The sequence below is a fragment of the Pseudomonas sp. JS425 genome (assembly GCF_018223845.1).
GTDB lineage: Bacteria > Pseudomonadota > Gammaproteobacteria > Pseudomonadales > Pseudomonadaceae > Aquipseudomonas > Aquipseudomonas asiatica.
On sequence record NZ_CP073661.1, the window covers coordinates 458,274 to 573,616 of the forward strand.

General features: G+C 61.1%; 96 protein-coding genes and 1 tRNA gene (1 of these 97 only partly in view). 43 read left to right on the plus strand and 54 right to left on the minus strand.

What is annotated here, in order from left to right:
- Positions 1-183: 183 nt before the first annotated feature.
- The gene (locus KDB76_RS02010) at positions 184-1,137 is read left to right on the plus strand and encodes an IS110 family transposase (protein WP_013970314.1); all 954 of its coding nucleotides are present in this window, start codon (positions 184-186) and stop codon (positions 1,135-1,137) included.
- A gap of 92 nt (positions 1,138-1,229) precedes the next feature.
- On the opposite strand, the gene KDB76_RS02015 is transcribed toward KDB76_RS02010, so the two are convergent.
- The 4 genes from KDB76_RS02015 to KDB76_RS02030 form a co-directional block, all read right to left on the minus strand.
- Positions 1,230-2,186, minus strand: a complete 957-nt coding sequence (locus KDB76_RS02015; protein WP_038408568.1) for a FecR family protein — start codon at positions 2,184-2,186, stop codon at positions 1,230-1,232.
- Entirely contained in the window at positions 2,183-2,701 is a 519-nt protein-coding gene (locus KDB76_RS02020; protein WP_024086129.1) for an RNA polymerase sigma factor, read from the minus strand. Before KDB76_RS02020 ends, KDB76_RS02015 begins: the two co-directional genes overlap by 4 nt.
- A 243-nt stretch (positions 2,702-2,944) precedes the next feature.
- A complete protein-coding gene (locus KDB76_RS02025; RefSeq protein ID WP_038408570.1) occupies positions 2,945-3,655 on the minus strand; it encodes a 3'-5' exonuclease in 711 nt (236 codons plus the stop codon).
- Positions 3,652-5,589 (minus strand): DUF294 nucleotidyltransferase-like domain-containing protein, encoded by a 1,938-nt coding sequence (locus tag KDB76_RS02030; protein WP_024086130.1) that lies wholly within the window; start codon positions 5,587-5,589, stop codon positions 3,652-3,654. Before KDB76_RS02030 ends, KDB76_RS02025 begins: the two co-directional genes overlap by 4 nt.
- A gap of 116 nt (positions 5,590-5,705) precedes the next feature.
- On the opposite strand from KDB76_RS02030, the gene KDB76_RS02035 reads away from it, so the two are divergent.
- Positions 5,706-6,245 (plus strand): response regulator, encoded by a 540-nt coding sequence (locus tag KDB76_RS02035; RefSeq protein WP_031324351.1) that lies wholly within the window; start codon positions 5,706-5,708, stop codon positions 6,243-6,245.
- A gap of 139 nt (positions 6,246-6,384) precedes the next feature.
- On the opposite strand, the gene KDB76_RS02040 is transcribed toward KDB76_RS02035, so the two are convergent.
- A complete protein-coding gene (locus KDB76_RS02040) occupies positions 6,385-8,562 on the minus strand; it encodes a malate synthase G (protein ID WP_023660891.1) in 2,178 nt (725 codons plus the stop codon).
- A gap of 451 nt (positions 8,563-9,013) precedes the next feature.
- On the opposite strand from KDB76_RS02040, the gene KDB76_RS02045 reads away from it, so the two are divergent.
- Positions 9,014-9,532, plus strand: coding sequence for an ACT domain-containing protein (locus KDB76_RS02045; protein WP_013970551.1), 519 nt, complete (start codon positions 9,014-9,016; stop codon positions 9,530-9,532).
- Between the two features lie 332 nt (positions 9,533-9,864).
- On the opposite strand, the gene rarD is transcribed toward KDB76_RS02045, so the two are convergent.
- The 4 genes from rarD to KDB76_RS02065 form a co-directional block, all read right to left on the minus strand.
- Positions 9,865-10,752 carry an EamA family transporter RarD gene (gene rarD, locus KDB76_RS02050; RefSeq protein WP_013970552.1) on the minus strand — a complete coding sequence of 296 codons (888 nt, stop codon included), beginning with the start codon at positions 10,750-10,752 and terminating at the stop codon, positions 9,865-9,867.
- A gap of 64 nt (positions 10,753-10,816) precedes the next feature.
- Complete coding sequence (locus tag KDB76_RS02055) at positions 10,817-11,791, minus strand: serine/threonine protein kinase (RefSeq protein ID WP_013970553.1); 975 nt, start codon at positions 11,789-11,791, stop codon at positions 10,817-10,819.
- A gap of 162 nt (positions 11,792-11,953) precedes the next feature.
- Positions 11,954-12,718, minus strand: coding sequence for a TOBE domain-containing protein (locus KDB76_RS02060; protein WP_024086132.1), 765 nt, complete (start codon positions 12,716-12,718; stop codon positions 11,954-11,956).
- A 157-nt stretch (positions 12,719-12,875) separates the two neighbouring features.
- On the minus strand, positions 12,876-13,607 hold the full coding sequence (locus tag KDB76_RS02065; RefSeq protein ID WP_024086133.1) for a ComF family protein: 732 nt from the start codon (positions 13,605-13,607) through the stop codon (positions 12,876-12,878).
- A gap of 89 nt (positions 13,608-13,696) precedes the next feature.
- Here KDB76_RS02065 and bioB point away from each other — a divergent pair, with 89 nt between their 5' ends.
- The 9 genes from bioB to KDB76_RS02110 all read left to right on the plus strand — a co-directional run bounded on the left by bioB (position 13,697) and on the right by KDB76_RS02110 (position 24,260).
- Positions 13,697-14,755 carry a biotin synthase BioB gene (gene bioB, locus KDB76_RS02070; RefSeq protein ID WP_013970556.1) on the plus strand — a complete coding sequence of 353 codons (1,059 nt, stop codon included), beginning with the start codon at positions 13,697-13,699 and terminating at the stop codon, positions 14,753-14,755.
- Between the two features lies 1 nt (position 14,756).
- Positions 14,757-15,929, plus strand: coding sequence for an 8-amino-7-oxononanoate synthase (gene bioF / locus KDB76_RS02075; protein WP_024086134.1), 1,173 nt, complete (start codon positions 14,757-14,759; stop codon positions 15,927-15,929).
- Positions 15,922-16,653 carry an alpha/beta fold hydrolase gene (locus KDB76_RS02080; protein WP_024086135.1) on the plus strand — a complete coding sequence of 244 codons (732 nt, stop codon included), beginning with the start codon at positions 15,922-15,924 and terminating at the stop codon, positions 16,651-16,653. Before bioF ends, KDB76_RS02080 begins: the two co-directional genes overlap by 8 nt.
- Positions 16,646-17,464: a malonyl-ACP O-methyltransferase BioC gene (gene bioC / locus KDB76_RS02085; protein WP_024086136.1), complete on the plus strand. Its 819-nt coding sequence runs from the start codon at positions 16,646-16,648 to the stop codon at positions 17,462-17,464. Before KDB76_RS02080 ends, bioC begins: the two co-directional genes overlap by 8 nt.
- Before the next feature lie 10 nt (positions 17,465-17,474).
- On the plus strand, positions 17,475-18,155 hold the full coding sequence (bioD, locus tag KDB76_RS02090; protein WP_024086137.1) for a dethiobiotin synthase: 681 nt from the start codon (positions 17,475-17,477) through the stop codon (positions 18,153-18,155).
- Between the two features lie 230 nt (positions 18,156-18,385).
- Positions 18,386-18,682 (plus strand): hypothetical protein, encoded by a 297-nt coding sequence (locus KDB76_RS02095; protein ID WP_024086138.1) that lies wholly within the window; start codon positions 18,386-18,388, stop codon positions 18,680-18,682.
- A 290-nt stretch (positions 18,683-18,972) separates the two neighbouring features.
- The gene (locus KDB76_RS02100) at positions 18,973-20,778 is read left to right on the plus strand and encodes a phenylacyl-CoA dehydrogenase (RefSeq protein WP_013970562.1); all 1,806 of its coding nucleotides are present in this window, start codon (positions 18,973-18,975) and stop codon (positions 20,776-20,778) included.
- Positions 20,779-21,074: 296 nt separating this feature from the next.
- Positions 21,075-22,358 carry a GGDEF domain-containing protein gene (locus tag KDB76_RS02105; RefSeq protein ID WP_013970563.1) on the plus strand — a complete coding sequence of 428 codons (1,284 nt, stop codon included), beginning with the start codon at positions 21,075-21,077 and terminating at the stop codon, positions 22,356-22,358.
- A gap of 123 nt (positions 22,359-22,481) precedes the next feature.
- Positions 22,482-24,260 carry an acyl-CoA dehydrogenase C-terminal domain-containing protein gene (locus tag KDB76_RS02110; RefSeq protein WP_038408574.1) on the plus strand — a complete coding sequence of 593 codons (1,779 nt, stop codon included), beginning with the start codon at positions 22,482-22,484 and terminating at the stop codon, positions 24,258-24,260.
- 252 nt (positions 24,261-24,512) lie between these two features.
- Here KDB76_RS02110 and KDB76_RS02115 read toward each other — a convergent pair whose 3' ends face one another.
- Positions 24,513-25,436, minus strand: a complete 924-nt coding sequence (locus KDB76_RS02115) for a LysR family transcriptional regulator (RefSeq protein WP_004375209.1) — start codon at positions 25,434-25,436, stop codon at positions 24,513-24,515.
- A 208-nt stretch (positions 25,437-25,644) separates the two neighbouring features.
- On the opposite strand from KDB76_RS02115, the gene KDB76_RS02120 reads away from it, so the two are divergent.
- Positions 25,645-26,925 (plus strand): aminotransferase class III-fold pyridoxal phosphate-dependent enzyme, encoded by a 1,281-nt coding sequence (locus tag KDB76_RS02120; protein ID WP_024086139.1) that lies wholly within the window; start codon positions 25,645-25,647, stop codon positions 26,923-26,925.
- Positions 26,926-27,078: 153 nt separating this feature from the next.
- Positions 27,079-27,237 carry a YqaE/Pmp3 family membrane protein gene (locus KDB76_RS02125; protein WP_009681539.1) on the plus strand — a complete coding sequence of 53 codons (159 nt, stop codon included), beginning with the start codon at positions 27,079-27,081 and terminating at the stop codon, positions 27,235-27,237.
- 134 nt (positions 27,238-27,371) lie between these two features.
- On the opposite strand, the gene KDB76_RS02130 is transcribed toward KDB76_RS02125, so the two are convergent.
- From KDB76_RS02130 to KDB76_RS02170, 9 genes are all read right to left on the minus strand, one after another.
- Entirely contained in the window at positions 27,372-29,195 is a 1,824-nt protein-coding gene (locus KDB76_RS02130; RefSeq protein ID WP_038408575.1) for a S9 family peptidase, read from the minus strand.
- Positions 29,161-30,321: a pyrroloquinoline quinone biosynthesis protein PqqE gene (pqqE, locus tag KDB76_RS02135; RefSeq protein ID WP_024086141.1), complete on the minus strand. Its 1,161-nt coding sequence runs from the start codon at positions 30,319-30,321 to the stop codon at positions 29,161-29,163. Before pqqE ends, KDB76_RS02130 begins: the two co-directional genes overlap by 35 nt.
- Complete coding sequence (pqqD, locus tag KDB76_RS02140) at positions 30,293-30,568, minus strand: pyrroloquinoline quinone biosynthesis peptide chaperone PqqD (RefSeq protein ID WP_004375207.1); 276 nt, start codon at positions 30,566-30,568, stop codon at positions 30,293-30,295. Before pqqD ends, pqqE begins: the two co-directional genes overlap by 29 nt.
- A complete protein-coding gene (gene pqqC / locus KDB76_RS02145) occupies positions 30,565-31,320 on the minus strand; it encodes a pyrroloquinoline-quinone synthase PqqC (RefSeq protein WP_024086142.1) in 756 nt (251 codons plus the stop codon). The genes pqqD and pqqC overlap by 4 nt, the downstream gene beginning before the upstream one ends.
- Positions 31,321-31,473: 153 nt before the next feature.
- Positions 31,474-32,385: a pyrroloquinoline quinone biosynthesis protein PqqB gene (pqqB, locus tag KDB76_RS02150; protein WP_024086143.1), complete on the minus strand. Its 912-nt coding sequence runs from the start codon at positions 32,383-32,385 to the stop codon at positions 31,474-31,476.
- 78 nt (positions 32,386-32,463) lie between these two features.
- Positions 32,464-32,535, minus strand: a complete 72-nt coding sequence (gene pqqA / locus KDB76_RS02155; protein WP_003243383.1) for a pyrroloquinoline quinone precursor peptide PqqA — start codon at positions 32,533-32,535, stop codon at positions 32,464-32,466.
- A gap of 158 nt (positions 32,536-32,693) precedes the next feature.
- Positions 32,694-34,994, minus strand: coding sequence for a pyrroloquinoline quinone biosynthesis protein PqqF (gene pqqF, locus KDB76_RS02160; protein WP_038408577.1), 2,301 nt, complete (start codon positions 34,992-34,994; stop codon positions 32,694-32,696).
- Between the two features lie 157 nt (positions 34,995-35,151).
- Positions 35,152-35,946: a carbon-nitrogen hydrolase family protein gene (locus KDB76_RS02165; protein WP_024086145.1), complete on the minus strand. Its 795-nt coding sequence runs from the start codon at positions 35,944-35,946 to the stop codon at positions 35,152-35,154.
- Positions 35,947-35,960: 14 nt separating this feature from the next.
- On the minus strand, positions 35,961-37,643 hold the full coding sequence (locus KDB76_RS02170) for an NAD(P)/FAD-dependent oxidoreductase (protein ID WP_013970572.1): 1,683 nt from the start codon (positions 37,641-37,643) through the stop codon (positions 35,961-35,963).
- Between the two features lie 611 nt (positions 37,644-38,254).
- On the opposite strand from KDB76_RS02170, the gene KDB76_RS02175 reads away from it, so the two are divergent.
- On the plus strand, positions 38,255-38,545 hold the full coding sequence (locus KDB76_RS02175; RefSeq protein ID WP_024086146.1) for a hypothetical protein: 291 nt from the start codon (positions 38,255-38,257) through the stop codon (positions 38,543-38,545).
- Positions 38,546-38,558: 13 nt separating this feature from the next.
- Here the strand turns inward: KDB76_RS02175 and KDB76_RS02180 are convergent, their stop codons facing one another.
- The gene (locus KDB76_RS02180; RefSeq protein ID WP_015268712.1) at positions 38,559-39,020 is read right to left on the minus strand and encodes an Lrp/AsnC family transcriptional regulator; all 462 of its coding nucleotides are present in this window, start codon (positions 39,018-39,020) and stop codon (positions 38,559-38,561) included.
- 423 nt (positions 39,021-39,443) lie between these two features.
- Here KDB76_RS02180 and nicB point away from each other — a divergent pair, with 423 nt between their 5' ends.
- A complete protein-coding gene (gene nicB / locus KDB76_RS02185) occupies positions 39,444-40,382 on the plus strand; it encodes a 6-hydroxy-3-succinoylpyridine 3-monooxygenase (protein ID WP_004375200.1) in 939 nt (312 codons plus the stop codon).
- Positions 40,383-40,453: 71 nt separating this feature from the next.
- Here nicB and KDB76_RS02190 read toward each other — a convergent pair.
- The 5 genes from KDB76_RS02190 to rpsU form a co-directional block, all read right to left on the minus strand.
- A tRNA-Ile gene (locus KDB76_RS02190) sits at positions 40,454-40,530 on the minus strand.
- 16 nt (positions 40,531-40,546) lie between these two features.
- Positions 40,547-44,290 (minus strand): bifunctional diguanylate cyclase/phosphodiesterase, encoded by a 3,744-nt coding sequence (locus tag KDB76_RS02195; RefSeq protein WP_013970577.1) that lies wholly within the window; start codon positions 44,288-44,290, stop codon positions 40,547-40,549.
- Between the two features lie 212 nt (positions 44,291-44,502).
- On the minus strand, positions 44,503-46,353 hold the full coding sequence (gene rpoD, locus KDB76_RS02200; RefSeq protein ID WP_013970578.1) for an RNA polymerase sigma factor RpoD: 1,851 nt from the start codon (positions 46,351-46,353) through the stop codon (positions 44,503-44,505).
- Positions 46,354-46,420: 67 nt separating this feature from the next.
- Positions 46,421-48,403, minus strand: a complete 1,983-nt coding sequence (gene dnaG, locus KDB76_RS02205) for a DNA primase (protein WP_013970579.1) — start codon at positions 48,401-48,403, stop codon at positions 46,421-46,423.
- A 303-nt stretch (positions 48,404-48,706) separates the two neighbouring features.
- The gene (gene rpsU, locus KDB76_RS02210) at positions 48,707-48,922 is read right to left on the minus strand and encodes a 30S ribosomal protein S21 (RefSeq protein ID WP_003255575.1); all 216 of its coding nucleotides are present in this window, start codon (positions 48,920-48,922) and stop codon (positions 48,707-48,709) included.
- 203 nt (positions 48,923-49,125) lie between these two features.
- On the opposite strand from rpsU, the gene tsaD reads away from it, so the two are divergent.
- Positions 49,126-50,151 carry a tRNA (adenosine(37)-N6)-threonylcarbamoyltransferase complex transferase subunit TsaD gene (tsaD, locus tag KDB76_RS02215; protein ID WP_023661234.1) on the plus strand — a complete coding sequence of 342 codons (1,026 nt, stop codon included), beginning with the start codon at positions 49,126-49,128 and terminating at the stop codon, positions 50,149-50,151.
- Between the two features lie 3 nt (positions 50,152-50,154).
- Here tsaD and plsY read toward each other — a convergent pair whose 3' ends face one another.
- Positions 50,155-50,724, minus strand: coding sequence for a glycerol-3-phosphate 1-O-acyltransferase PlsY (gene plsY, locus KDB76_RS02220; RefSeq protein WP_013970581.1), 570 nt, complete (start codon positions 50,722-50,724; stop codon positions 50,155-50,157).
- A 74-nt stretch (positions 50,725-50,798) separates the two neighbouring features.
- Here plsY and folB point away from each other — a divergent pair, with 74 nt between their 5' ends.
- Positions 50,799-51,155 (plus strand): dihydroneopterin aldolase, encoded by a 357-nt coding sequence (gene folB, locus KDB76_RS02225; RefSeq protein WP_004375185.1) that lies wholly within the window; start codon positions 50,799-50,801, stop codon positions 51,153-51,155.
- Positions 51,146-51,655, plus strand: a complete 510-nt coding sequence (gene folK, locus KDB76_RS02230; protein ID WP_013970583.1) for a 2-amino-4-hydroxy-6-hydroxymethyldihydropteridine diphosphokinase — start codon at positions 51,146-51,148, stop codon at positions 51,653-51,655. Before folB ends, folK begins: the two co-directional genes overlap by 10 nt.
- Before the next feature lie 206 nt (positions 51,656-51,861).
- Here folK and KDB76_RS02235 read toward each other — a convergent pair whose 3' ends face one another.
- The 11 genes from KDB76_RS02235 to KDB76_RS02285 form a co-directional block, all read right to left on the minus strand.
- Positions 51,862-52,968 (minus strand): multifunctional CCA addition/repair protein, encoded by a 1,107-nt coding sequence (locus KDB76_RS02235; RefSeq protein ID WP_038408580.1) that lies wholly within the window; start codon positions 52,966-52,968, stop codon positions 51,862-51,864.
- A gap of 55 nt (positions 52,969-53,023) precedes the next feature.
- Entirely contained in the window at positions 53,024-54,592 is a 1,569-nt protein-coding gene (locus KDB76_RS02240; RefSeq protein ID WP_024086159.1) for a SpoVR family protein, read from the minus strand.
- Entirely contained in the window at positions 54,589-55,860 is a 1,272-nt protein-coding gene (locus KDB76_RS02245) for a YeaH/YhbH family protein (RefSeq protein ID WP_013970586.1), read from the minus strand. The genes KDB76_RS02240 and KDB76_RS02245 overlap by 4 nt, the downstream gene beginning before the upstream one ends.
- A 130-nt stretch (positions 55,861-55,990) precedes the next feature.
- Positions 55,991-57,913: a PrkA family serine protein kinase gene (locus KDB76_RS02250; RefSeq protein WP_023661236.1), complete on the minus strand. Its 1,923-nt coding sequence runs from the start codon at positions 57,911-57,913 to the stop codon at positions 55,991-55,993.
- Positions 57,914-58,196: 283 nt separating this feature from the next.
- Positions 58,197-58,526, minus strand: a complete 330-nt coding sequence (gene glpE, locus KDB76_RS02255) for a thiosulfate sulfurtransferase GlpE (protein WP_013970588.1) — start codon at positions 58,524-58,526, stop codon at positions 58,197-58,199.
- Between the two features lie 14 nt (positions 58,527-58,540).
- The gene (locus KDB76_RS02260) at positions 58,541-59,407 is read right to left on the minus strand and encodes a symmetrical bis(5'-nucleosyl)-tetraphosphatase (protein WP_013970589.1); all 867 of its coding nucleotides are present in this window, start codon (positions 59,405-59,407) and stop codon (positions 58,541-58,543) included.
- Entirely contained in the window at positions 59,407-59,787 is a 381-nt protein-coding gene (gene apaG / locus KDB76_RS02265; RefSeq protein ID WP_013970590.1) for a Co2+/Mg2+ efflux protein ApaG, read from the minus strand. Before apaG ends, KDB76_RS02260 begins: the two co-directional genes overlap by 1 nt.
- Positions 59,788-59,992: 205 nt before the next feature.
- Positions 59,993-60,793, minus strand: coding sequence for a 16S rRNA (adenine(1518)-N(6)/adenine(1519)-N(6))-dimethyltransferase RsmA (rsmA, locus tag KDB76_RS02270; RefSeq protein WP_013970591.1), 801 nt, complete (start codon positions 60,791-60,793; stop codon positions 59,993-59,995).
- Positions 60,790-61,779 (minus strand): 4-hydroxythreonine-4-phosphate dehydrogenase PdxA, encoded by a 990-nt coding sequence (pdxA, locus tag KDB76_RS02275; protein WP_038408583.1) that lies wholly within the window; start codon positions 61,777-61,779, stop codon positions 60,790-60,792. The genes rsmA and pdxA overlap by 4 nt, the downstream gene beginning before the upstream one ends.
- On the minus strand, positions 61,776-63,095 hold the full coding sequence (locus tag KDB76_RS02280) for a peptidylprolyl isomerase (RefSeq protein WP_013970593.1): 1,320 nt from the start codon (positions 63,093-63,095) through the stop codon (positions 61,776-61,778). Before KDB76_RS02280 ends, pdxA begins: the two co-directional genes overlap by 4 nt.
- Entirely contained in the window at positions 63,076-65,883 is a 2,808-nt protein-coding gene (locus KDB76_RS02285; protein WP_038408585.1) for an LPS-assembly protein LptD, read from the minus strand. Before KDB76_RS02285 ends, KDB76_RS02280 begins: the two co-directional genes overlap by 20 nt.
- Positions 65,884-66,013: 130 nt before the next feature.
- Here KDB76_RS02285 and KDB76_RS02290 point away from each other — a divergent pair, with 130 nt between their 5' ends.
- From KDB76_RS02290 to KDB76_RS02300, 3 genes are read left to right on the plus strand one after another with little or no spacing between them, the layout of a single operon-like run.
- Positions 66,014-67,033 carry a phosphotransferase gene (locus KDB76_RS02290; protein ID WP_024086164.1) on the plus strand — a complete coding sequence of 340 codons (1,020 nt, stop codon included), beginning with the start codon at positions 66,014-66,016 and terminating at the stop codon, positions 67,031-67,033.
- Positions 67,030-67,701, plus strand: coding sequence for an N-acetylmuramate alpha-1-phosphate uridylyltransferase MurU (gene murU / locus KDB76_RS02295; protein WP_024086165.1), 672 nt, complete (start codon positions 67,030-67,032; stop codon positions 67,699-67,701). Before KDB76_RS02290 ends, murU begins: the two co-directional genes overlap by 4 nt.
- A gap of 1 nt (position 67,702) precedes the next feature.
- A complete protein-coding gene (locus KDB76_RS02300) occupies positions 67,703-68,470 on the plus strand; it encodes a TerB family tellurite resistance protein (RefSeq protein ID WP_038408587.1) in 768 nt (255 codons plus the stop codon).
- 139 nt (positions 68,471-68,609) lie between these two features.
- Here the strand turns inward: KDB76_RS02300 and KDB76_RS02305 are convergent, their stop codons facing one another.
- On the minus strand, positions 68,610-69,608 hold the full coding sequence (locus KDB76_RS02305) for an alpha/beta hydrolase family protein (RefSeq protein ID WP_031325444.1): 999 nt from the start codon (positions 69,606-69,608) through the stop codon (positions 68,610-68,612).
- A 94-nt stretch (positions 69,609-69,702) separates the two neighbouring features.
- Between KDB76_RS02305 and KDB76_RS02310 the strand changes: the two genes are divergently transcribed.
- The 9 genes from KDB76_RS02310 (at position 69,703) to trpE (ending at position 80,705) form a co-directional block, all read left to right on the plus strand.
- Positions 69,703-72,090 (plus strand): sensor histidine kinase, encoded by a 2,388-nt coding sequence (locus KDB76_RS02310; RefSeq protein WP_038408590.1) that lies wholly within the window; start codon positions 69,703-69,705, stop codon positions 72,088-72,090.
- Positions 72,091-72,097: 7 nt separating this feature from the next.
- On the plus strand, positions 72,098-72,730 hold the full coding sequence (locus tag KDB76_RS02315; RefSeq protein WP_169774891.1) for a response regulator transcription factor: 633 nt from the start codon (positions 72,098-72,100) through the stop codon (positions 72,728-72,730).
- A gap of 296 nt (positions 72,731-73,026) precedes the next feature.
- Positions 73,027-74,151: an ABC transporter ATP-binding protein gene (locus KDB76_RS02320; protein WP_012270208.1), complete on the plus strand. Its 1,125-nt coding sequence runs from the start codon at positions 73,027-73,029 to the stop codon at positions 74,149-74,151.
- 40 nt (positions 74,152-74,191) lie between these two features.
- Positions 74,192-75,226 carry an ABC transporter substrate-binding protein gene (locus KDB76_RS02325; protein ID WP_023662375.1) on the plus strand — a complete coding sequence of 345 codons (1,035 nt, stop codon included), beginning with the start codon at positions 74,192-74,194 and terminating at the stop codon, positions 75,224-75,226.
- A gap of 157 nt (positions 75,227-75,383) precedes the next feature.
- Positions 75,384-76,631 (plus strand): ABC transporter permease, encoded by a 1,248-nt coding sequence (locus KDB76_RS02330; RefSeq protein ID WP_013970602.1) that lies wholly within the window; start codon positions 75,384-75,386, stop codon positions 76,629-76,631.
- An 11-nt stretch (positions 76,632-76,642) separates the two neighbouring features.
- Complete coding sequence (locus KDB76_RS02335; protein WP_013970603.1) at positions 76,643-77,470, plus strand: ABC transporter permease; 828 nt, start codon at positions 76,643-76,645, stop codon at positions 77,468-77,470.
- Positions 77,471-77,664: 194 nt separating this feature from the next.
- Positions 77,665-78,339 carry a ribulose-phosphate 3-epimerase gene (rpe, locus tag KDB76_RS02340; RefSeq protein WP_038408593.1) on the plus strand — a complete coding sequence of 225 codons (675 nt, stop codon included), beginning with the start codon at positions 77,665-77,667 and terminating at the stop codon, positions 78,337-78,339.
- On the plus strand, positions 78,336-79,154 hold the full coding sequence (locus KDB76_RS02345) for a phosphoglycolate phosphatase (RefSeq protein WP_013970605.1): 819 nt from the start codon (positions 78,336-78,338) through the stop codon (positions 79,152-79,154). The genes rpe and KDB76_RS02345 overlap by 4 nt, the downstream gene beginning before the upstream one ends.
- A 69-nt stretch (positions 79,155-79,223) precedes the next feature.
- Positions 79,224-80,705 carry an anthranilate synthase component I gene (trpE, locus tag KDB76_RS02350; RefSeq protein WP_013970606.1) on the plus strand — a complete coding sequence of 494 codons (1,482 nt, stop codon included), beginning with the start codon at positions 79,224-79,226 and terminating at the stop codon, positions 80,703-80,705.
- Positions 80,706-80,830: 125 nt separating this feature from the next.
- Here trpE and estP read toward each other — a convergent pair whose 3' ends face one another.
- The gene (gene estP, locus KDB76_RS02355; protein ID WP_013970607.1) at positions 80,831-82,711 is read right to left on the minus strand and encodes an esterase EstP; all 1,881 of its coding nucleotides are present in this window, start codon (positions 82,709-82,711) and stop codon (positions 80,831-80,833) included.
- Positions 82,712-83,257: 546 nt separating this feature from the next.
- Here estP and KDB76_RS02360 point away from each other — a divergent pair.
- The gene (locus tag KDB76_RS02360; protein ID WP_122048475.1) at positions 83,258-84,454 is read left to right on the plus strand and encodes an integrase arm-type DNA-binding domain-containing protein; all 1,197 of its coding nucleotides are present in this window, start codon (positions 83,258-83,260) and stop codon (positions 84,452-84,454) included.
- Between the two features lie 154 nt (positions 84,455-84,608).
- On the opposite strand, the gene KDB76_RS02365 is transcribed toward KDB76_RS02360, so the two are convergent.
- Positions 84,609-85,313, minus strand: coding sequence for a hypothetical protein (locus KDB76_RS02365; protein ID WP_228031004.1), 705 nt, complete (start codon positions 85,311-85,313; stop codon positions 84,609-84,611).
- A gap of 647 nt (positions 85,314-85,960) precedes the next feature.
- On the opposite strand from KDB76_RS02365, the gene KDB76_RS02370 reads away from it, so the two are divergent.
- The 3 genes from KDB76_RS02370 (at position 85,961) to KDB76_RS02380 (ending at position 89,408) form a co-directional block, all read left to right on the plus strand.
- Positions 85,961-86,143 carry an AlpA family transcriptional regulator gene (locus KDB76_RS02370; RefSeq protein ID WP_152934744.1) on the plus strand — a complete coding sequence of 61 codons (183 nt, stop codon included), beginning with the start codon at positions 85,961-85,963 and terminating at the stop codon, positions 86,141-86,143.
- Between the two features lie 477 nt (positions 86,144-86,620).
- Positions 86,621-87,289 carry an inovirus Gp2 family protein gene (locus KDB76_RS02375; protein ID WP_212632214.1) on the plus strand — a complete coding sequence of 223 codons (669 nt, stop codon included), beginning with the start codon at positions 86,621-86,623 and terminating at the stop codon, positions 87,287-87,289.
- A 394-nt stretch (positions 87,290-87,683) separates the two neighbouring features.
- Entirely contained in the window at positions 87,684-89,408 is a 1,725-nt protein-coding gene (locus KDB76_RS02380; RefSeq protein WP_212632215.1) for a DUF262 domain-containing protein, read from the plus strand.
- Between the two features lie 126 nt (positions 89,409-89,534).
- Here the strand turns inward: KDB76_RS02380 and KDB76_RS30130 are convergent, their stop codons facing one another.
- From KDB76_RS30130 to KDB76_RS02420, 9 genes are all read right to left on the minus strand, one after another.
- Positions 89,535-89,696, minus strand: coding sequence for an IS66 family transposase (locus KDB76_RS30130; protein WP_015271900.1), 162 nt, complete (start codon positions 89,694-89,696; stop codon positions 89,535-89,537).
- 269 nt (positions 89,697-89,965) lie between these two features.
- Positions 89,966-91,270: an IS1380-like element ISPa33 family transposase gene (locus KDB76_RS02390; protein ID WP_038409882.1), complete on the minus strand. Its 1,305-nt coding sequence runs from the start codon at positions 91,268-91,270 to the stop codon at positions 89,966-89,968.
- 156 nt (positions 91,271-91,426) lie between these two features.
- Positions 91,427-91,702 (minus strand): YkgJ family cysteine cluster protein, encoded by a 276-nt coding sequence (locus tag KDB76_RS30135; RefSeq protein ID WP_015271899.1) that lies wholly within the window; start codon positions 91,700-91,702, stop codon positions 91,427-91,429.
- An 83-nt stretch (positions 91,703-91,785) separates the two neighbouring features.
- Positions 91,786-92,814: a hypothetical protein gene (locus tag KDB76_RS02395; protein ID WP_212632216.1), complete on the minus strand. Its 1,029-nt coding sequence runs from the start codon at positions 92,812-92,814 to the stop codon at positions 91,786-91,788.
- Between the two features lie 10 nt (positions 92,815-92,824).
- Positions 92,825-93,457: a hypothetical protein gene (locus KDB76_RS02400; protein WP_212632217.1), complete on the minus strand. Its 633-nt coding sequence runs from the start codon at positions 93,455-93,457 to the stop codon at positions 92,825-92,827.
- Positions 93,458-93,506: 49 nt separating this feature from the next.
- A complete protein-coding gene (locus KDB76_RS02405; protein WP_212632218.1) occupies positions 93,507-95,072 on the minus strand; it encodes a hypothetical protein in 1,566 nt (521 codons plus the stop codon).
- The gene (locus KDB76_RS02410) at positions 95,069-96,139 is read right to left on the minus strand and encodes a WYL domain-containing protein (protein ID WP_212632219.1); all 1,071 of its coding nucleotides are present in this window, start codon (positions 96,137-96,139) and stop codon (positions 95,069-95,071) included. The genes KDB76_RS02405 and KDB76_RS02410 overlap by 4 nt, the downstream gene beginning before the upstream one ends.
- Positions 96,140-96,260: 121 nt before the next feature.
- Complete coding sequence (locus tag KDB76_RS02415) at positions 96,261-96,404, minus strand: hypothetical protein (RefSeq protein ID WP_158242105.1); 144 nt, start codon at positions 96,402-96,404, stop codon at positions 96,261-96,263.
- 263 nt (positions 96,405-96,667) lie between these two features.
- Positions 96,668-97,543, minus strand: a complete 876-nt coding sequence (locus tag KDB76_RS02420) for a WYL domain-containing protein (protein ID WP_015271893.1) — start codon at positions 97,541-97,543, stop codon at positions 96,668-96,670.
- A 118-nt stretch (positions 97,544-97,661) separates the two neighbouring features.
- Between KDB76_RS02420 and KDB76_RS29630 the strand changes: the two genes are divergently transcribed.
- Positions 97,662-97,919 carry a hypothetical protein gene (locus KDB76_RS29630; protein ID WP_249206213.1) on the plus strand — a complete coding sequence of 86 codons (258 nt, stop codon included), beginning with the start codon at positions 97,662-97,664 and terminating at the stop codon, positions 97,917-97,919.
- Positions 97,920-98,040: 121 nt separating this feature from the next.
- Positions 98,041-98,700 (plus strand): SNF2-related protein, encoded by a 660-nt coding sequence (locus KDB76_RS02425; protein WP_249206214.1) that lies wholly within the window; start codon positions 98,041-98,043, stop codon positions 98,698-98,700.
- Between the two features lie 66 nt (positions 98,701-98,766).
- Here the strand turns inward: KDB76_RS02425 and istB are convergent, their stop codons facing one another.
- The gene (istB, locus tag KDB76_RS02435) at positions 98,767-99,522 is read right to left on the minus strand and encodes an IS21-like element helper ATPase IstB (RefSeq protein WP_038408850.1); all 756 of its coding nucleotides are present in this window, start codon (positions 99,520-99,522) and stop codon (positions 98,767-98,769) included.
- 17 nt (positions 99,523-99,539) lie between these two features.
- On the minus strand, positions 99,540-101,054 hold the full coding sequence (gene istA / locus KDB76_RS02440) for an IS21 family transposase (RefSeq protein ID WP_038408847.1): 1,515 nt from the start codon (positions 101,052-101,054) through the stop codon (positions 99,540-99,542).
- 127 nt (positions 101,055-101,181) lie between these two features.
- On the opposite strand from istA, the gene KDB76_RS02445 reads away from it, so the two are divergent.
- Genes KDB76_RS02445 through KDB76_RS02465 form a run of 5 tightly spaced genes read left to right on the plus strand, consistent with a single transcriptional unit; the run spans position 101,182 to position 112,040 of the window.
- Positions 101,182-104,178: a helicase-related protein gene (locus tag KDB76_RS02445; RefSeq protein WP_249206215.1), complete on the plus strand. Its 2,997-nt coding sequence runs from the start codon at positions 101,182-101,184 to the stop codon at positions 104,176-104,178.
- The gene (locus KDB76_RS02450) at positions 104,175-105,605 is read left to right on the plus strand and encodes an AAA family ATPase (protein ID WP_061303568.1); all 1,431 of its coding nucleotides are present in this window, start codon (positions 104,175-104,177) and stop codon (positions 105,603-105,605) included. Before KDB76_RS02445 ends, KDB76_RS02450 begins: the two co-directional genes overlap by 4 nt.
- A gap of 3 nt (positions 105,606-105,608) precedes the next feature.
- Positions 105,609-106,250: a retron Ec78 anti-phage system effector HNH endonuclease PtuB gene (gene ptuB / locus KDB76_RS02455; RefSeq protein WP_061303570.1), complete on the plus strand. Its 642-nt coding sequence runs from the start codon at positions 105,609-105,611 to the stop codon at positions 106,248-106,250.
- 12 nt (positions 106,251-106,262) lie between these two features.
- Positions 106,263-109,160, plus strand: coding sequence for a DUF1156 domain-containing protein (locus KDB76_RS02460; protein ID WP_212632220.1), 2,898 nt, complete (start codon positions 106,263-106,265; stop codon positions 109,158-109,160).
- A 48-nt stretch (positions 109,161-109,208) separates the two neighbouring features.
- Complete coding sequence (locus KDB76_RS02465) at positions 109,209-112,040, plus strand: DUF499 domain-containing protein (protein ID WP_151883645.1); 2,832 nt, start codon at positions 109,209-109,211, stop codon at positions 112,038-112,040.
- 37 nt (positions 112,041-112,077) lie between these two features.
- Here KDB76_RS02465 and KDB76_RS02470 read toward each other — a convergent pair whose 3' ends face one another.
- Positions 112,078-112,380: a hypothetical protein gene (locus tag KDB76_RS02470; protein WP_212632221.1), complete on the minus strand. Its 303-nt coding sequence runs from the start codon at positions 112,378-112,380 to the stop codon at positions 112,078-112,080.
- Positions 112,381-112,616: 236 nt separating this feature from the next.
- Here KDB76_RS02470 and KDB76_RS02475 point away from each other — a divergent pair, with 236 nt between their 5' ends.
- The gene (locus tag KDB76_RS02475; protein ID WP_249206216.1) at positions 112,617-114,239 is read left to right on the plus strand and encodes a hypothetical protein; all 1,623 of its coding nucleotides are present in this window, start codon (positions 112,617-112,619) and stop codon (positions 114,237-114,239) included.
- Positions 114,240-114,352: 113 nt separating this feature from the next.
- Here KDB76_RS02475 and radC read toward each other — a convergent pair whose 3' ends face one another.
- Complete coding sequence (gene radC / locus KDB76_RS02480; RefSeq protein WP_212632222.1) at positions 114,353-114,850, minus strand: DNA repair protein RadC; 498 nt, start codon at positions 114,848-114,850, stop codon at positions 114,353-114,355.
- A gap of 48 nt (positions 114,851-114,898) precedes the next feature.
- On the minus strand, positions 114,899-115,343 hold the 3' portion of the coding sequence (locus KDB76_RS02485) for a hydrolase or metal-binding protein (RefSeq protein WP_212632223.1). It continues 470 nt past the right edge of the window; 445 of the gene's 915 nt are visible here — the last part of the coding sequence; its start codon lies off the right edge, out of view; it ends in the stop codon at positions 114,899-114,901.

The window sequence follows — 115,343 nt, forward strand, 5'->3', positions numbered from 1 at the left end:
GTGGTGGGACTAAATGCCCGATTCTGACTGTTCACAGCAGTACAGACCGTGGGAGACATCGCCCCACCCCTTCCACCAAAGCGCCGATAAAGAATGCATCGTTTGCAAGCGACGATAGAAACAAGCCAGCGCCTCTTGGTGAAACCCCTTCAAGCCGAAAAACCATAACGTGAGGAGCGGCCCATGGCAATGCAGGTAGGTAAGTTGATCGTGGGTGCGGATGTCGCGAAAGCTGAGCTGGTTATCCACCACGATGATCGCGACGAGATCATCAGGCTCAAAAACTCCAAACTCGAGATCAGAAGGTGGCTCAAGCAACAACCCCTCAACACCGCTATCGCTGTTGAGGCGACCAACGTCTATCACTTGGACCTGGTTGAATTGGCCCACAGCCTAGGCTTCGAGGTCTATGTCATCGATGGTTTTCAATTGAGCAACTACCGGAAGAGTGTTGGGGGACGGGTTAAAACCGACCCCTCCGATGCTCGGTTGCTGTCCCGTTTTTTAAAAAATGAAGGCGAGGACCTTCGCCCTTGGAGCCCGCCTCCCGCTGTCTACGGCAAGCTTCAGAGCCTCTTGCGACGCAGAGCCGCCTTGGTGACTGCTCGTACTGCAATGACTCAGAGCTGGGCTAACGAAAGCCTTTTGAAAGCCGCCTTCGAAACTTTTGTGAAGTCGATAGATCGGCTGGATCAGTTGATTCAAAAGAAGATTAAAGAAGTACTGCGAGACGCTGGGCTGCAGGAACAAGTCGCTCGCTGCCAGGCAGTAGAGGGCATTGGTTTTCTCACCGCCGCAGCATTGGTGATGGCTTTTACAAGGGGCGAGTTCAAAAGCAGTGACTCGTACATTGCATTCCTAGGAATGGATTTACGAGTCAGTGATTCCGGACAGAAGAATGGGCGACGTCGCCTCACCAAGCGAGGTTGTTCAGAAATTCGTCGCTTATTGCACAACGCTGCGATGGCGGCCAGCAGATCGGCAGCCTGGAAAGGGCTTTACGAACAGCATCGGAGCAGTGGTAAAGCAACAACCCAAGCGTTGGTAATCCTGGCAAGAAAGCTCGCGCGGGTGGCATTCGCCCTGATGAAAAATCAGGACGAATACGTCACTAAAGGCGCGAAACTGGCTTGCTGAAAACCATAGAATCTCCCACAGGGATCGCGGGGGCTTTGAGGCTGGTGCAACCCTGTGGGAGCGGGTTTACCCGCGAAGAGGCCGGTGCAGGTTTATTTGGGAACGACGGTCACCCACCACGGCGTATGCCGCTCGACCTTCACTGGCAGTGCCGGCACCAGCGACGACAGTGCCAGGTCGGTATCGGTCAGCGGGAAGCTGCCGGTCACCCGCAGATCGGCGACCTGGTCGTCTACCCCGAGGTAACCGCTGCGGTACTGGCCAAGCGTGGCCAGCAGGTCAGCCAGGCGCACGTTGTCCACCACTAGCATGCCGCGGGTCCAGGCGTCGGCACCGGCTGGCACCGTGCCGATCCGGCCAAGGCCGTTGGCGTTCATCAGAACCTGCTGGCCTTCGCGCAGCACCTGTTCGTCGCCGCTGTTCAGCGGCATGGCAGCGACCGAGGCTTGCAGTACTTCCAGGCGCGTGCCGTCGTCCTCGCGGCGCACCAGGAAGCGTGTGCCCAACGGGCGCAGGCGGCCATCGTCGGTGCGCACCAGCAGCGGGCGCCGGTCCTGATGGCCGGTTTCGACCGAAATCTCGCCTTGGTGCAGCACAATCACCCGTTGCTTGCCGGTGTAGTCGATATCCACGGCCGTGTGGCTGTTCAGGCTCAACAAGGTGCCGTCTTCCAGGCGCAGGGTACGCAGTTCGCCGGTGGCGGTACGCTGATCGGCCAGCCAGTAGCTCGGTGCCAGCGATGGTGCGCCGACCCAGGCCAGCAGCGAGCCCAGCAGAAACATGCCGGCCAGCCCGCCGCCGACCTTGCCGATACGTCGGCGCAGCCCGGCGCGCGATTGCAGCAGGGCCTGGCGTGCCGGGCCGGCAGCGGCGCTCACGCGCTGGTCCATGGCACCGAGTTGGCGCCAGGCGCGGGCATGCTCCTCGCTGGCGGCATGCCAGCGCATGAATTCGCTGCGCTCGTCAGGTGTGCCGCTGCCGTTGTCGAGGCTGAGCTTCCAGGCAATGGCGGCTTCCAGCACCCGGGACGAAACCGGTGAACTGCTCACGTCGGCTCCCCGTACAGGGCCACGTAGCACTGGCGCATGCCCTGGGCGATGTACTGGCGCACCCGCGAAACCGAAACCCCCATGTGCTCGGCGATTTCGGCATGGCTCATACCTTCCAGGCGATTGTGCAGGAATGCTGCGCGGGCCTTGCTCGAGAGCTTGCCGAGCAGGCGGTCGATGGCCTTGAGGTCCTCAAGGATCAGGTGTTGCACTTCCGGGGAAGGTTGTTCGACTTCCGGCATCAGGGCCAGTTCGGCCAGGTAGGCCTGTTCCAGCGCGGCGCGGCGGAAGTGGTCGAACATCAGGCCCTTGGCCACGGCGGCCAGGAACGCGCGGGGTTCGCGGGGCGTATCCAGTTGCGCACGGCCGAGCAGGCGCACGAAGGTGTCCTGGCTCAGGTCTTCGGCACGTTGGCGGCAGGCCATGCTGCGTTGCAGCCAGGCGAGCAGCCAGCCGCGATGGTCGCGGTACAGCGCACCGACCAGATCGGCGTGTGGGCTCTGTGCAGAAGACAAGCAGCGTCCCCCCGGAACGAATGCATTAACTAACGATAATTATTCGCGATTGTTGCAGAGGGGAGGGGGTGGGTGCAATGGACGCTTATCGGATGGCCATCATCCAAGTCGTGCAGATGTTATGCCTGTGCTGGCCTCTTCGCGGGTAAACCCGCTCCCACAGGATCTCCAGGGCATCAAAGGCAGTACAGTCCCTGTGGGAGCGGGTTTACCCGCGAAGAGGCCAGCAAGGGCGGTGAAAAGCTACAGGCCGTGGTTGTGCACCTTGCGCCTGCGCCACCCGCGCAAGCGCTGCTCCAGCTGCAGCGGGCTGTCCAGCTGCTGGCGCCGGGCCTGGCTGAACAGGATCAGCGCCAGTTCGGCGGTAACCAGGGCATCGGCGCTGGCATGATGGCGCTCCTCGACTTGCAGGCCAAACCGCGCGACCCAGTCATCCAGCCCGGCCTCGCGCAGCACTGTGTCGGGGTTGAGCATCGGTGCCAGTTCGGCAACATCCAGGAAGGGCGAGTGCAAGCGATAGCCCAGGCTTTCCTTCAGCGCACGGGCCAGCATGCGCTGGTCGAACGGCGCGTGGAATGCCAGCACCGGGCTGTTGCCAATGAAGTCGAGCAGGTCGAGCAAGGCCTCGGCCGGGTCGCAACCGGCAGCCAGGGCACTCGGGCCCAGGCCATGGATCAGCACGCTGGCGTTGGTCTTCTGCAAAGGCCGGTGCAAGGTGCGTTCGAACTGCTGGGCAAAGTCGATGGCGCCGTCTTCGATGGCGACGGCACCAACCGATAGCACCTGGTCACGGTTGGTGTTCAGGCCGCTGGTCTCCAGGTCCAGCACCACCCAGCGTTGCTCGCGCAGGGTACACACCCCCAATGACGCTGGCTTGGGCAGCCGGGCCAGGCGCTGGCGCGTGGCGTGGTCCAGTTCCGGCGCACTGGGGCGCAGCCAGGCGAACAGGCTCATAGCTGGTACCGCAAGGCCAGGCTGCTTTGCAGGCGCTGGGCCTGGCGCAGGGACTCGCGCAGGATGCGCCGGTCCAGGTGGTTGAGGCTGTCCGGGTCCAGGCGGTTGGAATAGGGCAGGTTGTCGCGGGTCTGGCGCTGGTGCTGCTGCATGCGCGTTTGCTGGATGAAGTGGTAGGCCTCTTCATACGCTGCGCCATCCAGTGCCTCGATCACACCCTTGGCCACGAGCTGGCGCAGGCGCTCCAAGGTATTGCAGGCACCGATGCCGTTGGCCAGGGCCAGCAGCCGCGCACCATCGACGAAGGGTGTCAGGCCCTGGACCTTGAGGTCGAGGGTGGCGGCCTTGTCGTTGCCCTGGCGGGTCAGCACGAACTCGCGCAGGCGGCCCACCGGCGGGCGCTGGCGCAGGGCGTTGTCAGCCATCATGCGCTGGAAGATGCGGTTGTCGGCCACCTGGTCCAGCAGGCCCTGGCGCAGCTGCTCGCAACCTTGCTCGTCGCCCCACACCACGCGCAGGTCGAAATAGATGCTCGAGCCCAGCAGGTTCTCCGGGCTGGCTTCGCGGACAAAACCGGCAAAACGCCGCGCCCATTCACTGCGCGACAGGCACAGCTCGGGGTTGCCGGCCATGACGTTGCCCTTGCACAGGGTGAAGCCGCACTGGGCCAGGCACTGGTTGATGTATTGCGCCAGCGGCAGCAGGCGTGCGCGGATGGCGTCGGCTTCGGTGCTGTCGGCGGCTTCGAAGAGGATGCCGTTGTCCTGGTCGGTGTGCAGGGTTTGTTCTCGTCGCCCCTCGCTGCCAAAGCACAGCCAACTGAACGGCACGCCCGGGTCACCGCGCTCGGCCAGCGCCAGTTCGATCACCCGGCACACGGTGTGGTCGTTGAGCAGGGTGATGATCTGGGTGATCTGCGTGGAGGACGCGCCATGGGCCAGCATGCGCTCGACCAGCTGGCTGATTTCGCCGCGCAGCGAGACCAGGGTATCCAGGCGTGGCGCATGGCGGATGGTGCGTGCCAGGTGCACCAGGTCGACCCGTTGCAGGGAGAACAGGTCGCGCTCCGAAACCACACCGCACAGGCGTCGGTTTTCCACCAGGCATACGTGGGCGATATGCCGCTCGGTCATGGCCATGGCTGCGTCGAAGGCGCTGGCCTGGGGGCTGAGGTAGAACGGCTGGGCGGTCATGTGCCGCGCGATGGGCGCGCCCAGGTCGGCATCGGCCGCCGCCACCACCTGCCGCAGGTCGCGCAGGGTGAAGATACCGGTGGGGTAGCGCTGCGGGTCGACCACCACGATGCTGCCAACCTGCTGCTCGTGCATCAGCCGCACGGCGTCGCGCAGGGGCGTGTCGGGGCTGCACACCACCGGGTGGCGCATGGCCAGTTCACCCAGTGGCGTGTTCAGCGAATACTGGGTGCCGAGGGTTTCCACCGCGCGCTGGCGTACCTGCTGGTTGACCTGGTCGAGCAGGCTGCTGACCCCGCGCAGGGCAAAATCCCGAAACACTTCCGACATCGAGAACACGCGGATGAACGCGGCCTTGTTCAGCTGCAGGCAGAAGGTGTCCTCGCCGGCCAGATGTTCGGTGCGTGTCGCCCGCTCGCCGAGCAGGGCAGCCAGCGGGAAGCATTCGCCACTGGTGATCTCGAAGGTAGTCTCCACACCAGGTTTGACCAGATGCTGGCGTTCGCCGACCACGCGGCCCTGCTTGACGATGTAGAAGTGCTCGACCGGCCCGTCGGCAGGTTTGACGATGCTTTCGCCGCTGGCATAGAAGCGCAGCTGGCACTGTTCGACCAGGTAGGCCAGGTGGCTGTGTTCCATCTGGTTGAACGGCGGAAAACGCTGCAGGAACTGCAAGGTGCCCTGGATGTTCTGCAGCACTGCCGTCCTGCCCGCCTGGCTGTAGGCGTCCTTTTTGCTCATGAAACTGACCGTATCGCTATGCCGAACTATATATCTATATATATAGGTGCCGGCCATGTTGTTCTCTGCCTCCATGGTCGGCTTGCGGCGGGATGGTGCCCATTGGACGTAAGTCTATGAGAGCCCCTGTCAAAGACCCGACGAAAGGCCAGCCGGGTTACGCAAGTTCTGCGGTCCTAATGCTGAAGCGGAAATTTTTTGACGAGATGAGCATGCCTGAGCAACACGACATCCTGAGCGACGCCGAGCGCGAGGCATTGGCCGTCGTAAGTGCGCCCGTGGCTGCCAAGCCGCTGGTGCTGGTGGTGGATGACAATGCGGTGAATCGTGAGGCGCTGATCCTGTACCTGAAAAGCCGGGGGATTGACTGTGTCGGGGCGGATGGGGCCGAGGAGGCCAGGCTGTACCTGCACTACCAGCAACGGATTGGCTTGATGATTACGGATTTGCGCATGCAACCCGAGGATGGCCTGGACCTGATCCGCAAGGTTCGCGAATCAGAGCGGGCGGCGTTGTCGATCATCGTGGTGTCGGGCGATACCGACGTTAAAGAGGCGGTGGACGTGATGCACCTGGGGGTTGTGGATTTTCTTCTGAAGCCGGTCGATCTGGACAGGCTGCTGGAGCTGGTGAAGAAAGAACTGCAGATCGCTTAGCTGAGGAGCCTGTTCCGGCCTCATCGCCGGCAAGCCAGCTCCCACAGGGACCGCACAGTGTTTGAGGCCTGTGCAGTCCCTGTGGGAGCTGGCTTGCCGGCGATTGGGCCGCAAAGCGGCCCGCTGTCGCAGATGTCGCTTACAGCCCGTTACGCGCCTTGAACTCGCGGCGACGGCGGTGCAGTACCGGCTCGGTATAGCCGTTCGGCTGCTTGCCACCTTCCACCACCAGTTCTACCGCCGCCTGGAACGCGACGTTGTCGTCGAAGTTCGGTGCCATCGGGCGGTACAGAGGGTCGCTGGCGTTCTGCTGGTCCACCACCACGGCCATGCGTTTGAGGCTTTCCAGCACCTGCTCCTGGCTGACCACGCCATGGCGCAGCCAGTTGGCCAGCAGCTGGGCCGAGATGCGCAGGGTGGCGCGGTCTTCCATCAGGCCGACGTTGTTGATGTCTGGCACCTTCGAGCAACCTACGCCCTGGTCGATCCAGCGCACCACGTAGCCGAGGATGCCCTGGGCGTTGTTGTCCAGTTCGTTGCGGATCTCTTCGGCCGACCAGTTGGTGTCGGCGGCCAGCGGGATGGACAGGATGTCGTCCACCGACGCCGGGGTACGCGAAGCCAGTTCACGCTGACGCGCCTGTACGTCCACCTTGTGGTAGTGCAGGGCATGCAGGGTGGCTGCAGTCGGCGACGGCACCCAGGCGGTGTTGGCACCGGCCAGGGGGTGGGCGATCTTCTGCTCGAGCATGGCTGCCATCAGGTCGGGCATGGCCCACATGCCTTTGCCGATCTGCGCACGGCCTTGCAGGCCGGTGGCCAGGCCAACGTCGACGTTGTTGTTCTCGTAGGCACCGATCCACTTCTCGTTTTTCATGGCGCCCTTGCGCACCACGGCGCCGGCTTCCATCGAGGTGTGGATTTCATCGCCGGTGCGGTCGAGGAAGCCGGTGTTGATGAACACCACGCGCTCGGCTGCGGCCTTGATGCACGACTTGAGGTTGACCGTGGTACGGCGCTCCTCATCCATGATGCCGACCTTGACGGTATTGCGCTTCATGCCCAGCAGGTCTTCGACCTGGCTGAAGATTTCGGCGGCGAAGGCTACTTCCTCCGGGCCGTGCATCTTCGGCTTGACGATGTACACGCTGCCGGTGCGGGTGTTCTTGCGGCTGGTGTTGCCATTGAGGTTGTGCAGGGCGATCAGGTTGGTGAACAGGCCGTCCTGAATGCCTTCGGGGATTTCGTTGCCTTGGGCGTCGAGGATCGCCGGGTTGGTCATCAGGTGGCCAACGTTGCGCACGAACAGCAGCGAACGGCCATGCAGGGTCACGCTACCGCCGTTGGGCGCGGCGTACTCGCGGTCCGGGTTCATGGTGCGGGTGAAGGTCTTGCCACCCTTGCTAACGCTTTCTGCCAGGTCGCCTTTCATCAGGCCCAGCCAGTTGCGGTAGACGATTACCTTGTCGTCGGCGTCGACGGCTGCAACCGAGTCTTCGCAGTCCATGATGGTGGTCAGCGCCGATTCCATCAGGATGTCTTTCACGCCGGCGGCGTCGGTGCTGCCGACCGGGGTGCTGGCGTCGACCTGGATTTCGAAGTGCAGGCCGTTGTGCTTGAGCAGCACGGCAGTCGGCGCAGCGGCATCGCCATGGAAGCCGATCAGCTGGGCATCGTCACGCAGGCCGCTGTTGCTGCCGCCTTTCAGGGCAACTACCAGCTTGCCACCTTCGATGCGGTAGCCGGTGGAGTCGACGTGCGAGCCGGCCGCCAGTGGCGCGGCTTCGTCGAGGAAGGCGCGGGCGAAGGCGATGACCTTGTCGCCACGTACCTTGTTGTAGCCCTGGCCTTTCTCGGCGCCGCCTTCATCGCTTATGGCATCGGTGCCATACAGTGCGTCGTACAGCGAACCCCAACGGGCGTTTGCGGCGTTCAGGGCGAAGCGGGCGTTCATCACCGGTACGACCAGCTGCGGGCCGGCCATGTGGGCGATTTCTTCGTCCACGTTCTGGGTGGTTGCCTGGAAATCGTCGGCTTGTGGCAGCAGGTAGCCGATTTCCTGAAGGAATGCTTTGTAGGCTACGGCGTCGTGGGCCTGGCCTTTGCGTGCCTGGTGCCAGGCGTCGATCTTGGCTTGCAGCTCGTCGCGCTTGGCGAGCAGGGCTTTGTTCTTTGGAGCGAGGTCATTGATGATCTTCTCTGCACCGGCCCAGAACTGCTCGGCGACGATGCCGGTCCCTGGGATGGCTTCGTTGTTCACGAAGTCGTACAGGACCTTGGCGACCTGAAGGCCACCGACTTGAACGTATCCAGTCATTGCTTGCCTCACTCTGCTCAGCTATTTCGCTCTTCTGTATTAAGCCTGTAGCGCTTCTCTAAACACGGCACCAGTGCATGCCCCCGAGTAAAGCCCCGAGCGCGGCTGGGTGCGGCCTGCCAGACCGGCTGGCAGACAGTGTGCGTATTTTCACAGGCGCCTTGGCAGACATCCAAACGACGTTTTGTAGTCCGCGCCACGGGATACTACATGAAGCAGTAGGCGGGGCAAAATCAGACTAAAAGCGCCGTTATGCGACCCGTTGGTCGCGTATGGTCACGCTGGGAGTGAGTATGTTCGCAAAAAACAGGTGGATTGTTCCAGATAAATCTTGAAACAGTACACGATTCGTTGTGCGGATTGCCCTGCGGCAGGTTGCCGCGCCTTGCCTATACTGAGTCGATCCCCCGATTTTCTGCCGCACGGCGCGGTCCGACACGAGGAAGGGCTTGTGGATCATCTTGTACTGACTGTGATTGCCCCTGACAAGGCCGGCCAGGTCGAGCGCATTGCCCAGTGCATCGCCGACCACAGTGGCAACTGGCTGGAAAGCCGCATGTCGCGCATGGCCGGGCAGTTTGCCGGCATCCTGCGGGTGGCGGTGCCGGCGGAAAACTACGACGAGCTGGTGGCTTCGCTGCAGGGGTTGGTCCGATATGACATTCGCGTGCTGATCGCCGAGAGCGGCATCGAGCCGTCGTGCACCTGGAAACCGATTGCCATGGAGCTGGTAGGTAATGACCGGCCAGGGATCGTGCGTGATATCACCCGCTTGCTGGCTGAATTGCAGGTGAACGTCGAGCGGTTTTCAACAGAAGTGCGGCCGGCGCCGATGAGCAGCGAGCCGTTGTTTCATGCAGATGCGTTGTTGGCTTTGCCGTTGACTCTACCGCTCGAAGAACTGCAGCAGCGACTGGAGAGCCTGGCGGATGACTTGATGGTGGAGTTGAAGCTGCGGCCGGAGGATTGATCCGAGATTGCCGGGGCCGCTTCGCGGCCCATCGCGACACAAGGCCGCTCCTACAAGGGTTACGCGTTCCCCTGTAGGAGCGGCCTTGTGTCGCGATGGGCTGCAAAGCAGCCCCCTGCGGTTATCCCGATATCACGGGGAAGGCCCTGTGGATAACCTGGGGGTTCCCCTCTCCAGCCCAGGCCGCTCGCGCCTTGCACGGCCGTGATCAAAAAACACCCAAAAATCAGCAGCTTGTGCACAAAGCACGGGGACGAGGGTGTGGATAACCTTTGGAGATGTCTCTGCAGGCCACGAATCACAAGGCCTGCAGAGTTTTGATCATTTTCTGATCAACTACGCTTGCGCAAACTGACCCACGCATCGACGCTGTAAATCGCCAAACCTGCCCAGATGAACATGAACGCCACCAAGTTGCTCGACGACAAGTGCTCATCAAACAGCAGCACCGCCTGCAGCAGCACCAAGGTCGGCGCCAAGTACTGCAGGAAGCCCAGCGTGGTGTACGGCAAGTGCCGCGCGGCAGCGTTGAAGCACACCAGCGGCACCAGTGTCACCGGCCCCGCAGCCATCAGCCACAACGCTTCGCTGCTGGTGTAGAACGCGCCCTGGGCACTTGTCGCCGCCGGATGCAGTAACAGCCAACCAAGGGCCAGCGGCACCAGCATCCAGGTTTCCACCACCAGGCCCGGCAGTGCCGCTACCGGTGCCTGTTTGCGAATCAGCCCATAGAAGCCGAAGCTCAGCGCCAGTACCAGCGACACCCACGGCAGGCTGCCCACCTGCCACACCTGCTGAGCCACACCCACGGCGGCCATGGCCACGGCCAGCCATTGCAGCCGACGCAGGCGCTCGCCAAGAATCAGCATGCCCAGCAGCACATTGATCAGCGGGTTGATGTAGTAACCCAGGCTGGCCTCAAGCATGCGCCCGTTGTTCACCGACCATACGTAGGTCAGCCAGTTGCCAGCGATCAGCGCCCCGCTCAGGGCCAGGATGCCCAGCCGGCGCGGGTTGTCACGCAGTTCACGCCACCAGCCTGGGTGTTTCCATACCAGTAGCAGCAACGAGCCGAACAAAGCCGACCAGAGCACCCGGTGGACAATGATCTCCACCGCCGGAACGCTCTGGATTGCCTTGAAGTACAGGGGGAAAAGACCCCAGATGATGTAGGCGCTGAGGCCTAGTAGGTACCCGCGACGCGGGTTTGCGGCGTGCATGCAGAATCCTTGCTTAGGTAGCTAAATAAAGCGACGCCTATTGTAGACAGAGGCGGGCGTGCTTCTAGAACAATTTCAGCGGCGCTTCATCCAGTGCGGCCATCTGCTCGCGCAGGGCGAGAATCTGGTCTCCCCAGTAGCGTGGCTGGCCGAACCAGGGGAAGCTCGGCGGGAACGCCGGGTCGTCCCAGCGCCGCGCCAGCCAGGCGCTGTAGTGCAGCTGGCGCAGGGCGCGCAAGGGTTCGATCAGGGCCAGTTCGCGCGGGTCGAAATCGTGGAACTCGTTGTAGCCGTCGATCAGTTCGGCCAGTTGGCCTAGGCGCTCCTCGCGGCTGCCGGCCAGCATCATCCACAGGTCCTGCACCGCCGGGCCCATGCGGCAGTCGTCGAGGTCGACCACGTGGTACACCTCGTCGCGGTGCATAAGGTTGCCGGGGTGCAGGTCGCCATGCAGGCGGATGAGCTTGTGCGGGGTGCGGGCATAGATGTCCTCCACTCGCTTGAGCAGGTCGCGGGCCACCGATTCGAACGCCGGCAGCAGTTCGCGAGGGACGAAATCGCCTTCCAGCAGGGTATTCAGCGAGGCGTGGCCGAAGTTGTCCACAGCCAGCGCTTCGCGGTGCTCGAACGGTTTGCTGGCGCCAACGGCATGCAAGCGGCCGAGCAACTGGCCAAGACGGTAGAGCTGGTCGAGGTTACCCGGCTCTGGCGCGTGGCCGCCGCGGCGGGGGAACAGGGTGAAGCGGAAGCCCTGGTGTTCGAACAGGGTGCGGCCGTCATGCTGCAGTGGGGCGACCACCGGCACTTCGCATTCGGCCAGTTCGGCGGTGAAGCTGTGCTCTTCGAGGATGGCCGCGTCGCTCCAGCGGCCTGGGCGGTAGAACTTGGCGATCAGCGGTTGCGCGCCCTCGATGCCCACCTGGTAGACGCGGTTTTCGTAGCTGTTCAGCGCCAGCACCCGGGCATCGCTGAGAAAGCCCAGGCTTTCCACGGCGTCCAGGACCAGGTCGGGGGTGAGGGTATCGAAGGGGTGGGACATGGTGGCTCCGGGGGTAGGCGGCGTGGGAACCATGGTAACGCGTTATGCCTGTACCGGCCTCTTCGCGGGTAAACCCGCTCCCACATGGACGGCGCAGCTGCCGGGGAAACGATGCACCTGTGGGAGCGGGTTTACCCGCGAACCGCTCAAAGCGCGGCCAGGCTATGCAGGAATCCCAAGCAATACATAAGAGGGATGAAATTGAACCCGCACCGAACTGCCTGCTGCCACCCGCTGCCCAGCCAACCAATCCGTCTCGGCAAACGCACACAACGTCTGTCCATTCCCCAACGCCAACCGGACCTCACCAGGCCCATCAGCCTCCGCCAGCACCTCCTCCACCGTCGCCCGTAGGCAATTGCTATCCGCTTCGGCCTGTTCCTCGTCGGCCAGCAACCTCACCCACCCCGCCTTGAGCAGCGCCACTACCGTCGTCCCCAGCGTCAGTTCCAGCCGTGCGGTGCTGTCGTGGGTGATCAACGCTTCGATCTCCAACCCTCCGCCCAACGCCAGGCTGACGCGATCATGCCGTCCTTCGCGGCGCAGGCCGCTGACCTGGCCCTGCAACTGGTTGCGCGCGCTGGTACGCAGCATCAGCCGGCCGAGCAGGTCGAGGTCGCTGGACTCCTCGGCCGCTTCGAGGATTTGCGCCTGAAGGGCCTGCAGCCTCTGGTACAGGCGCAGCACCCGCTGGCCTTCCGGCGACAGACGGGCACCACCGCCACCACGCCCGCCGGTACTGCGCTCTACGAGGGGCTGGCTGGCCAGGTTGTTGAGTTCGTCGATGGCGTCCCAGGCGGCCTTGTAGCTGATGCCCGCAGCCTTGGCGGCGCGGGTGATCGAACCTTCTTCGGCAATGTGCTGCAGCAGCGCGATGCGCTGGGGGCGGCGGGCGATGTGCTGGGTGAGGTGGGGGGGTAGGGGCATGGGCATTCGGTCATTGTAAGTGGCAGCGAAGTGTAGCTTGTGTGGGAGCGGCCTTGTGTCGCGAAAGGGCTGCGTAGCAGCCCCAGCGATTTTTGCTGTGGCGGAGATCCTGGGGCTGCTGCGCAGCCCTTTCGCGGCACAAGGCCGCTCCCACAAGTCATACATACCCCGGCTTCGGTGTACGCGCCAGGCAATACACATCCACCCGCCGCGCACCGGCCTTGCGCAGCACTTCGGCAACCGCTTGCGCGGTCGCACCGGTGGTCAACACGTCATCGATAATGGCGACATGCTTGCCCGTCAGCTTGCCCGTGACGGTAAACGCCTGGCGCAAGTTGCGGCGCCTGGCCTTGGCGTCCAGTTGTTGCTGCGCAGGTGTCTCCCGTGTGCGCAGCAGCAACCGCTCGTCGCAACGTACCCCCACGTGCGACGACAGCCAGCGCCCGAGCATCCCCGCCTGGTTGAACCCCCGCTCCCGTAGTCGACGTTTGGCCAAGGGTACAGGCAACAACAGGTCGGGGCGCGGCAGCCCTTCGGTAAAGCGGTGCAGCAGCCCATGCGCGAGCAATTCGGCCATCAGGCGCCCCAAGGGCCACTGGCGGTTGTGCTTGAAACGGCTGATCAGCGTGTCCACCGGAAAGCCGAAATGCCACAGTGCAAGCACCTGCTCGAAGGCCGGTGCGCGGCGCTGGCATTGAGCGCAAGTCAGGCCGGCTATCGGCAATGGCAGGGCGCAGCGCAGGCAATGATCGCCCAGCCAGGGCAGTTCCTGCTCGCAGGCGACGCACAGCGGGTAGGCCTGCTCGGCAGGTTCATCGCACAGCAAACACGATTGGTTAATAAGTGAGCACTTGTAAACCAGCCTTTTCCAGTATGGTTGACAGTTCATAGGCCTTCCATGACTATGCGAGCTATCCGTGATGCGCTGGCGGGCTTTCCTGTCCCGGCGCCTGCTTCAGCCTAAACAAGGAAACGCCAATGAGCGCCAGCACAACTGCAACAACACGTCACGACTGGTCCCTGGCCGAGGTCAAGGCGCTGTTCCAGCAACCGTTCAATGACCTGCTGTTCCAGGCGCAGACCGTGCACCGCGCGCATTTCGACCCGAACCGCGTGCAGGTTTCGACCCTGTTGTCGATCAAGACCGGCGCCTGCCCGGAAGATTGCAAATATTGTCCACAGTCCGGCCACTACAACACCGGGCTGGAAAAACAGAAGCTGATGGAAGTGCAGAAGGTGCTGGAAGAAGCCGCCCGCGCCAAAGCCATCGGTTCTACACGCTTCTGCATGGGCGCGGCGTGGAAGCACCCGTCGGCCAAAGACATGCCCTACGTGCTGGAGATGGTCAAAGGCGTGAAGGCCATGGGCCTGGAAACCTGCATGACCCTCGGCAAGCTCGACCAGGAGCAGACCAAGGCCCTGGCCCAGGCCGGCCTGGACTATTACAACCACAACCTCGACACCTCGCCTGAGTTCTACGGCAGCATCATCACCACCCGCACCTACAGCGAGCGCCTGCAGACCCTGGCCTACGTGCGCGATGCCGGGATGAAGATCTGCTCCGGCGGCATCCTCGGCATGGGCGAGTCGCTGGACGACCGCGCCGGCCTGCTGATCCAGTTGGCCAACCTGCCCGAACACCCGGAGTCGGTACCGATCAACATGCTGGTCAAGGTGGCCGGTACGCCGCTGGCCGAGGAAGAAGACGTCGACCCGTTCGACTTCATCCGCATGCTGGCCGTGGCCCGTATCCTCATGCCCAAGTCGCACGTGCGCCTGTCCGCCGGCCGCGAGCAGATGAACGAGCAGATGCAGGCCCTGGCCTTCATGGCTGGCGCCAACTCGATCTTCTACGGCGAAAAACTGCTGACCACCGCCAACCCGCAGGCCGACAAGGACATGCAGCTGTTCGCACGCCTGGGCATCAAGCCCGAAGCGCGTGAAGAGCACGCCGACGAAGTGCACCAGGCGGCCATCGAGCAGGCGCTGGTCGAGCAGCGCAGCAGCGAGATGTTCTACAACGCCGCGACTGCCTGAAATGGCCTTTGACCTGGCGGCGCGCCTGGCCGAACGGCGCGCCGCAGACCTGTATCGGCAGCGGCCACTGCTGGAAAGCCCGCAGGGACCGGAAGTGGTGGTCGATGGCCAGCGTTTGTTGGCCTTCTGCAGCAATGACTACCTGGGCCTGGCCAACCACCCCGAGGTGATTGCCGCCTGGCAGGCCGGCGCCGAGCGCTGGGGTGTCGGTGGCGGTGCCTCGCACCTGGTGATCGGCCACAGTACGCCGCACCATCAGGTGGAAGAGGCCTTGGCCGAACTCACCGGGCGCCCGCGCGCGCTGCTGTTCTCCACCGGCTACATGGCCAACCTGGGCGCCATCACCGCGCTGGTGGGGCAGGGCGACACGGTGCTGCAGGACCGCCTGAACCACGCTTCGCTGCTGGATGGCGGGTTGCTCAGTGGTGCCCGTTTCAACCGCTACCTGCACAACGACCCGGCCAGCCTGGCCAGCCGCCTGGACAAGGCCGTCGGCAATACCCTGGTAGTGACCGATGGCGTGTTCAGCATGGACGGCGACCTGGCTGACTTGCCGGCGCTGGCCGATGTCGCCCGCGCTCGCGGTGCCTGGCTGATGGTTGACGATGCCCATGGCTTGGGCACCCTCGGCACCCAGGGCGGCGGTATCGTCGAGCACTTCGGTCTGGGCGTTGAGGATGTGCCGGTGTTGATCGGTACGCTGGGCAAGGCTTGTGGTACCGCCGGTGCCTTTGTGGCCGGCAGCGAAGAGCTGATCGAGGCGCTGGTGCAGTTCGCCCGCCCGTACATCTATACGACCAGCCAGCCACCGGCGCTGGCCTGCGCCACCCTCAAGAGCCTGGAATTGCTGCGCCGCGAAACCTGGCGCCGCGAGCACCTGGCCGCGCTGATCCGCCAGTTCCGTGAAGGTGCGCAGCAGATCGGCCTGGAGTTGATGGACAGCCCGACGCCGATCCAGCCCATCGTCATCGGCGACAGCGCAAAGGCCCTGCGCCTGTCACACATGCTGCGCGAGCGCGGCTTGCTGGTGACGGCCATCCGCCCGCCCACCGTGCCGGCGGGCAGCGCACGCCTGCGGGTGACATTGAGCGCCGCGCACAGCGAGGCGCAGGTGCAGCTATTGTTGAATGCATTGGCCGAGTGTTATCCACAGTTGGAGAGCGCCGATGCGTAATCGACTTGTTCTGTTGCCTGGCTGGGGCTTGGGCACTGCTTCCCTGGAGCCGCTGGCCGCCAGCCTGCGTGCCCAGGACGCCCGCCTGCAGGTAGAGCTGGTGCCCTTGCCGGAACTGGCCCACAGCGATGTGCAGGCCTGGGTCGACCACCTCGACCGCAAGCTGCCGAGTGATGTCTGGCTGGGTGGCTGGTCGTTAGGCGGCATGCTGGCCAGCGCGCTGGCGCACAAGCGCGGCGACCATTGCTGCGGCCTGCTGACCCTGGCCAGCAACCCCAGTTTCGTGGCTCGCCCCGACTGGCCCCACGGCATGGCCGAAGACACTTTCGGCACCTTCCTCGACGGCTGCCGCAGCCATACCCAGGTCACCCTGAAGCGCTTCCGTACCTTGTGCAGCGACGGTGCCCTGCAACCGCGCACCCTGCTGCGCCAGCTGGGTGTCGGCGTGCCGGACACCGACCCACTGTACCTGGCCACCGGCCTTGAAGTGCTGGCCAAGCTGGATACCCGCGAAGCACTGCAGGCCTACGGTGGCCCGCAACTGCACCTGTTCGCCGGCAGCGATGCGCTGGTGCCGGCAGAGGCGGCAAAAGCGCTGAGCGAGCTGCTGCCCGATGTGGAAGTGGGCCTGGTCGAAGACAGTTCCCACGCGTTCCTGCTGGAATACCCGCAGGAACTGGCGGCGGGCATCAAGAGTTTCCTGCATGAGAGTGGCGATGACTGACCTTTCCCGTCCGACCCTACCCGGCGCGCTGCCCGACAAGCGCCAGGTAGCGGCCTCGTTCTCCCGCGCCGCAGCCAGCTACGACAGCGTGGCAGCCTTGCAGCGTGCGGTGGGTTCGAGCTTGCTGGAGCAGTTGCCGGAAGGCCTGCAGCCGTCACGCTGGCTGGACCTGGGCAGCGGCACCGGTCATTTCAGCAGGGCGTTGGCCGAGCGGTTCACCCAGGCCAGCGGCGTTGCGGTGGATATCGCCGAGGGCATGTTGTGCCATGCCCGCAACGAACAGGGCGGGGCGCTCTATCACGTGGCCGGTGACGCCGAGCGTTTGCCGCTGCGTGATGCCAGTGTCGACCTGGTGTTCACCAGCCTGGCCGTGCAGTGGTGCGGCCAGTTCGCCAGCGTGCTGGCAGAAGCGCTGCGAGTGCTGCGCCCGGGCGGCGTGCTGGCCTTCAGCAGTTTGTGTGTGGGTACCCTCGATGAACTGCGCGCCAGTTGGCAGGCGGTGGATGGCCTGGTGCATGTGAACCGCTTCCGCCGTTTCGAGGACTATCAACGCCTGTGCGCAGGCAGCGGCTTCGAGCAGCTTGGGCTGCAGCGCTGCCCGCACGTGTTGCACTACCCGGATGTACGCAGCCTGACCCATGAGCTCAAGGCACTCGGCGCCCACAACCTGAACCCTGGCCGGCCTTCCGGGCTTACCGGCCGGGCCCGCATGCAGGGCCTGCTGCAGGCTTACGAGGCGTTTCGCCAGCCCGAGGGGCTGCCAGCCACCTACCAGGTGGTCTATGGTGTGTTGCGCAAGCCACAGGCTTAAGGGGAGCGAGATGAGCCAGGCCTATTTTATTGCCGGTACCGATACCGATGTTGGCAAGACCACCATCGCAGCCGGCCTGTTGCATGCGGCACGGTTGCAGGGCATGAGCACGCTGGGGGCCAAGCCGGTGGCCTCCGGTTGCACGATGACGCCCAAAGGCTTGCGCAACAGCGACGCTCAGGCGCTGATTGATGAAAGCACGATCAAGCTGCCCTACGAGCAGGTCAACCCGTTTGCCTTCGAACCTGCGATTGCGCCGCATGTGGCAGCACGTGAGGCAGGGGTGACGCTGGCCGTGCCGGAACTGCTGGCGGCGATGCGGAATGTGCTGCAACAAAATGCCGATTTCACCCTGATCGAGGGAGCCGGAGGCTGGCGCGTGCCGTTGTCGGGGCTGGAAAACCTGTCCGACCTTGCGGTTGCCCTGCGGTTGCCGGTGATTCTGGTGGTCGGGGTGCGGCTGGGCTGTATCAGCCATGCCTTGTTAAGCGCTGAGGCGATCGAGCGTGACGGGCTGCAATTGGCTGGATGGGTGGCGAACATCATCGAGCCGCGTACTTCGCGCCTGGAAGAGAACCTGGCCAGCCTGGCCGAGCGTTTGCCGGCGCCATGCCTGGGGCGGGTGCCCAAGTTGAAGCAGGCCAGTGCCGACATGGTTGCTGAACACCTTCAGCTGGATCTTCTGGATTAGCCGTTTCCAGGCCCGGCTCTTTCGCGGGTAAACCCGCTCCCACAGGTATTGCACAAGTCTCGAAAACTGTGGAGACCCTGTGGGAGCGGGTTTACCCGCGAAGAGGCCAGTGCAGGAATACCCAGGGCCTATCAAATGGCACCAGGCCATTAGGGATTTAAACGGGCCTTTTCACCCCTGGCCTGCTTTAATTGGGCCTGTTCGTCATCCAGCGTCAATGGAGTCCTGACATGGACATCACCGGTAGCTCCGCCTATTACGCGGGCCTGAGCGCAGTCCAGACCGGCCAGAACCGCGTCGATCAGGCTGCCAGCCAGATCGCCAGCACCACCGCCGAACGTAGCGCCACCAGCCAGTCCAGCGATTTTCAGGCCGAACGCCTGCGCGCGGTCGACCGCAGCCAGCAGATGGACCTGGCCACCAGCACCGTGCAGCTGGCCGTGGGCAAACTCGAAGTCGAGCTTGGCGCAAAGGTCGCCAAGGCATCCGACGAAATGCTCGGCCGGATCATCGACACCTACGCCTGACAGGGCGCGCACCCGATTTACACGCAGCCCCTGTGGGAGCGGGCGTGCCCGCGAATGCGTCAGATCAGGCACCTCTACTGCCTGGCCTGACCCGTTCGCGGGCACGCCCGCTCCCACAGGGGCGTCTTTATTTTTCAAGGCTTGGCATGAATGCCATTTTTCGTGGCGCAAATGGCACCATAGTCCATCCTTGACATAAGGCGGAGCTAAACGTAAGTTTCAAACAACTGTTTGATCGACGGCCGCCAAGTGCGGGTCACCCCACAGAACTCACCTAGAGGTTCATCGCAATGCCTGATTACAAAGCCCCCTTGCGTGATATCCGCTTCGTTCGCGACGAGCTGCTCGGCTATGAGGCGCACTATCAGAGCCTGCCGGGTTGCCAGGACGCCACGCCCGACATGGTCGACGCGATCCTCGAAGAAGGCGCGAAGTTCTGTGAGCAGGTGCTGTCGCCGCTGAACCGCGTGGGTGACCAGGAAGGCTGCACCTGGAGCGAGGCGGGCGTTAAAACCCCGACCGGCTTCAAAGCGGCCTACGAACAGTTCGTAGAAGGCGGCTGGCCGAGCCTGGCGCATGACGTCGAGCACGGCGGCCAGGGTCTGCCGGAGTCGCTGGGCCTGGCGCTGAGCGAAATGGTCGGCGGTGCGAACTGGTCGTGGGGCATGTACCCGGGCCTGTCCCATGGCGCGATGAACACCATCTCTGCGCACGGCACCCCCGAGCAGCAGCACACCTACCTGACCAAGCTGGTATCCGGCGAGTGGACCGGTACCATGTGCCTGACCGAGCCGCACTGCGGTACCGACCTGGGCATGCTGCGCACCAAGGCCGAGCCACAGGCCGACGGTAGCTACAAGGTGTCGGGTACCAAGATCTTCATTTCGGCCGGTGAGCACGACATGGCCGACAACATCGTCCATATCGTCCTGGCCCGCCTGCCGGACGCACCGGCTGGCACCAAAGGCATCTCGCTGTTCATCGTGCCGAAGTTCCTGCCCAACGCCGAAGGCGGTGTGGGCGAGCGCAACGGCGTGAGCTGCGGCTCGATCGAACACAAGATGGGTATCCACGGCAACGCCACCTGCGTGATGAACTTCGACGGCGCTACCGGCTACCTGATCGGCCCGGCCAACAAAGGCCTGAACTGCATGTTCACCTTCATGAACACCGCTCGCCTGGGTACCGCGCTGCAAGGCCTGGCCCACGCCGAAGTCGCGTTCCAGGGTGGCCTGAAGTACGCCCGTGAGCGCCTGCAGATGCGCTCCCTGACTGGCCCGAAAGCACCGGACAAGGCTGCTGACCCGATCATCGTCCACCCGGACGTGCGTCGCATGCTGCTGACCATGAAGGCCTTCGCCGAAGGTAACCGCGCGATGGTGTATTTCACTGCCAAGCAGGTGGACATCGTCAAGTACAGCCAGGATGAAGAAGAGCGCAAGAAGGCCGATGCCCTGCTGGCGTTCCTGACCCCGATCGCCAAGGCGTTCATGACCGAGGTCGGCTTCGAAGCAGCCAACCATGGCGTGCAGATCTACGGTGGCCACGGCTTCATCGCCGAATGGGGCATGGAGCAGAACGTACGGGACAGCCGCATTTCCATGCTGTACGAAGGCACCACCGGCATCCAGGCCCTGGACCTGCTCGGCCGCAAGGTGCTGATGACTCAGGGCGAAGCGCTGAAGGGCTTCACCAAGATCGTGCACAAGTTCTGCCAGGCGCAGGAGGGCAACGAAGCGGTCAAGGAGTTCGTCGAACCGCTGGCGGCGCTGAACAAGGAATGGGGCGAGCTGACCATGAAAGTGGGTATGGCCGCCATGAAGGACCGCGAAGAAGTGGGTGCGGCCTCGGTCGATTACCTGATGTATTCCGGCTACGCCTGCCTGGCCTACTTCTGGGCCGACATCGCCCGCCTGGCGGCCGAGAAACTGGCTGCCGGCACCAGCGAAGAAGCGTTCTACACCGCCAAGTTGCAGACCGCGCGCTTCTACTTCCAGCGCATCCTGCCGCGTACCCGTACCCATGTGGCGACCATGCTGTCGGGTGCCAACAACCTGATGGCGATGGACGAAGAGCACTTCGGTCTGTCGTACTGATCCTGCCGCTGTAAAACGAACCCGCCTGCCTTCACCGGCAGGCGGGTTTTTGCATTTTGGGGCTGCACGCGATCCCTGTGGGAGCGGGCGTGTCGAGGCGTCGAACCGCCGCGAACACCGGCAAAGCCGGTGCCAGCCACCGCGTCGCCTGTTTCGCGGGCATGCCCGCTCCCACAAGCGATAGCGTTCAGGCCGGAACTTCCTGTTCTTCCCTCCTGAAACTCAACTGTTCATGTGCACTGCCGATGAAGTAAGGGCACAATGCCATCATTGATCTGCCGGGTTGGAGATTACCCTTGTTTCGTTTTAACGCTGTTCGCGCGAGCCACTTCCTGCCTTCGCTGATTCTTTTGCTGGCAGGACTCGCCGCGGCCTATGTGAGAGACCTCAGTGTCTTTTTCACATCGCTGTTCAACGTCCTGCCCACCTTGGTCCTGCTGCTGGGTGGCGCCTACTGTGCGGTGTACCGTCGCCAGCGCGAACTGTTCCTGATGCTTACGGTGTACATCGCCTACTACCTGCTCGACACCCAGACCGACTTCTACCGTGACCATGGCCGCGTTCGCGAGGACGCGGCGGTGATCTTCCATCTCGTGTGCCTGCTGCTACCCGCCCTGTTCGGGCTGTATGGTGCCTGGCAGGAGCGCACCCACCTGCTGCAGGACCTGGTCGCCCGTGGCGCCGTGCTGTTCGCCGTCGGTAGCGTGGCGGTGGCCCTGGAGCAAAGCTACCCCCAAGCACTACTGACCTGGTTGGCGGAAATCCGCTGGCCAACCTTGCATGGCCAATGGATGAGTCTGATCCAGATGGTCTATCCGCTGTTCCTCGGCGTGTTCATCCTGCTGGTGGTGCAATACCTGCGTGCGCCACGGCCGCTCCACGCTGCGCAGGTGATGGGCCTGCTGGGTATCTTCTGGATGTTGCCGCAAACCTTCATCCTGCCGTTTACCCTGAACATCATGTGCAGCCAGGTCATGCTGATGATCGCCGCAGCGGTGGCGCACGAGGCCTACCAGATGGCTTTCCGCGACGAACTGACCGGCCTGCCGGGGCGCCGTGCGCTGAACGAGCGCATGCACCGCCTGGGACGCAACTATGTGATCGCCATGACCGATGTCGACCACTTCAAGAAATTCAACGACACCCACGGCCACGACGTCGGCGACCAGGTGCTGCGCCTGGTTGCCAGCCGTCTGTCCAAGGTAACCGGGGGTGGCCGTGCCTACCGCTATGGCGGCGAGGAGTTCGCTCTGGTGTTTGCCGGCAAGACCGCCGAGGAATGCGTGCCCCATGTGGAAGCCGTGCGCGAAATGATCGCCAACTATGTGATGCACCTGCGCGACCAGCACAACCGTCCGCAGGATGATACCGCCGGGCGCCAGCGGCGGGCGGGCAGCAGTGGGGGTACGGTGTCGGTCACCATCAGCATCGGTGTGGCGGAGCGCCATGCCGATCATCGTAACCCCGAAGCGGTGCTGAAATCCGCCGACCAGGCGCTGTACAGCGCCAAGGGCGCAGGGCGTAATTGTGTCATGGTTCATGGGCAACAAGCGCAGCGAGGGGCGGTGCGCACGGCGTGACCGAGCCAGACTATACGGTCTATTGATGACCCTATGTCTCGTAAAAGTTGTTCGGTTACACTGCCTGCAACCCAGTGTCGCGGTTCCCCGAGACCGCCCCGACCCGACTAGCGAGAGGTTGTCATGGCTGAATATAAAGCGCCCCTGCGCGACATGCGCTTCGTACTGAATGAAGTCTTCAACGTGGCCGAGCAGTGGGCGCAGTTGCCCGGGTTGGCCGAGGTTGTCGATGCCGACACAGCCATGGCCGTGCTGGAAGAAGCCGGCAAGGTTACCGCCAAGTCCATCGCACCGCTCAGCCGTGCCGCCGACGAAGAGGGCTGTCACTGGGAAAACGGCGCGGTAAGTACCCCAGCCGGTTTCATCGAGGCGTACAAAACCTACGCCGAAGGCGGTTGGGTGGGTGTGGGTGGCGACCCGCTGTTCGGCGGCATGGGCATGCCCAAGGTCATCTCGGCCCAGGTCGAGGAAATGGTCAACGCCTCCAGCCTGTCCTTCGGCCTGTACCCGATGCTGACTGCTGGCGCCTGTCTGTCGATCAATGCCCACGCCAGTGAAGCGCTGAAGGAAAAGTACCTGCCAAACATGTACGCCGGCGTGTGGGCCGGTTCCATGTGCCTGACCGAGCCGCACGCCGGTACCGACCTGGGCATCATCCGCACCAAGGCCGAGCCCCAGGCCGACGGCAGCTACAAGGTCAGCGGCACCAAGATCTTCATCACCGGCGGCGAGCACGACCTGACCGAGAACATCATCCACCTGGTGCTGGCCAAGCTGCCGGACGCACCGGCGGGGCCGAAAGGCATTTCGCTGTTCCTGGTGCCGAAGTTCCTGGTCAATGAAGATGGCAGCCTGGGGGCGCGCAATCCCGCCACCTGCGGCTCGATCGAGCACAAGATGGGTATCCAGGCCTCGGCCACCTGCGTGATGAACTTCGATGAAGCGGTCGGCTATATCGTCGGTGAGCCGAACAAGGGCCTGGCGGCCATGTTCACCATGATGAACTACGAGCGCCTTGGCGTTGGTATCCAGGGCCTGGCGTCGGCGGAGCGCTCCTACCAGAATGCCGTGGAGTACGCCCGCGACCGCCTGCAGAGCCGCGCCCCGACCGGGCCACAAGCCAAGGACAAGGCCGCTGACCCGATCATCGTCCACCCGGACGTGCGCCGCATGCTGTTGACCATGAAGGCGCTGATCGAGGGTGGCCGTGCCTTCTCCAGCTATGTGGCCATGCAGCTGGACAGTGCCAAGTTCAGCGAAGACACCGCCGTGCGCAAGCGCAGCGAAGAACTGGTGGCACTACTGACGCCGGTTGCCAAGGCCTTCCTCACCGACCTGGGCCTGGAGTGCGCGGTGCACGGCCAGCAGGTGTTCGGCGGGCATGGCTACATTCGCGAATGGGGGCAGGAGCAACTGGTGCGCGATGTGCGCATTACGCAGATCTACGAAGGCACCAACGGCATCCAGGCCCTCGACCTGATGGGGCGCAAGGTGGTGGCCAGTGGTGGGGCATACTACCGGCTGTTCTCCGACGAGATGCGCCAGTTCATTGCCAGCGCAGGTAGCGAGCTGGATGAATTTGCCAAGCCGTTGGGTGCCTGTCTCGATCAGCTCGACGGGCTGACCGAGTGGGTGCTGGAACAGGCCAAGGGCAACCCGAACGAAATCGGGGCGGCTTCGGTCGAGTACCTGCAGGCCTTTGGTTATGTCGCCTACGCCTACATGTGGGCACTGATGGCGCGGGCGGCGAAGGCGGGTGAGGGGGATGAAGCGTTCTATACGGGCAAGCTGGGTACGGCGCGGTTCTACTTTGCGCGGTTGCTGCCGCGGGTGAATTCGCTGGTGGCTTCGGTGAAGGCGGGGAGTGAGTCGTTGTACCTGCTGGATGCCGAACAGTTCTGACAGATATGGGGACTGCGTAGCAGTCCCTGCCGTGTAAGCTTTTTCCTACACAACGTGGTGACTTTTCACCACTGTTCTCAGATTGGATCCACGGTTATTCTTTACCACATGGACGTTGCGCAGGAAGCGCAAAGGACAGATCAAGGACGACGACGAAGGACCACCTGCCAGGATGGCGGGGCGATACGGATGTCACAGGGAAACAGTCTGGAAAACCCCGCTTCGGCGGGGTTTTCTTTGTGCGCGTGTTTTTCAGCCCAGCACATCCAACGGTGATGCACCCAACAGGCGGGCGTCCGTCTCTTCCTCCAGCAACGTGCGCAGCAGCTCCACAGAGGCCTGCTGGCGCTGGGCATCGCGGAACACCAAGCCAACCTTCAGCGGTACCCGTGGCTCGCTCAACGGCTTCCACAGCAGCCCCTGGTCATCCTCGGCGGCCTCCTTGGCCCGCCCCGGCAAGATGGTGGCCAGCGCGGTATGGGCCAGGCTGTCGAGAATCCCCGCCATGTTGTTCATCTCTGCCTGCACCTGCGGCCGACGCCCTTGGCTGGCCAGCTGCGCCTGCCAGATCTGGCGGATCTGGAATTCCTCGCCCAGCATCAGCATGGGCAGCTCGGCGGCCTGGCGAATGGACACCTTCTTGAAGTCCTTCAGCGGGTGGGTAGCGGGGATGACCAGTTGCAGCTCATCTTCGTACAGCAGCAGACCATGCAGCCCCGGCTGGCGTGGCGGCAGGTAGCTGATACCGATGTCCAGGCTGCCATTGAGCAAGCGCCGTTCGATCTCCAGCCCTGACAATTCGTAGATCTGCACCACCAGGTGCGGCTGTGCCCTGCGCAGGCGCTCAAGCAGCTGCGGCACCAGGCTCGGCCGCACGGTCTGCAGCACGCCGATGGCCAAGGTACGCAGCGACTGGCCCTTGAAGTTGCGCATGGCCTCGTGGGCGCGCTGCAGGCCGTCGAGCAACGGCAGGGCGTGGTTGTACAGGGTGTGGGCGGCCAGAGTCGGCAACAGGCGCTTGTTGCTGCGTTCGAACAGGCTCAGGTCGAGGCTGTGCTCCAGCTGGCGGATCTGCTGGGAAAGCGCTGGCTGGGACAGCGACAGGCGCTCGGCGGCGCGGCCCACGTGGCCTTCTTCATACACCGCGACGAAATAACGCAGTTGGCGGAAATCCATAAGTGATACTTATCGAAAATGCTGGAAAAACGAAATGGTCGAAAACCCTCGCGAGGCCTAGTCTATCGCCGTATTCCAACGGGTTACAGCGATGAATCGATCGATTGTTACTCCGGATGAAAAACACTTTTGATAGGCAAGGCAAAATATCGAGTGCCGCACCAAGACCGCACCGTGACCGCCCCTGTCGTGATTGGTTGGAGCCCTGATGAACCTGTTCAACCTGCGCCGCCCGGCCCCTGCCGCCGTCGCCGAGCCCAAGCGTGCGCCGGTGATCGTGCCGGAAGCGCCACAGCTGTCGCGTGAGTGCCTCATGCCCAGCACCGAACGCGCAGCGCAGGTATTCGTGCGTGGCCAGGGCTCCTGGTTGTGGGACAACGAAGGGCATGCCTATCTGGACTTCACCCAGGGTGGTGCGGTCAACAGCCTGGGCCACAGCCCCAGTGTGCTGGTGAAGGCGCTGGGCAGCCAGGCCCAGGCGTTGATCAACCCGGGCTCGGGCTTCCACAGCCGTGGCCTGCTGGGGCTGGTCAACCGCCTGTGCCAGAGCACCGGCAGCGACCAGGCCTACCTGCTCAACAGCGGCGCCGAAGCCTGCGAAGGTGCGATCAAGCTGGCGCGCAAGTGGGGCCAGCTGCACCGTAACGGCGCCTATCACATCATCACCGCCACCCAGGCCTGCCATGGCCGCAGCCTGGGCGCGTTGTCGGCGTCCGACCCGCTGCCGTGCAACCGCTGCGAGCCGGGCCTGCCGGGCTTCAGCAAGGTGCCGTTCAACGACTTGGCGGCGCTGCACGCCGAGGTGGACTCGCGCACCGTGGCGATCATGCTCGAGCCGATCCAGGGCGAGGCGGGTGTCATCCCGGCCACGCAGGAATACCTCAAGGGTGTGGAAACGCTGTGCCGCGAACTCGGCATCCTGCTGATCCTCGACGAGGTGCAGACCGGCATCGGCCGCTGTGGCGCGCTGCTGGCTGAGGAAACCTACGGCGTGCGCGCCGACATCATCACCCTGGGCAAGGGCCTGGGCGGTGGCGTGCCGCTGGCGGCCTTGCTGGCCCGGGGCACGGCGTGCTGCGCCGAGCCTGGCGAACTGGAAGGCAGCCACCATGGCAACGCGCTGATGTGCGCCGCCGGCCTGGCCGTGCTGGATACCGTGCTGGAGCCTGGCTTCTTCACCCAGGTGCAGGACAACGGCCGCCACCTGCGTGAAGGCCTGAGCCGGCTGGCCGGGCGTTATGGCCAGGGCGAAGTGCGCGGACAAGGCCTGCTGTGGGCCCTGCAAATGAAAGAAAACCTGGCCCGCGAGCTGGTGGCGGCTGCCTTGGATGAAGGCCTGTTGCTCAATGCACCGCAGGCGGATGTGGTGCGTTTTTCGCCAGCGTTGACCGTGAGCAAGGGCAACATCGACGAAATGCTGCTGCGCCTGGCCCGTGCCTTTGCCCGCCTGCATGCCCAGCAGCAGGCCCGCCGCGAAATGCCAGCCTAGCGGCCTGGTGACATCGAGAATTCTACGAACCGTCTGGCGTTCCTGCGCATCGCCCTTGGCCTGTTTCATTCGGCCCGGGGCGTTTTTTTTTACCTGTTGAACCTCTGTGGTGGGCGGCTAGTCTCTGATGTAACCCCTTCAGGAGAGACTCGCATGGACTTTATACGCATCATCATCGCCATCATCCTGCCACCGCTGGGCGTGTTTCTGCAGGTGGGGTTTGGCGGGGCGTTCTGGCTGAATATCTTGCTGACCTTGCTGGGGTACATTCCGGGGATCGTGCATGCGGTGTATATCATCGCCAAGCGCTGAAATTGCTGGGGCTGCTCTGCAGCCCTTTCGCGACACAAGGCCGCTCCCACAGGTAAAGTGCAACATTCGGGTTTGCGCGATCGCTTGTGGGAGCGGCCTTGTGTCGCGATGGGCCGCAAAGCGGCCCCAGAGGCTCAGCCCCTCAACACCCGGCAATAGAACTTCCACTCTTCTTCCAAGGCATGCGCCAGGTTCTCCGCCTTGCGGAACCCGTGCCGCTCCCCCGCATAGAAGTGCCCTTCAGCCTCGATCCCGTTAGCCTGCAGTGCCGCCAGCATCGACCGCGTCTGCTCCGGCACCACCACCGCATCCAGTTCGCCCTGGAAGAAGATCACCGGCACCTTGATCTGCCCCGCATGCAGCAGCGGCGTACGCTGGCGATAGCGCTCGGCATCCTGCAGCGGGTCGCCGATCAGCCAGTCCAGGTAGTCCCCTTCGAACTTGTGGGTGGCCCGGCCCAGGGCAACCGGGTCACTGACCCCGTACAGGCTGGCGCCGGCGCGGAACACATCATGGAATGCCAGGGCGCACAGTGTGGTGTAGCCGCCCGCGCTACCGCCGCGGATGAACGCCTTGCGGCTGTCGACCAGCCCACGTCCGGCCAGGTGTTCCACCGCCGCGCAAGCATCGGCCACATCGCTTTCGCCCCAGCGCAGATGCAAGGCCTGGCGGTATTCACGGCCATAGCCGGTGCTGCCCCGGTAGTTCAGGTCGGCGACGGCGAAGCCGCGTTGGGTCCAGTACTGGATGCGCGGGTCGAGCACGGGATAACAGGCCGAAGTCGGCCCGCCATGGATGAACACCACCAACGGCGCGGCACCTTGCGAGCGGGCTGCTGGGTAGAAGAAGCCATGGGCGCGCTGGCCGTCACTGCCGTAGTGGATCGACTGCGGCAGGCTGATATGCCTTGCCGGCAGCACTTCGGCGCCACCAGCCAATACGCTGACCTCGTGGTTGTTGCGGGCGACTGCGATGACCGCCGGCGGGCTGATTGGCGAGGCGGCTATCGCGTACAGGTGTTCTGCATCCATGGCCAGGCTGCGAAAGCGCGTGTAGGCGTTGGCGAAACGCTCCAGGCGGCCATCGGCAGTGCGCAGGCCCAGTTGCCCGAAGCCGTCTTCGAACCAACTGGCCAGATAGCTTCGCGGCCCCAGCGCCAACCAGGTACTGGCGCCCAGTTGCCAGGGGGCTGCGGCGTGGTCCGCCGGCTCGGCAGGAAGGGCCTGCCAGCAGCCATCGACCTCGCCCCAGGGTTGCCAGAAGCCATTGCGGTCAGACAGGCAGTAGAGTCGGCCTTCGCTATCGAAGCGCGGCTGCTGCAGCGATTCGTCAGCGCCGGCCACACATTGCGGGGGCCCCCAGTGGCCACTTGCATCACGTGTGCGGCACATCAGCCTGGTGACGGTCCAGGGTTGTGCCGGGCGGTCCCATTCGACCCAAGCCAGGCGCTGGCCGTCGATACTCGCCGTAGGTGAGGCATAGAAGTCGGCCCCCTCAGCGAGCACTTCGCGAGCTTGTTCCCAAAGGGCGACCAAGCGATGCTCGACCCGTTCGCCATGCTGCTCCTCGACCGCCAGCACCAGGCCGTCGTGCCACTGCACATCGCCGTAGCGGCAGCTGGCATCATCAGTCAGGGCGCGCGGTACCGCGCCTTCCAGGGCCTGGGTATAGACCTGCTGGTCCTTTTCATTGACGAACAGCAGCCCATCACCACCCAGGCAAAAACTGCCACCGCCGTATTCGTACACCCGGCTACGTACGCTGAAGCCATCAGGTGTCAGGCAGCGGGCCTGCTGGTGCTGCCAGTGCCAGATGCGACAGGCACCATCGGCCGGGCGAAACTCGTTCCAGAACAGCCCCGCGGCGCTGACCTTGAGTTCGGCGAAGTCGGTGCCGGCGGCAACTGCCTGGGCCGCGCTGAACTCAGCCGCGGACGATGACACGGGAGTTTCGTTCATTGCGGAAGGTCATCTCTTCAATGGTGAGCTGGGCGCTTTCCGCCTCCTCGCGGGCCTTGAGGATGATGCCGTGGTCGGCCGACTTGGCGCACACCGGGTCGGCGTTGCTGGCATCGCCGGTGAGCATGAAGGCCTGGCAGCGGCAGCCGCCGAAGTCCTTTTCCTTCTCGTCGCAGGAACGGCAGGGTTCGGGCATCCACTCATAGCCACGGAAGCGGTTGAAGCCGAACGAGTCGTACCAGATGTGGTGCAGGTCGTGGTCGCGCACGTTGGGGAACTGCACCGGCAGCTGGCGCGCGCCGTGGCAGGGCAGGGCGGTGCCGTCCGGGGTGATGGTGAGGAACAGGCTGCCCCAGCCATTCATGCAGGCCTTGGGGCGCTCCTCGTAGTAGTCCGGGGTGACGAAGATCAGCTTGCACGGGTTGCCCTCGGCCTTGAGCTTGTCCCGGTACTCGTTGGTGATGCGTTCGGCCCGTTCCAGCTGCGCGCGGGTCGGCAGCAAGCCCAGCCGGTTAAGGTGGGCCCAGCCGTAGAACTGGCAGGTGGCAAGCTCGACGAAGTCGGCCTCCAGGGCGATGCACAGCTCGATGATGCGGTCGATCTTGTCGATGTTGTGCCGGTGGGTGACGAAGTTGAGCACCATCGGGTAGCCATGGGCCTTCACCGCACGGGCCATTTCCAGCTTTTGCGCAAAGGCCTTCTTCGAGCCGGCCAGCAGGTTGTTGACCTGCTCGTCGCTGGCCTGGAAGCTGATCTGGATATGGTCCAGGCCGGCCTTCTTGAAGTCGGCGATGCGCGCCTCGGTCAGGCCGATGCCCGAGGTGATCAGGTTGGTGTAGTAGCCCAGCCGGCGGGCCTCGCCGATCAGTTCGGCGAGGTCCTGACGTACCAGCGGTTCTCCGCCGGAGAAACCGATTTGCGCGGCACCCATTTCCCGGGCTTCGGCCATCACCTTGAACCACTGCTCGGTGCTCAGCTCCTGGCCCTGGGCTGCGAAGTCCAGTGGGTTTGAGCAGTACGGGCACTGCAGCGGGCAGCGGTAGGTCAGCTCGGCCAGCAGCCACAGCGGCAGGCCGACTGCGGGCGTGGGCGGTAACTCAGGCGAGGACGATCCAGTGTTCGGCACGGGCCACCTCCATGAACTGCTCGATGTCATCGGCCACTTCCGGGACACCGGGGAACTGTTGTTCGAGTTCGCTGATGATCGCGGCAACGTCGCGTTGGCCGTCGATCAGGCCACCAATCAGGGCTGCGCTGTCGTTGAGCTTGATCATGCCCTCTGGGTACAGCAGCACATGGCCCTTTTGCGCCGGCTCGTACTGGAAGCGGTAGCCGGGGCGCCAGGCTGGCACTTGATTACGGTCGAAACTCATAGGGGGATCCCTTTGTGCCACACCCGTTCCTGGGTGACGGAGTGATAGGGCGGGCGGTTCAGCTCGTAAGCCATGCTCATGGCGTCGAGCATGCTCCAGAGAATATCCAGCTTGAACTGCAGTATCTCCAGCATACGCTCCTGGCCCGCGCGGGTGGTGTAGTGCTGCAAGGTAATCGCCAGGCCGTGCTCCACGTCACGCCGGGCCTGGCCCAGGCGGGTGCGGAAGTATTCATAGCCGGCCGGGTCGATCCACGGGTAGTGCTGCGGCCAGCTGTCCAGGCGCGACTGGTGGATCTGCGGGGCGAACAGCTCGGTCAGCGAGCTGCTGGCCGCTTCCTGCCAACTGGCCCGGCGGGCGAAGTTGACGTAGGCGTCCACGGCAAAGCGCACACCGGGCAGTACCAGTTCCTGGGAGCGCAGCTGGTCAGGGTCCAGGCCCACGGCCTGGCCCAGGCGCAACCAGGCTTCGATGCCACCGTCCTCGCCGGGCGCGCCATCGTGGTCGAGCAGGCGCTGGATCCACTCGCGGCGTACTTCGCGGTCCGGGCAGTTGGCCAGAATCGCGGCATCCTTCATCGGGATGTTGACTTGGTAGTAGAAGCGGTTGGCTACCCAGCCCTGGATCTGTTCGCGGGTGGCGCGACCCTGGTACATCGCCACGTGGTACGGGTGATGGATGTGGTAGTAGGCGCCCTTGGCGCGCAGGGCCTGCTCGAATTCGGCAGGGGACATTGGCAGTGCGTCGCTCATTCGGCTGGCTCCTGTATAGCTGAGTCTCGGCGCGATCCCTGTGGGAGCGGGTTTACCCGCGAACACCGGCGAAGCCGGTGCCATACACTGTGTGGGATTCTTCGCGGGTGAACCCGCTCCCACAGGGCCTGTGTTGCTTGTGCGATCTGGCTGTTACAACTCGATACTCATGCCATCGAAGGCCACTTCCACACCCCGGCGCAGCACTTCAGCACGCTCGGGCGAGTCTTCGTCGAGAATCGGGTTGGTGTTGTTGATGTGGATAAGTACCTTGCGCTGGCGCGGGAAGCCATCCAGCACCTCCAGCATGCCGCCTGGGCCGTTCTGCGCCAGGTGGCCCATCTCGCGGCCGGTGCGGGTGCCCACGCCACGGCGCTGCATTTCATCATCTTCCCACAGGGTGCCGTCGACCAGCAGGCAGTCGGCGCCGTGCATCATCGTCAGCAGCTTGTCGTCCACCTGGCCCAGGCCCGGGGCGTAGAACAGCTTGCCGCCGGTGCGGGTGTCCTCGACCAGCAGGCCAAGGTTGTCGCCCGGGTGCGGGTCGAAGCGGTGCGGCGAGTAGGGCGGCGCGGCGCTGCGCAGGGGGAACGGGGTGAAGCGCAGGTTGGGGCAGGCGTCGATGACGAAGCTGCCTTCCAGCTCGATGCGGTTCCACTGCAGGCCGCCGTTCCAGTGGCTGAGCATGTTGAACAGCGGAAAGCCCGTGGTCAGGTCCTGGTGGACCATGTCGGTGCACCACACCTGGTGCGGGCAGCCTTCGCGCAGGCTGAGCAGGCCGGTGGTGTGGTCGATCTGGCTGTCCAGCAGGATGATGGCGTTGATGCCGGTGTCGCGCAGGGCGCGGGCCGGCTGCATCGGCGCAAAGGCCTGGAGCTGGGCACGAATATCGGGCGAGGCATTGCACAGCACCCAGTGCACGCCGTCGTCGGACAAGGCGATGGACGACTGGGTGCGTGGCGTGGCTCGCAGGGTGCCGTCACGCAAGCCCTTGCAGTTGACGCAGTTGCAGTTCCACTGTGGGAACCCGCCGCCGGCGGCGGAACCGAGAACCTGGATGTACATGGCCACTCTCTCTGCAGAAACCGTAGCGAAAAAACGAAAACGCCCCGGCAGGCCGAGGCGTTGAACCGTAAGCCGGGCTTAGCGGTTGGCGAAGTACATGGTGACTTCGAAGCCGATGCGCAGATCAGTGTATGCAGGTTTGGTCCACATGGAATTACTCCTTCCGGATGAGGGGGTGGGTTTGTCAGCTACTACTTGGGTACCGCCATTGGCTGGAGGTTCCCAAGGTTGGGATTGCGCTATCTTACAAGAAAAATTTGTACCGAAAGGTTAATTATTCGAAAACTCCGTTGCGGTTTTCGTAACAATCATGGGTTTGTACCCAGCCAGGAAGTATCTGGTGCGACTGCGTTGGCAAGGCATAGCCAAGTGGAATCTTTATCGAGCAAGTGGTTCAGCAACTGGTCCAGATCCGTCTGCCGCGTTTTCAGGATAGACCTGCACAGCGCATCCAGCCTGCCGGGTTGTGTGGCCAGGAATGTCTGCCACGCCCATTCGGCGACTTCGGCGTTGCCCATCGCCGGTTCATCGAATTGCCCGGCCAGGGCCTGACGAGCGGCAGGGGCCAGGGTAACGCCCTGGCGCAGCAAGGTGAGCAGGTGGTCGAGGATCTGTACCTGGCTGGCATGAGGCGACTGGACCCCGAACAGCAGGCCGCCGACACCCTCTACCTGACGAAAGGTACTGAATACCGCATAGCCGAGTTGCAGTTCTACCCGTAGCCGTTGGTAAACCGGCCCTTGCAGCAACTGCGCGAGCAGGCGGCCAGCGGCTTCCATGGCCGCTGGCAGTGGGCAGAACAGCAGCAGGGCATGCTCACTGCCGGGTACTTCGGCATGTTGCCAACGGTGGTTGGCTAAGGCGGGCAGAGGGCCAGGCGCTGAGCCTTGCCCAGGGCAGTGCTGCAGCACGGTGCCCAATGCGTTCAGGGCGCCATCGTCGAAGCCGGCAGCCAGGCCGTGCCAGCGTGCTTGCTGCCACAGTTTGTCGAGATGCGTCTGTGCCAGGGTGCAGGCCGCAGCAGGTTCAGGCGTGGCGCCCAGCACGGCGTCGGGCAGCTGCTTGAGCAGGGCCCGGATGGGAATCAGTGCCGGAGGCTGCGTCGAACTGGGCAGCCAGCTGCCTGCCGGGGGCTTGCGCATCAGCGCCAAGGCTTGGTCTACAGTGCGCAGTACCGCTGCCGGCAGCCCGGCGCAGCGAAGTTGCCAGTATTCGCCAGCGGCACTGAACTGCAACTGCACCGATACGCGCTCGCAGCGCTCCTGCAGGGGGTGCAAGGCGCGTTCGAGCAGCGCATGCAGGCGCTGGCGCAACGGCGAAGGGACATGCCAGCGCAGGTACAGCGCCGCGTACTGACGAGCACCAGGCAGCTGGTCGCTGACTTTCAGTGCCGCTGGCAGCGGGTGCGGCCTGGCATCAGGCAAGTCGGCCAGGAGCAAGGGGTCGACTGCGGGCAGTTGCCAATGCCCATGTGCGCGGCCCGGCAGGCCTTCCAGCAGGGCACGGAGCGCCTGCAAGCCTTGTGTGTCCAAACCGCTGAACGGCTGGCCGGCGCTGTCCCGGCGGGCCAGCTCAAGCGCACTGGCACTGCGTTCGCGGCTTTGCTGCAGCAGCTCGAATTCGGCACTCAATTGCTCAGGGGCGGCCTGGCGGATGAAGCCGAACCAGCCCTGCAACAGGGCATCGGCTTCCTCTGGGCAGGCGTCCTCGCCCAGCTTCAGGTCAATGTGCCACAGCAACTGCCCGGCGAAGGCATACAGCGCCTCGGCCTTGAAACCTTGCAGCCAGCCACGCTGGCGAAGCGCATGCAGCCAGGTGCCCGGGCGGCTATCGCCGAGGCAGGCGATCAGCAACTCAAGGGCCTGCTCGGCACCTGCCGGCAGGTTTTCGTGGCTGAACAGCAGGTGCGTATCGGACGTCGATAAAGGCGGTGGCAGAGCTTGTGGCACCCGTTCACCTGTTGCGAACAGCTTGGCATGCTGCCGGCCCAGCAATTCCAGTTCATCCAGCGATTGCGGGCCGCACAGGCTCAGGGTGACCTGGCCGCCTTGGTAGAAGCGCTGGTGAAAGCCACCGAGCGCTTGCTGGAAGGCAGGGTCCTGCAAGGCCAGGGTATGCCGGTTACCGGCATGAAAAGCGCCCAATGGATGGCCGGGCGCTGCCGATTGCAGCAAGGCGAACTGCTGCTGGGCCTGAGGGTTGCGCGACCAGGCAATGAACTCGGCATGGATTACTTCGCGTTCGCGGCGTTGGCGCTCGATGCCCAGGTCTGGTTCGGCCAACATCTGGCACAGGCGCTCCAGCCCCCCGGCCAGGGCGCTGGGCGGGACCTCGAAGAAGAAGTCGGTGGTGCGTTCGCGGGTGCTGGCATTGACCTGGCCGCCGAGGGCCTGCACATAGCGCATCAGGCCGTCGTCGAGAGGGAAGCGCGAGGTGCCGAGGAAGAACAGGTGCTCCAGGAAGTGGGCCAGGCCGGGCCATTTGGTCGGCGTGTCGTGGCTACCCGCGTGCACCCGCAGGGCCGCGGCCGAGCGCTTCAGGCGCGGGGCGTGGCGCAGGGTCAGCTGCAGGCCGTTGGCGAGGGTGAGGTGGCGGGTGGCGTCAGGCATGGAAACTCCGGGGCAGGTGTTCATGCTAACCCATTTGTTTGCAGGGCCGGCCTCTTCGCGGGTAAACCCGCTCCCACAGGCACGGCATAGCTTTCAGGCCTGTGATTTACCCTGTGGGAGCGGGTCTACCCGCGAATGGGCCGCCCAGCGGCCCCTGTCAGCCCTTACGCAGGTGCAGCTCCTGGCGCAGATCGCTCAGGTAAGGAAACGCCGCCCGCCCCTGTACCACCCGCTCATGCTCCAGCTCCGCCAGCAACTGGCATTCGTCTCGCCCGGCCATGGCCAACAGGCTGCCATCCGGGCCGACGATGCTGCTCTGCCCGCAATACTGGATCTCGCCTTCCGAGCCGCAATAGTTGGCATACACCAGGTAGCACTGGTTCTCCTGCGCCCGCGCCCTCACGGTCACCTGGCAGATGAAGTCGTACGGCGACATGTTCGCCGTCGGTACCAGAATCAGCTCGGCCCCGTCCAGCGCCAGGCGCCGGGCATTCTCCGGGAACTCGATGTCGTAGCAGATCAGCAGGCCGACCTTCCAGCCATCCAGCTCCACCACCGGGAAGTGATCGGCACCTGCGCTGAACATCGAGCGGTCCAGCTCGCCGAACAGGTGGGTCTTGCGATAGTTGCTCAGGCTGCGGCCGTGACCATCGATCAACTGCACGCTGTTGTAGATCGCGCCATCATCGCCACGCTCCGGATACCCGTAGACGATGGCGATGCGGTGCGCCTGGGCGATTTCCACCACCTCCATGGCCGTCGGGCCATCGGCGGCCTCGGCCAGGCGCTCGACCTGGGCCAGGCCGATGTTGTAGCCGGTCAGGAACATCTCCGGGCACACCAGCAAACTGGCGCCGCGTTCGGCCGCCAGTTGCGCCTGGTGGCGCAACCGTTGCAGGTTGCCGGGCACGTCCAGTGGCTTGGGTGCGCCCTGGAACAGAGCGATGCGCATGCTGCCTCCTTGTCTCAGTCCGGCAGGGCGATCGGGCCGATTTCGTCGAACACGTCGCCTGGGCCGGGGTTGTCCGGGTGGGTGCGGCCACCGAAGTGATTCATGATACCCCACACCGCATTCAGCGATGTCTGTACCGCGCCTTCCACCCAGGCCGGCGTCCACGACACATCGTCACCGGCGATGAACATGCCGCGCTGCTCGGCAGGCATGTCCTGCTGCATGAAGTGCGCGTACATGCGCTGGTTGTAGCGGTAGTGCCCAGGCAACGCGCCCTTGAAGGCGCCGAGGAAGTGCGGGTCGGCCTCCCAGGAAACGGTGATCGGGTCGCCGATGATGTGCCCGGCAATGTCGGTCTTCGGGTAGATCTTCTTCAGTGCGTCCAGGGCCAGTTGCACGCGTTTTTCCACTGGGTGCGGCAGCATCTTCAGCGCGTCGCTCATCCACGAGTACGACAGGCAGATCACCCCCGGCTTGTCGTCACCGTTGTCGAACAGGTAAGTGCCGCGGGTGAGGCGATCGGTGAGGGTCATGCTCATCAGGTCGCGGCCGGTTTCCGGGTCTTTGTCTTTCCAGAACGGCCGGTCGACCATGACGAAGGTCTTCGACGACTGCATGTAGCGGGTGCGGTCCAGGGCCATCCACATCTTTTGCGAGAACAGCGATTCCTCGCAGTCGATCTGGGTGGTCAGCAGCCAGGTCTGGCAGGTGGCGAGCACGGCACTGTAGTGACGGGTGTCGCCCCAGTTGTCGGTGACCGCCAGGCGGCCATCGGCGGCGCGGGCGATGCGCTTGACTCCGGTACGCGGTGCGCCGCCATGCAGCCCGCTCAGGCTGGTGCCTTCCGGCCAATGCACGCAGCGCTCCGGTACATGGCGCCAGATGCCTTGCGGTACCTGCTCTACACCGCCCACTACCAGGTGCTGGTGGTCGTCGCAGTTGGTCATCACCACGCGGAAGATTTCCAGCATCGAGTTGGGGAAGTCCGAGTCCCAGCCGCCGGTGCCGAAGCCGACCTGGCCGAACACTTCGCGGTGCTGGAAGCTCAGCTGGGCGAACGAACGCGAGGTGGCGACGAAGTCGTAGAAGGTGCGGTCATCCCACAGCGGTACCAGCTTGTTCCACAGCTCTTTCAGGCGCGGTACGTCACGGTCGCGGATGGCCTGCTGGATGTCGGCGAACCGGGCACCGCTTTCCAACGCGTCGGCCCAGGCATCGGCCACCTCATGGAACAGCTTGGGCAGGTCGGTGGGTTTTTCGGCGTAGTAGGTCTGGCCTTCCAGGTCGATCACCGTGCTGCCCGAGGCCGGGGTCAGCGGGTTGGGGAACGGTTTGGTCTCCAGGCCCAGCTTGTCCACGTAGTGGTAGAAGGCGGTGGACGACACCGGGAAGCGCATGCCGCCCAGTTCGGCGATGATCCCGTCGGTGCCGTTGAAGGTTTGCGAGCGCAGCCGGCCACCCAGCTTGGATGCTTCGTACACCACCGGCTTGAGGCCCAGCTTCATCAGCTCGTAGGCCGCCACCAGGCCGGCAATACCGGCGCCCACGATTGCCACTTCCTCACCATGGCGCTCGGCCGGGATGCTGCCCAGGCCTGCGGGGTGTTCCAGCCAGTCGTCGAAGGCGAAGGGGAAATCCGGGCCGAAGATGGTGACGGGTTTTTTACCATCGGCGGGGTGGCGGTTTTTCTTGTTCATGAAGTGACCTTGCCAGAGAGGCTGCGCAGCGGGCGGAGCCTGAGTATAGGAGATGCCTGGAGGCCATTTTAGGGAGTGGGGTGTTCGTTATTAAGGTGCAGATTGTTGTCTGAATGTAGCTTGTGTCGTCGAAATGAAGGTATTCATAGGTATTATGACGAAAAGCGCGATTGAGTAATCGAGAGTTGAACCGGTCTATGTAGGAGCGGGTTTACCCGCGAATGCTGCAGTCAATCTACCGACGCATTCGCGGGTAAACCCGCTCCCACAGGGGGGCTGTGTTGCCCTTGCCATGCGGTCGATCAGACAGTGCCTACACCCATGCCGGGAAATAACGAATTACCCTACGCCCCCTATCGCCTTGGTCTGGCATCGCGGGAATCGCTTCATCGTTAACTTCACTGGGTCGCCGGAAATTCGGCGATCGGGCGTGAGAACCCGCGGACCGTTCTGGAGGCGCACTGCTATGGCAGCTGTGCGCGGGCAGGCTTTGCCTGGCCGGGACGCGCCTCCAAGTTCGCCGGTTCTCACCTCGTGCATGGCTGCCACCCAATTCCCGTGAGAAGGATGCGATTGGCCGCCGATCACCCTTGTGATTTGGAGGCTATACCATGACCAACCGCTTACCCGACCAAACCGAAAAGTTGAAACCCACCGCAGAAAAAGCCTTCTGCAACTGCGAATTCAGCCACCCGCCATTATTCGCCATACGCCCCGGCATCGACGCCGCAGACGCCTTGGTCCACGCTTGCCTACTGGCTCGTGGCCTCAATCAGATCGCCACCGACTACGCCCAGCATCACGCCCCCGAGCGCAGCCGTGACATCGTCTGGTCGATGCAGCATTCCGCCGAAAGCCTTTCGGCGATTCTGGAAGGCCTGCTCGACGGCCAGGAGGCCTGACCGCCAGCCAGGTTCAGAGCGGCTGCCCGCGGTCCACCTTGCTGCTGAGAATGATCGACGTGGTGGTCTTCTCCACCCCGTCGACACTGCCGATCTGGTCGAGCAACTGGTCCAGTTGCTCGGGCGAATCCGTACGCAGCCAGGCCACATAGTCGAACTCGCCGCTCACTGCGCACAGCTGTTGCACCTGGCCCATGGCACTCAGGCGCCGCACCACCTCCTTGCCCGAGCGTGGCTGCACCTTGATCCCCACATACGCCTGCAGCCCCCCACCCATCACCCGCTGGCCCAGGCGTACGCCATAGCCGGAGATGACCTTGTTCTTCTCCAACCGCTCCAGGCGCGAGTTGACGGTGGTGCGGGCGATACCCAACTGGCGGGCGAGGGTGGCGACGCTTTCGCGGGCGTTTATCTGCAGCAGGGCGATCAGCTGGCGATCGATTTCATCCAGCGTGATGGAGCGGGAATCCGACATGGCGAGTCTCTACGGTTGGCCCGCTAGCCTAGCCAGCCAGTGCTGGCCAGAGCAAGGGCAGTCACAGCTGGCCACGCTGACGCGGTCCCTTGTGGGAGCGGCCGCGCCGGCATGTAAGCATCGGGCGCAATGGCAGAGCTGCTCGATTGGTGCGGCAGTCGAGGTGCGGTTCAGGGTGGGATAGGGCTCACAAAATCTAACGATTTATCGCTGTCTAGATAGCCATGCCTGAGCAGAGAATGGCCCTCTCACGAACGTTGTGTTTCGGAGGACGAGGATGCCAGCCTACCACCTTGCATCAGCTCCCTCATTGCGCAATACTGCCGACAACAACTAACCCTCACGACCGGCGTGGCATGGCCATCTGGTTGGAGGGGGAAAAAGCCGGCTTAAGCCGGTTTTTTCGTTTCTGGAGTGCAAAAAATGCAGAGAAAGCTTGATTCTGAGCCTCTGCGCACTCGTATCTATATCGACGGCTACAACTTCTACTACGGCTGCTTGCGCGGCACACCGTACAAGTGGCTCGACCTGTTGCCTCTCTTTGAAAAGCACATCTTGCCTTCCATACTGGTCACGGACAACCATGGCCAGATCAGGGCATGGCGGCTCCTGGAATCCCCCTCGATCAAATATTTCACGGCAAAGATCATCGAGTCGGTCGCCCGTGCTGGCGATTCGGTGTCGTCACAAGCTCGCTACCACACCGCTTTGCGCAAGCTGCATGATGGTCGAATAGAGCTCATCGAAGGTTATTACGCCGTCAATAAAATGAAGGTGAAGATCGTCGACCCTGAAAATCCGGACAAGGCTCCGCGTGAGTGCCGGGAAATCCAGGCCTGGAAGGTGGAGGAGAAACAGAGCGACGTGAATCTGGCCCTCCAGGCTTACCATGATTCGATCACGGGGCAGGTTGATCATGCCGTCATCGTTACCAACGATACTGACATCGCTCCTGCACTTCAGATGATTCGTGCTCACACAGATGTGCGGATTGGCGTGGTTGTGCCGACGTCGGGGCAAAACCGCTCGGCGAATACCGACCTGATCAAGTTTGCGCACTGGAAGCGAGAGCACATCAATTCAGGCGAGCTTGCGGCCTGTCAGCTACCGAGAGTGATTCCAGGGAGGAAACCAACCATCAAGCCGGAGTCCTGGTATGGGCAACCTGAACTGCTGCAGGAAATTCTGGATTTGGCCATTCCTGTACGCGGAAGCAGGGCGGCAGCGTTCAAGTGGATGGAGCAGCCCAATCAGTTCCTCAGTGGTGAGCGGCCGATAGAGCTGGTGGAAACTGCCGAAGGTGCGACACGGGTTCTTCAGTACATACACAGCTGGATAGCCCAGCAAGAGGAGTTGCCCTAGTCAGGAGAACATGACTGCAGTCCCCGAAAAGACAAAGGCCTACGTTTTGCAACGTAGGCCTTTGAGTTATCTGGTGGGCCCACACGGACTCGAACCGTGGACCAAAGGATTATGAGTCCTCTGCTCTAACCGACTGAGCTATAGGCCCTCAGTAAGTGGCCGGATTATAACGAGGGTTTCGCACCTGTGCCATCTGAAAGATCCGATAGTGCTATGCGAAGAAACGTCGCCGCGAACTCGTCCGGGGGTAGGGGCAGGCTGACGATGTAGCCCTGGATCTGCTCACAGCCTTCTGCCGCCAGGAACCGTTGCTGGGCCTGGTTTTCCACGCCCTCGGCAATGATGGTCAGCTGCATGCTGCGGCCCAAGGCGATGATGGCGCGGGCGATGGCGGCGTCATGAGGATCGTCGGGCAGCCCGCGGATGAACGACTTGTCGATCTTGAGAATGTCCAGCGGCAGGCGCTTGAGGTAGCTCAGCGATGAATAACCGGTGCCGAAATCGTCGATGGCCAGTTGCACGCCCAGTTTCTTCAGCTGGTACAGCACGGCCAAGGCTTCCTCTGCCTGGCTCATGATGAAGTTTTCGGTGATTTCCAGCTGCAGGTCACCGGCTGTGAGCTGGTAGTGCTTCAGCAACTGTTCGATGCGCCTGGCAAGATGGGGATGGCGCAGCTGGGCGCCGGCGAGGTTTATCGACAACGGGCCGAAGGGTTCGTAGTGCATCTTCCACGCCTGCATCTGCCGGCAGGCCTGCTCCAGTACCCAGTCACCGATCTGGAGGATGGTGCCGTTCTCTTCCGCCAGGTGAATGAAGTGCTCTGGCGGCACTTCACCAAAGGTCGGGTGGCTCCAGCGTATCAGCGCTTCGGCACCGACCAGGCTCTGTGTCTTGAGGCTGAGCTTGGGCTGGAAGCACAGGCTCAGTTCGTTGCGTTCGATGGCGCGGCGCAGTTCGTGCTCCAGGGCGATGCGTTCGCTGGCCTGGGCGGTGAGGTCGAGGGTGTAGGCTTCGACGCGGTTACGGCCCTTGGCCTTGGAGCGGTACATGGCGGCGTCGGCGTTGCGAATCAGTGTGGCAACGTCGGTGCCGTCCTGTGGATAAAGGCTGATGCCGATGCTGGCGCTTGTGAAGAACTCATGCTCGCCAGCCTGGAACGGCGCGTTGAAGCAGGTCAGCAGCTTGTTGGCGATGGCGCTGGCGTCACTGGGTTTGTGCAGGCCGGGCAGCAGGATGATGAACTCATCGCCACCCAGGCGGGCCACGGTGTCGACATCACGCACCTGCTCCTTCAAGCGTTGGGCGATGCCCTTGAGCAGCAGATCGCCGACTGGGTGACCGAGGCTGTCGTTGATGTGCTTGAAACGGTCGAGGTCAAGGAACAGCACCGCGCCCTTGCGGTTGGAGACCTGCGCGCAGGTGAGCGCGGCCTGCAGGCGGTTCTCGAACAGGGCACGGTTGGGCAGGCCGGTCAGTGGATCGTGGTGGGCCTGGTAGTCAAGCTTGGCCTGGGCGTGCTTGAGGCTGGAGATGTCGGCGAACACAGCGACGAAGTGGGTAATCTCGCGCTCGCTGTTGCGCACGGCGCTGATGGTCAGCCAGCCGGGGTACAGTTCGCCGTTCTTGCGCTTGTTGTAGATCTCGCCTTGCCAATGGCCTTCATCGGTCAGCTGGTGCCACATGGCGGCATAGAACGCACTGTCGTGCTGGCCGGAGGCGAGCAGGCGTGGGGTCTGGCCGAGGGCTTCGATCTCACTGTAACCGGTGATTTCGCTGAAGGCGCGGTTTACGGCACTAATGTGCTGGTCGATGTCGGTGATCAGCACGCCTTCGGCGGTGTTCTCGAACACGGTGGCGGCCAGCTGCAGCTTTTCCTGCATCAGATGGCGCTCGGTGATGTCGCGGGCGATGGTCAGTATGCAGTCGTCGCCAGCAATCGGCAGCGGCCGTGCAGAGAGTTCGCAGAGGCGAATCTGCCCGTCGCTGCGGCGCAGGTGGCACGTGAAGTCGCGTACGAAGCCGTCGCGGTTTAGCTGTTGGACCAGACGCTTGCGCTCGTTGAGGTCGACCCAGATGCCCAGGTCCAGCGAGGTCTGGTCGATGGTCGGGCTGAGGTCATAGCCGGTCAGGCGGCAGAAGCCTTCGTTCACTTCGAGCAGCAAACCGTCGCTCTGGCGTGACAGCAGCAGGCCATCGGGCGAGGCATGGAAGGCCTTGGCGAATTTCTCTTCCGAGGTTTGTAGCTGCTCCTGGGTTTCCTTGAGCTGGCTGATATCGCGTACCGCCACCACGAACGCGAGGTTGCCGTCGAGTTCAAAGGTTTCGGCCGAGGTCAGGCCGGTGAAGAGTTGGCCGTTGCTGCGGCGGAAGCTCATTTCCAGGTTGCGGATACCGCCTTGGTGCAGGCGTTCGAGCAGCCGCGGGCCGTCGCCTTCGACGCCCCACAGGTTGAGTTCGGTGGCGGTGCGGCCAATTACCTGGTTCGGGGTGAGGCCGATCTGCTCTTCGAAGGCCTCGTTCACCTCCAGCAGGCAGCCGTCGCTGTGGCGGGCGATCAGCAGGATGTCGGGGCACTGCTGGAACACCGAGGCGAACTTCTGTTCGGACAGGCGCAGGGCGTCCTCGGTGCGCTTGGTCTCGCTAATGTCGATCATCAGGCCACGCATCACCGGCTGGTGGCCATGCTCGATCATGCTGACGATGTTGCGTACCCACAGTGGCTGGCCATCGGCTCTGATCACCCGGTAGTCGAGGCTGTGGTCGCGGCCGGCGGCAGTCTCGCTGTCGCAGTAGGCCTGGGCCCAGAGGGCATCCTCCGGGTGCAGGATGCTGCGCCAGAAGCCAGGTTTGAGCCAGTCGGCCAATGGGTAGCCGAGCAAGCCTTCTGCGTGGGGCGAGACGTAGCTGTAGGTGAAGTCGTTGGCGTCGGCCTCCCAGGCTATGGCGGACAGGCTCTCGACCAGGCTGCGATAGTGGTACTCGCTGCTGCGCAGTTCCTGCTCCAGGGCGATGCGCCGTGAAATTTCCGAACTGAGCCGGCGGTTGATGCGGATGACCGCTGCCAGCACGGCCATCAATACCAGCACCGTGGGCAGGCCATACACCAGCAGGTCCGACCAGAACATCCGTTGGTCGACCACATTGCCCACCCAGCGTTGCTGGATCTGGCTGACTTCGCTGCTGCTCATGTCGGCTATCACTTTGTCGAGTATGCCGACCAGTACTTTCTTGTCGCGCGGGGCGGCCATGGCCAGTTGGTAGCGGTAGGGCGTTTCGCCGCTGACGTAGAGGCCGTCGAGCTTGAGCTGGCGCAGGCTCCAGATGCTTGAAGCGAGGTCACCGACCACGGCGTCCACTTCGTCGGTGGCCAGGGCCTGCAGGGTGGAGCTGACGTTAGGTAGAGCCACCAGGTTGAGGTCTGGGTGGTGGGTGCGCAGCAGTTCGTGCGGGGCGTAGTTTTCGACCACGGCGATCTTCAGGCCGTAAAGGTCGTCCAGGTTGCGCGGCTGTGCACCGCCTTTATGGGCGAGGATTACGATGGGGAAGTCGAGGTACGGCCGGGTGAAGGCCAGGTAGCCTTGGCGTTCGGGGGTGGACATGATGCCGGGCAGCAGGTCGATGCGGCTTTCGCGTGCTTGCGCCAGTACCTCGGTCCAGCTGCTGGGTTCGACCGGTTTGAGCGTCACGCCCAGGCGTTGCTGGATCGTGGCGATGTAATCGGCGGCCAATCCCTGGTACCGGCCCTCCTGGTCGCGAAACTCGAACGGTGGCCAAGAGGCGTCTACACCCAGGCTTAGCTGCGGGTGGGCAGCCAACCAGGCTTTCTCCTCGTCTGTCAGGGTCAGGGCGCCGGCCGCTGTGTTCCACAAAATCAGGAGCAGCAACAGGATGGCCGGCATCAGCGGCATAGCGGCCTCACATTCAAGTGGTATGAAGTCGAGTGTAGACGGGCATTGCTGTAGGTGTGCGGTGGAAGGACGGGCTTTGTGTTCTGGCTGTCGGAAGGGGGAGGTAATGAGGAAATGGGGCTGCTGCGCAGCCCATCGTCGGCAAGCCGGCTCCCACAGGGATCGCGCAGGGCCGGAAAAGAAAAACCCCGGCCTGGGCCGGGGTTTTGTCATCACTCGTCGAGGAAGGAGCGCAGATGCTCGCTGCGAGTCGGGTGGCGCAGTTTGCGCAACGCCTTCGCTTCGATCTGACGGATCCGCTCGCGGGTCACGTCGAACTGCTTGCCCACCTCTTCGAGGGTGTGGTCGGTGTTCATGTCGATACCGAAGCGCATACGCAGCACCTTGGCTTCGCGTGCGGTCAGGCCCGAGAGCACGTCACGAGTGGCTTCCTTGAGGCTTTCGACCGTGGCCACGTCAATCGGGGACTGCATGGTCGAGTCCTCGATGAAGTCGCCCAGGTGCGAATCTTCGTCGTCACCGATCGGGGTTTCCATGGAGATCGGCTCTTTGGCGATCTTCAGTACCTTACGGATCTTGTCCTCAGGCATTTCCATGCGCTCGCCCAGCTCTTCCGGGGTCGGTTCGCGACCCATTTCCTGCAGCATCTGGCGGGAAATACGGTTGAGCTTGTTGATCGTCTCGATCATGTGCACCGGAATACGGATGGTGCGCGCCTGGTCGGCGATCGAACGGGTGATCGCCTGGCGGATCCACCAGGTGGCATAGGTCGAGAACTTGTAGCCGCGACGGTATTCGAACTTGTCCACCGCTTTCATCAAGCCGATGTTGCCTTCCTGGATCAGGTCGAGGAATTGCAAGCCACGGTTGGTGTACTTCTTGGCGATGGAGATCACCAGACGCAGGTTCGCCTCGACCATTTCTTTCTTGGCGCGGCGGGCCTTGGCTTCACCGATCGACATGCGACGGTTGATTTCCTTGATCTCGGCAACGGTCAGGCCGGTTTCGGTCTCAAGGTCGATCAGCTTCTGCTGGCAAGCGACGATGGCAGCGTCCTTTTCACCCAGGGCGGCAGCCCATTTGGTGTTGCGCTTGGCCAGGTCACCGCTCCAGGTCTGGTCGGTTTCGTTGCTCGGGAACATGCGCAGGAAGTCGGCACGCGGCATGCGGGCATCACGCACGCACAGCTGCATGATGGCGCGTTCCTGCTGGCGCAGGCGGTTCAGGGCGTCACGAACACGCTCTACCAGTACCTCGAACTGCTTCGGTACCAGCTTGATCGGCATGAACAAATCGGCCAGGGCCTGCAGGGCGTCGATGCTTTCCTGGTGGGTGCGACCATTCTTCTTCAGAACCTTGTTGGTGGCCTGAAGCTGGTCGTTGACCGCGCCGAAACGCTGACGGGCGACTTCCGGGTCCGGGCCGCTCTCGGCCTCTTCCTCGTCGTCACCGCTTTCGGATTCGTCCTCGTCGTCGTCGGACTCTTCCTTCGCAGCGGCGGCCTTGGTGCCCGGGATCGGCACTTCTTCGGTCGGCGCGGCGATATTGTCGTCAGGATCGATGTAACCGCTGAGAACGTCCGACAGACGGCCGCCTTCGCTGGTGACACGGTCATATTCGCTGAGAATGTAGTCGACAGTGCCCGGGAAGTGAGCGATGGCGCCCATGACTTCACGGATGCCTTCCTCGATACGCTTGGCGATTTCGATCTCGCCTTCGCGGGTCAGCAGCTCGACGGTGCCCATTTCGCGCATGTACATGCGCACCGGGTCGGTCGTGCGGCCGATATCGGTTTCAACTGCCGCCAACGCAGCAGCGGCTTCTTCGGCCGCGGCTTCGTCGGTGTCGGCTTCCGCCAACAGAAGGGCATCCGCATCCGGAGCACTCTCGAATACGTTGATCCCCATGTCGTTGATCATGCGGATGATGTCTTCCACCTGTTCCGGATCTGAAATATCCTCAGGCAGGTGGTCGTTGACCTCCGCGTAAGTCAGGTAGCCCTGCTCACGACCGCGGGTGATCAACTCTTTGATACGAGACTGCTGTTGCGCTTTTCCGGACATAACACCCTATCCACTGAAGGTCTTGGCGGGCAAAAAACAAGCCGAGGATTATACCCGAGCATGGGCCTCACGCGCCAGATGAGGTCGGCGTTTGTGCGGGAACATTCCGGCTCAGCAGGGCGAGGAGCTGGGTTTTTTCCTCGCTGGTCAATTCGCTTTGACGTGATTTCCTGAGCAGTTGTTCCAGGCTGCGCTCGCGTTGGCGGGCGGACAAGCTAGTTATAGTGTCGAAAAACTGTTGTTCAAGGTTGTCGGCCACGATCAGCCATTCCTTTTCCGCCAAGGCCCGCAGCAGGCGCCCCTGTTCGGTGCCGTGCCAACGTGCGATCAACTGCATTGAGCTTAGCCCAGGATTTTTCTGCGCGGCTTCGATCAGTGCCACCAGCAGCTGGCTGTACAAGTGTTCTTCATCGGCGAAGTGGCTGGCATCTTCCACCTTGCCGGCCAGCAGAGGGTGGTGCAGCAAGGTGCGCAGGGCGGCCAGGGTGGGCGGCTCGACCGGGGCCGGTACGCGTGGTGGTGCTTCGTCACGCTGCTGCCATGGCTTGCCACCCTTGCGGTTCTTGTCCCAGGGTTTGTCGCCCCACTGCTTCTTGCCAGCGCCCTTGTTCGGCTTCCACTCCTGTTCCTGATGAACGGGGGCGAAGTCGTGCTGCGGCATGTCGCCGTAATCGGGGGTATAGCTGGCCATGGCGTCATAGTCGTAGCCAGGGTCGTAGTCCGGCACGCTGCTGGTGGCCGGGGCGTGTTGCGCCAGTTGCTCGACCTGCTGCGGGTCGAGGCCGGTGATTTCTTTAAGGCGGTTGCGCATCAGCTGGCGCAGGTTGGCGCCGGGGATCTTTTCGATCAGCGGTGCGGCCAGGGTCGCCATGTGCGCCTTGCCTTCCAGCGAGCGCGGGTCGGCTTCAACGCTTAGCTGCTCGAAGAAGTAATCGGCCAGCGGCTGGGCGTGCTGGTTGATGCGGGCCATGAAGGCGTCGGTGCCTTCGGCGCGCACCAGGCTGTCCGGGTCTTCGCCTTCGGGCAGGAACAGGAAGCGCGCGCGGCGGCCGTCCTGCAGGTTCGACAGGGTCGACTCCAGGGCGCGCCAGGCGGCCTTGCGCCCGGCCTGGTCCCCGTCGAAGCAGAACAGCACGCTGGGTACCACGCGGAACAGGCGCTTGAGGTGCTCTTCGCTGGTGGCGGTGCCGAGGGTGGCCACGGCGTTGCGCAGGCCCTGCTGGGCCAGGGCAATGACGTCCATGTAACCCTCGACGACGATGATTTCGTCGAGGTTGCGGTTGTGCTTGCGTGCCTCGTACAGGCCGTAGAGTTCCTGGCCCTTGTGGAACACCGGGGTTTCCGGAGAGTTCAGATACTTGGGCTTGTCGTCGCCGAGCACTCGGCCACCAAAGGCGATGATGCGTCCGCGGCTGTCGCGGATCGGGAACATCACCCGGTCGCGGAAACGGTCGTAGCGCTTGCCGCTTTCGGCGTTTTCGATCAACAGGCCGGCATCGATCATCACCTTCTGCTGCAGGGTGTCGGCACCCAGGTGCTTGAGCAGGTTATCCCAGCCTGGCGGGGCGAAGCCCAGGCCGAAGTCACGGGCGATTTCACCGGACAGGCCGCGGCCCTTGAGGTAATCCACCGCTGCCTTGCGGGTCGGGTGGCTGCGCAGGGCCTGGCGGTAGAACTCCGAGGCGGCGTCCAGCAGCGGGTACAGCGGCGAATCGGTTGGCTGGCGCGGCTTGTGGTCGCGGCGACCTTGCTCGCGGGGTACTTCCATGCCGGCGGCGCGGGCCAGCTCCTCGACCGCCTGGGGGAAGTCCAGGTTGTCGTGGTCCATTACGAAGCCCAGGGCGTTGCCGCCGGCGCCGCAGCCGAAGCAGTAGTAGAACTGCTTGTCGGGGCTGACCGTGAAGGAAGGGGTTTTTTCCTTGTGGAACGGGCAGCAGGCGGAATAGTTCTTGCCGGTTTTTTTCAGCTGGACGCGCGAACTCACCACGTCGACGATGTCGAGGCGGTTGATAAGGTCGTCAATGAAACTCTGGGGAATCAGCCCGGCCATGGCAGTCTCGTCATCTGGCAGCTGGCAAGTCTAATCGCTCACGCGCCGAATGGGGCGAGTGCCGCTTGGGAACGTGCGAGGGAATGTGTGCTCGTCGCCAGCCCCTGAGGGCTCGTCAGTCGGACGTGCACGTCTGGTCATACAACAAGGAGGACCAGCTCTGACGTTTCAGGCAGGTTGCCCATGTGCAGTTCGCATGAAGCTTGTGCAGGGCCTTGAGCTAGCTGCTCAAGTTTGAAGCGACCACTGCCATCGCCCGGCGGTTAGCCGGGCAGGGCAGAAGCTTTGCGTAGAACGTCTGTATTAGTACAGACGAACGGCGCGGCGCTGTTCGCGCTGAACTTTCTTGGCGTGACGCTTAACAGCAGCAGCTGCTTTGCGCTTACGCTCGGCGGTCGGCTTCTCGTAAAACTCGCGGCTACGAACTTCAGCCAGTACACCGGCTTTTTCGCAGGAGCGCTTGAAACGACGCAGAGCTACGTCGAAGGGTTCGTTCTCTTTAACTTTGACGGCTGGCATCCAGGGCTACCTTAATTCATTACCGGGGTAGACGTGCTCCTGGCAAAACAAAGGTGTGCTGGAGAACGTCGGTTTTCAAGGGTTGCGGATGTTAACCCTTAGCAAGCCGGAATGCAAAGCCTCTGATCGAAAACCGCTGGTCGGCATCCGACACGGGGACTATCATGCGCGGCTTCGAATTCAGCCCCACAAGGGACGAACCCATGCTAGTACTGGGATTGGAAACATCCTGCGACGAAACTGGCGTCGCATTATACGACAGCGAACGCGGTTTGTTGGCCGACGCGCTGTTCAGCCAGATCGACCTGCACCGCGTGTTCGGCGGTGTGGTGCCTGAGCTTGCCTCGCGCGACCACGTCAAGCGCATGCTGCCACTCATCCGCCAGGTGCTGGATGAGGCCGGCTGCGTCGCCACCGAGATCGACGCCATCGCCTACACCGCGGGCCCTGGCCTGGTCGGTGCCCTGCTGGTGGGGGCCTCCTGCGCCCAGGCGCTGGCCTTTGCCTGGGACATCCCGGCGATTGGCGTACACCACATGGAAGGCCACCTGCTGGCACCCATGCTGGAAGAAAACCCGCCGGAGTTTCCGTTCGTCGCTTTGTTGGTTTCTGGTGGCCACACGCAGTTGGTGCGGGTCGATGGCATCGGCCAGTACGAGTTGCTGGGCGAGAGCCTGGACGACGCCGCCGGCGAAGCGTTCGACAAGACCGCCAAGCTGATCGGCCTGAACTACCCCGGTGGCCCGGAAATCGCCCGCCTGGCCGAGCGCGGCGTGCCTGGCCGCTTCGTGTTCCCGCGGCCGATGACCGACCGCCCGGGCCTGGAGTTCAGCTTCAGCGGCCTGAAAACCTTTGCCCTGAACACCTGGCAGCAGTGCCGCGATGCCGGCGACGACAGTGAGCAAACCCGTTGCGACCTGTCCCTGGCATTCCAGCAGGCGGTGGTGGAGACTTTGACCATCAAGTGCAAGCGGGCGTTGAAGCAGGCAGGCCTCAAGCGCCTGGTCATTGCTGGTGGCGTCAGCGCCAACAAGGCCTTGCGTGCGTCCCTCGAGGACATGCTCGGCAGCATCAAGGGCAACGTGTACTACGCGCGCCCGCAGTTCTGCACCGACAACGGCGCGATGATCGCCTATGCCGGCTGCCAGCGGTTGTTGGCCGGGCAAAAGCAGGACCTGGCAATCAGCGTGCAGGCACGCTGGCCGATGGAGCAGTTGCCGCCGGTTTAAGCGTTAGAAGTGCCGTTCGCGGCCTGCGAACAGGTCGCGAAGGTTGCTGCGGTGGCGCCATACGATCATCGCCGTCAGCACAGTGATCGGTAGCAGGGCCTCTGGCTCGCGCCAGGCCAGCAACGGCAAGGTCAGCGGTGTGGCGATCAGCGCCGCCAGCGAGCTGGTGCGGGTGAGGTAGAAGGTCAGCAGCCAGGCGCCAATGGCCAGCAGCGCGGCCGGGAAGTACAGGGCCATGAGCATGCCGGCGGCGGTTGCCACGCCCTTGCCGCCCTGGAAGCGGAAGTACAGCGGGAACAGGTGGCCCAGCACTGCGCACACGCCAACCCAGGCCTGCGCGTGCAGGTCCAGCCCGGCACCGCGGGCGAGCAATACCGGCAACAGGCCCTTGCACAGGTCGCCAAGCAGGGTCAGGATCGCCAGTTTGCGGCCTGCCAGGCGTAGCATGTTGGTGGCGCCGGCATTGCCTGAACCGCTGGAACGCGGGTCCGGGCTGCCCGTAAGGCGGCTGAGGACGATGGCGAAGGACAGCGAGCCGAGCAGGTAGGCGAGCAACGCCAGTAACCAAAACATGCTAACTATTCCGGGCGAGGACGCCCTGATTCTAACGGCGCCAGTCGCCCTTGTCGTGCTGTGGAGAGAAGTGCTTGGACAGAGTGTTCATCGAAGGCCTGGAAGTCGATACCGTCATCGGTGCCTATGACTGGGAGCGGGATATTCGCCAGTGCTTGCGCCTGGACCTGAGCTTTGCCTGGGATAACCGCCCGGCTGCGGCGGGTGACGACCTGAACCTGGCGCTGGATTATGCCAGTGTGTCGGCCCGTATCCAGGCGTTTGCCGAACAGGCGCGTTTCGAGTTGGTTGAAACTTTCGCCGAGCGCCTGGTGGCGACGCTGATGGAAGAATTCCACATCCCGTGGGTGCGGTTGAAGCTGACCAAGCCGGGTGCGGTACCGGCGGCCCGTGGCGGTGTTGGCGTGGAGATCGAGCGCGGATGTCTCTGAGCACGGTTTACCTAGGCCTTGGCAGCAACATTGATCGCGAGGTGCATTTGTGCGCCGGGCTCGATGCATTGGCAGGCATCCTGACCGACATGCGCTGCTCGCCGGCGTTCGAAAGCCAGGCGGTGGGGATCAAGAGCGGTCCGTTCATCAACTTCGTGGTGACTGGGCAGACTGCGTTGCCGTTGATCGAACTGGACCGCCGGTTGAAGTTCATCGAGGCCGACAATGGCCGCTATGCCCCGGACCGCAAGGGGCTGCCGCTGGATATCGACGTGCTGATGTATGACGACTTGCACGGCACGTTCGATGGGCTGGTGTTGCCTCGGGCCGAGATCCTGAAGAACGCCTTTGTGCTGTGGCCACTGTCGCTGCTGGCGCCGGAGCTTGTGCATCCGGGGGTAGGCAAGACAATGGCGCAGTTGTGGCAGGAGGCGCGGATTGATCAGGTGCTGGCGCCGGTTGCCTTTGAGTGGCGTGGGTTGCAGCTGACTCCCGCGTAAGCCTGTACCGGCCCTTTCGCGGCTAAAGCCGCTCCCACAGGTTTGGTGCGAGGCTCAGAAAATGCGCGGTTCCTGTGGGAGCGGGCGAGCCCGCGAACACCGGCGTAGCCGGTGCCATCCACTGAGTTGAGTTCTTCGCGGCCATGCTCGCTCAGGCTCACGCAGTCCCTGTGGGAGCGGCTTTAGCCGCGAAGGGGCCGGTATGTTCAACCGAGCTTGTAAGCTTCGAGGGCTTTCAGCCGCTCACTTTTGAGCGCTTCACCCAAGGCCTTGCCGGTCAGCCCTGCCTGCACCAATGGCTTAACATCCACTGCCCGCGCCGCCGCCGCTGCTCCTCGCAGGTAGTCGGCCTGTGGATAACCCGATTTTCCCTCGCCCAGTGCTGTCATCTCGCAAGCGATCAGGAAGTCCTCGAACCGCTGCGGCCGCCGGTACACGTCGAACTTCTGCAAAAGCTCCAGGATTATCGCCGCAGGCAGTTCCTGCGCCTGGTTGCCTAGCTCCAGGCACTCACCCGTCAGCAACGCCAGCTCCTGACACTCTCGCGGCGCCTTCAGGCGCTGGTTGATGGCTTTGATCACGGCCGGTGTCAGCGACTGCAGCAGGCAGGCCCAGCGTACATGCAGGGCCTGTTCGTGCATTGCCGCCTGTTCCAGCGCCGCCAGAGCCTGGGGGGCGTCATCTAGCTCTGGCAGCAGCTCCTGCAGGGCCCCACAAGCATGCAGCACCTGGAAGAACACCTGCGGCTGCGCCTCCATCAGCGCCCGCTCGATTTCCTTCCAGCTGCGCTCGGCGGTCAGCGCCTGCAATTCGCCAGAGGCACTGATCTGACGCATCAGCTCAAGCGTCTCATCGGCAACCCGGAATCCCAGCGGTGCATAACGGGCAGCAAAGCGCGCAACTCGCAGCACACGCAATGGATCTTCGGCGAATGCCGGGGAAACATGGCGTAAAAGGCGCTGGTCAATATCGTCCTGGCCATGATAGGGATCGTATACCGTACCCGTCTCGTCCTCGGCCATTGCATTGATGGTCAGGTCACGACGGATCAGGTCTTCTTCTAGGGTCACATCGGGGCTGGCGTGGAAAGTGAAGCCGCCGTAGCCACGCCCGCTCTTGCGCTCGGTGCGCGCCAGGGCGTATTCCTCGCCGGTTTTCGGGTGCAGGAACACCGGGAAATCAGCGCCAACCGGTCGAAAGCCCTTGGCGTGCATTTCCTCGACCGTGGCGCCGACCACCAGCCAGTCGATATCGCTGACAGGGCGGCCGAGCAGGCGGTCGCGCACGGCGCCGCCGACTTTGTAGATGTGCATGTGCAGCTCTCCATAACTGCCGACAGGATAACCCGTCGGCAGCCTTGAAGTTGCACTAGAGGTGGTGAATGACAGCCAGATCCATGCGGCCATAGTCGGCGCTTTCGCCGTGCTCGCCGCGTGGTGGCATGTGGTGGGTTTTCATCACCTGCTCGCCCTGGACGGTCTCCAGGTGGATGTCGAAGCCCCACAGGCGGTGCAGGTGCTTGAGCACTTCATCGGTAGAATCGCCCAGCGGTTTGCGGTTGTGTTGCTGGTGACGCAAGGTCAGCGAGCGGTCGCCGCGGCGGTCAACGCTCCAGATCTGCACGTTCGGTTCGCGGTTGCCCAGGTTGTACTGCGCCGCCAATAGTTCGCGAATGGTCCGGTAGCCGGCCTCGTCGTGGATGGCAGGTACATACAGGTCGTCGCGCTGGTCGTCATCGAGGATGCTGAACAGCTTCAGATCGCGAATGACCTTCGGCGACAGGTACTGCAGGATGAAGCTCTCGTCCTTGAAGCTGCTCATGGCGAACTTGATTGTAGAAAGCCAGTCGCTGCCGGCAATGTCGGGGAACCAGTGCCGATCTTCTTCGGTCGGGTTTTCGCACATGCGGCGGATGTCGGTATACATCGCAAAGCCCAGTGCGTAGGGGTTGATGCCGTTGTAGTAGGGGCTGTCGAAGCCGGGCTGGAATACCACGCTGGTGTGCGACTGCAGGAACTCCATCATGAAGCCTTCGGTGATCAGCCCCTCGTCGTACAGGTCGTTCATCAGCGTGTAGTGCCAGAATGTCGCCCAGCCTTCGTTCATCACCTGGGTCTGGCGCTGCGGGTAGAAATACTGGGCGATCTTGCGCACGATGCGCACCACTTCACGTTGCCAAGGCTCCAGCAGCGGGGCGTTCTTCTCGATGAAATACAGGATGTTTTCCTGCGGTTCGGCGGGGAAGCGCGCATCATCGCGCTCGTTACCCTTGTCGGCGCTCTTCGGAATGGTCCGCCAAAGGTCATTGATCTGCCGCTGCAGGTGCTCCTCGCGTTCCTTCTGCCGCCGCCGCTCCTCTTCGGCGGAAATCGGATAAGGCCGCTTGTAGCGGTCGACGCCGTAGTTCATCAGGGCGTGGCAAGAGTCGATCAGGTCTTCCACGGCATCGATGCCATGGCGCTCTTCGCACTGGGCGATGTACTGCTTGGCGAACACCAGGTAGTCGATGATCGAGCTAGCGTCGGTCCAGGTGCGGAACAGGTAGTTGCCCTTGAAGAAACTGTTATGGCCGTAGCAGGCATGGGCAATCACCAGTGCCTGCATGCACATGGTGTTTTCTTCCATCAGGTAGGCGATGCACGGGTCGGAGTTGATCACGATCTCGTAGGCCAGGCCCATCTGGCCACGGCTGTAGGACTTCTCCGTGCTGAGGAACTGCTTGCCGTAGGACCAGTGGTGATAACCCAGCGGCATGCCGACCGAGGCGTAGGCGTCCATCATCTGCTCGGCGGTAATGACCTCGATCTGGTTGGGGTAGGTGTCCAGGGCGTAACGCTCGGCCAGGCGGCTGATTTCCCGGTCGTAGGTCTGGATCAGTTCGAACGTCCACTCGGACCCGGTGGAAATAGGTTGGCGTCTCTGTGCTCTGGCGGTCATGTGGCTAACCTGCGCTGGAAGAGTTCACGGAAGACCGGGTAGATATCGCCGGCCGATACCAACTGCTGCTGGGCGAACGTGTCGGGGAAGGCTTCGCCGATGCGCTCGTATTCGTACCACAGCGCCTGGTGTTCACGCGGGGTGATTTCAACGTAAGTGTAGTACTGCACATGCGGCATGATCTGCTTGGCCAGGATGTCACGGCAGATCGGCGAGTCGTCGTTCCAGTTGTCGCCGTCGGAGGCCTGGGCGGCGTAGATGTTCCAGTCGCTGGCCGGGTAGCGTTCGGCCATGACCTCCTGCATCAGCTTCAGCGCGCTGGAAACGATGGTGCCGCCGGTTTCCCGCGAATAGAAGAATTCTTCCTCGTCGACTTCACGTGCGCTGGTGTGGTGGCGGATGAACACCACTTCGATGCGGTCGTAGTTACGCTTGAGGAACAGGTACAGCAGGATGAAGAAACGCTTGGCGATGTCTTTGGTGGCCTGGGTCATCGAGCCGGACACGTCCATCAGGCAGAACATCACAGCCTTGGAGCTGGGGTTGGGCTGCTTGACCAGCAGGTTGTACTTGAGGTCGAAGGTGTCGAGGAAGGGCAGGCGGTTGATGCGTGCCTTCAGGCGTTCGATCTCGTGTTCGACTTCCTGGATATCGGTGAAGTTGTCTGGCTCCTCGACCTTCAGGCGGGCGAGTTCCTTCTGTGCTTCGCGCAGCAGTGCGCGGCTGCTGCCGGTCAGGGCGATGCGCCGGGCATGGGCCGAACGCAGGGTGCGCACGATGTTGATGCGTGACGGGTTGCCTTCGTTGGCGATACCGGCGCGCACGGTCTTGAAAGTGTCGGCCCCGGTCAGGTGACGTTTGACCAGGTTGGGTAGCTCGAGGTCCTCGAACATGAACTCGAGGAATTCTTCCTGGGTGATCTGGAAGACGAAGTCGTCCATGCCCTCGCCGGAGTTGCCGGCCTTGCCGCGGCCGCTGCCACCGCCGCCGCCTTGTGGTCTTGGGATGTGTTCACCGGCAGTGAATTCCTTGTTGCCTGGATGCACGATGGTCTGCTTGCCCCCGCGACCATGGTGCAGCACCGGTTCGTCGATGTCGCGCCCCGGAATGCTGATCTGCTCGCCATGTTCCATGTCCATGATGGAACGGCGGCTCACCGCCTCTTCGACGGCTTTCTTGATGTGTTCGCGGTACCGCCGCAGGAAGCGCTGGCGGTTCACCGTGCTCTTGTTCTTGCCGTTCAGGCGTCGATCTATAACGTAGCTCATGGTCCCTCCGGTAGCTGGGAACAGCTGCACGCTTCAAGCTACGAGCTGCTGCACATAAAGGCAGCAAAGCAGCTGCCGCCGCCCAGGGCTGGCATGGCAGCCCTGGGCGCGCGGTGGGTAGCTTGTCGCTTTATTGCGATTTCCTGACCCGCAGGTACCATTCCGACAGCAGACGAACCTGTTTGTCGGTGTAGCCACGCTCCACCATACGCGTGACGAAGTCGTTGTGTTTCTGTTGGTCCTCCTTGCTTGCCTTGGCGTTGAAGCTGATGACCGGCAGCAGGTCTTCGGTGTTGGAGAACATTTTCTTCTCGATCACCACCCGCAGCTTTTCGTAGCTCAGCCAGCTCGGATTCTTGCCGTTGTTGTTGGCGCGGGCGCGCAGCACGAAGTTGACGATTTCGTTGCGGAAATCTTTCGGGTTGCTGATGCCGGCCGGCTTCTCGATCTTCTCCAGTTCTTCGTTGAGGGCGATACGGTTGAGGATTTCGCCGGTTTCCGGGTCGCGGTATTCCTGGTCCTGGATCCAGAAGTCTGCGTACAGAACGTAGCGGTCGAAGATGTTCTGGCCGTATTCGCTGTAGGACTCCAGGTAGGCGGTCTGGATCTCCTTGCCGATGAACTCGATATAGCGCGGGGCCAGGTATTCCTTCAGGTAGCGCAGGTAGCGTTCGCGCACCTCGGCCGGGAACTGTTCCTGCTCGATCTGCTGCTCCAGCACATAAAGCAGGTGCACCGGGTTGGCGGCCACTTCATGCGGATCGAAGTTGAACACCTTGGACAGGATCTTGAATGCGAAGCGGGTCGACAGGCCGTTCATGCCTTCGTCGACGCCGGCCGCATCGCGGTACTCCTGGATCGACTTGGCCTTCGGATCGGTGTCCTTGAGGTTTTCCCCGTCGTACACCCGCATCTTCGAGTAGATGTTGGAGTTTTCCGGCTCTTTCAGGCGCGACAGCACGGTGAACTGGGCGAGCATTTTCAGCGTGTCTGGCGCGCAGTGCGCCTTGGCCAGCGAGCTGTTGATCAGCAGCTTGTCGTAGATCTTGATTTCGTCGCTGACGCGCAGGCAGTACGGCACTTTGACGATGTAGATCCGGTCGATGAACGCCTCGTTGTTCTTGTTGTTACGGAAGGTGTGCCACTCCGATTCGTTGGAGTGAGCCAGCAGAATCCCGGAGTAGGGGATGGCGCCGAGGCCTTCGGTACTGTTGTAGTTGCCTTCCTGGGTGGCGGTAAGCAACGGGTGCAGGACCTTGATCGGGGCCTTGAACATCTCGACGAATTCCATCAGGCCCTGGTTGGCCCGGCACAGCGCGCCCGAATAGGAATATGCGTCGGCGTCGTTCTGCGGGAATTCCTCGAGCTTGCGGATATCGACCTTGCCGACCAGGGCCGAGATGTCCTGGTTGTTCTCGTCGCCAGGTTCGGTCTTGGCGATGGCGATCTGGTTGAGGATCGACGGGTACAGCTTCACCACCTTGAACTTGCTGATGTCGCCGCCGAACTCCTGCAGGCGCTTGGTGGCCCAAGGCGACATGATGGTGTTCAGGTAGCGCCGCGAGATGCCGTACTCTTCCTCGAGAATGGCCCCGTCTTCGGTGGCATTGAACAGGCCCAATGGCGACTCGAATACCGGCGAGCCCTTGATGGCGTAGAACGGTACCTTTTCCATCAGCTGCTTGAGTTTTTCGGCCAGCGACGACTTACCGCCGCCCACCGGGCCCAGCAGATAGAGGATCTGTTTCTTTTCCTCCAGGCCTTGGGCGGCGTGGCGGAAGTAGGACACGATCTGGTCGATGCACTCTTCCATGCCATGGAAGTCGGCAAAGGCCGGATAGCGGCGGATAACCTTGTTGGAGAAGATTCGCGACAGTCTGGAGTTGGTTGAGGTGTCGATCAGCTCCGGCTCACCGATGGCCAGCAACAGCCGTTCGGCCGCCGATGCGTAGGCACTGCGATCCTCTTTGCACAGCTCGAGGTACTCCTGCAGCGAGAGTTCTTCCTGGCGCGTAGACTCGAAACGTTGTTGGAAGTGGCTAAAAATACTCATGACGTCACCTCGCTCGATACGTGGAGACGACGCCGGATCAGTCAGCTGATGCTGGCATGCAACCGGGGCTGCCGATTGCTGTATACCCCCCAGAACACCCTGTAACGCTACCGATGACCCGCACGCCGGTGTACCGGCTCTCCCCTTTTTCTGGATGGCCTGCGCTTAAGAATAGTTGGTTATCCGCAAGGTCAAGGGCGAGGGGCGGAGAAGTTGCGAACGACCGTTCGTCAGATAAGCCGCAAGCCCGCATGGGGCGCGGGCTGCAGTAAAAATGAAAAAATTATTCGGCAGCGCCCTGGGCGGTTTCGGCCGGGTAGGTGGCGCGCCACAGCTCAAAGCCGCCGTCGACGCTGTATACGTCCGAGAAACCCTGGTTCACCAGATAGGCCGCAGCACTCTGGCTGGAATTGCCGTGGTAGCACACCACCAGGGTTGGGGCGTCGAGGTCGGCATTGCGGATGAACTCGGCGACAGAATGGTTATCCAGATGCTTGGCGCCAGTGATGTGGCCGGCGGCATAGGCCTGCGGGTCGCGAATGTCGACGACTACCGCACCTTGCGCGCGAAGGGCCAGGGCCTGTTCGGGAGGGATGCGCTTGAATTCGCTCATGGGTACGGCTTCCTTCAGGATTGATCGTTCAGTGTAGGCGTTTGGGCGGGGAGGCGTAAGTTGCCGTCGTCGCTGCAGTCACAGCGGTGATATTCGCCGCTGTCGACGTTGTACAGGGTCATGGCACCGCCCCACACGCAACCGGTGTCCAGGGCGATGATGCCGGGCTCGTTGACCTGCCCCTGAAGGGCGGCCCAGTGGCCGAAAATAATCTTCACGTGGCGCGAGCGGCGGCCTTTGTGTGCGTACCAGGGCTTGTAGCCTTTGGGGGCGGTATCCAGGCCTTCCTTGCTCTTGAGGTCGAGCTTGCCCTCGGCGGTGCAGAAGCGCATGCGCGTGAGGCAGTTGGTGATGACCCGCAGGCGTTCGATGCCGGTGAGGCTTTTGCTCCACTTGTTCGGCTCGTTGCCGTACATGCCGTCAAGGTACAGTTTCAGGCGCTCGTCGTCGCGCAGCACTTCCTCGACCTCGGCAGCCAACTCCAGGGCTTTGCCCAAGGTCCATTGCGGTGGAATGCCGGCGTGAACCAGGGCAATGCCGCGGGGTTCGTCGTAATGCAGCAGCTTTTGCTGGCGCAGCCAGTCGAACAGCTGGTCGGCGTCAGGCGCTTCGATGATCTCGCGCAGGGTGTCGCTTTTTTTCAGGCGTTCGACGTTATGCCAGGCGGCCAGCAGGTGCAGGTCATGGTTGCCCAGCACGCACACCAGCGACTGGCGGATCGAATAAAGGAAGCGCAGGGTTTCCAGTGACTCGGGGCCGCGGTTGACCAGGTCGCCGACCAGCCACAGGTGGTCGACGGCGGGGTTGAAGTTGACCCGTCCGAGCAGGCATTTGAGTGGCTGCAGGCAGCCCTGCAGGTCACCGACGGCGTAGGTAGCCATCAGTGCAGTGCCCCGGGCACCGCCAGGCGGAAGGGGGCGATCTCGGCATCGAAGCGTTTGCCGTCTTCGGCGAACATCTGATAGCTGCCCTGCATGGTGCCCACGCGGGTGCTGATGACCGCGCCGCTGCTGTAGGTGTGGCTCTGGCCCGGGTCGATGTTGGGCTGCTGGCCGACCACGCCGGCGCCACGCACTTCCTCGACCTCGCCGTCACCGTTGGTGATCAGCCAGTGGCGCGACAGCAGCTTGGCCTTCAGCGAGCCATTGTTCTGCACGGTGATGGTGTAGGCGAAAGCGAAACGACTGTTTTCGGGGTCGGATTGTTCTTTGAGGTAGCGGGTCACGACGCTGACGTCGATTTTATAGCGAGGGTCGGACATGCAAGGGCCTTGGGCAAACTGACGCAATAATGCAGTCTAGGCCATTGAGAGGGGGAAGGGCCAGCGGTGAGGGGCTTGGGGATTTGTGTGGTCTGTCCCGGCCCTTTCGCGGGTAAACCCGCTCCTACAAGGTGCTACGCAGATTTTGAGGGCTGCAGTACCTGTGGGAGCGGGTTTACCCGCGAAGAGGACGGTACAGGCGATATCAGGCTTGCTGATCGGCCAACTGGTCAGCCAGGCGCACGAAGGCGGCCAGGTCCAGCTGTTCAGGGCGCAGGCTGCCATCCACGCCGGCAGCTTCGATGGCCGCGCTGTCGAGCAGGCCTTTCATGGTGTTGCGCAGGGTCTTGCGACGCTGGTTGAAGGCTTCGCGTACCACCTGCTCCAGCAGCTTAGCGTCCTTGGCCGGGTACGGTAGCACTTCGTGCGGTACCAGGCGGACGATGGCCGAGTCCACTTTCGGCGGCGGGTTGAATGCGCCAGGGCCAACGTTGAACAGGTGCTCGACCCGGCAGTGGTACTGCACCATGATCGACAGACGCCCCCAGTCACCACCGCCAGGGCCGGCGGCCATGCGCTCGACCACTTCCTTCTGCAGCATGAAGTGCATGTCGCGGATCAACCCGGCATGGCTGAGCAGGTGGAAGATCAGTGGGGTGGAAATGTTGTAGGGCAGGTTGCCCACTACCTTGAGGCTGCGCGGTGGCACGCCTAGCTGGTTGAAGTCGAACTTCAAGGCGTCGCCCTGGTGCAGGCGGAAATTGCTGCGGTCGGCGAACTTGTGCTGCAGGATCGGCACCAGGTCCTTGTCCAGTTCTACCACGTCCAGTTGTGCCCCGCTGCCCAGCAGGCCTTCGGTCAAGGCGCCCTGGCCTGGGCCGATTTCCAGCAGATGTTCGCCGGCCTTGGCGTTGATGGCACGCAGGATGCGGTCGATGATGCCGGCGTCGTGCAGGAAGTTCTGGCCGAAGCGCTTGCGCGCCCGGTGTTGGTATTGCTCGTTCATGGTCGGTTCTCGGCCATCTGGTAGGCGGTTTCCAGCGCGACGCGCAGGCTGCCGGTGTCGACCTTGCCGGTGCCGGCCAGGTCGAGGGCCGTGCCGTGGTCGACCGACGTGCGGATTATCGGCAGGCCCAGGGTCACGTTGACCGCAGCGCCGAAGCCTTTGTACTTGAGTACGGGCAGGCCCTGGTCGTGGTACATCGCCAGCACCGCATCGCAGTGCTCCAGATATTTGGGGGTAAACAGGGTATCGGCCGGCAGCGGCCCGCGCAGGTCCATGCCTTCGGTGCGCAGGCGGGCCAGGGTCGGCTCGATGATGTCGATTTCTTCGCGGCCCAGATGGCCACCCTCGCCCGCGTGCGGGTTGAGGCCGCACACCAGGATACGCGGGTTGGCAATGCCGAACTTGTCGCGCATGTCGGCATGCAGGATACGGGTTACACGCTCGACGCGCTCGGCAGTTATGGCGTCGGCAATGTCGCGCAGCGGCAGGTGCGTGGTAACCAGGGCCACGCGCAGGCCACGGGTAGCCAGCATCATCACCACTTGCGCGGTGTGGGTCAGCTCGGCAAGGAATTCGGTATGCCCGGAGAAAGCGATACCGCTTTCGTTGATTACGCCCTTGTGTACAGGGGCGGTGATCATCCCGGCGAAATGCCCTTCCAGGCAGCCTTGCCCGGCACGGGTCAGGGTTTCCAGCACAAACGCGGCATTGGCCTTGTCGAGCTGGCCCGGCACTACCGGGGCCGCCAGGGGGGTATCCCAGACGTACAGGCTACCCGCTGGCGCCGGCTGCTCGGGCCATAGGCCCGGCGCTACCGGCAGCAGGTTGACGGCCAGCCCCAGCTGCGTGGCCCGCTCGGCGAGCAGGTCACGGCTGGTGATGGCGATCAGGGGGTGGGGCTGGGCGTCTGCGGCGAGCAGCAGGCACAGGTCAGGGCCTATGCCGGCCGGCTCGCCGGGGGTGACGGCGAAGCGCAGGGGCTTCACTGGGCGGCCTGGTCAGCGCCAGGCAGCTTGATTTCAACGTAGGCCTCGTCGCGGATCTGGCGCAGCCAGGTCTGCAGTTCTTCGTCGTACTTGCGGTTGCGCAGTACGTTCATGGCCTGTTGCTCACGAGCCTGCTCGGTGCTGTCGGTGGCGCGACGGCCCAGCACTTCCAGGACATGCCAGCCGTACTGGGTCTTGAACGGTTTGGTCACGACGCCTTGCTGGGCGTTGGCCATCTGTTCACGGAATTCCGGTACCAGGCTGTTCGGGTCAACCCAGTTGAGGTCGCCGCCGTTGAGCGCCGAACCCGGGTCTTCCGAGAAGCTCTTCGCCAGCTCGCCGAAGTCTTCGCCGCTCTTGATGCGATCGTACAGGCGCTCGGCCAGTTGCTCGGTGGCCGCCTCGCTGCGGATCTCGCTCGGCTTGATCAGGATGTGGCGAACGTGCACTTCGTCACGTAGCACGTTCTCGCTGCCACCGCGCTTCTCCTCGAGCTTGAGGATGATGAAGCCGCTGGGGATGCGGATAGGCTGGGTAATTTCGCCAACCGGCATGCTGCTGAGCATCTTGGCGAAGTCTGGTGGCAGCTGGCCGGCTTTACGCCAGCCCATCTCGCCGCCTTCCAGGGCGTTTTCGCTGGCGGAGCGGGCAATGGCCATCTGGCCGAAGTCCGCGCCCTGCTTGAGTTGCTGGTACACATCGCCAACCTGGCGTGCGGCGGCCTGGATGGCTTCCGAGTTGGCCGCTTCCGGGGTCGGGATCAGGATGTTGGCCAGGCGGTACTCTTCCGACATCTGCATCTTGCCAAGGTCGGAGTTGAGGAAGTTCTTCACTTCCTGCTCGGAGACCTGGATACGCTCGGCCACGCGGCGCTGGCGCACGCGGCTGATGATCATCTCGCGCTTGACCTGCTCACGGGCGTCGTCGAACGACATGCCGTCACGAGCCAGGGCGGCGCGGAACTGGTCCAGCGACATGCCATTGCGCTGGGCAATGGTGCCCATGGCCTGGTTCAGCTCTTCGTCGGTGATGCGGATGCCGGAGCGCTCGCCGATCTGCAACTGCAGGTTCTCGACGATCAGGCGTTCCAGCACCTGCTGATCCAGCGCACCGGCAGGCGGCATGCCGCCGCCGCGCTTGGCGATGGTTTGCTGCACCTCGCGGACACGCTGGTCCAGCTGGCTTTGCATGACCACGTCGTTGTCGACGATGGCCACCACGCGATCAAGAGGTTGCACCGCGGCATGCACCGCGCCACTCAGCAATGCAACGCCCAGCAACGCCGGGCGCAGTCGATCAATAAGCTTGGTCTTCACGTTCACGATAACCTTGAATGCCTTGGTCGAGGAAAGATTCGACCTTGTTGCCGACTACACCACCGAGGCCTTTCAGCACGATCTGAAGGAAGATGCCGTGGTCGCCCTTTTCGTTTGTCGGAAGGGCTTGGCTGAAGTCGTCGTAATCGATCCAGTAACGGTTGATCAAACGCAGCTTCCAGCAGCAGTTGTCGTACTCGAAACCGCCCATGGCTTCCAGGGTGCGGTTGCGGTTGTAGTCATGCTGCCAGCGAGCGATGACGCTCCACTGCGGAACGATCGGCCAGATGACCGAGAAGTCATGCTGCTGGATCTTGTAGTAATCCTTGATGTAGTTCGGGTCGCCCGGGTTGCCATAGTCGCCGCCGCCCACTTTCCAGGTACCGGTGGTGGAGTCGTAGGCGATGGTGTCGTTACGGTAGCGATAACCGAGGTTGACCACCTTGTTCGGGTTGTCTTCAGGCTGGTAATGGAACATCGCGCTGCCCGAGCGGGTGCTGCGGCTGTCCGGGTCCCAGTTGAAATCCGAGTTGAAGCGCCAGTCGCGGTTGAAATAGTAGTTGTACAGCAGAGCGTACGGCGACACATCGGATTGCGCGTCTTTGCGGTCGCGGTAGTCGATGCCTGGCAACTGGACCTTGCGGTCTTTGAAGTAGTAGGCCTGGCCGATACTGAAGTTCTGGCGCTCGAAGCCGTTTTCCTCGATCCAGCGGGTGGTCACGCCCAGCGACAGCTTGTTCTCGTCGCCGATGCGGTCGACGCCGCTGAAGCGGTTGTCGCGGAACAGAGAGTCGTAGCTAAAGAGCGTCTCCCCAGAGTCAAACAGCGGAATGTCGACCTGGTCCTTGTATGGAACGTAGAGATAGAACAGGCGCGGTTCGAGGGTCTGCTTGTAGTTCGTGCCGAACATGGATGTGTTGCGGTCGAAGTACAGGCCACTGTCGACGCTGAAGATCGGAACGTCACGGTTCTGGTTGCTCTTGAAGTCACCGTAAAGATCGATCCGGCCCGGGTTATCGATCAGGTCTTGTTTGCCCTTGCTGTCCAGATCAAGGTCATAATGTGTGTACATGTACTTCAGCTTTGGCGTGATATAGCCATAGCTGGCTTCCATCGGCAGGCTGATCGACGGTGCGACATTGAAGCGGTTGCCCGTGGAGCGAGCTACGCCGAAGATATTTTCGTCGAGTCGCTTACCCGGCACGCCGCCAACGCTGGTGTCTGGGTTGCCATCTTCGTCGAAGACGAAGTCATCTTTCAGATCGCGATCAAAGCGTACTGCTTCCGTCTCGTAACCGAAGTTCAAGCCGCTAGGATGGAACGGCAGCGTACCGTTGAATGTGATTTGCGGCAGGCGATCGTACGGCGTGATCTGCGAGATAGTCGCCATTTCGTAGGCGTGCACGTTCAGTCGCGCGGTGTAGCTGTCGCCGCGCCAGGTCAGTGCACCCTGTTGATCCAGGATGTCCTTGCTTTCAACACCGATCTGATCAGACTCCAGGTCCTGGAAATAGAACGGGTCGCTGATGTCGGTGTAGTCCACCTCGGTCATCAGGCGCTCGTCCAGCCCGCCCTTGTGCTGCCAGTTGACCATCCAGCGCTGCTCTTTGTAGTCAGTCTGGTCTTTGCGGTCGTCGTTCTTGTCGTTGAGGTACGCGCCACCGAACTGGCCTTCGCTGGAAGGCGTCAGGTAGCGGAACTCGCCTTCCATCAGCAGGCCGCGCTTGGTCATGTAGCGCGGGTACAACGTGGCATCGTAGTTCGGCGCCAGGTTGAAGTAGTACGGCGTGACCAGCATGAAACCGGTATCGCTGGTGCTGCTGAACGATGGCGGCAGGAAGCCGGACTGGCGACGGTCGTCGATCGGGAAGTAGATGTACGGTGTGTAGAACACCGGGAAATCCTTGACCCGCAGCGTAACGTTGGTCGCGGTACCGAAACCGGTGGCCGGGTTCAGGGTGATGTTGTTGCCCTTCAACTGCCAGGCGTTGCTGCCCGGTTCGCAGGTGGTGTACGTACCGTCCTTGAGACGAATGATGGCGTTCTCGCCACGCTTGGCGTACAGGGCACTGCCGCGGATGTGCGACTTGTGCATCACGTATTCGGCGTTGTCGACCTGGGCTTCGCCCGTGTCGAGCTGGATCTGTGCCTCGTCACCGACCACCAGCGAACCGTTGTCACGGATCTTGACGTTGCCCTTGAGCTCGCCACGGTTTTCGGTCTGGTAGAGGTTGGCCTCGTCGGCCTCGGCCTGCATGCTGCCCTGGCGCATCACCACGTCACCGGCGAGGGTAGCGATCTGCTGCTCTTGGTGGTACTTGGATACCTTGGCGTTGATGTAGGTCGGCGACTCGTCCTTCGGCGTGGTGTCGGCCATGCCAGGGCGGGTTGGCTCGATGTAGGCGCCACCGCAGTACGGGCCGGTTTCGGCCAGCTGTGCGGCAGTGAGCTTTTCACGCGGAACCCAGTCCAGGTGGCTGTAGTCTTCGCTACGCGACTTCAGGCCACGGCCCTTGGCCTCGGTGACCAGCATCGGCCGATCCGCGGTTTCGCCTTCGCTCGCGGCTTCGGTGCCGGTGCTGACGGCAGCACCCTCGTGCACCGGGCGCGGCGGCAGGTTGTTGGCTGGGGTCTTGGGCTTGCAGTCCCAACCACCGGAGGCGGACACTTGGCAGTCGAACTGTTCGGCTGCCACCACGTAAGACGTGGCCAGAGGTTGCAGGGCCAGCAGACCGCCGGTTACCAGCAACGGAAACTTTCTACGAAACGCGGGGGATTTCAATGCCATCTTATTAGTCCGGGCTTCCTGCGTGCCATCTGCCCGCGTGTGGGGCCGCACGCCTCTCGATGGTCTGAAAAAGATGCTGGATAATAAAGCATGACCCGCTTGACGGCTAGGGCCGTCGGAGACCCTTGTAATGCCTGAACACGATGTACGCCTGCAACAACTGACGGTCTGGCTCGATGAGCAGCTCAATGATCTTTTCCGGAAAAATGCCTGGGGCGACGTGCCTGCAGGCAGCTTGACCGCGGCCAGCAGCGACGCCAGCTTCCGCCGTTATTTCCGCTGGCAGGGTGCCGGCCACAGCTTCGTGATCATGGATGCACCACCTCCACAGGAAAACTGCCGACCGTTCGTCGCCATCGATCACCTGCTGGCCAGCGCCGACGTGCACGTGCCGCTGATCCATGCCCAGGACCTGGAACGTGGCTTCCTGCTGCTGGGTGACCTGGGCCACCAGACATACCTTGATATCATTGATGCGGACAACGCCGACGGCCTGTTCGCCGATGCCATCGACGCGCTGCTGGCGTTCCAGCGCCTGCCGATGGACGCGCCGTTGCCCAGCTACGACGATGCGCTGTTGCGCCGTGAAGTCGAGTTGTTCCCGGAGTGGTACGTGGGTTGTGAGCTTGGGCTGGCCTTCAGCGATGCCCAGAAAGCCACTTGGCAACGAATCAGCCAGCTGCTGATCGACAGCGCACTGGCCCAGCCCAAGGTGCTGGTGCACCGCGACTACATGCCGCGCAACCTCATGCAGAGCACGCCCAACCCCGGCGTGCTGGACTTCCAGGATGCCGTGTATGGCCCGGTCACCTACGACATCACCTGCCTGTTCAAGGACGCGTTCCTCAGCTGGCCGCAGGCACGGGTCGAAGGCTGGCTGCGCGACTACTGGCAGAAGGCGCAGGCTGCCGGCATCCCGGTGCAGGCCGATTTCGAGGCGTTCCAGCGTGCCAGCGACCTGATGGGTGTACAGCGCCACCTGAAGGTGATCGGTATTTTCGCCCGTATCTGCCACCGTGACGGCAAACCCCGTTACCTGGGCGACGTACCGCGCTTCTTCGCCTATATAGAAGAAGTGATCAGCCGCCGGCCCGAATTGGCGGAGCTGAGTGAGCTGATTGCCGAGTTGCGGGCCGGAGCGCGTGCATGAAGGCAATGATCCTGGCAGCGGGCAAGGGCGAGCGCATGCGCCCGCTTACCCTGCACACCCCCAAACCGCTGGTCCCGGTCGCCGGTCAGCCATTGATCGAGTACCACCTGCGGGCCCTGGCTGCGGCGGGCTTCACCGAGGTGGTGATCAACCATGCCTGGCTCGGCCAGCAGATCGAGGACCACCTGGGTGACGGCAGCCGTTTCGGCCTGAGCATCCGCTATTCGCCCGAAGGAGAGCCGCTGGAAACCGGCGGTGGCATCTTCAAGGCCCTGCCATTGCTGGGTGACGCGCCGTTCCTGTTGGTGAACGGCGATGTCTGGACCGACTACGACTTCGCGCGCCTGCAGGCTCCCCTGCAAGGCCTGGCTCACCTGGTGCTGGTCGACAACCCAGGCCATCACGGCCGCGGCGACTTCCGCCTGGTGGGCGAGCGGGTGGTCGATGGTGACGATGCGCCCGGCACGCTGACCTTCAGTGGCCTGTCGGTGCTGCACCCGGCGCTGTTCGAAGGCTGCCAGCCTGGCGCCTTCAAGCTGGCGCCGTTGCTGCGTCAGGCCATGGCTGCGGGCCAGGTCAGTGGCGAGCACTACCATGGGCACTGGGTTGATGTCGGTACGCTCGAACGCTTGGCCGAGGCCGAGCGCCTGATCGGCGAGCGTGCCTGACATGTGGTGGCCAAGCACGGTGATTGGTGTCGGTGCCGGCTTTGCCGTTGCCAGCATCCCCGGGGCCTTGCTCGGGGCGTTGCTCGGACAGGCCATGGACCGTCGCCTGCGTTTGCAAGGCTGGGAGGACATGCGCGAGCGCCTGGGCGGGCGCCCGGCGTTGCAGGACGACGAATTGCTGTTCGTGATGCTCGGGCGCCTGGCCAAGTGCGATGGCCGGGTGGGCGAGCAGCATATTCAGCAGGCACGCCAGGAGATGGTGCGCCTGGACCTGGCCGAAGCGGCTCGGCTGCGTGCGATTGCTGCGTTCAACCGCGGCAAGGCGGGCAAGGACCGGCTGGGTGGGCACCTGCGGCGCATTCGCCAGCAGCCGCATGCGGCCGAAGGTACCCTGCGCGCCTGTTGGCGCATGGTCTGGGCCGACGGCAAGATGGGCAACAAGGAGCGTGAACTGCTGCTGGACTGGGGGCAGAAACTGGGCCTGAGCCGGCGGCAGGTGCAGGCCATGTCGCTGGAGTACGAACCACGCAAGGCGGCGGGGCCGGAAGGGGTCGCCATGACCTATGCGGCGGCGTTGCGCTTGCTGGTGGTCGAGGCGGATACCGATGGCGACAAGGTCAAGCAGGCGTATCGTCGACTGGTCAGTCGGCATCACCCGGACAAGCTGGCGGGTACTGGTGCCAGTGAGTCGCAGGTGCGTGAAGCGACTGAACGGACCCGGGAGCTGCATCAGGCTTATGCCATGATCCGCAAGCGGCGGGGCCTTTAAAAAGCGGGGGCGCTTCGCACCCCTTTCGCGACACAAGGCCGCTCCCACAAGTACTGCGCAGCCCTCGGGTTTTGCGCGGCACCTGTGGGAGCGGCCTTGTGTCGCGAAAGGGCCGCAAAGCGGCCCCAGCATTCCTGGATCAATCCTGTGGGCTCATCCACCCCCGCACCCGGCGGAACAGTTGCTCCTGCTCGGCCGCCTTGTTCCCCGGCATGGCAATCAGCGACAACTGTCGGTACAGGCTGTCCTTCTGCCGCTTGCTGGCCTGCAGGCGCTGTGCGGCTGCATTGCGGTCACTGCTGCGGGTGGCGTAGTAGATGTCGGCAGTCGGCACTTTCAAGGTCGGCGCCAGGCTTTCCAGGTCATGCTCCACCCGCGCCGGTGTCTGCGCGGCAACCATCACCAGTTTCTGCACCTGCGGTGGCTGTTTCTCGCTCAGGTAGCGGGCCGCCCAATATGCGCCGCTGCCATGGCCGATCAGCACGATGCTGCGGGCGTTGTGCTGCTGGGCAAAGGCCACCGCAGCATCCAGGCGGGCGAAAATGCGCTCGGCATCGGCTGGGTCGGTTTGTTCGCTGGCCTGTTTGGCGTCAGTGCTCTCTGCGGTGTCGGCATCGGCTGCGGTAGCCTGGGCGACGTTGGCATTGGCATCGGCTGGTACGTCCTTGGCCGGGGCGCTTTCGCCCTTGTCTGGCTGCGGCTCGGCAGCCGGCTTGGCCTCGACTCGCGCCTGCGGGCTGTCGGCGAGCAGGTCGGGCAGGCTTATGCTGAGGCTGTGCCAGCCGATATCGGGGAACTTCTGCCGCAGCGGGCCGACCGCATTCGGCCAGTCAGCCGTTTCGCCAGCCCCCGGGACGATGATGACCGCGCCTTGTGGATCGCTGTCGTTGGCCGGTTTCCACAAGGCCAGGAAGCTGTCGGCACCGGCCTGAAGGGTCTGCTGTTCGGCCTTGGGCACCAGCCGTTCAAGTGCCTGGGCATCCTCCTGGCTGCGTTCCAGCAGCGGCGGGCGAGGAGCTTGGGCAACGGGTGCCTCGGTGGTGGTGGATGGTTTTTCGGCATCGGCGGCCAGGGCGCCGAGTGGAAGGATCGAGGCCAGGCAGCACATTGCCAGCGTCGTGCGATAAAGTGTGGACATGAGTCAACCCGGGGCCAGAATGATACCGGCAGCCTAATGGTATTTGCCCGTGACGGCCATGCTGCATGGCCGCTTTGCCAAGACGAGCGTGTAGATGAAGCGAGTGCGTCGCCTGTTGGTTATCGGCTGCTTGTGGCTGCCCTTGATTGCATTGGCCAGACCGGAGGCGGTGCCCACGGTTGCCCTGGAACCTGCCCAGCAGCAATGGCTGGATACACATCGGAGCCTGCGTGTCGGCCTGGTGTTGCAGGCGCCCTACGCTCAGTTCGACCGGCGCTTGCAGCAACTGTACGGTGCCAACGTGGAATTGGTGAGCGGCCTGGCGCAGGCGCTGCGGCTGGACCTTACCTGGCGCAACTTCGCCGACCAGGCCAGCCTCGAACATGCCCTCCAAGCCGGCGAAATCGACTTTGCCCCGGGGCTTACCCAGACTCCCGCCAGCTTGCGCCTGTGGCTGTTCAGCGACCCTTACATGCGCGTGCCGCAACTGGTGGTGGGGCCGCGCACCGGGACGATGGCCGTGGAACTGGAAACGCTCGGAGCCGAGCAGCGGGTGGCGGTGCGCATGCCCAGCCAACTGGCGGACTACCTGCGCGGTAACTACAGCAACCTCAACCTGCAAGGGGTGCCCAACGAGCGCGAGGCCCTGCAATTGGTGGTGGGCGGCCAGGCCAGTTTCGCCGTGCTGGATGAAGCTCAGCTCAGCCGCCTGTCGCGCGAAAGCGAGTTCGGCGAGCTGGCTGTGGTCGGCGATATCGGCCTGCCGCAACTGTTGCGCATCGGTTCGCGGCGCGACTGGCCGCTGCTGGCTGATGTGCTGGAGCGTGGCCTGCAGGCGCTGCCGGCCAAGGAACTGGAGCAACTGCACCAGCGTTGGCTGCAGCCAAAGTACCCACGCTTGAGCGAGTCGACAGGATTCTGGAAGAACCTGGCACTGCTGTTCGGCTTGCTGCTGTTGTGCGCGCTGGCCACCCTGGTGTGGCAGCGTCGGCAACAGCGCCAGCTGGAGCGCAGCCTGTTGGCCACGCGCGAAAGTCTTGTGGAGCGGCAAGTGCGCGAAGAAGCGTTGCGCCTGAGTCAGTTTGCCATCGACCAGAGCACGGTGGGCATCCTCTGGGTCAACTGGGACAGCCACGTACGCTACGCCAACCATGCCGCCGAGCGCATGCTGGGCTACGGCGAAGGCGCGCTGCTGGAGCGGCCGCTGAGCGACTTTGAACCCAGCCTGACCATGGACCGCTGGCTAGAGCTGTGGAAGGGCGCGCGCACCGGGGCGGGCGGTGTCGGCCAGTTCGAGACGCAGTGTCGCCGGGCTGACCACAGCCTGCTGCCGGTCGAGCTGTCGCTGAGTTTTCTGCGCTTTCGTGACTCCGAGTACCTTGTGGTTTACCTCGCCGATGTTACCGAGCGCCACCGCGCCCTTGCGGCCCTGCGCGAAAGCGAGGCGCGGCTCAAGGGCATTGCCGGCAACGTGCCGGGGTTGGTGTTCCGTCTGGAGCGCGACCCGGCCGAGGGCGACCTGGAATTCCCCTACATCAGCGAGGGCAGCGAGGCCTTGGTGGGCTATTCGCCCAGCGAGATCCAGCACCCGCAGATGGGCCTGCGCAACCTGGTACATCCCGAGGACCGCGCCGATTACCACCGAGTGCAGGACCTGGCCCTGGCCAGCGACCAGGACTGGTCCTGGCAGGGGCGCATCCTCACCCGCCAGGGTGAACAGCGCTGGGCCGACATCAAGGCCAGCACCCGGCGCCTGGGCAACGGCCAGGTGGTGTGGGACGGTGTGGTGTGGGACATCACCCAGGGCAAGCGGGCCGAGTTGGCGCTGGCGAAATCCCAGGAGCAGCTGCGCGAACTGTCGGCCCACCTGGAGAGCGTGCGTGAGGAAGAAAAGGCCCGCATCGCCCGGGAAGTGCACGATGAGCTGGGGCAGATGCTGACCGTGCTCAAGCTCGAGGTGTCGATGTGCGAGCTGGCCTTCGCCGAGCTGGACCCGGGCCTGAACGAGCGCCTGACCAGCATGAAACGCCTGATCGCCCAACTGTTCCAGCTGGTGCGCGATGTGGCCACCGCCTTGCGCCCGCCGATTCTCGATGCCGGCATCGCCTCGGCCATCGAATGGCAGGCGCGGCGTTTTGAAGCACGCACGCAGATCCCCTGCCTGGTGCAAGTGCCGGATAATCTGCCAGCATTGAGCGATGCCAAGGCCATCGGGCTGTTCCGTATCCTCCAGGAGGCGCTGACCAACGTGATGCGCCATGCCCAGGCGCATAGCGTGGAGATCGAACTGGTGCGTGAGCACGGGCAATTGCGCATGACCGTCAGCGATGACGGCCAGGGCTTTTGCCGCGACCAGCCTCGGCCCACCTCGTTCGGCCTGGTAGGGGTACGTGAGCGGGTGCTGATGCTGGGCGGCAGCATGGCGCTGGACAGTGAACCGGGCGAAGGCACCAGCCTGAGCGTGGCCATACCGTTGGAGTAGGAGAGCGATCGTGATTCGAGTGCTGGTGGCCGAAGACCACACCATTGTCCGTGAGGGCATCAAGCAGTTGATTGGCCTGGCCAAGGACATGCAGGTGGCGGGGGAGGCCGGTAACGGCGAGCAGTTGCTGGAAACCTTGCGCCATACCCCGTGCGAGGTGGTACTGCTGGATATCTCGATGCCGGGCGTGAATGGCCTGGAGGCGATTCCGCGAATCCGCGCGTTGCAGGACGCCCCGGCGATCCTGATGCTGTCGATGCACGATGAAGCGCAGATGGCGGCGCGGGCGCTGAAGGCCGGAGCGGCGGGCTATGCCACCAAGGACAGCGACCCAGCGTTGTTGCTGACCGCGATTCGCCGGGTTGCCGCTGGCGGGCGCTATATCGACCCTGCGCTGGCCGACCGTATGGTCTTCGAGGTGGGCCTGACCGAGTCGCGGCCGTTGCACACCCTGCTGTCGGAGCGAGAGTTTTCGGTGTTCGAACGCCTGGCCCAGGGCGCCAACGTCAACGACATCGCCCAGCAACTGGCGCTGTCGAGCAAGACCATCAGCACCCACAAGGCGCGCCTGATGCAGAAGCTGAAAGTGAATTCGCTGGCTGAGCTGGTGAAGTACGCCATGGAGCACAAGCTGGTCTGATTGCGACATGCGCTTCCTGCGTCCTGTAGCGAATCCCTGTGGGAGCGGGTTTACCCGCGAAAGGGCCTGACCTGCCATCTGCGGTGCCTGGGCTGGCCTCTTCGCGGGTGAACCCGCTCCCACAGGGGCGTGCCGGAGGGCTGAGAGAAATATTCCAAACCCGCCATCTTTGTAGGGGAATCCCTACAACAAATCTTCCATCCGGATGATGGCATTCTCTCAGCACCCCCGATTTTCCGGCGCTTGCCGCTTGTCTAGTCTATGCCTACGCAGTCATCCAACAAGAAGGTGCAGGCATGAGCGAGGCGAAGTCGAACGCTGCAACCAGCGAAACGCTGGTCAGCTTCCGTGGTGTGCAGAAGAGCTACGACGGCGAGTCGCTGATCGTCAAAGACCTCAATCTGGATATTCGCAAGGGCGAGTTCCTCACCCTGCTTGGTCCGTCCGGCTCGGGCAAGACCACCAGCCTGATGATGCTGGCCGGCTTCGAAACCCCCACCGCAGGTGAAATCCAGCTGGCCGGGCGTTCGATCAACAACGTGCCGCCGCACAAGCGCGACATCGGCATGGTGTTCCAGAACTACGCGCTGTTCCCGCACATGACCGTGGCCGAGAACCTGGCGTTCCCGCTGACCGTGCGCAACCTGAGCAAGACCGACATCAGCGAGCGGGTAAAGCGGGTGCTGAACATGGTCCAGCTCGATGCCTTCGCCAAGCGTTATCCCGGCCAGCTGTCCGGCGGCCAGCAGCAGCGTGTGGCCCTGGCCCGGGCACTGGTGTTCGAGCCGCAGCTGGTTCTGATGGATGAACCGCTGGGCGCGCTGGACAAGCAGCTGCGCGAGCACATGCAGATGGAGATCAAGCACATCCACCAGCGCCTGGGCGTGACCGTGGTGTACGTGACCCACGACCAGGGCGAGGCGCTGACCATGTCCGACCGGGTGGCCGTGTTCCATCAGGGCGAAATCCAGCAGATTGCCGACCCGCGCACGCTGTACGAAGAACCCTGCAACACCTTCGTCGCCAACTTCATCGGCGAGAACAACCGCATCAACGGCACCTTGCTGGCCAGTGATGGCAAGCGCTGCCAGGTGCAGTTGCCGCGTGGCGAGCGGGTCGAGGCGCTGGCGGTGAATGTCGGCCAGGCCGGCGAGCCGGTGACCCTGTCGATCCGCCCGGAGCGCGTGCGCCTGAATGGCCACAGCGAAAGCTGTGTTAACCGTTTCTCGGGCCGGGTGGCCGAATTCATTTACCTGGGCGACCACGTACGGGTGCGCCTGGAAGTTTGTGGCAAGGGCGACTTCTTCGTGAAGCAGCCGATTGCCGAGCTCGACCCGGCCCTGGCCGTGGGCGATGTGGTACCGCTGGGCTGGGAGGTGGAGCACGCCCGCGCGCTCGATCCGATTGCCGAAGCCCATTGATGGATTGCTTCACCAACCCTGTACTGTGGAGAGAATAATAATGCGCAAGCAGTTGAAACTGACCGCCCTGGCCCTGGGGCTGTTCGCCGCTGGCCAGGCCATGGCCGCAGACCTGACTGTGGTCTCGTTTGGTGGTGCCAACAAGGCGGCCCAGGTGAAGGCGTTCTACGAACCGTGGGAGAAGGCCGGCAAGGGCAAGATCATCGCAGGCGAGTACAACGGCGAGATGGCCAAGGTCAAAGCCATGGTCGACACCAAGAGCGTTTCGTGGAACCTGGTGGAAGTGGAGTCGCCAGAGTTGGCCCGCGGCTGTGACGAGGGCATGTTCGAAGAACTCGACCCGGCCCTGTTCGGTAATGAGGCCGACTATGTGCCGGGTGCCATTCAGCCATGCGGCGTTGGCTTCTTCGTATGGTCCACGGTGCTGGCCTACAACGCCGACAAGTTGAAGACCGCACCGACCAGTTGGGCCGATTTCTGGGACACCAAGAAATTCCCGGGCAAGCGCGGCCTGCGCAAGGGTGCCAAGTACACCCTGGAATTCGCCCTGATGGCCGACGGTGTGGCGCCGAAGGACGTGTACCAGGTGCTGGGCACCAAAGAGGGCGTGGACCGCGCCTTCAAGAAGCTCGACGAACTCAAGCCAAGCATCCAGTGGTGGGAAGCTGGCGCCCAGCCGCCGCAGTACCTGGCCTCGGGTGACGTGGTCATGAGCTCTGCCTACAACGGCCGCATCGCTGCGGTGCAGAAAGAGAGCAACCTGAAGGTGGTGTGGAACGGCGGCATCTACGACTTCGACGCCTGGGCCATCCCGAAAGGCGCCAAGGATGCCGAGGAAGCGAAGAAATTCATCGCCTTCAGCGTGCAGCCCGAGCAGCAGAAGACCTACTCCGAGAACATCGCCTATGGCCCGGCCAATTCCAAGGCCGTGAGCCTGTTGTCGGACGATGTGAAGAAGGACATGCCGACCACGCCTGAAAACATCGCCAACCAGGTGCAGATCGATGTGGCCTTCTGGGCCGACAACAGCGAGCAGCTGGAGCAGCGCTTCAACGCCTGGGCGGCGAAGAAGTAAACGACCAGTGTAGGGGGCCGCTTTGCGGCCCATCGCCGGCAAGCCAGCTCCCACAGGGGGCCGCTGCCCTGGAGCCAGCGCAGTATCTGTAGGAGCTGGCTTGCCTGCGATGGGCTGCGCAGCAGCCCCATTTTCAGTTCGTATCGCGGAGTTCGCCATGGCCATTGCAGTGCCCCTCAAAGAAGGCGCAGGTCCAAGTCTCAAGCAGCGCCTCAAGCATGCCGAGCGGGTCAACCGCTGGAAGGCGCAGGCGTTGATCGCGCCGCTGGCGCTGTTTCTCCTGCTGGTGTTCCTGGTGCCTATTGCGGCGCTGCTGTACAAGAGCGTCGGCAACCCGGAAGTGGTTGGCGGCTTGCCGCGCACCGTTGGCGTCATCACCCAGTGGGATGGCAAGAGCCTGCCAGGCGAGGACGTTTACAAGGCGTTGAGCCAGGATTTGGCCGAATCGCGCAAGAACCAGACCTTGGGCGACCTTTCCAAGCGCCTGAACATGGAGCTTGCCGGTTACCGCAGCCTGTTGGCAAAGACCGCGCGGGCCCTGCCGTTCAAGAGCGAACCCGCATCGTATAAAGATGCCTTGCAGGCTCTCGACGAGCGTTGGGGCGACCCGGCCTACTGGCAGGCAATCCGCCGCAACACCAGTACGGTCACCTCTTTCTACCTGCTGGCTTCGCTCGACCACCGTATCGATGACCTTGGCGAACTGGCCAAGGCCACCCCGGACCAGGCCATTTACCTGGACATCTTCGCCCGCACCCTGTGGATGGGTGTGGTGATTACCGCAATCTGCCTGGTGCTGGCCTACCCGCTGGCGTACCTGCTGGCTAACCTGCCGACCCGGCAGAGCAACCTGCTGATGATTCTGGTGCTGCTGCCGTTCTGGACCTCGATCCTGGTGCGGGTGGCGGCGTGGATCGTGCTGCTGCAGTCGGGCGGCCTGATCAACAGCGCGCTGATGGCCATGGGCATCATCGACCAGCCGCTGGAACTGGTGTTCAACCGCACCGGCGTGTACATCTCGATGGTGCACATCCTGTTGCCGTTCATGATCCTGCCGCTGTACAGCGTGATGAAGGGCATTTCGCCGAGCTACATGCGTGCGGCGATCTCGCTGGGCTGCCACCCGTTCGCCAGTTTCTGGCGGGTCTACTTCCCGCAGACCTACGCCGGGGTTGGCGCTGGTTGCCTGCTGGTGTTCATTCTGGCCATCGGCTACTACATCACCCCGGCACTGCTGGGCAGCCCGAATGACCAGATGGTCAGCTACTTCGTGGCCTTCTACACCAACACCAGCATCAACTGGGGCATGGCCACCGCACTTGGCGGGCTGTTGCTGCTGGCGACCGTGCTGTTGTACCTGATCTATAGCTGGCTGGTCGGCGCCAGCCGCCTGCGCCTGAGCTGAGGAGCCTTGTCATGCTGAGCCCTTACATGTCGCCCGTGGAGCGGGTGTGGTTCTACAGCCTGCGCATTCTTTGCGGCTTGATCCTGCTGTTCCTCATTCTGCCGGTCTTGGTGATAGTGCCGCTGTCGTTCAACAGTGGTAGTTTCCTGGTGTACCCGCTGCAGGGCTTCTCGCTGCAGTGGTACCAGGACTTCTTCGGCTCGGCCGAGTGGATGCGGGCCTTGAAGAACAGCATCATCGTCGCCCCGGCAGCCACAGTGCTGGCCATGGTGTTCGGCACCCTGGCGGCCATCGGCCTGACCCGTGGAGACTTCCCGGGCAAGTCGCTGGTGATGGCGCTGGTGATTTCGCCGATGGTGGTGCCGGTGGTGATCATCGGTGTGGCCAGCTACCTGTTCTTTGCCCCGCTGGGCATGGGCAACAGCTTCACCTCGCTGATTCTGGTGCATGCGGTACTGGGCGTGCCGTTCGTCATCATTACCGTGTCGGCGACCTTGCAGGGCTTCAACTACAATCTGGTGCGTGCGGCAGCCAGCCTGGGCGCCTCGCCACTGCTGACTTTCCGCCGGGTGACCCTGCCGCTGATCGCGCCCGGGGTGATTTCGGGGGCATTGTTCGCCTTTGCCACGTCGTTTGACGAAGTGGTGGTGACCCTGTTCCTGGCCGGGCCGGAGCAGGCGACCCTGCCGCGGCAGATGTTCAGTGGTATTCGCGAGAACCTGAGCCCGACCATTGCCGCGGCGGCGACCTTGCTGATTGCCTTCTCGGTAGTGTTGCTGCTGACCCTGGAATGGTTGCGTGGGCGTAGCGAGAAGCTGAGGACCCAGCAGCCTGGTTGAAGGTATGTTGCCTGTGCTGGCCTCTTCCCGGCTAAAGCCGCTCCCACAGGATTTGTGCAGCTTTCGATGCCTGCGCGGTCCCTGTGCGAGCGGCTTTAGCCGCGAAGAGGTCGGTACAGGTTGATGCTAATCAGCCTTCATCCGCTTCCCTGGGTTACAATGCGCGCCACCGTGATTCTGCCAACAGGTGCGCCATGCAGCCCTACGCTATTGCCCCCTCCATTCTCTCCGCCGATTTCGCCCGTCTGGGCGAGGACGTCGACAAGGTATTGGCCGCGGGTGCCGACATCGTCCACTTCGATGTGATGGACAACCACTACGTCCCCAACCTGACCATCGGTCCGATGGTCTGCACCGCTCTGCGCAAATACGGCGTCACCGCCCCGATCGACGTGCACCTTATGGTCAGCCCGGTCGACCGCATCATCGGCGACTTCATCGAAGCTGGCGCCACCTACATCACCTTCCACCCGGAGGCCTCGCAGCACATCGACCGTTCGCTGCAGCTGATCAAGGACGGTGGCTGCAAGGCCGGCCTGGTGTTCAACCCGGCCACCAGCCTGGATGCCTTGAAGTATGTGATGGACAAGGTCGACATGGTGCTGCTGATGAGCGTCAACCCAGGCTTCGGCGGGCAGAAGTTCATCCCTGGCACCCTCGACAAGCTGCGCGAGGCACGTGCGCTGATCGACGCCAGCGGCCGTGATATCCGCCTGGAAATCGACGGTGGCGTCAACGTCAACAACATCCGCGAGATCGCTGCCGCTGGCGCCGACACCTTCGTGGCCGGCTCGGCAATCTTCAACGCCCCGGACTACCAGGAAGTCATCGCCAGGATGCGTGCCGAACTGGCTCAGGCCCGCCCATGAGCGGCTTCGAGCAGCTGTTCCCGGGGACGCTGCCCAGGCTGGTGATGTTCGATCTGGACGGTACCCTGATCGATTCCGTGCCAGACCTGGCCGCCGCCGTGGACCGCATGCTGCTCGAACTGGGGCGCCCGCCTGCCGGCCTGGAGGCGGTGCGCCACTGGGTGGGCAACGGTGCCCAGGTGCTGGTGCGCCGGGCGCTGGCCGGCGGCATCGACCACGCTGCCGTGGAAGATGCGCTGGCCGACCAGGCGCTGGCGCTGTTCATGGATGCCTATGCCGAAAGCCACGAACTGACCGTGGTCTACCCCGGTGTGCAGGACACCCTGCGCTGGCTGCGCAAGCAGGGCGTGGAGATGGCTCTGATCACCAACAAGCCCGAGCGCTTCGTTGGCCCGCTGCTGGACCAGATGAAGATCGGCAACTACTTCCGCTGGATCATCGGTGGCGACACCCTGCCGCAGAAAAAGCCCGACCCTGCGGCGTTGCTGTTCGTCATGCAGATGGCCGGTGTCACCCCGCAGCAGTCGCTGTTTGTCGGCGATTCACGCAGTGACGTGCTGGCGGCCAAGGCGGCTGGCGTGCAGTGCGTCGGCCTGACCTACGGCTACAACCATGGCCGGCCGATCCACGACGAATCCCCCAGCCTGGTGATCGACGACCTGCGTGCATTGCTGCCCGGTTGCGCAGACCCGGCCACTGGGATAACGTTGGCGGACCTTCAAGCCTCACAAGACAGAGAGTCCACCGTGGCGGTTACCGGCAAATTCTGGATGAAAGTCATCAAGGCCCTGGCCCGTTGGCGTTGGCGCGCCTGACTTCAGCCTGCCGGCGCGTGCCGGCCCGTCCGTTTGCCTGACCTATTGCTGCTTGCCACGAGGCTACCCATGACCCGCGAAGAATTCCTGCGCCTGGCCGCTGCCGGCTACAACCGCATTCCCCTGGCCTGCGAAACCCTGGCCGACTTTGACACGCCGCTGTCGATCTACCTGAAACTGGCCGACCAGCCCAACTCGTACCTGCTCGAATCGGTGCAGGGCGGCGAGAAATGGGGCCGTTACTCGATGATCGGCCTGCCGTCGCGCACCGTGATGCGTGTGCACGGTTACCACGTCAGCATCCTGCAGGATGGCGTGGAGGTGGAAAGCCACGATGTCGAAGACCCGCTGGCCTTCGTCGAAACCTTCAAGGACCGTTACAAGGTCGCCGATATCCCTGGCCTGCCGCGCTTCAACGGCGGCCTGGTCGGCTACTTCGGCTACGACTGCGTGCGCTATGTGGAAAAGCGCCTGGGCGCCAGCCCCAACCCGGACCCGCTGGGTGTGCCGGATATCCTGCTGATGGTGTCCGATGCGGTGGTGGTGTTCGACAACCTGGCGGGCAAGATGCACGCGATCGTGCTGGTCGATCCGGCGGAAGAGCAGGCTTTCGAACAGGGCCAGGCACGCCTGCAAGGCCTGCTGGAAACCCTGCGTCAGCCGATCACTCCACGCCGTGGCCTGGACCTGAGTGGCCCGCAGGCTGCCGAGCCGGAATTCCGCTCCAGCTATACCCGCGAGGATTACGAGAACGCCGTCGGCCGCATCAAGGAATACATCCTGGCTGGTGACTGCATGCAGGTGGTACCGTCGCAGCGCATGTCGATCGACTTCAAGGCGGCGCCTATCGACCTGTACCGCGCGCTGCGCTGCTTCAACCCGACGCCGTACATGTACTTCTTCAACTTTGGCGACTTCCATGTGGTCGGCAGCTCGCCCGAGGTGCTGGTACGCGTCGAGGACAACCTGGTCACCGTACGCCCGATTGCCGGCACCCGCCCGCGTGGTGCTACCGAAGAGGCCGACCGCGCGCTGGAAGACGACCTGCTGTCGGACGACAAGGAAATTGCCGAGCACCTGATGCTCATCGACCTGGGCCGTAACGACGTCGGTCGCGTGTCCTCGACCGGCAGCGTGCGCCTGACCGAGAAGATGGTGATCGAGCGTTACTCCAACGTGATGCACATTGTGTCCAACGTCACTGGCCAGCTGCGCGAAGGGCTGACGGCGATGGACGCACTGCGGGCGATCCTGCCGGCCGGTACGCTTTCGGGTGCGCCGAAGATTCGCGCGATGGAGATCATCGACGAGCTGGAGCCGGTCAAACGTGGGGTTTACGGTGGTGCCGTCGGTTACTTCGCGTGGAACGGCAACATGGATACCGCCATTGCCATCCGTACCGCGGTAATCAAGGACGGTGAGCTGCATGTGCAGGCCGGGGGTGGCATCGTTGCCGACTCGGTGCCGGCGCTGGAATGGGAAGAGACCATCAACAAGCGCCGAGCGATGTTCCGCGCGGTGGCGTTGGCTGAGCAGACTTCGGCCAAATAAGTTGATCGGGGCTGCGTTGCAGCCCTTCGCGGGCATGCCCGCTCCCACAGGGAAATCACATGCTGCAAGGCCTGTGCAATACCCGTGGGCGAGCCCGCGAAGGGCCGCAAAGCGGCCCCATCAATTCAAAAATCGACGCTGACGCCCAAGCTCACTCCCTGCTGCGTCAATTCATCACTCTTGCGCCAGTTATAGTTGCCGCGCAAATGCACCCCCGCCACCACTTCATGGCTCACCCCCAGGCTCGCCCGGGTCAGGTCGCTGTGCGGCGTATACCCTGTCAGGGTGAAATCGTTCGCCGGCAGGCTGGTCAGGTGCATCGTCACATCCTGCTGGTCATCCTCGAACTCGTGCTCCTGCGCCACCTCGGCGAACAGCCGAGTACCTGGCAGCACCTGCACGCTACCCAGCAACCCCACGCCCAAACGGCGTGATGTACGTTCCTGGTCATCGAAACCCAGCGCCGTCGAGCGCCCGCTCTTCTCGTCATAGCCATCCACCTTCACCCGCGCATAGTCGGCGCTGATGAACGGTGCCAGCTGCCAGCTGCTGCTCTCGGCTGCCAGGTTGTAGCCCAGTCGCCCCGACATCGCCCAGGCCTCGCCATTGGTGTCGCCCTTTTCGCTGCGGTCGTTCACGCCAAGGGCGAAGGTGCGCTTGAGGTCGCTGTAGTCCAGGTGCCCGGCGGTAAGCGCCGCGTCGGCCCACCAGCGGTCCTGGCGGTATTGGGCGAAAGCGCTGGCAAGGTAGCTGTCCAGCTTGTAGTCCGAGTCCTGTGCGCCGGCTTCCAGCTTCTGCCGGTACACGCCTCCGGCCAGGCCCAGGCGCCATGCATCGTTAAGGCGGTAGCTGCCGCCCAGGGTCAGGTTGTAGCCGCGGCCGTCGCCGCTGGCCGCGCTGCGCTGGCCGTCGAAGTCCAGGTCCTGGGCGCCGGTGGCAACGAAGGCCTGCCACTGGCCAACTGCCTGCCAGGGTGTTTGCCACTGGTTGCGCAGTTCGTCCTGGTGAGCGCGCAGGCTGGCGTGGGCCATTTCCGGAAGCAAGGTCAGTTCCCAGGGGGCGGCGATGATCGAATAGGCGTAGTCGGCAATCAGTTGCTGGCCGGCGATGGTCGGGTGGACCGAGTCGTTGAACAGCAGCTTGGTCGGGTCTGGCGTGGCGCCGTTGATGCCGTACACCGGATTTTCCACACAGCCTTCGCCGCTGTAGCAGGTGCCGACCAGATTCTGGCCGCTGGCCAGGCCGAACTGTTCGGGGCTGGCCAGCGCTTCGCTCAGCAGCACAGGGATGTTCAGCGGAATGATTTCGGCATCGATCTGCCCCAGTTGGCTGAGCAGCGACTGGTTGAACGCGCCGGATAGCAGCGACAGTGGGTTTTGTTGCGGCGTACCGCTGAAGTTCGGTGTTTGCCCGAGGTCGGGCAGCAGCCAGACCATGATGTAGCGGGCGCCGCCTTGCTGCAGAGCCTGGGCGCTGGCGGCCAGGCGGGCGCCGGCGGCCACGGCATCGGCCGGGCTGTTGACCAGGCCTTGCAGGAAGTCATTGCCGCCGCCAGTCAGGTAATACAACGCGTTGGGGTCGGCGCGCAGACCGTTGGCCAGGTAGCCCGGTTTATCACGCAGTACCAGCCCGGCGCCGGGTCGCCCTGGCGGGATGACGGTTTCGGAGGTACTGGTGATCGAATCCAGGATCTGCTGGGTGGTGTAGCCACCGACTGCCCAGTTGTTGCCGTCGGGAAGCCCCAGCACCGGATTGACCGGGGAGGTGGAGGGGCCAAGCTCGGTCGGGCTCACACCAAGCCGCCCGCCCAGGATCATCGGTGACACTGGCGCATAATTGCCATTGGCATCGCGGTTGGTGAAGCGCACCCCGCCAAACTGCCCAGCGTCGCTGAGGCTGTCACCAAACACGATCATGCTGGAGTAGGGCGAGGGTGCAGCAAAGGCCTGGCTGCAGGCTAACGCCAATGAGGCGAGGGTAAAGCGCAATAACGGTGCTTTTCGCATCAGGGAACATCCTTTTCTTTGTTTTTATCAGGACAACCCCATCGACCTTAGCAAATCGCAGTGCATCCCTCCCAAGTCCATTCGTTTCCCCGTGTTTACGGGCATATTGCGCCCGCCGCCCCGGTAGGCTACTGTGCCGGAACGTATGAGCGAGACCTATCCTGTGTTGATCGTCAGCAAACTCTTGATGCGCGTTATCAAGGCCCACGCCCGTTGGCGTTGGCGCGCCTGACTTTATCCCCTGCCGGCCCGTCCGGCCCGCCCCCGTTTGCCTTCCTGTCCACCGCCCCTGAATGGCCAAGCTGCGCCTTTGGCAGAAGCAGGAAGGTTCGAATTTTGAAGTCAGTAGATTCAAGAGGTTTAACCCGATGTTACTGATGATCGATAATCAGCATCGGCTTCTTTGAATGTCCGTAAGAGTCTATGCGTATTCGTAAAAGCCAGTAAAACCAATAGTTTTACGTCCTTTATCATCCATGCCGTCCGTTGGCATCTACGAATAATGCGGGTATCGTTGCGGGTATCGAGATTCGGATACCCGCAGATATGCCCCTGACAGATGCCAAGGTCCGCAACGCCAAGCCTGCCGAGAAACCGCTCAAGCTGACCGACGGTGGCGGCTTGTATCTGGAGGTGCGTCCTAGCGGCACCAAGCTGTGGCGGCTCCGCTATCGCATAGACGGCAAGGAGAATGTGTTTGCCATTGGCAGCTACCCGGAGATTGGGCTGGCTGATGCGCGCAATGAGCGGGAAAAGACCAAGCCACTGATTCGCCAAGGTATCCATCCGTCACACAACAGGCAGGCCGAACGGCTGGCTGTCAGCGCTGCGAACGCGAACACTTTCGAGGCGGTTGCGCGCGAATGGATCAAAAAGAAGGCGCCAGGCTGGACGCCTTACTACTTGCGGCAGGTTGAGAGGTTCATGGCGGCAGATGTCTTCCCCTTCGTGGGGAAGCTGCCGATACGCAATGTATCGGCCGCACACCTGTTGGATATTCTCGGCCGGATTGAGGCCCGAGGGGCTGCAACGGTGGCGCTGCTCGTCAGGCAGTGGTCGTCGGCAGTCTTTCGGTATGCCGTCGCGACATTGCGTGCCGACGCCGATCCGGCGGCCGCTCTGAAAGGCGCTATACATCGCCCCAAGGTGCAGCATAACAAGCCGCTCAGTCGTGAGCTGATAGCTGAATTTTCTAAGGTCCTGGAGCAATACGGTGGCTACAGGACTACGGTGATCGCGCTGCGTCTGATGCTGCTCACCTTTGTTCGCACTGTAGAGCTCCGCAAGGCAGAGTGGAGCGAATTCGATCTGGATCGGGCCGAATGGCGAATTCCGGCTGAGCGTATGAAGATGCGAGAGACGCACATCGTCCCGCTATCCAGGCAGGTGGTCGAGTTGCTGCGTGAACTGAGCACCCATACAGGTGGTCGTCGACTACTTTTCCCGAACTATCGCAAGCCAAACGAATGTATGACCGCCACAACTCTGAACCGAGCACTTGAGCGCATGGGCTTCAATGGCAAGGACAGCATAGGCTTTTCAGCTCATGGCTTTCGCGCGACAGCTTCGACCATGCTGAACGAAATGGGATTTCGCGCAGACGTGATTGAACGTCAGTTGGCGCATGCTGAGAGAAACAAAGTTCGTGCAAGTTACAATCAGGCTGAATATCTGGAAGAGCGACGTCAGATGATGCAAGCGTGGGCTGACGAAATTGATGCTCAAGTTGTGGCGAAGGGGTGATCCTGATCTGTCCTTAATTTACTTGGTTGAGTTCGCGAATTTATTTTTCTCGCAAGGCTGTTTAATGAATTCCTGACAGCCTTGTTAGTAATTAGGATGTTCCGGCAGAGTATTTTTGACGGAGCATGAATAGATCATGCTGCCTGTGCAATCTTTAGCTGTCGGCTAGCGCTTTCAGTCTTGCTGGGATGTAAGTTCCTTTTTCTTCCTCCATTTTTAGCAGTATATCTAGGACTTGAGTTCGTTTTAGATCATGTTTTTCGGCTAGCTTATCAAGGCGATTAATAGTCTTTTGGGATAGGATGAAGTTATACTGCTTTTTTCCGGCATCTTTATTTTTGGCGCGGCTTTTATTTTTGCTCCATTGTTTCTTGATGGAGTCCATGAGCAGTACTTTTTCTGATGTGGTGATGCTTGGGGTGTCAAGGAAAATAATTAAATCCTCTACTTCTTGAAGTTGGATTTTATGGGGGTCTAAATGTGAGTATTTGGCTTTGGTTGTTTTCCATGCTGCACTCAACTTTTCCTTCTCGTCTGGTCCGTCGAACCATTTAAATAAGTAGTCTGACTCTGTATGGGCTTCCCATTCGGATCTTATCTGGTTGACGATTGCTGACTTTTGAGTTCTTTCTGTTTGCCATGTATCAATTGCTGCAATGGTTAGATTTCTACCGGTTAGATTTTCGGGGGCGTCTGTGTAGGGGATCCCATTTTTTTCGGTCAGTTTTCTGATTAGGAAATTGTTCTGCCTTTTGTTATTTGTTATCCACTGAAGGCTCTGCTCGGGTAAGAGGTCGGTGATCTTTTTATTTTCGATTGTTTGTTTTAGTCCTGGGTGGTTGATGACGAGTTCCGCCATTCGGTCTCGCATACCCGGGCTTCCGAATTCTCCTAAATCTATATTTGGGAAATTCTGGATTATAAAAACCCATAGCCAAGTAGAGAATCTCCTGTCGGCATTAAGGCTATTAAATGTTTTCTGAAGTTTGTCTTTGTGAGCTATTGGCATAATTTTTGCTTTCGTTATTTTCGGGTTGGGAGGCTGCTAAATCTCTAGTAGTTCCATAGGTGAAAATATCATATTTCTAGCTCTTTTCTAGGGAAATCCTAGGGGTTTCCAAGGGGGTTCCTAGGGTGAAAAATCGGCTCAGGTGCCAGTGTTCATGGGGTTATCAGAGGTAAGCTTACGGTGATAGGCATTCTGTCTTCCAGGAACACTGTGAGGCTGTCGGATCGGCCTCCTGCAAATGGACTGTAGGCGGTGTTGGCGTGAGGGGAGCGGTGTAAAGGCGCGCCTACAAATGAGGCGAGTGCTCGGTCATTCTTCGGTTATATAACTCCCTTCGTTTAGGTGAAGTTGTACTTTATTATTTCTGCTGTGTGAGTGCATGGTCGGGGTTGTAGGGTGCAAGGCTGAAAGTTCTTCTCTGCTTTCTTGGGTGGACTAATCACAAAGTAAAGGATTACATGGAAGCCAGATCTGATGAGTAAAATTAGGAGCTCATCATGAAGGTGATTCGACTACAGCAGGTAATGGAAATGACAGGCCTTGGACGCTCGACGGTTTACAAGTATGTTTCCGGTAACTGGTTCCCGAAGCCGATACCCTTGGGAGGGCGGAGTGTTGGGTGGCTGGAAAGTGAGGTTAAGGAATGGATCTTGGATCGAATTGAGGAGCGAAATCAGTAGATCTTGATGGGCTTGTCTTTGGCGTCTGGTCTGCTTCTTGTTTGCTTTATCGCTTTCAATGGAAGCATCATGCCCGGTTGACTCCGGGCATGATGCTTTTTTGTCGGACCTTTTGAGCGTGTTAGATTCCTTGATTCTGAATAAAAATATCTTAACCCCCTTTGGGTTTCTAGTGGTGAGGTTTTCGGTGCGGGTAGTATGCTTTAGTCTTTGCGCTGTTACCTCCTAATAACCTTTGTCTATAATTCATGTAGGCCCTGAGACCTATTGAGTCATTAGGTTAAGGGCATAAATACCCATCAAAGGGTATCTGTCATGGTTGTCTGATCAATGCCTAGTAAATGGCAGTGTGGCATGGGTAAGCGTCATCAGTGTTGTTAGATGTGTGATCGAGGTCTAGTTCAATGGGCCATGTTGAGCATGTAAATAACTACCAGGCTGACTGAAGATATGATCTTTAGTAAGGTAGGTGTAATCATGCTTCGTTTCTCCGAAAATCGTAATCTTCGTTTGTACTCAGCAGCTACGTTTAAAGGGCTGCCGATAATGGTTGAAAAAGGCCCTTTTATCCTTGGATACCTTGAAGCATTGAATCGCACCATTGCTTGTGCGCTTGATCAGTATCCTAGAGTAATTGCATTCAGGGTGGATTTGCGACTTCCACGTCTGATGGGGATTCCGGATGACGCTTTGTCAAATCGTGTGATCAGTAGATTCCTTGAGTCGTTCAAAGCAAAAATTGAGCATAACCGTGATAAGGCACGTGAGCAGAACAAGTACGCCCATGACTGCAGGGTGCGTTACGTCTGGGCTAGAGAGAGGAGCGAGGCAGGGCGACAGCATTACCACCTGCTGATCCTGCTCAACAGGGACGCCTACTACACAATCGGGCGGTTGCAGCCACAGAGGCCGAACATGATCAGCCGCATGCAAGAGGCTTGGGCCAGTGCGTTGGAGTGCGAGGTTGGTCAAGTACGGGGCTTGGTGGAGATCCCGAAGAACGCTGAATACCGAGTCGACCGGGAGGTCCGGCCAGGTAACGTGGATTACCTACCTGAGCTGTTTCATCGAGCCAGCTACCTCTGCAAAGCTGCCACAAAGCGCTATGGAGACGGATCTCATGGCTTCGGATGCAGCAGGGGGTAGAGGGTATGGGTATGTCGCTATTCCGAATGCGGGATGGCTGGCTGATCCACGACCTCATCTGTGGTCAAGACAGGCACTGGGTAATACCTGCCTCTCGGCTCTGCGTGCAAGTCTCTGTCGGGTCAATTTTCAATCAGCGCTGACAGCATGGGCGTCAGCGAGCACCTGGTCGATGATGGCAAAGGCAACGTTATGTGGAATATCAATTGAGAGCTTAGGGGAGGGGCAGAAATCGAAAGCTCGCCTGGTGGGTGTCGGTTTGATAACTTCCTGGCTTTAGTCTGGTCAGTTTGTGACGCTCAGAGCAGCACACTGGCTGTGAAAGGTTTTCAGTGGGATACGACTTGTCCGATTGGATTACCAATCGGTGGGGTTGGGCTAAGGAGTATTTGCAGTGAGCGCAGGTAAAAAAGGTCAGATCGACAGCGCCAAGATTGTGATTGGCGATGTGTTCTCCCGCTTCTGGTTCCGCATTCCGGACTATCAGCGAGCTTACGTCTGGGGCAAGGATGAGATTTCCGAACTGATTGACGATGTGCGCTACGCCAGCGAGCACAACCCGGACGGTCAGTATTTCCTCGGATCGATGGTACTTCGTAAGGCTACGCGCAGCACTGACGGGGTGGACTTTGAGGAATACGAGTTGCTCGATGGTCAGCAGCGCCTGACTACGCTGATGTTGATCCTGGCCTGCATCCGCGACAGGGTGACGGACGACCAACTCAAAGGCGCCTGTCGCGGGATGCTGTTTCAAGAGGAAAACAAGTGGAAGAGGATTCCGGGCCGCAATCGCATTGTCTACGACATCCGCGATAACGTGGGTGATTTCATTGAGCGTTATATCAAGGCCGACAACGGCTCTCGCAGCGCGGATTTGCCGGGCATTGCCGCTCGCAAAAATCTGTCCCTGGCTAATATGGCAGCGGGCATGCAGACCATTCAAGCATGTTTTACTGACAGCAGTCGTTTCCCCACGGAGGTAGACTTCGACCGTTTCGTTGGCTATCTGCTGAACAACGCTCTGTTTATCTACGTGGCCACTGAAGATCTGGATGATGCCTTCCGACTGTTCACCATCCTCAACGACCGTGGCATTCCGCTTTCCAATAGCGACATTCTCAAGGCTAAAAACCTGGGTGCCGTTGCCAAGGAAACTGAGCGCAGCAAGTGGGCTGAATACTGGGAGGAAGTCGAAGGCGAGATGGGCCGCGACGAGTTCGACCGCTTTTTGTCTTTAGTACGTACCATCTATGTGAAGGACAAGGCCCGTGAGGGCTTGCTCAAGGAGTTTGACGATCGTATCTACGGAGCCAAGCCGCCACTGCTGGCACTGGGCAGCAAGAGCTTTGAAGCCGTGAAAGCCTACAAGGATGCCTTCGATGAGGCAATCCAACTAGATGGTCTGCCGACGAGTCTGGGCAATGCCTATCGCAACCGCATCAATGTGATGCGTCGTGGCTTGCCAGGCACCGACTGGATCCCGCCAGTATTGGCTTGGTATCACAAGTTCAAGGCAGAGAAGTTGCTCGATCTGATCGAACGCATCGACAACAAGTTTTCGGCTGACTGGATTGTGCAGCTTACGCCGACCCAGCGCATCAGCAACATGAATGAAGTGCTCAGGGTGATAGAGGCGGCCGAGACCCCGGTTGAAGTGCTTGCCAGCAAAGCCTTCGACTTCGACCGCAAGCCGTTGCAGGAATTACTTGACGGTGCCATTTACGGCCGGCGCTTTGCCCGATATGTACTGCTGCGTCTTGAGTACCTTTTGGCCACCCATGCCGCGCCGCTAAACCTGCCGGATGATATTAGTGTGGAGCATATCCTCCCGCAGAATCCGGGTGGGACGAGCCAGTGGGTCCTAGATTTCAGTGAGGAGGAGCGGGAAACGTGGTTGCATCGCTTGGGTAATTTGATGCTGCTCTCACGGCGCAAGAACACTTCCTTGGGCAATCTGGATTTCGCGAATAAACGAGTTCGCTACTTTGAGGATCGGGTGGAAAGCCTCCCAAACTCGCAGCGGTTGTTGGCGATGAGGAGTTTTACGCTTACTGATTTAGAGAACCGTCACAAAGAGCTGCTGAAGCGCCTGACAGACTCCTATGGTGCTTGTGTCTGACCCAGCGCTCAAGAAAGGGACTGAAATCCAAGAAACATGACCAGGCGACTGCGACGTGCTTTGGCTCAGCGTATGCGTCCGGCCAACCCGTCTTGCGTGACTAAGTCGGACGTCACCGATGCGGCATCAGCTGTCAATCTCACTGGCCGGCTGTGTCGGCAGGCGCATTATCACATCTTTGAGATAGGCATACAGATCATGTCCGTTGTTCCGAGCTAACTGGATCAAACGCGCGGCTGCAGCCGCGCGTTTGCCAATGCGAAGCGCCCCGGCAACGCCTGCATGCAAGGATTGTGAGTTGCGCAGACGACATGCGTCTCTGCAAACGGCTAGTGAATCAATTTAAAATTTCCTGATGTCGGCCATTTGTCCGAGTCTCTCGGAGAGGCAGTCTAGCCCGGATTTCTCATGAGGCCGGCAGGCGTGGCCGGTGAAGCCTCGGTGTATCAACAACCTGCCTTCCACCGCTAAAAATTGATCGTTTTTTATTCAATTCCCGCGTATGGGGCGCACTGCCCCCTTTCCCCCATTGAGCCGGGCCGGGGGCGCCCGCCTGTTCAGGTCGGCTTGAGGCGGGCAACCAGCCCCGCAAAGAGTTCCTGATGCGGATAGGCCTCGCTGATCAGCACGCGGATGCGCCGGCTGTTGCGAATGATCACCGCACCGATCTTGAGCAGTTTCAAGCGCAGGTTATGGATGCTCATGCGCGCCAATGCGGTGCCCTGGAGATGATCGCGTAGCCGTTCGAACAGCACATAGGCAAAGGCCGACAGCATCAGCCGCCACTGGTTGGTCCACCAGCGTGGGCTGGAGGTGCGGTCGGCGAACAGATCCAACTGTTGGTCCTTGATCCGATTCTCCATGTCGCCACGGCCGCAGTAGTCTTCGTAGTACTGCTGGGCAGCATCCTCGGCAAAGCGGGACACGACGATGAAGCGTGGATTGGCACCCTGCTCGCCATGTTCCAGGCGCGACACGACCAGGCGGCGCCTACGCCAACTACCGGCCTGATAGAGGAAGCGATACACGCCGGACATCTTCTGCCCGGTTTCTTGGTAGGCCTCGGCGACAGCTTGCATGGCCGGCGCCGCCATCCGCTGCAGGCGGGTGTTGCGGGCCAGACCCACCACATAATCCACCTGCTTGCGGTCACACCAGTCGAGCATGCGATGTCGGCAAAAACCGCCGTCACCGCGGAACACGATGCGGGTCTCTGGCCAGAAGCGGCGAATGAACTTGACCAGCAGTGCCAGGATGGCCCAACTGTGTCGGGCGCCATCGATGTTGCTCGGGCGCAAATAGCTCACCAGCAGATGGCGACCACAGAACACATAGAGCGGCAGGAAGCAGTAATGGTCGTAATAGCCATGGAAGAAGCGCCCTTCCTGATCACCATGCACCGGCACATCGGTCGCATCGAAGTCGAGCACGATCTCAGCCGGCGCCTGGTCATGCTGGGCGATGAAGTGCTCCCACAGCAGGCGATGGGCTTGCACCACCGTTTCGCGATCGGCTTGCTGTTCCAGGCGCCCCAGAGTGGATTTGCCGGCCAGCGGTTGCAGGCGGTTGACCGCAGTCTGCAGCGCGTAGTCATGGCGCAGGCCGTCATGATCGTTGAGATCCTCGTAGCCGGCGGCCAGTGCATAGATACGCTGGGCGAGCAGTGTCTGCAGTCCGTGCTGGACACGCCCAGGATCACGCCGATCGGGAACGATTTTGGCCAGGCGGCGGGTCAAGCCATGTTGCTGGTCGACCTCGCGCAGCAGCAACAAGCCCGCATCCGAGGTGATGTGACCACCGGTGAAAGAGGCCTCGACGAGGCGGCGAGAGAGGGGTGAAAAGTGGAGTTTTTCTGGTAGCATTTTGTGCGCGGCTGAAGACTTATGGGGCTTTGTTTGGCGACAAGAATCATAAGGCTTTCAGCCGTTTTTGTTTATGCGGTCATGAGAAATCCGGGCTAGAGATGAGTTATTCTCATCAGCGGATTGATAATCCCGTGGCTTAAGAATTGATCGTAATCACTTGGCCTGCAAAATCGCGCAGACCCGTAGATTCAGAGTGACATACTCATCCCAGGTGTACTGCTGGGCGTAGCGTATGATGTATTGCCGATCCACCCTGCATATGTCAGGGCGCTCGGCATAAATGGTGCAGCCCTTACTCACTTTGTCGTAATGCCTGCACGTGCCGTCGCCACGATCCAAAAACTGGGTTTCTGTAGCCAAATGGACGTGCTGGCAGCACAAACCGCACTGGGTGCAGGGGAAGGAGGGTGTAGTACTGTCGCTACGCATATGGAAAGTATCATCACCTCGAAGCGGGGCCCGGCTACAGCTGGGGCAGATGGGAAGGCCCGCGCAGGCGCGCGGGCGCTGTTTTATACAGAAGGTGCATCCAGGCTCGCTTTCTGTCCGCTTGCCACGGCGGCGACATCTTGGATGCGCTTTTCCGTTGCCAGAACCAGATTGCCGTCTTGGTCCAGGATCGCAGTGTCAATCATGGCTTTGAGAAGCTGTGCAAACTTGACCGAACGGAAAACAACCTCCTTGCTTTCGTCCGAGAAAGTCCGGTAATCCACGCCATTATTTTCTATGATTTTCTTCAACTCGCCCACGGTGCGGCGTAGTTGCGAGCTGATCTTGGAGAACGTCGTGTTTGCCATGGAGGTTATCTGCTCAATGGTTCGCAGCTTACCTGCCATCAGCTCGGCTTGATCGTTAATAGTGCGGGCTTGTTCTAGGTTACTGCGGGCATTGTTCAAAGCCTCTTCGCCCTTGTTACCAAGAACATGACCGAAGATGGCCAGCGCCGGTCCAGCGACAATGCCGCCCAGCACCATCATGCCTCCGGCCATACCGTAGCCGCCAGCGGCCAACGAACCCCCACCCAGCCAGGCCAGCGTGGCATTCGTAGCTGCCACGCCGCCCAGTGAAGAAATGGCCGTGCCGGTGCTGGCAGTAGCCAGCAGCATCGTGCCGTTGTAGGCACCAAAGGCCAGAGCTGCGCCTCCGCCCATGCCTGCACCCAGGCCGAGCCCAGCGTCTTTGAGCGCCTGGTAGTCCTGCCTCAGACCAGTAAGGGTTTTGTTGGAAAAATCGCCGGCGTTAAGTTTATCGAGCTCTGGACTCTGACTGAGTTCGATATTTTTCAGGCGTTCGAAGGTTTCGATAAATTCGGCGACCACTCCGTTGAACGCACGCAGCTTACGCTGACCATAATCCTCCAGAACGGCGTTAGTGGCCTTGCGTTGCTCTTCAACCTTTAGATTGGCGCTATCGACCAGGGAGCGTGCATCGTTATTTATGTCTTTGGCGTTGCTATGGTCCATAGCGCCGCTGACACCTTTGGCTGCACCGTAGATACCCGCTGCGGCAGCAACAGCGCCAATGATGAGAGGAATGGGCATGATGGTTTCCTTACTCGAGAATGATCGAAATGGTCTTGCTGACTTCCTGGTTCAGTGTTTCTGCGCGCTCTAGGAGATCATCGAAAATGAAATCTTCCAATTGATGGTGAAGCTGAAACTCTTTGAGGAGTGCCCATTCCACGCTGGTGATAGTGCCGTCACGGAGGGCGACCAATAGCAGCTCGAAAAGAATGACCTTAGGCGCGGTCGGTAGCTCGAATCTCTTGCCTTTGAGCAATTCTTTCAGAACGCTAGTGGCAGCCTGTACGCGGGTTTCAGGTTTTTCCGCTTTGGTGACTGGATATTTCTTGAGTTCGTCGATGAGTTTTGCCGCTACGTCATCGGACGATTTGCTTCCAGACATGAAAGCTGTCGAGGAAGACCATCCAAACATGCTACTGGCGCTGGAAGAATTTCCAAACACGCTGGTGTTTGATGGGCGTGTGATGGACTGCTCAAGCTCAGCGATCATTTCCCGCTCTTTTTCGCCCTCTTGAATGGACAGCGCGCTGAGATCGGTGTCGGAGGTGAATTCATCTGACGTTTTACCGTCCCATAGCAGCGGTTTGTCAGCCAAGGCCAACAGTTTTGCGAGACCAAGTAAATGTTTTTGGTCCGTTTCAGGCAAAAGTTTGAGCAGCATGTAGTGTTTCGTCCTTTTCCAGGTGTATCTTCAAAGCGAGTCAGGCAGGTTAAAGAATCAGAGGGCTATCGGCGTTCATGAAATCGTCGAACTCCTCGAAGGATTGGAATTGCAGTTGTTTTCCCAGCAAGGTGGCGTATTGATTGATAGCGGCTGCCAGGTCATCAATGCCGCCGCCGACGACGTCATTCACAATGGCGAACAAATGTTGCGTTTCTTGCAGCAATTGAGGAATTTCGCGACGTGTGAAGCTATCCAGTTGCGCTTGTTCTTCGGCTATCTGGTCGCGGGCGGCTTCTTCGATGGCACGAATGCGTGCCAGTTGCTGGCGAGAAAGCTCGACGCCACGCGCAGCGTCCAGTGCGCTTTGGTAGAAAAGCGAAGAGAGCGTGTAGCCGATCATCCCGCCTATTGCTGCGCCGACAAAAGGTACGGGGATAGCCAATTGTCCCAGCGCCGCCATCATGCTGCTTGAGAGCATGCCTGCTCCCTTCTCACCCACCTCGCTCAGCAACTGGGCTTCGCTGATTTCTCCGGTGACATAACGCTTCACCGAGCTGCCCAGTGACAGGCAAATGTTGATCGCCAGCGCCGGTGCATTAGTACCGGCGAGCGTTCGCAAGGTTTGGTTGCTTGATTGCTGCATGCCACCTTTGATCGCGGCGCCAGCGAAAGCCGTGGTGTATCCAAGAGCACCAGCCTTAACGGTTTCGAGGGCAAAATCCTGGGCAGCTTCGCCTAATTGTTTCTTGTCTTGGGCCACGCTGAACGCATTGGTCAAAAGCGAAATGACGCCACCGATAACCGCGCCATACTTCGCGCCCTCCACACCGGCCCGGTGGCTGGTACGGGCGATATCTTTCATCGTCTCGCGCAGCGGTTTTTCGGCGTAGTCGATAGCCTGTTCGGTCGATATTCCAAGGTCAACGATGTCTTCTTCTGCAAGCTTGTCGAATCTGTCAGCGCGCTCGCGGAACTTCTCGGCAAGCTCTGGTTTTCCTTTCTGCTCAGCCTGCAGCGCGTGTTTTCTTAGGTTTTCTGCACGCTTGCGACAGTAAGTCTTGGCGTCTTCGACCTGTTCGCTGGGCAGTTCCAACTGTTTACCGAAGTACTTACTGTATTTGTGATCCTCATGGCTAACCTGGTTGGCAACCTTGTTTCCACTGGCCTCCAGCTTGGTCTGGGCTTCGTAAATGATCTTGCCGTTTTCATCCACGCGTACTCGATCCACCGCTTCGCGGTACTTAGAGTCGGTATCAATGCCGTAATGCTTCAAGTCATCGCTGCGAATCGTGCGCTCAGACGATTTGTTGATGATGGCTTCGGCGTTGTCACGACTGGTACCGGCAACTTCGCCCGCCCAGCCCGCTCGTTGTTTGACGCCGGTTTTTTCCTGGCTGATGCCTTTCAGGCCTTTGCTGAGAACCTTGCCGGCTTCATTGTCAATGCCGGTGTAGGCTTTGACGAACTCGGCATTGGCACTGCCATAGCGGCTGACGGTTTCACTCGTGGAAAGTGCTGTTGCGGTGCGGCCGATATCCCGCTTTATTTCGTCTCTGCTGTCGTCTTGCTCGCTCGCGGTTGAAACAGACGTAAGAGTGTCGTGGGGCTTCATGGAGCCTCCTGGCAAGCTTGGGCATCGGTAATGGTGGGCGAGTGGTGTGGCGTGGGCTGCGCATACAGTGCTCCCATGTTGATCAGCTTCCCTTTGATTACATCCACCCAACGCTTCGGTTCATGCAGCCGGACGTTCTCTCCCAACCCAAACACCCACCAGAGTGTTTCCTGATCGTCCGGCACCTTGGCACGCAGACGCTGCCAATTGCTGCCTTGTAACGGCTTTAGGTTTTGCTCGGGGCTAAGCGGGGTTTCAGTCAGCAGCCAGGCGATATTTGGGGATACGTCGGCGATCAGTTCGTGGTGTTCGATCGGGCCGGGGTTATTGAATCCGCCGCTTTGGATAAAGTGATCAATCTCGAACTCGGGTTGTTCGCGCGTTGGTACATCGAGGCACGCAGCCTTCTGGATGCGGTGCAGGGCGAATTGGCGAAAGTCGGTGTAGCCTTCGACAGTGCCGATCAGATAACTGACGGAGTGGCGCGTGACCATGCCGGCTGGGTGTATGCGTAGGGTCTTGTATTCGGCCTTACTGCGGCTGAGGTAGACTATCTCCAGTTGCCGCGTTTCCAACAGAGCAGTGGCTACCTCGGACCAGACGGCCGAGTCCACTTCGGCGAGTTGGAGCGCCTTGCCGTTAGGCAAGGTGCGCACGCGTCTGACCCAGTGCGCCAGGTTGTTGTGTTCCAGCCCTTGGAGTTGCCTACGCGCCAAGTCGAAGTGGTGCGACAGTAGGCTCAGCACACTGGGTGGCAGCAGTTTGCTCAGGTGGCTTTCGGCAAGGACGAAGGCCAGTGCGGTGGGGGTGTCCAGAGCTGGAAAGTCGAATTGTGGGGTTTCCTTGGGAAAGCTCCAGAGATAGGGCCGTCGGCTTTCGTCACAAAGTAGTGGAAAGTCTAGGGCGAGGCGGCCGATGAGGTCCCGTTGCAAAGTCCGAAGGTCGATGTCGAAATTCTCGGCCTTGAGCCTTTGCAGCAGTTCGGTGGTGGAAATGCTTTTGGGCGCGCGCGGGATGAGACGCAGCAGGGCCAGGTGCCTGAATAACCTGTCTTTGGGGTCTGACATAAAGGAACTGTGCCTGAATCAACCGTGATGGTTCGCTGACGTCACATATCTGGCGAACATTCCATTTGATGGCTTTTTAGCATTATTTGTTTCTGCTCGCCATGGGCAAATGGCCGTAGCCTCACGTCTGTTCAGTCCCGCCTGAAGGCCTAGTCCGGAATTTTTCGCGGTCTAGTTCCTTTTTCAGTTCGTCGATCGCTTGGCTTTTCTTCATTAGTAAAGCACCGACCACCAAGCCAATGGTAAAGCAGACCAACTCTTTCATGGGGAACGCCTCACTGGTTGACTTGTGGCTATCCTCCATCAGCCATGCGACAATCTGTGTCGTTTATTTCATGACGTGGCAGCCATGCTTTGGCTACAACCGAGGCTAAGTCAGCGGGGATCACAAAAAAGAATGTGGGCCGTGCCGATGACTGCCCATGCGTCAGCCACGGGCGACCATCGGACGAGTGTGAGCCTAGACGTTACAGGTAGCTCGCGGCTTCTTCCTGAAGCCTTAATCGGTCTCCCTCTAGGATCAGGGCGTCATTCGTATAACCACGGCTTCAACTCCTTGAGGTTGGCAACCACAATCTGCTGAGCCTCAGGGTTAGGATTCAGATTTTTCGGATCGATTTGAAAACGCTGCAATACGTACTTCACCAGTGCTCTACGACTCGGAACAACCAGACGCCCATCTGTCATGCCGAAATCGACCTCAATGATCATTCGCTGTGCTTTATCCAGGCGCTCATCAGGCTTGATGATCACCGGAGCCTCGGTGTTCCAATCATCGTCCTCGGCAATACCATTCTCAGTTTCTTCGTCACGCAGGTCGGGTACGCCTCGTAGCCTGCTTAGCACGAAGTCACGGTACTGACGGTTTTTTTCACAGTAGGCTCGTACATGCCACCGCATTCCGGTGTACACCAGTGTATGAGGTGCGATTGTTCGGCCTTCTGGTTCCGGGCTATTGAGTGAAACGTAGTCGATGTCCAGTCTCAGATGGTCGCGGCAAGCCTTGAGCAGCGGCCGGAGAACTTCGGCCTTGATCGACCGGTCTGGCACTTCGAGCACCTTGGTATGAGCGTAGGCCAGCGCCAGGCCTTCGACGTGCGGTGCGCGTGCGTTGTTCTGATACAGCAAGTGCAGGTAGGCGCTGGCGCTGTCATCGATGAACAGCGGTTTGAATGTCTTGCTCGGCACGTAACCTTTTATCTGCTTGTCATATGTAAGGTTTTTGGGCGCATGCTCAGCGATGTAGGTATTGATGTCTTTCGATGCCTGCTGCCGACTGATGCCAAAGCTCTGGATCAGGTGTCCCGTGGTCAGCCGGCCTTCCCACCAGGCTACGGTTTCAATCAGACGATAGCGAAGAGCTAGGTCCCAGCGAACCTGTTCGATGGATTGCTTGCGTTTCATGCCCTCTCCATATGCTCGAATTCTTTACCTGTATAAGTCTACATTCTAGACGTGTCATTTTTAGCTACATATCGTCTTGCTGTCTTCGGGTTTATTGAGCTTGTTGAAGGGGGCGAACATGGTTGCTTGGGATGCGGTTTCTATAGGTGCTCTGCTGTTGATGGGGGCAATCTTGCTAGTGCTTGTACTTCAGTGCCTGGGGCTACGCGAGCTCTGGAAAGTGGCTCTCGACTTCAAAAGGGATGTGCGTCGGGCTCGCATTTGGGAGATGGAAAATCGGGAGCTGCGTTCAGCGCTGCGGGCTGAGAAAGCACACATTGAGCAGTTGCAAAGGAAGCTATTGATCCTGCAAGAGCTGCTTCCGACTGATGGGTAGCCGATAACAGACGACCGGTAGATAACGCTCGTGGTGACCCCATGATTTCTGAGAGGGGCGAGTGACGTGGTCAGTTGCATTCAAGTAAACTGATAAATTTGACGAATTTGTGGGCGCTTAAATGGTCAAGCTGGAAGACATCACAAAAGACGCTCAGATTCGCGGCCTGCATGGCGACGAGATTGTTAAAGTCATCAGTGTCGACAAGGTCGGTGACTCGGCAATCAGTGTCGTCTACCAGAAAAGTGCCGGCGGTTATGGCGACCAGATGCTTTTTCGCAGCGACGAGTCCCGTCTTGAGCTGGCCCAGGCAGGCAAAGCTTGGGCGTTTGATGCTCCAGGTGTTGATTTCAAGCTGGCCTTGGAGGCCTGGCGTATCCAGCTGGCCCATTTGTTCGATCCGATGATGGCGGTGCACACCTCCAACGTCGACCCGCTGCCTCACCAGATTTCCGCTGTCTACGAATCCATGCTGCCGCGCCAGCCGCTGCGCTTCGTGCTGGCCGATGACCCAGGCGCCGGTAAGACCATCATGGCCGGCCTGTTGATCCGTGAGTTGCTGATGCGAGCCGATGCCCGGCGCATTCTCGTGGTGTCGCCAGGCTCGCTGACCGAGCAATGGCAGGATGAACTGCTGGAGAAATTCGGCATCAAGTTCGAGGTGTTCAGCCGTGAGAAGCAGGAGCAGTGTGCCACTGGCAATTACTTTGAAGAGCAAAACCTGCTGATCTGCCGTCTCGACTGCGGATTCCACGCCATTCGGACACTCAGCCCACGCTGATCCGGACACCTGTTCCACGATCATTCGGACAGGCAGTCGGAGCGCAGCGACGCAGGGGTTGCATTGTTAGTCTGAGGCGCCCGGCGCCGTCAATTTCTTCACCCGCTTTCTCATCGACTCGCCCTTGAGGTTGATCCGGTAGGCGTTGTGCACCAGGCGGTCGAGGATGGCATCGGCCAGGGTTGGATCGCCGATCAGTTCGTGCCAGTTGTCCACGGGCATTTGGCTGGTCACGAGGGTCGAGCGCTGGCCGTAGCGGTCGTCCAGTAGCTCCAGCATGTCGCGGCGCTGTTCGGCGGTGAACGGGGCCAGGCCCCAGTCATCAAGGATCAGCAGGTCGGTCTTGGCATAGCCGCTCATCAGCTTGGCGAAGCGCCCGTCGCCATGGGCTAGGCCCAACTCTTCCAACAGGCGCGGCAAGCGCAGGTAACGCACGCTGTAACCCTCTCGGCAGGCCTGGTGTGCCAGGGCGCAGGCCAGCCAGGTTTTACCCACGCCGGTGGGCCCGTTGATGATCAGGTTGAGTCCGTCGCGTAACCACTGACCGCTGCTCAGCTGGAGGATCAGCGCCTTGTCGAGTCCGCGCGGGCTGCGGTAGTCGATGTCTTCGAGGCAGGCGTTGTGCTTGAGCCGGGCCTGACGCAGGCGGCTGCTGAGGCGCTTGTCGTCGCGTTCGGTCAGTTCGCGGTCGACCAGCAGGCCGAGGCGTTCCACGAAGCTCAGGCTGTCGATGTCGGGGGTTTTCAGTTGCTCGGCGAGTGCCTTGAGCATGCCGGTCAGGCGCAGGGTCTGGAGCTTGTCCAGGGTCGGATGGGGCAGCATGGTGGGATTCCTTGTGTTCAGTGGTAGTAGCCGGGGCCGCGCAGATTGGCGTGGTCGTCCGGCAGCAGGGGCAGGTTGGCTTGAGCCAACGGCAGGCTTTCCAAACCCTGGCGCAGGATCGATTCGAGGCTCTTGTAGCTGCACGCACCGAGGCTGAGGGCGCGACGGCAGGCCAACTCCAAGCGCACTTCGCCATGGGTCTTGCCCAGGCGCAGGATGCCCAGGCAGGCCCGGTAGCCTTGGGTTGGGTGGATGCGCCGTTCGAGGATGTGGCTGATCACGCCGGCCGTGTTCGGCCCGGTCTGCTCAGCCCAGCGGATCAGCCGTTGTGGCGTCCACTCGGCGTGCTCGCGATGGCTCTTGGGCATGTGCTCGGCCTGTGTGCTGTGCCGGCCCTTGTGCGGTGAGCGAAGATGGCTGGCCACCCGCTGATTGGCGTGGAAGCACTCCACCGTGCGCGCTGTCAGGCGTACTTCCAGTTGTTTCTTCACCAGTTGGTACGGCACCGAGTAGTAGTGCCCATCAACCTCGACGTGGTAGTCGATGTGCACACGCGCCTTCTTCCACTCGGCATACACGTAGGGTTGCTCCGGCAGCGGCCGCAGCACCGGACGATCCAGGGCTTCGAAGGCCGAGTGCCGGGAGCCCGGCAGCTTGCGAAACGGTCGTCGGTTGAGGCGCTCCAGCAATAAGGCGATGGCGCTGTTGAGTTCGTTCAAGGAGAAGAACTGGCGGTTCCTCAGCGCGGCGAGGATCCAGCGCTCGACCACCTGCACGCCGACCTCGGCCTTAGCCTTGTCGCGCGGCTTACGCGCCCGCGCCGGCACCACCGCCACGCCATAGTGCTCGGCCAGATCGCGGTAGCTCGGGTTGATGTCCGGCTCGTAGCGATGGCTCTTACTCACCGCGCTGCGCAGGTTGTCCGGCACCACGATCTCCGGCACGCCCCCGAGGAAGGCGAAGCAGCGGGTATGCGAGCCCAGCCAGTCCGGCAGCTGCTGCGACCAGGTGGCTTCGGCGAAGGTGTAGCTGGAGGCGCCGAGCACCGCGACGAACACCTGCGCCTGGCGGATCTCGCCGCTGTGCCGGTCGATCACCGGCACCGTCTGCCCGGCGTAGTCGACGAACAACTTCTCGCCGACGCGATGTTCCTGGCGCATCACCACGTCCAGCTTGCCCTGCCAGGCCCGGTAGTGCTCGCAGAACCAGCTGTACTGAAAACCCTGCGGCTGGCTCAGGCGATACTCCTGCCAGAGCAGCGCCAGGGTCACGCCGGGGCGACGCAGCTCGGCGTGCACCCAAGACCAATCAGGCAGTGGCCGCTGCTCACTGGGCACCGCAGGGGCCAGTGGGAACAGTTGCTGTTCCAGTTCGGAATCGGACAACGAGCAGGGCCAGGCTAGACCGCTGGCGGCAAAGCGACAGAGGTAATCACCGGCACTGCTGTGGCCTATGCCCAGACTGCGGGAGATCTTACGGACAGACAGCCCGCAATCGAACTTGAGGCGCAACACCTCACGGATTTTACGCATGGACAAACGCTCCACGACGACCTCTCTGCTTCGAAAAAGAGGTCGATGGTAGTGAATAAATCCTGCGTAGCTGCCTGCCTGGAAAGTGTCCGGATGGCCGTGGAATCGGTGTCCGGATGCTCGTGGAATGAGTGTCCGGATCAGCGTGGAATCACTGTCCGGATGTGCGTGGAATGGGTGTCCGAGTCAGCGTGGAATCCGCAGTCTCGACCAGCTGTCGCGCAACGAGGGCTACCAGCTCAAGCTCAAAAATACCGACTGGGATTTGATCATCGTCGACGAAGCCCACAAGCTGTCGGCCAACTACTTCGGCAACAAGGTCAACAAGACCAAGCGTTTCGAGTTGGGCGAACTGCTCGGCTCAATTACCCGTCACTTCCTGCTGATGACTGCCACCCCGCACAACGGCAAAGAAGAAGACTTCCAGATTTGGCTGTCACTGCTCGATGGTGACCGCTTCTACGGCAAGTTCCGCGAGGGCGCCCACAAGGTAGATGTATCCGACCTGATGCGGCGCATGGTCAAGGAAGAGCTGCTCAAATTCGACGGCACTAAGCTGTTCCCGGAGCGGCGTGCCTACACAGCCAATTACTCGCTGTCTGAGCAGGAGGCGGGGCTTTATCACGATGTGACAGAGTATGTGCGCAACCAGATGAACCTTGCTGATCGCCTTGATGGTCAGCGTAAGAACAACGTCGGCTTTGCTCTTACTCAACTGCAGCGCCGCCTGGCCTCTAGCCCTGAGGCCATTTATCAGTCGCTGCGCAATCGTCGCAAGCGCCTGGAAAATCGTATCGAGGAAGAAAAGCTTCACCTGCGCGGGACTGGTGTTGCCAGCGTGCTGGGTGAGTATTTGGTGAAAAAGCGCATTGAGGTACCTGATAACCTCGACGAAATGGAAGACGAGCTCAGTGCCGATGAGTACGAGCTTTACGCTGACCAATTGGTAGACCAAGCGAGCGCTGCCGAAACCATCGCTGAGATGGAAACTGAAATCTGCCTGCTCCAGAGCCTGGAACAGCAGGCGCAGCGCCTAGTGGCGTCAGGCAGTGATCGTAAGTGGGAAGAGCTGTCTTGCCTGCTGCAGGATTCCCCGCAGATGTACAACGGCGAGAACCGCCGCAAACTGATCATCTTCACCGAACATCGCGCCACCCTGGACTATCTGGTCAAGCGCATTGCCGACATGCTGGGTGATCCGCAGGCCATCGTCACCATTCATGGCGGCACTAACCGTGATGAGCGCCGCAAGGTGCAGGAAGAGTTTCGCCACAACCCGCGCGTTCTGGTGCTGATAGCCACTGATGCAGCTGGGGAGGGCGTCAACTTGCAGAACGCCAACCTCATGGTCAATTACGACCTGCCCTGGAACCCCAACCGTCTGGAGCAGCGTTTCGGCCGTATCCACCGGATTGGTCAAGATCAGGTCTGCCATCTGTGGAACATCGTTGCCAACGAGACCCGCGAAGGTGAGGTATTTCAAAAGCTGTTTGAAAAGCTGGAGATTGAAAAGCAGGCTCTGGGCGGTAAGGTGTTCGATATCCTTGGTGAGGCCTTCGATAACGTGTCGCTCAAGGATCTGCTGATCGAAGCCATTCGCTACGGCGATTCGCCGGAAGTGCGTGCGCGGCAGAACCAGGTCATCGAAGGGGCGCTGGACACCGAACATCTGAGTGAAATCCTCCGTCGCAACGCGCTGGTCGAGCAGCATATGAGCCTCGACCAGCTGTATGCCGTCAAAGAGGAAATGGAGAAAGCCGAAGCCCGCAAGCTGCAGCCCTATTTCATCCGTGCCTTCTTCAATGAGGCTTTTGCCAGCGTTGGTGGAGAACTTCGTAACCGCGAGCCTGCGCGTTTTGAGATTCGCCATGTGCCAGCTGCATTGCGCGAGCGTGACCGCGTGATCGGCGAAACCCGCACGCCTGTGCTCAAGCAGTACGAGCGCATCTGCTTCGAGAAACAACAGGTGCGCGTGCCTGGCAAGCCTATGGCCGATCTTATCCATCCCGGCCATCCGCTGATGCAAGCGCTGACCGATATCACGCTCAGTGCCCATCGCGGCAAGCTCAAGCAAGGCTCAGTACTGGTTGATCCCAATGACGACAGCCTGACTCCCAAAGTGCTGTTTATGCTCGATCACTGCGTGCGTGAGAGTGCGAGCGACGGCGTCGAACAGCCCAAGATCGTCTCGCGCCGGTTGCAGTTTGTCGAAATCGATCCTCAAGGCCACAGCAGCAATGCGGGCTGGGCACCGCACCTGGATCTGTTGCCGATCAAATCGGGTGAGCTCGACCTTGTGCAGGACGTACTAGGCGCCTCTTGGTTGCAGCAAAATCTGGAAAACCTTGCGCTACAGCACGCCTCGCAGCAACTGGTGCCGAACCATTACAGCGAAGTGAAAACTCGCATTCAGCGCCAGGCCGAGCGCGTGCTAGCAGCTGTACATGAGCGGTTGGTTAAGGAAATCAACTATTGGTCTGATCGCTACCTTAAGCTCAGTGACGACGTGGCTGCTGGCAAGCAACCGCGTATGCAGCCGGAGAATGCGCGTCGTCGATATGAGGAACTGACAGCCCGACTGGAGCAGCGCACCCGTGAGCTTCAAGCCATGCAACAGGTTAGCTCTTCCACCCCTGTAGTGATTGGCGGAGCATTGGTGATACCTGCAGGCCTGCTTGCTCAGCGCCAAGGCGATACCGAATTTTGTGCAGATGCGGAGGCGCGCTCGCGTATCGAGTGGGCTGCTATGCATGCTGTAATCGCAGTTGAGCAAGCGCTTGGTCACGGCGTCAAAGACGTATCTGCCGAAAAATGCGGCTGGGATATCACTGCGCGTCCACCGGTAGCCGACGATGGCAGCATCAAGGACGACCGTCATATCGAGGTTAAGGGGCGCGTTAAGGGCGCCACCACGGTCACCGTCACCAAGAACGAGATCTTCTCTAGCTACAACCAGGGCGAGAAATACATCCTCGCCATCGTGCTGGTGGATGGTGATCAAGTGGACGGCCCGTATTACATCAAGCATCCGTTCAAGAGCGAGCCGGAATTCGGTATTGCCAGCGTCAACTACGACTTGGGTGAGCTGCTGTCCCGGGCGGTCAAGCCGGAGGAAAGCCTGTGAAACTGAATTTGCTGCGGCTGAAGAATTTCCGCTGCTATGCCGATCTGGAGATATCCCTGCATTCGCAGCTTACTGTGCTGGTAGCCGAGAATGGCCAGGGCAAATCGACCCTACTCGACGCTGTGCGCATTGCACTCTGGCCCTATGTTAGCAGCTTCGATCTCTCCTCCACGGGGTACAACGATCCGGCCAATAGCATTGCCATCGGCGATGCACGCTTGCAACGAATGAGTGATGGCAGCATGTCGCGTTGCTTGCCAAGTAGTGTGCAGATGACCGGAGACTACGGGGGCGGGCTGTGCAGTTGGTTGCGTTATCGCGACAGCGAAGCTGAAAAGACCAAGACCAAGAGTGATGGCGAAACTCGACGTATGGAGCAGTGGGTCAGTGCTCTGCAACAAAGTATCCGCGATCCTCAGGTTGGGTCGCAGACTTTGAGCGTTTTTGGTTACTACGGTACCGGTCGTCTGTGGTCAGAGAAGAAGCTGACCAAGGCGCAGAAGGCTAAGGACGAGACGCAGGATACCGATTTCTACATCCGCACCTTCGCCTACCGTGACTGCCTGGATCCTGCTTCGACTTACAAGCATTTCAGAGCCTGGTTCATCTGGGCTTCGCAAAGCTACCAGGAACAGCGTCTCAAGAGGCTGGATGGGCGGGACAATCAAGAGGAGTTGCAGCAAGCAGAATTGCGCCTACAAGTTGTACGGAAGGCCATCGACACTTTCCTGCAACCGGCTACTGGCTGGCACTCGCTCGAATACAGCATCAGCCGGGAGAAAACGCTGGTGCTGCAACATGACCAGCACGGCACGCTCAATGCTGACCAACTTAGTGACGGCATTCGTAGCGTACTGGCCATGATCGGCGACATTGCCTATCGCTGTATCAAACTCAATCCGCATCTGGGCGCCGAGGCTGCTCGCCAGACCAGCGGTGTGGTGCTGATTGATGAAGTGGACATGCACCTGCACCCACGCTGGCAACAGATCATCCTTTCCCAGTTGCAGGAAGCCTTCACTCGTATCCAGTTCATCGTTACTACCCATAGCCCGCAGGTGCTTAGCACTGTTCCCGCCGAATGCATCCGCGTGTTGGTGGCGGAGCGAGACGAAGACAGCGGCCAGCAGCGTATGGCTGTTCATCCCGTCACTCAACAAACCCAGGGTGTGGCTAGTTCCGATGTGCTGGCCGAGGTGATGGGCACCGATCCGGTGCCGGATATCGCAGCAGCCCGCCAGCTCAGTCGCTATATGGCGTTTATCCAGCAGAATCTGGAAGGCAGCGACGAGGCGCAGCAGTTGCGTGCTGAGTTGAATCAGCACTTCGGCGCCGATCACCCGCAAATGCTCGAATGCCAACGTCTGAGCCGCCTTCAGGCTCTCAAGCGCCGACGGCCGTTACGCCCAGGCGGCGCGGAGGACTGATTAATGCACCGACTTCAACGTGGCCCAGCGCCGATCTGCCTTGCCCGCCACAGGCATGGCCGGGACAACTGGAGTGCCCTGGATGGTGCAGATAGGACCGAAATCTGGCAAACGCTGGAGGCCATGCAGAGCCGGAGGTGCGCCTATTGCGAGGCGGCCATTGCAGAAGGCAATCGGCACATCGAGCATTTTGTGCAGAAGGGGCGTGACCCTCGGGTCACATTCCAGTGGGACAACCTCTTTGGCTCCTGCAACCGCGAGGACTCTTGCGGCAAGTACAAAGATCACGGAGCTGGGGCCTACAACCCTGGCGACTTGCTCAAGCCTGATGTCGATGATCCCGACCATTACTTCGTCTTCGTGGCCGACGGCACTATCCAGCTGCGCGCTGGCCTGAATGACACCGATCGGCAGCGTGCCAGCGAAACTCTGCGTGTCTTCAATCTCGATGCGGAACACGGTGCCTTACGCCATATGCGCCAGAGGGAGTCCGCCGGTTATGTGCCGATAGCTGAGGAACTGTGGACGCTTTTCGATGAATTTCCCGAGGATGAGTGGCAGCAGTTGCTGGATGACGAACTTGCTGCCACGACCCATCTGCCTTTTGTTAGTGCCATCCGCCATACCCTATGCCGGATGAGCTGATCAGGAATCCCCATGTACCCCATCAAGACCCCGAAAAAACTCATCGAAGTCGCTCTACCGCTGGATGCGATCAACGCAGCCGCCGCCCGGGAGAAATCCATTCGCCACGGACACCCCAGCACGTTGCACTTGTGGTGGGCAAGGCGGCCGTTGGCAGCAGCGCGGGCGGTGATTTTTGCGCAGATGGTGAATGACCCTGGCTACGAGCGTCATCTGGGGCGTGGGGTGAACAAGGAAAAGGCTGCTGCAGAGCGTGAGAGTCTATTCAAAATCATCGAAGATCTGGTGGTTTGGGAGAATAGCAACAACGAGGAGGTATTGTCCCGGGCGCGAGCGGAGATTTGGAAGAGCTGGCGCGAGACATGCGAGCTGAACAAAAGCCATCCACAGGCCGCAGAGCTATTCAATCCTGAGAAACTTCCTGACTTCCATGATCCGTTCGCTGGTGGTGGAGCGCTGCCGTTGGAGGCGCAGCGTCTAGGGCTAGAAAGCTATGCGTCCGATCTCAACCCTGTACCAGTCACTATCAACAAGGCGATGATTGAGATTCCACCTAAGTTCTCCGGAAAAGCGCCGGTAGGGCCGGAAAGCGCCATAGATAAAACCAGCAAAAAGCAGCGTACTCGCGATGCTTTCCAGGATTGGTCGGGTGCCAAGGGGCTGGCCGAGGACTTGCGTCGATATGGAGCGTGGATGCGTGATGAAGCTGAAAAACGCATTGGCCATTTGTATCCACAGATTGAAATCACCGCCGAAATGGTTGCCGAACGTCCGGATTTGGCTAAATACGAGGGTGAAAGGCTGACGGTGATAGCTTGGCTGTGGGCGCGCACAGTAAAAAGTCCCAACCCAGCGTTTAGTCATGCAGAGGTGCCGCTGGCTAGCACTTTTATCCTTTCTAGTAAGGCTGGAAAGGAAAGCTATGTTGAGCCGATTATCGAGGGCGACAGCTACCGTTTTGTCGTCAGAGCGGATACACCGCCACACTCGGCCAAGAATGGTACCAAGCTGTCACGCGGGGCGAACTTCCAGTGCCTACTGTCCGGTACACCAATTGAGCCAAAGTACATCAAGGCTCAAGGGGTTGCTGGGCATATTGGTCAGCGGCTGATGGCTATTGTTGCTGAAGGTACGCGAGGCCGTGTCTACTTATCTCCAACATCAGAACAGGTGCGCGTCGCTCAGCAGGCTAAGCCTACATGGCGCCCGGAAGTGACCATTTCCGGTAGCACACAGTATCTTGGCGTTAAGCCGTACGGCTTTACACGCTTTGATCAGCTTTTCACTGACCGCCAATTGAGCGCCCTTACGACATTCTCTGACCTAGTGCAGGAAGCTATCTCTCGCGTGCACGAGGATGCGCTAGCTGCAGGCATGGTTGACGATGAGTTGGGCCTGGATCAGGGAGGTCAAGGAGCTGCTGCATATGCCCAAGCTGTGGGCATGTATCTAGCCTTCGCGATCAGTAAGGTGAGCAATATCGGCTCAACCGTAGCCTCGTGGATGAATGATCGTGGAGCATTCAGAGAGACTTTTGCACGGCAAGCAATCCCAATGGTCTGGGACTTTGCTGAAGCAAACCCGTTTGCCAATGCTGGCGGGAGCTTTGCCACAGCGATTGATAAGGGAGCAATGGCCGTCAGCGATTTGCCAAAAGCTCAAGGCGGCTTCGTTTATCAACAAGATGCCCAGAGCCAAAAAATCAGTCAGCAGAAGTTGATCTCCACTGATCCGCCGTACTATGACAATATCCCATACGCTGATTTGTCCGACTTTTTTTATGTCTGGCTACGCCGCTCGCTGCGAACCATTTTCCCTGGACTATTTGCGACTATGGCCGTACCCAAGGCAGAGGAGCTTGTTGCTGCTTCTCATCGTCAAGGTGGGCGAGATATGGCAGAAAAATTCTTTCTCGACGGTATGACTGCCGCCATGCATAACCTTGCCGAGCTCGCGCATCCGGCTTTTCCGGTGACTATCTACTACGCCTTCAAGCAGGCGGAAACCAATGAGAGTGCTGGTACCTCTAGCACTGGTTGGGAAACCTTCCTTGCTGCAGTGCTCAAGGCTGGCTTTGCTCTTACTGGCACCTGGCCAATGCGCACAGAAGGTGCAGGCAGAATGAGAGGCCAGGGAGCAAATGCATTGGCCTCCAGCATCGTGCTTGTCTGCCGTCCGCGTGCAGAAAATGCGCCTGTTGTTTCGAGGCGTGAATTCATCCGCGAACTGAACGCTACCCTCCCGGACGCACTGGCTGAGATGACCCGTGGCGGAATTAACTCGCCGGTGGCTCCGGTAGATTTATCTCAGGCGATCATTGGCCCCGGTATGGAAGTTTTCAGCAAATACAGCGCTGTTTTGGAAGCTGACGGCTCGCCCATGAGTGTGCGCAGCGCGCTACAACTGATCAACCGTTTTGTCGGCGAAGACGACTTCGACCATGACACTCAGTTCTGTCTCGCCTGGTTCGAGCAGCATGGTTGGGCCGAGGGTAAGTACGGCGATGCTGATGTACTTGCCCGCGCCAAAGGTACCAGCGTTAACGGCCTGGTGGATGCTGGTGTGGTGGATAGCGCCAGCGGCAATCTTCGCCTGCTCAAATGGGCGGAGATGCCGCGCGACTGGTCGCCGGAGAGCGACAGCCGCCTTTCCGTGTGGGAAGCCTTACACCAGCTAATCCGTGCCCTTAACCAGGACGGTGAAACAGCTGCCGGCCAACTGCTGGCGCGCATGCCTGACAAAACCGCTGGCCTCACTGCATTAACCTATCGCCTCTACACCCTCTGCGAACGTCAAGGCTGGAGCAACGAAGCACGCGCCTACAACGAACTGCAAGGCGCCTGGCTCGGCATCGAACAAGCCAGCCAGGAGTCTGGACACATTGGAAGTCAAGCTGTGCTGGATATCTGACTTGCCTGGTAATAGGCAGAGAGGGCAGCACGTGAAAAGGAAAGACGGATGACTCTTAAACCCTGGCGTCTAATCGCCGAACCCCACGAAGATGTGCGCAGCGGCACCTTTGTTCAGGCTGAGTTCGCTGCAGATATCACTCGTGTACATACCGGCACGGCGGCAGCGGAGTATCAGGATCCGAAGCTATTCTTCCAGCGCACCTTTATCACCGAGGGCATGCGCCTGCTGCTGGATTCGGTGGTTAGACGGTTGTCTGGCAAGGGCGGCGATCCGGTCATTCAACTGCAGACGGCCTTTGGTGGCGGCAAGACCCACACCATGCTGGCGGTCTATCACTTGGCCCAGGGCAAGGTTGCAGCCAGTGAGATGCCGGGTGTCGGGACCATTCTGAACAAGGCCGGTGTTACCGAGCTGGCGCCGGCGCGGTTGGTGGTACTGGATGGCATTAAGTCCTCCCCCAACCAACCAGTGCAGCATGACGCCTGCTCGGTCCGCACACTGTGGGGGGAGTTGGCCTGGCAACTGGGCGGTGATGAGGGCTATGCGTTGGTGGCTGACGCTGACCTATCCGGAACTTCGCCAGGTAAAGACGTGCTGGTCACTCTACTTAGCCGTTATGCACCTTGCGTCATCCTGGTGGACGAGTTAGTAGCCTATATCCGTCAGTTCGAGGAAGGCGTTTCACTCGCTGGGGGAACCTTCGACTCCAACCTGACTTTTGTCCAGGCGCTGACTGAAGCGCTGAAGGCTGTACCCTCAGCGGTAATGCTGGCCTCGCTGCCAGAGTCCGAAAAAGAAGCCGGCAGCCAGCGTGGCGTGCGCGCCCTGGAGGCGCTGTCGCACTACTTTGGCCGTGTGCAGGCGCTGTGGAAGCCGGTGGCGACTGAGGAGGCTTTCGAGATCGTCCGGCGTCGCCTGTTCAGTCGGATCAACGACCAACTGGCCGCCGAGCAGGTGTGCCGTCAGTTCGCTGACTTCTACGTTGCGCACAGCGGAAAGTTCCCGTCTGAAACTCAGGAAAGCCATTACTTCGAGCGTCTGAAGCAGGCTTACCCGATTCACCCGGAGGTATTTGATCGGCTGTATGACGACTGGTCGAGCTTGGATAACTTCCAGCGTACCCGTGGCGTCCTGAAGATGATGGCCAAGATCATCTACAGCCTATGGAAAGATGGGAATAACGACCCGTTGATCATGGCAGGCAGCCTGCCTTTTGCTGATACCGATACCCGCAACGAGTTCACCTATTATCTGCCCGCAGGCTGGGATCCGGTTGTGGACCGGGATATTGACGGGCCGCGCGCAGAAACCGTAGCCATCGAAAACCACGATGCGCGCCTTGGGGCTGTGCATGCATGCCGTCGAGCTGCACGCACCATTTTCCTCGGTAGTGCGCCGACAACTTCCAGTCAGTTGGTTCGCGGTATCGAGCTAGAGCGTGTGCTGCTGGGTAGTGCTCAGCCTGAGCAGCAACTGGGCGTGTATGAAGATGCACTGCGTCGCTTAGGGGACAAGCTGCATTACCTGAACATTGCAAATAGTCGTTACTGGTTCGACACTCGCCCGAACTTGCGCCGCGAGATGGAGGAACGCAAGAAGCGCTTCAAGGATCGCGAAGATGTGTTCCCGACTCTGCGTCAGCGCCTCAATAATCTGGGCGGCTGTTTCGGTGGCGTGCACGTATTTACCGGCAGTGCCGATGTGCCGGACGATTGGACGCTGCGCCTCGTGGTGCTGGCGCCTGATTCGCCTTATAGCAAAACCGGGCCGAACGCAGCGTTGAACAAAGCGTTGGAGATCCTCAAGAATCGTGGCGATCAGCCTCGTCAAAAGCAGAACCGACTGATTTTCTTGGCGGCGGATGCTGACAATGTGAGCCGCTTGAAGGACCACGCACGTTCGGTGCTCGCTTGGGAATCTATCGTCAGCGACTACAAGGACAATCGTCTCACGCTCGACAACCTGATGGCGCAAAATGCTTCAGCCAGTCTGGGGCAGGCGCGTGAGACGCTTAACCGCACCCTGCGCGAAACCTGGAAGTGGCTGCTGGCGCCAGTGCAGCACACGAGTAATCTGACAGAGATCGTTTGGGAGCTCTATGCCGTCAACCCAGGCGCTTCGAGCCTGCCCCAGGAAATCGAGAAGGTTTTGCGGGAAAATGAGCTGCTGATCACCGAGTGGGCTCCGATCCATCTGTCCAACATGCTCAAGCGCTGGTTTTGGAAGGACGGCATGGCTGAAGCTGGCGCGCTGGATGTGTGGCAGAAGACCTGTTGCTATCTGTACCTACCGCGCCTGCGTGACGATCAGGTGTTTGCCCGCACTCTTAACCAAGGGGTGCAGAGCAAAGACTTCTTCGCTGTAGCGCAAGGCAAGGAAGGCGAGCGATATCCGGGCTTTGTGTATGGTAAATCGACCTCGGTCATTCTCGATGGCTCTTGCCTACTGATCGAACCAAGCGCGGCATCGGATTATGCCGAGGCGCTCAGAGTCAAGGAGGCAGCGGCCAATGCGGCGTCCACGGTGCAGCCGCCTACTGGAGAGTTGATCCATGACACTCCTACCGAAGGCTCCAGTGATACCGCCGTAGGTGCTGGCTCGGGTGGCAGGTCGTCTGGCTCGACCGATGTGGCGGTAGCTAAGACATTGCCGACGCAGTTTTATGCCAGTGCCGAGTTGGACCCGGTCAAAGCCAAGATGCAGTTTGCAACGCTGGTCGACGAAGTGATTCAACAGTTCACGGCTAAGCATGGCGTGAATGTAACCATTTCCATCGATATTCAGGCCAGCAGCGCAGGTGGTTTTGATGACTCAGTACAGCGCTCGGTGAAGGAGAACTGCAGTGTGCTGAAGGTGAATACTTACGAGTTTGAGTAAGCCCCTGCAGAGCGGGCATCCCTGCTGATGCCCGCAGCTACTGCCAGTGAGCGGGAATTTCGATGGCGTAGTTCTTGGCGACGGTCTTCAGTGTGGCGAGTATTTCTGCATGGCGTGCCTGCTCGCCAGGCTGCCAAGTGTTTCGCTTATCCAGCATGTTTTTCAGTTCACCCAGGTTGTACATATCGAGGCGATGAAAATTGCCCCAGCTCGGTATGCCGAAGAGGTTGTAGATGACCACGGTGGCATCACGTTCGCTGGCAAGGCGCTTTTCCCCGCTGAGCTTTTCGGCGGCAGCCTCGGCTTCATCTCGATCGTCGTAGGTGTTGAGCAGTTTCATCAGTGTTTGGCTGTGCTTCACATGGGCGGTGAATTCTGCCTGACCGGCGAAAAAAGTACATCCAAGGATCTGTTCAGGGGGGGCGCAGGTGGGTGAAGTAGCACATCCAGTGAACTATACCCTTTCGACTTTGACGTACCATCGGGCGGTCGAACCGGATTCGTCAGCCTGTGGTTTGTGTCCTCAAGCGCACTGGCCCAGCGTCCTGCCGGGTGCCATTACATGGGAGCCTTCCAGTGACCGTCATTACCACACCCGAGTTACTGCAATGCCGGCAAGCCTGCCACCAGCGTTTGAGGCAAGCGCTGGGGCTGACTGCGTTGGGGCTGCTGATGTTCGCTGCCATGCAGGTGCTGCTTGCGCAGAACCTCCTGCCAGCTGGCCAGCAGATTGATCCGCGCTGGCTGCTTGCGTCGCTACCGGCTTTGTTGCTGCCGCTCGGGCTACTCGCATGGGGCGTCTGCTTTTTCCATTGGATGCATCTACAGCGTTATGCCAAGGTGGTCTATTCACTCCAGAGAGTCCTCGCCACTCGTGAGTTGTCGGCGGCTCGCCAGGCACTGGCCGTCGCCCGTGAGCAAGCCGGGCAGAGCCGCCTGAACACAAGCGCGCTGCAGGCACTTCAACCACAATTGGAACAGCACCTGGACGGGCTCACCCGGCAGTATCTTCAGCAGCGTCTGGCGGCCGATGTGACAACCGCTCGCAACCAGTGCCGGCAGCGCCTGCAGGCTATCCGTAGTCGGACACCTCTGATCCAGGCGGAAACCACTGTGCGTGAAACACTGCAGCGCCTGCAGCAGCGGCGCGATCAGCTTAGCGACCAGTGGGATGAGACCTACGAGAAGTTCTCCTGGTGGAACAAGATAAAGTACTCCGATGGCCCAGATTTCAGAGAAATAGATCAGGCCATCAGGCAACTCAAGAAGATGCATGACAGGTTGCTGATTCAGCACTCTGAAGACTTCAGCTGCCTCAATAAGCACTTCTCCGAACTCAAATACCGTGCTGAAGCACGTATCACCAGCAGCCAACAGCAGATTGAGCAGTTCATCGCCGATGAAGTGACTTGTGGGCAAGAAATTGAGTTGCCACTCAGGGCTGGGTTTATGCTGTCAGCCCTGTCGGTGCCGATTTCCCTATGGGATGACTTCACCACGGCAGGCAACATTTACGATGCGATGCGGAGCGTCAACGGCAACTATGCTGGTATGAGTGATGCTGAAATCTGGCTGGAAACCCTGTTCTTGTCCTCAGAGAGCCTGGTTGGGCTGACCTCCCTGGCCAAGGGCGCCTATTTTGAGAAATTGGTGGCGAGCGATACCGGGGGTGCCCTTTTCGAACACTTCAACAACCCCGGAAGCGATATCGTCATCGACGGTGTGGCCTACCAGATCAAGGCCACTTCCAGTACCACCTACATCAACAGCGTAGATGCTGATATCCCGGTTATTGCTACCTCGGAAGTGGCCGAGCGGACTCGCGCCATTGACTCAGGCTTTAGCAATATCGAGTTGGAGCATTCGGTAGACCTTGCACTTGGCGGTTCGGTGGTCGACTCCGAGGACACTGTCCTCGATGCATTGCTTTCTGGGGTTGGCGGGCTCGGGTTGTTTGCCACCATTGAGGGTATCAACCATGCCGCAGAGTACTACGAAAACGGCGGCGATGGCGTAGAGGCCCTATTTGCAGGAGCAGGCGTGGCCATTGAAGGCTCCGCACGGGCGCTGGTGGGTACTGCAGAGCTGGGTTACAAGGTGCTCGCTTCCGCCCCTAGCCGCTATATCGGCCGTACACTGCTGGCTGGGCTGAAAAAGTTCGATGACAAAATGACGGACGCGGGCTCTAGGCCCAAATGAGTAGCTCCAGCTGGGGCACCGACGCAAAAAAATAAGACCTCGAATCAGCTGCCTCCATGGTGATCTTTAGGGCTGAGCCCTAAAGATCACCATGGAGGCATTATGAGATCTTTTTACAAATAACCTCGTTCAGCCAATGAGACGCAACCTTCATGGCCAACCACCACATGATCCAATATGCAGGTGCCGACCATGTTCAGAGCGTTTTTGAGGGTGGCGGTCAGGGTCCGATCGGCTTGGCTGGGTTCTGGGTCACCGCAGGGATGATTGTGAACCATAATGACGGCTGCAGCATTGTGCTCCAAGGCGATCTTGACCACCTCTCTCGGGTACACGCTCGCGCCATCCAGAGTGCCTCTGAACAGTTCTCTAAAGCCTATGACCCGATGTTTGGAATCGAGCAGCAGCAGGGCAAAGACTTCATACTCGTGGTACTGCAGCAGTGTTTGCAGGTGACTGAACACCTGCTTCGGCTCAGTCAGTGCCCGGCCTTTAGACAGACGACTCATGGCCAGTTGTTGCGCCATCTGCAGGATGTCGGCCTCGGTGACGGGGGACTCCATGACGTAGGTGCCACTCGCTTCACCGGCTTTGAGCTTGTGATATTTCATGACGGTATTCCTGTAAGAATGGGAAAGCTGGGTAGGTTGAGTAGAGCGTTACTGAACGGAAGGCCTAGTGCTGTGCTCGATAGCCTGAGCCTCCAGCCTCTGAGCCAGTGAGGGCTTTGACGGTGCTGTCGGTTTGGCCTCTGCGTTGCCGGGTGGGGTTTCAGCAGCGGGAAAGAACTCCTCGACAATGGCGCCACTGTCCTCCTCGCTGTCTTCAAAAGCGCCATTGTTAAAACCTTGCCGGGCTGCGTAATCCAAGGCGCTCTGGTCAAAGCCCGAGGCTTGCCGGGTTTCCTCCAGTTGCTTGGCTGCCAATAGGGCGTCTTCTAAATTCATTTCACTGCGCACCGTGATATCGACGTAGAAGATCGGCGTGCCATGGCTCTGACGGGTGGATTTGCCACGCAGACGCAGCTCCAATGGCAGGCAGGCCAGGCGATTGCCAGAGATGGCTTGCAGGTAATGCAGACGCGCTGCCAGGGTACGGATGCTG

Bases quoted from the DNA above. Each gene is read 5' to 3' on its own strand.
- KDB76_RS02365 (WP_228031004.1), bottom strand. From the start codon at position 85,313: ATGGCGGAACTCGTCATCAACCACCCAGGACTAAAACAAACAATCGAA.
- KDB76_RS02010 (WP_013970314.1), top strand. From the start codon at position 184: ATGGCAATGCAGGTAGGTAAGTTGATCGTGGGTGCGGATGTCGCGAAA.
- KDB76_RS02030 (WP_024086130.1), bottom strand. From the start codon at position 5,589: ATGAGCAAAAAGGACGCCTACAGCCAGGCGGGCAGGACGGCAGTGCTG.
- estP (WP_013970607.1), bottom strand. From the start codon at position 82,711: ATGCGAAAAGCACCGTTATTGCGCTTTACCCTCGCCTCATTGGCGTTA.
- pqqB (WP_024086143.1), bottom strand. From the start codon at position 32,385: ATGTACATCCAGGTTCTCGGTTCCGCCGCCGGCGGCGGGTTCCCACAG.
- KDB76_RS02125 (WP_009681539.1), top strand. From the start codon at position 27,079: ATGGACTTTATACGCATCATCATCGCCATCATCCTGCCACCGCTGGGC.
- KDB76_RS02180 (WP_015268712.1), bottom strand. From the start codon at position 39,020: ATGTCGGATTCCCGCTCCATCACGCTGGATGAAATCGATCGCCAGCTG.
- KDB76_RS02100 (WP_013970562.1), top strand. From the start codon at position 18,973: ATGCCTGATTACAAAGCCCCCTTGCGTGATATCCGCTTCGTTCGCGAC.
- KDB76_RS02095 (WP_024086138.1), top strand. From the start codon at position 18,386: ATGGACATCACCGGTAGCTCCGCCTATTACGCGGGCCTGAGCGCAGTC.
- ptuB (WP_061303570.1), top strand. From the start codon at position 105,609: ATGCACCGACTTCAACGTGGCCCAGCGCCGATCTGCCTTGCCCGCCAC.
- KDB76_RS02345 (WP_013970605.1), top strand. From the start codon at position 78,336: ATGAGCGGCTTCGAGCAGCTGTTCCCGGGGACGCTGCCCAGGCTGGTG.
- KDB76_RS02175 (WP_024086146.1), top strand. From the start codon at position 38,255: ATGACCAACCGCTTACCCGACCAAACCGAAAAGTTGAAACCCACCGCA.
- KDB76_RS02320 (WP_012270208.1), top strand. From the start codon at position 73,027: ATGAGCGAGGCGAAGTCGAACGCTGCAACCAGCGAAACGCTGGTCAGC.
- KDB76_RS02420 (WP_015271893.1), bottom strand. From the start codon at position 97,543: ATGAAACGCAAGCAATCCATCGAACAGGTTCGCTGGGACCTAGCTCTT.
- KDB76_RS02405 (WP_212632218.1), bottom strand. From the start codon at position 95,072: ATGAAGCCCCACGACACTCTTACGTCTGTTTCAACCGCGAGCGAGCAA.
- istB (WP_038408850.1), bottom strand. From the start codon at position 99,522: ATGCTGCCCCATCCGACCCTGGACAAGCTCCAGACCCTGCGCCTGACC.
- KDB76_RS02470 (WP_212632221.1), bottom strand. From the start codon at position 112,380: ATGAAACTGCTCAACACCTACGACGATCGAGATGAAGCCGAGGCTGCC.
- bioC (WP_024086136.1), top strand. From the start codon at position 16,646: ATGACTGACCTTTCCCGTCCGACCCTACCCGGCGCGCTGCCCGACAAG.
- KDB76_RS02290 (WP_024086164.1), top strand. From the start codon at position 66,014: ATGCCTGAACACGATGTACGCCTGCAACAACTGACGGTCTGGCTCGAT.
- pqqC (WP_024086142.1), bottom strand. From the start codon at position 31,320: ATGAGCGACGCACTGCCAATGTCCCCTGCCGAATTCGAGCAGGCCCTG.
- KDB76_RS02445 (WP_249206215.1), top strand. From the start codon at position 101,182: ATGAGTGTCCGGATCAGCGTGGAATCACTGTCCGGATGTGCGTGGAAT.
- KDB76_RS02370 (WP_152934744.1), top strand. From the start codon at position 85,961: ATGAAGGTGATTCGACTACAGCAGGTAATGGAAATGACAGGCCTTGGA.
- rpe (WP_038408593.1), top strand. From the start codon at position 77,665: ATGCAGCCCTACGCTATTGCCCCCTCCATTCTCTCCGCCGATTTCGCC.
- KDB76_RS02065 (WP_024086133.1), bottom strand. From the start codon at position 13,607: ATGAACTGTCAACCATACTGGAAAAGGCTGGTTTACAAGTGCTCACTT.
- tsaD (WP_023661234.1), top strand. From the start codon at position 49,126: ATGCTAGTACTGGGATTGGAAACATCCTGCGACGAAACTGGCGTCGCA.
- dnaG (WP_013970579.1), bottom strand. From the start codon at position 48,403: ATGGCCGGGCTGATTCCCCAGAGTTTCATTGACGACCTTATCAACCGC.
- apaG (WP_013970590.1), bottom strand. From the start codon at position 59,787: ATGTCCGACCCTCGCTATAAAATCGACGTCAGCGTCGTGACCCGCTAC.
- KDB76_RS02130 (WP_038408575.1), bottom strand. From the start codon at position 29,195: ATGAACGAAACTCCCGTGTCATCGTCCGCGGCTGAGTTCAGCGCGGCC.
- nicB (WP_004375200.1), top strand. From the start codon at position 39,444: ATGCAGAGAAAGCTTGATTCTGAGCCTCTGCGCACTCGTATCTATATC.
- KDB76_RS02035 (WP_031324351.1), top strand. From the start codon at position 5,706: ATGAGAGCCCCTGTCAAAGACCCGACGAAAGGCCAGCCGGGTTACGCA.
- KDB76_RS02415 (WP_158242105.1), bottom strand. From the start codon at position 96,404: ATGAAAGAGTTGGTCTGCTTTACCATTGGCTTGGTGGTCGGTGCTTTA.
- KDB76_RS02115 (WP_004375209.1), bottom strand. From the start codon at position 25,436: ATGGATTTCCGCCAACTGCGTTATTTCGTCGCGGTGTATGAAGAAGGC.
- bioD (WP_024086137.1), top strand. From the start codon at position 17,475: ATGAGCCAGGCCTATTTTATTGCCGGTACCGATACCGATGTTGGCAAG.
- KDB76_RS02375 (WP_212632214.1), top strand. From the start codon at position 86,621: ATGCTTCGTTTCTCCGAAAATCGTAATCTTCGTTTGTACTCAGCAGCT.
- KDB76_RS02360 (WP_122048475.1), top strand. From the start codon at position 83,258: ATGCCCCTGACAGATGCCAAGGTCCGCAACGCCAAGCCTGCCGAGAAA.
- KDB76_RS02055 (WP_013970553.1), bottom strand. From the start codon at position 11,791: ATGTCCCACCCCTTCGATACCCTCACCCCCGACCTGGTCCTGGACGCC.
- plsY (WP_013970581.1), bottom strand. From the start codon at position 50,724: ATGTTTTGGTTACTGGCGTTGCTCGCCTACCTGCTCGGCTCGCTGTCC.
- KDB76_RS02425 (WP_249206214.1), top strand. From the start codon at position 98,041: ATGGTCAAGCTGGAAGACATCACAAAAGACGCTCAGATTCGCGGCCTG.
- KDB76_RS02460 (WP_212632220.1), top strand. From the start codon at position 106,263: ATGTACCCCATCAAGACCCCGAAAAAACTCATCGAAGTCGCTCTACCG.
- KDB76_RS02240 (WP_024086159.1), bottom strand. From the start codon at position 54,592: ATGACCGCCAGAGCACAGAGACGCCAACCTATTTCCACCGGGTCCGAG.
- KDB76_RS02245 (WP_013970586.1), bottom strand. From the start codon at position 55,860: ATGAGCTACGTTATAGATCGACGCCTGAACGGCAAGAACAAGAGCACG.
- rsmA (WP_013970591.1), bottom strand. From the start codon at position 60,793: ATGAACGAGCAATACCAACACCGGGCGCGCAAGCGCTTCGGCCAGAAC.
- KDB76_RS02260 (WP_013970589.1), bottom strand. From the start codon at position 59,407: ATGGCTACCTACGCCGTCGGTGACCTGCAGGGCTGCCTGCAGCCACTC.
- radC (WP_212632222.1), bottom strand. From the start codon at position 114,850: ATGAAATATCACAAGCTCAAAGCCGGTGAAGCGAGTGGCACCTACGTC.
- KDB76_RS02120 (WP_024086139.1), top strand. From the start codon at position 25,645: ATGAACCTGTTCAACCTGCGCCGCCCGGCCCCTGCCGCCGTCGCCGAG.
- KDB76_RS30135 (WP_015271899.1), bottom strand. From the start codon at position 91,702: ATGCGTAGCGACAGTACTACACCCTCCTTCCCCTGCACCCAGTGCGGT.
- KDB76_RS02080 (WP_024086135.1), top strand. From the start codon at position 15,922: ATGCGTAATCGACTTGTTCTGTTGCCTGGCTGGGGCTTGGGCACTGCT.
- KDB76_RS02330 (WP_013970602.1), top strand. From the start codon at position 75,384: ATGGCCATTGCAGTGCCCCTCAAAGAAGGCGCAGGTCCAAGTCTCAAG.
- KDB76_RS02305 (WP_031325444.1), bottom strand. From the start codon at position 69,608: ATGTCCACACTTTATCGCACGACGCTGGCAATGTGCTGCCTGGCCTCG.
- KDB76_RS02195 (WP_013970577.1), bottom strand. From the start codon at position 44,290: ATGCCGCTGATGCCGGCCATCCTGTTGCTGCTCCTGATTTTGTGGAAC.
- KDB76_RS02310 (WP_038408590.1), top strand. From the start codon at position 69,703: ATGAAGCGAGTGCGTCGCCTGTTGGTTATCGGCTGCTTGTGGCTGCCC.
- KDB76_RS02325 (WP_023662375.1), top strand. From the start codon at position 74,192: ATGCGCAAGCAGTTGAAACTGACCGCCCTGGCCCTGGGGCTGTTCGCC.
- KDB76_RS02170 (WP_013970572.1), bottom strand. From the start codon at position 37,643: ATGAACAAGAAAAACCGCCACCCCGCCGATGGTAAAAAACCCGTCACC.
- KDB76_RS02285 (WP_038408585.1), bottom strand. From the start codon at position 65,883: ATGGCATTGAAATCCCCCGCGTTTCGTAGAAAGTTTCCGTTGCTGGTA.
- rpsU (WP_003255575.1), bottom strand. From the start codon at position 48,922: ATGCCAGCCGTCAAAGTTAAAGAGAACGAACCCTTCGACGTAGCTCTG.
- KDB76_RS02165 (WP_024086145.1), bottom strand. From the start codon at position 35,946: ATGCGCATCGCTCTGTTCCAGGGCGCACCCAAGCCACTGGACGTGCCC.
- KDB76_RS02235 (WP_038408580.1), bottom strand. From the start codon at position 52,968: ATGCACATCTACAAAGTCGGCGGCGCCGTGCGCGACCGCCTGCTCGGC.
- rpoD (WP_013970578.1), bottom strand. From the start codon at position 46,353: ATGTCCGGAAAAGCGCAACAGCAGTCTCGTATCAAAGAGTTGATCACC.
- rarD (WP_013970552.1), bottom strand. From the start codon at position 10,752: ATGCACGCCGCAAACCCGCGTCGCGGGTACCTACTAGGCCTCAGCGCC.
- KDB76_RS02335 (WP_013970603.1), top strand. From the start codon at position 76,643: ATGCTGAGCCCTTACATGTCGCCCGTGGAGCGGGTGTGGTTCTACAGC.
- KDB76_RS02410 (WP_212632219.1), bottom strand. From the start codon at position 96,139: ATGTCAGACCCCAAAGACAGGTTATTCAGGCACCTGGCCCTGCTGCGT.
- KDB76_RS02390 (WP_038409882.1), bottom strand. From the start codon at position 91,270: ATGCTACCAGAAAAACTCCACTTTTCACCCCTCTCTCGCCGCCTCGTC.
- glpE (WP_013970588.1), bottom strand. From the start codon at position 58,526: ATGAGCGAATTCAAGCGCATCCCTCCCGAACAGGCCCTGGCCCTTCGC.
- istA (WP_038408847.1), bottom strand. From the start codon at position 101,054: ATGCGTAAAATCCGTGAGGTGTTGCGCCTCAAGTTCGATTGCGGGCTG.
- bioB (WP_013970556.1), top strand. From the start codon at position 13,697: ATGAGCGCCAGCACAACTGCAACAACACGTCACGACTGGTCCCTGGCC.
- KDB76_RS02110 (WP_038408574.1), top strand. From the start codon at position 22,482: ATGGCTGAATATAAAGCGCCCCTGCGCGACATGCGCTTCGTACTGAAT.
- bioF (WP_024086134.1), top strand. From the start codon at position 14,757: ATGGCCTTTGACCTGGCGGCGCGCCTGGCCGAACGGCGCGCCGCAGAC.
- murU (WP_024086165.1), top strand. From the start codon at position 67,030: ATGAAGGCAATGATCCTGGCAGCGGGCAAGGGCGAGCGCATGCGCCCG.
- trpE (WP_013970606.1), top strand. From the start codon at position 79,224: ATGACCCGCGAAGAATTCCTGCGCCTGGCCGCTGCCGGCTACAACCGC.
- pqqF (WP_038408577.1), bottom strand. From the start codon at position 34,994: ATGCCTGACGCCACCCGCCACCTCACCCTCGCCAACGGCCTGCAGCTG.
- KDB76_RS02395 (WP_212632216.1), bottom strand. From the start codon at position 92,814: ATGCCCATTCCTCTCATCATTGGCGCTGTTGCTGCCGCAGCGGGTATC.
- KDB76_RS02060 (WP_024086132.1), bottom strand. From the start codon at position 12,718: ATGCCCCTACCCCCCCACCTCACCCAGCACATCGCCCGCCGCCCCCAG.
- KDB76_RS02300 (WP_038408587.1), top strand. From the start codon at position 67,703: ATGTGGTGGCCAAGCACGGTGATTGGTGTCGGTGCCGGCTTTGCCGTT.
- KDB76_RS02040 (WP_023660891.1), bottom strand. From the start codon at position 8,562: ATGACTGGATACGTTCAAGTCGGTGGCCTTCAGGTCGCCAAGGTCCTG.
- KDB76_RS29630 (WP_249206213.1), top strand. From the start codon at position 97,662: ATGGTTGCTTGGGATGCGGTTTCTATAGGTGCTCTGCTGTTGATGGGG.
- KDB76_RS02250 (WP_023661236.1), bottom strand. From the start codon at position 57,913: ATGAGTATTTTTAGCCACTTCCAACAACGTTTCGAGTCTACGCGCCAG.
- KDB76_RS02400 (WP_212632217.1), bottom strand. From the start codon at position 93,457: ATGCTGCTCAAACTTTTGCCTGAAACGGACCAAAAACATTTACTTGGT.
- pqqD (WP_004375207.1), bottom strand. From the start codon at position 30,568: ATGAGTTTCGACCGTAATCAAGTGCCAGCCTGGCGCCCCGGCTACCGC.
- KDB76_RS02465 (WP_151883645.1), top strand. From the start codon at position 109,209: ATGACTCTTAAACCCTGGCGTCTAATCGCCGAACCCCACGAAGATGTG.
- KDB76_RS02025 (WP_038408570.1), bottom strand. From the start codon at position 3,655: ATGAGCCTGTTCGCCTGGCTGCGCCCCAGTGCGCCGGAACTGGACCAC.
- folK (WP_013970583.1), top strand. From the start codon at position 51,146: ATGTCTCTGAGCACGGTTTACCTAGGCCTTGGCAGCAACATTGATCGC.